The sequence below is a fragment of the Hymenobacter sp. FMD4 genome, from assembly GCF_058932745.1.
On sequence record NZ_JBZYWH010000005.1, the window covers coordinates 1 to 115,343 of the forward strand.

Here is a 115,343-nt window from a genome sequence, read left to right on the forward strand (position 1 = left end):
AAACTCTCCATTTCATTATCTCACCGTTTAGTTGCTACTGATACTGGATGTAGAGCGGCTTCGGGTTGAGCTGGCCTAGTACTTCCGAAGGCGTCATCATGTGATGGGGCGCCGGACGGGGGTCGTACTCGTAGAAGAGCTTAAAGCCAGTGTACTGCACGGGCTGCTTCTCGATGTAGGCTTTGTAAGAGTCCTTTTTAAGAGTTGGGTTGCCCCAGCCGTCCATGTGCATCACCACCTGCACGCGCGGGTCCGGCTTGATGTTCTGGTAGTTGGTAATCATGCCCTGCGTGAAGCGGTGCACGATGAGCACTTTCGGCGGAATCTTGTTTTCCGATACGATGCGGGCCAAAAAGTTGATGGCAAAGTTCACGTCCTTGGCATCGTAGGTGCCAATCTTGCGGTTGGGCTTAACCTTCTTGGTCTTAAGCGCAAACTCGGGGTCGATGCCGAGGTGAATGTCTGGCTCTTTCAGGTACGGAGCGAGCTTGGGTAGTTCGCTTTCCAGGTCACTCCAGCCCACCTGCACGTCCAGGAACAGGATGCACTTGTTTTCCCGTGCCCAGCGGATAACCTCCTCGATGGTAGCCTTCGAGTTCATCAGGCGGTACATGCCATCCTTGCCGGGAGCACCCTGGGCCGTGATGGTTACGTTGTGCAGGGCTGGTTGCACCGGAATGCTGGGGTCAGCATCCTGCCACTCCTTTTGCACACGACGGAACTTGGCGAGCATCTGCTCCTTTGGCTCGCGCCCCAGAATGCCCATGCCTTTCGAGCGAATGTTGCCATAGAAAGCAATGATGCGCTTGCCGGGCAGAATAGCGCCTGGCAGTTGCCCGCTGGCCCGCACAATGGAGTCGGCCTTGAGGGAATCGCGCCGCATGGCTTCCATCTTCAGCTTGACGGTGTCCACCACGGCAGGCTTGGTGGCTTCGGCGCTGGGCGTACCAGCGGAGTTCTCCGCGTCGGTGCGAGTACCGCAGCCAGGCAGTAAGGTGGTGGTGAGCAACAGGCCCAAAGCGGGTATCAGGGCCGATTTTAAGTAGGAAGCGTAAGCGAAATGCGTCACTATTAGGGCGTTGATGAGCTGAAAACGACCACAAAGGTAGAGCCTTTTTCAGGAAAGGAACCCGTCGGACTGCTGCTATCTGATAAGCTCGGCGGTTAAATCGGTATTAAAAAGTCGGCCCACTACCGTTAGGCAGTGGGCCGACTAGATAAAAACGGAGAGCAGCTTGCATTAAAGCGCAAAAGATATGGGCAGGGTCATGCTGGTGGCCACTGCTTGTCCGCTCTTTTGAGCCGGTTGCCAGTTACGCATACCGGGCAAGTGCTCAACGGCATGCAGCGCTGCTGCCTCCATTGCGCGGGCCACCCTTTCCTGACCGGGTTTGGCTGCAATTCCTTTCACAATGCGCAGATTTTCAGTAAAGCCATCGGCCCGCACTACGAATTGCACCATCACCTGGCCCTCCTGACGGGCCTCCACCGCCTCCGCAGGGTAGCGCAGACTGGCGCCAATGTCCTGCATCAATTTCGATATACCACCTGGGTATTCAGGCATTTGGTCCACTTCCTCAATCACTGCCGAAGCTTGAGGAGGTGGTGGCGGTGGTGGGGCCAAGGGAGCTTCCGGCGCTGGCGGCGGTGGAGGGGGCAGCGAGCCAAGCGCATCGAGCTTTTCGCAAGCCACAAGGGCAAGCACGGCGCCCAAAGCGGGCACTACCGCCCATTTGCGCCACGCGCTGGTAAGCGACTGTCGTTGGAGCATAGCAATACGGTTAAGGGTTTGGGATGTGGTGAAAGCGTGGGCCAGCGCGGGAGCTGGAGCCCAGCATTGCGTGGCTTGCCGGGCGAGTAAGCCGGTGTAGGCTGCAGGTGTGGGTGCATTGCGCAGCGCGGCTGCATCGGCCAGGTACTCGTGGGTGAGCTCCAGAACGCGCGGGTAAAAATGGATAATGGGGTTAAACCACAAGGCTGCGCGGCACAGCTCCAGCCACAGCCGGTCGGCGGTGTGGCCCTGCTGCACGTGGGCCAGTTCATGCGCCAGCACTTGTGTTGCTTCCTCAGAAGTGAGGGGCCTGGTTTCATCCCAATAGATGGTATGCCCAAAAGAGCTGACGGGCACGCGGCCGCCCGTCAGGCGCAGGGTATAGCCGTCTCGTTTTTCAGCGGGCAGCTGGCGCGTCAGGCGCCACAGCGGCCACAGCCGCAGGCCAGCGGCAATCAGCGTGGCCAAGGCGCCCGCGCCGTAAATCAGCAGACCCCAGTTAGTAGCTCCGGCTGCTTGGGCAGTGACGCTGATGCGCAGGGCGGGCAGCACTAGGCTAGGCATCCCAACCTGGCGGACAGCCGCGGCCACCGGCCACCACTGGGCCCAGGGCAACAGCGGGACCACCGCAGCCAGTAGAGGCGTCAGCAACAGGTAGGCGCGGTTGTAGCCGAAGCACGACTCGCGCCGCAGCAGTGTGTGGTACAGCACCCAGCACGCGCCAAGGCAGAGCGTGCTTTGCCACATCCAGTTAAACAGGCTTGGTATCATCGTTGGTAGGGCCAGACGTGGGTTCTTGAGCGTGGCGAAGCAACTCATCGAGCTGCTGGGCGGTCAGATTTTCTTCTTTCGCGAAAAAGGAGACAAGCCGGCTGAAGGAGTTGCCGAAGTAACCCCCCAGCAACTTGCGCAACGAAAAGCGCCGGTATTCATCCTGCGCCACCAAGGTGTGGTAACGGTGCGTGCGCCCGAAAGCTTCGTGGCCGACGTAGCCCTTCTGCTCCAGAATGCGGATGATGGTCGAGACTGTGTTATAAGCGGGGTGGGGACTGGGCATTTCGGCCAGCACTTCCTTGACAAAAGAGGGTCCGCGGCGCCAGAGCACCTGCATAACTTGCTCCTCGGCGCGGGTGAGTTCAGGTAAGGTTTCCATAATGTGCTTTGCTGGGTATGAACGTATAACTAAGTATTTAGTTATGCAACTATTGATTTAGTTTTGTTTCGCTCATGCTACGTTTGTAAAGCTGATCAAGGCTATGTGCTTATGTAAGCAAGTAGAGGGTTTGACTTTTTTCGGAGCCCAAGAAATCTTTTGTGGCTGGGCTTGTTGTGAGTGAACTGATTCCACTGTTTAGTCTTCCCGTGATACTTCGCAAGCTTTCCCATCGATTCACACGCCTTTGGCTGCTAAGCTCCTTCCTGTTTGTGGTGCCCGGTATGGGCTGCCAAAAGGAGGCGACTTCCGCACCTGCTACCACCGATACCACGCCGCCAGCTACCACCGGTAAGCTCATCAGCAACACGCTGATCGGCGAGTACGATCAGCGTACTTTGGCCGGACGGGTGCCGTTGGTTGGCGCGCTGGCTCGTCTTCCTATCAAGGTATACAAGCTGACCTACACCACGCTCAATACCGATGGGCGCGAAATCACGGCTTCCGGTGCTTTGCTGGTGCCCGTGACGACGCAGGCGCTACCGCTGCTGAGCTACCAGCACGGCACCATTTCGCCCGACGATGAAGCCCGTGCCCCTTCTTACTATAGCTCCAGCAGCGAGGTGTATTCGGCCGTATCGGTATTGGCTTCCACGGGCTACATCGTGGCCGCGCCAGACTACATTGGGTACGGGGCCTCCAAGGAACTGCCGCACCCGTACGAGCACGCCGCTTCGCTGGCTTCTACCTCGCTGGATATGCTTCGGGCCGCGCGCCAGTTCTGCCAGCAGCAGCGGGTACAGCTAAACCAGAAGAACTTCCTGCTTGGCTATTCGGAAGGCGGCTTTGCGACAATGGCCCTGCACAAGCTCATCGAGGAAAAGCACGCCGCTGAATTTACGGTGACGGCCAGCGCACCAGGGGCTGGAGCTTATCACAAAACGGCCTTCGCCAATTATATCCTGAACTCTACTCAGCCGCTCAACTTCCTGGGCAGCTACGTGTGGGTGCTGGATACGTATAACCGCGTGTATTCTATCAACCGTCCGGCCACTTACTACTTCAACCAGCCCTGGGCTGGGCAGCTGCAAACCAACCCGTTCGGCTCGGTGCCCAATCAGGCCAGCCAGCTGTTTACGCAGTCGTTCCGTACGGGCGTGCTCAACAATACCGATCAGGCTATAGCGGCTTCATTCCGCGACAATGACGTATTCGATTGGAAGCCCACAGCCCCGGTAGCCCTATTCCACGGTACCGCCGACGACTACGTGCCCTACTTCAACTCCGAAGATGCGTACCGGGCCATGCGCGCCAAGGGCGCTACGCAAGTGCAGCTGCGCCCCATTCAGGGCGGTAACCATTTTACCTCGGCCGCTCAATACACATTGGAGGCCTTTTCATTCATCTCCGGCTATAACTAACCCGGTGCTGTAGCCAAGCATTTCCCCAAATTGAAACCGCCCGACTTGACTAGAGTCGGGCGGTTTTGTTATGCCTGTTTAGGTAAGGCTGGAAGCGTTGGGCGTAAGGCCTGCCGCAGCAAGTAGCCGCTTAGGGCTGCCAGCCCGCCCGCCAGCCCAGCTACCACCGCCGATACCAGGATGACAAGCCACCCATTACCGCCCAATGGCAATAAAGAGGCTACTCGGCTGGCCAAACGGCCATCGTTCTGTAGGTACAGGTACAAGGCCGGCAGCAGCCAGCCCAGCGCAGCGCCCGCAAAGCCGGCCACAAACGCCTGTCCGCACCGGCGAGCTAGCCAGGCAGCTAGCCCAAAGGCTACCACGGTAAGGCTCCACCACGGCAGAAGCAGCTGCACTACGGCCGCTAACACCAAGATCAAAAGAAAGAGCGTGAGCGTACTGCGCATAAGGTGAGAAGGTTAGCGAAGCAGGATAAAAGCGGGTCGAGGCATTGGAAGCGGTGGCAAAAAGCCACTGGTGATAGGGCAAGTTACTTCCCACCCGGCTAAGAAGGCAGTTGAAAGGTAACGGGCATGGTATAGTTAACAGTTACTTCCTGCCCATTTTGTTTGCCCTGCGTCCGGTTGAGCATGGGGTTGACCTCGCTTAAGTACCTTCATTATTGTCTTTTTTCGCGTTGATAATGCAGCAGCATTACCGGCCAATGACTGCAGTAAAGCAGTAGTTCGAGCCCTTAAATGACCTTTAGGCAGGTGTTGCGCCGTTGTTAATTACTGGTTCTGCAGAGTCCAGGCAGCCTTGACCCGTGGGTGCGCTTGTTGGGCCGAGGTCAGGTAAATCAGCTCATTGAGGTTGCCCACGCGCCAGGTTTCAATCAGATCATCGTAGTGAGCCGAGCCGGGGTTGCCGCTTTGGCCGCCGGGGAACACCCCGTAGGCTTTGGGCTGCGGGCCCAGCGCCACCACCATACGCCAGGAAGGCCCGTTGCGCTCCGTAGTAGCATTCACGATGGCCGCGCCGCCGCCGCAGTCCACATCCATGCGGCCGAAGCCAGGCAGGCGGGCCAAGTGCAGGATGTCGGTGCTCTTGGTGTTGGCCCAGGCCCACTTCGGCCCCAACGGCCCAAACTTGCGAGTGAGCGAATCGGTGGTGAAGCGCAGCGACTCCAGGGCCAACTGCGGCAGCGTTTCGCGCTCGGGCGTGCGGCGGTCGTCAATCCAGCGGCTAGTATCCTGGCGCAGAATCAGGTTGACGGTTCGGTCGCGGGCCGGGTAGCGCATTTCCAGGCCCGTCGATGGGCCAAAATCGTCGTCCCAGATACGCATTACCAACTGCGAGTACCACAGCGTGAAGATGCTCGGGCTGATGACCTGCGCGTCGTGCACGTAATTCCAACGGCTGAGCTCGTCGTACGTCCGGCGCTCGGCAGGGCTGAGCTGTTGGGGCTGCACCAGAGCCAACAGCCTCGGTAGCATCAGTTGGGCGTGCAGGTTCAAGTTGTCGTTTTGGAGCACGCGTAAGGAATCGGGAGTAGCCTGACTCATGCGCCCGAGCCGCTCGTTGATACGGTGGCCGCGTTCGTAGCTGGCAAACTCCCAGCCGATGTAGTACGGGTAATCGGGCCCAGCCGGAAACTGGTTGGCCGACGATACGAAGCCGCGCTTGGGGTTTTTCACGTGCGGGTTCTGGGCCTGCGGAATCCAGCCTTGCCAGTCGTGGGTGGGGTTGGAGCCGTCGAGCACAAACTTGCCCTGGTTTTTCCACTTCAACGGAAACTTGCCGTTGGGCCAGATGGCTACGTCGTTTTCTTTCGAAGCAAAAATGAAGTTTTGAGCCGGCGCGGCGTAAGTGCCCAGTGCGGCGGAGTAGTCCTGGTAGTTACGGGCGCGGTTCAGGCTGTAGAAAGTCAGCACCTCGTTGCCGCCTTCGTGGGCTGTCCAGCGCAGGGCATGCCGGATGGGCGTCTGTTCGTTGAAAACCTTCTCGGCGCGGTCGTAGGTAACGGGGCCGTGGTGCGTGTATAGCACAGTGTCGAGGCGGTCGGGCAGGCCGCGCACTTTGATGCGCTCCACCACCCGCTGCACGGGTTTCCATTGGTTGTCGTGCCAGTACTCGCGCTTGGTGTTGTCCTTGAATTTCAGCTGATACCAGTCCAGTACATCGGCGCCCACGTTGGTCACGCCCCAGGCCACGTCTTGGTTGAAGCCGATGATGACGGTGGGCGCGCCGGGAATTGTTACACCGTACACATTTACGCCCGGCGCCGACAGCTGCACCTGGTACCAGATGCTAGGCAGATTCAGCTGCAGGTGCGGGTCATTGGCCAGGATGGGCAAGCCCGAGGCCGAGCGGCTACCGCTCACGGCGAAGTTGTTGGAGCCGAGGTCAGCGTCGGGTTCCCGCTCCGGCACCTTATCCGAGGCGGCGGCGGCAAATACTTCAGGCACCGGTGGCGTCTTCACGGGGTGGTAATCCAGCGGCGTGCCCACGGGCACGATGGGGTCTTCGCGGGTCGGGTAATCGGGGAACAGGTCGCGCACTACGGCCGGGCCGTAGTGGTGCAGAACGTTGGAGAGGCGCAAATCGTCGGAGCGGCCGCTCAGGTCCCAGGCCATCAGCTTCAACAGCAGCGCGCACTTCAGCGGCTGCCAGGGCTCGGGCGCGTAGTTCAGTAACTTGTATTCCAGCGGGTACTCGCGCGGCGAAAGGGAGTTGATGTACGCATTAACGCCGGCCGAATACGATTCCAACACCGTGCGCGTGGTGGGATTGGCCATCATCACGGCCAACGACTGCTCGGCCCCGTACGGTAGACCCATGCGGCGCTGAAACCGATCGTACTCCAGGGCCCGCTCACCCACGATTTCGGAAATGCGCCCGGCCGCTACGTGCGTCTGAAACTCCATCTGCCACAGCCGGTCACGGGCCGTGAGGTAACCCTGAGCGAAGTACAGGTCTCGGTCGTTTTGGGCAAAGACGTGCGGCACGCGGTGGTCGTCGAAGCGCACCGTGACGGGCTGCTGCAGGCCGGGCAGCTTAAGCGTTTGTTCGGCGGCGAAGGCATCGGCCGCTTCGCCGTTGCGCCAGAAGCCTTCGTAAGGGCTCAGGAACTTGCCGAAAGCAGGCACTTCGCCGTGGTTGGTATTGAGGGCCCACACAAGGCCACCGGTGGTCAAAAGAGCCAAGCCGGCCCGGATGTAACGCAGCATAGGAGGAGAAGCTGGCAATAGCAGCCCTCAACATCCGACAAAAAAACGCGCCGCGCAAACCCGGGAAAGTTTCTCGTGGAGGTTCGCAAGGAAAACCTTTGCGCCAAGCTGCGCGAGAATAAAGGAGCAAAGGCTCAGCGGCCCCGAACGCTGAGCATCCGGGGCCGCTGAGTGAGGCTTGCTGAGGTAAAGTGGTTACAGGTTCTCGGCCTGGCGCACCAGCGCGCTGATGCCACGGCCTTGGAGGCGACGCCACACCTCATCGGCTTGGGCGCGGGGCAGACGCTGACCCACAATGACGCGGTTGAGCGTGCGGCCGTTGACGTTGTCCTGGCGCACGGCTACAGGCAGTTGTGCATCGAACGTTTTGATCTGGGCGGCCAAGGCCTCGGCGTTGCGCAATTCGCCGAAAGTGCCGGCTTGCACCACGTAGGTTTCGGCGGGCTCAGGCTTGGTTTCGGTTACGACCACATCGGTCGGCTCCTCTGCCGGAATGTCTACGGTGCCAGCCACGGGCCCTAGCGGGGTTTCCTCGGGCATTACTTCGGCAACTACGCCCACCGAGCCATGCCGAACGATGTCCAGCGGACGGGCAGCTACTTCGGACAGATCCAGAATGCGCTGGTGGCGGTAGGGGCCACGGTCGGTTACTTCTACTACCACCGACTTACCGTTGTCGGGGTTGGTTACGCGCAGCTTCGTGCCGAAGGGCAGGGTCTTGTGCGCGCAAGTGAATTTGTTGCGGTCGAAGCGCGCTCCACTGCTGGTGCGCTTGCCTTGATGTTCGCGGCCATACCAGGAAGCGCGGCCGCGCAGTACTGCAGATTTAGAGGCCGAGGCAGTGGGCGTGTCGTCGGCAAGGGTGGGGAATGAACCAGCTAGCAGCAACACGGCTACCAGCCACATCATCAGCAAGCCCGAGAGGTTCTGTCGTTGGTTAAACTTCATTAATCTCTGCTTTGGTGAACAGCCAAAACTATTGGCCTCGGTGGAATACAATCCAAATGCGCACTGGGCGTAACCTAAGCAGAATGTTTGATAATTGTGCTATGGGAAGAAAATTTGCATTAAAGGCAATATCCGATAACGTGCAAAATCGATGATTGTGTTTGATTTAGGGTGGTTTTGTATTCTATCTGGATTGATAAGCTAGCCTACAAAAAATTAGATTATCCGCCGCCAAAAAAAATACAGCCGAGCTTACGTAGTTAAATCCAAAAGCTGGTTGCAAAAGTCAGTAAAAATGCTTAAGGCGCTAGCCGGTGAGCGACGCCGGAATGCGTAGGTTTGCGCATGGACTTTGGCCGCCTTCCCGATGTGCGCGGAGTAGACTTTACCCTGCCTGCGGATCATCCCGATACCACCGCGCTGCTCAGCCGCGTCGCTCCAGCTACCGAGCCAGCCCCTATTTGGGTGGGCTGCCCCACCTGGACCAACCGGTCGTGGCTGGGTACCTGGTATCCGCTGGGCCTGCGCGAAGCCGACCAGCTAATGTGGTACGGCCGTCAGTTCAATAGCTTGGAAGTGAACGTAACGCACTATCGCATTCCTGATGCCGAAATGGTGCGGCGTTGGCGGGCGGCCGTGCCAGCGCATTTCCGCTTCTGCCCCAAAGTGCCCCAGAGCATCAGCCACGACCGGGAGCTTTACCGCGCCGACGACCTAACTAATGCCTTTTGTCGCGCCCTCGAAAGCATGGGTGAGCAGCTGGGTTCGGCCTTTTTGCAGTTGCCGCCCACTTTTGCACCGCAGCAACTGGCGCGGCTGGAGCGCTACCTGCTGGACTGGCCGCGGCACCTGCCGCTGGCCGTGGAGCTGCGCCACCCCGCCTGGTACCACGACCAAATCCTGATGGCTGAAACTGCCGCCCTGCTCGAAGCCCTGAACAAAACCTGGGTGCTGAGCGACGTGGCCGGCCGGCGCGATGTACTTCACCAACGCCTGACCACGCCTGTTGCTTTTGTGCGCTTCAACGGCCACGCCTTACACCGCTCCGATTACTTGCGCGCCGATGCCTGGGCCGAACGCATTGCGGCCTGGTTGGGTCAAGGCCTGCAGCAGGTCTACTTTTTCATCCACCAGCGCGAGGTAAACGATGCGCCGGTGTGGGCACAATACTTCCTGCAGCGCCTCGGCAAGCTCACTGGCCGCGAGCTGCTTGCACCCAAGTTGGTGGTGCAGCCGGTGCAGGGTAAGCTGTTTTAAAGCCGGGTACCTTTCAAGTCGTGTCCAATGACTGCCCGTGTAGTCATGCTTCGACAAGCCAAGCATGGCATCCTTTTCTTAGGCTTATATGGGCTGAGTACTTAAAAAGCCAATCCGGTGCGCAACCGTAGCTGCGGCTCTAAGTACCAGTTGTTGCCGAGGTGAGAACCGGCATCCGGATCAGCCCAAGCGCGGTGCTGCAGTTGCAAGCCTAGGCCTGCGTCAAGAAACAAATGCTTGCCGAAGCGGCGCTGCCAGCCCCACAGCAGATCTGCGCCGGGCTGGTGGAAGTACCTCAGCCGATAGCCCGCACCAGCTTCGGAGTAAAAGCCTTCAAAGGTGCTGCGGTACTGCAACTGCAGATAGCCGCCGTTTAGTGGACGGAGCGGCTGGCCTTTGCGGGCTCGGCGTGCTTGATTATAGTAATAGCGAGGGCCCAAGGCCAAGGCGAAACTGGCCAGTTTGGTGCCCTTAGGGCCTACTAAGTAACCCAGCCCGACATTGGCATTGGCATCGAGAGTCAGGGACCAATGTTTACCCGACTGCCGCTCGGCGCCGGCGTAAAGCGGCACAGTAAAGCCCCACTGGCTGTCCCATGTGTGGGCTAGGTTTAGCCCTGTTTTGAGCATTGAATGGGGCGCAGTAAGTGCCGCTCGGCTGCTGTCGGATTGGGCCAGGCAGGGAGCGGTGGTGAGCAGCAGAGTTCCGGCGGCCAGCGGCAGCAGCCTACGGCATGACGCTGGACAAGCTAATTTGTGCATATATACAGGGATAGAGGAATCGGTGTCGACACCAAAACTGACCACAAGAGTCAAACCTAAAGCCGGAAGTTGCCGCACTCACCCGATTATGTGAGGCTTAATGGTGAAGGGCTCAAAGGAGCTGGGTAGGAGCGCTGCCGTAGATCTGGCCGAGGCGGGAAGCCTGAATGAACTGCCCTGCCAAAACCAGGTTATGCTTGGCAGAGGCGGGTTTGTTCGGTTGGTTTGTTGCGGCCTACGACCATCCTGCCGCGAAAACCGTATGTTGTTCGCCTGCTTTTACCCTTTTGCTATGCCATTGCTATCAACCTTGCGCCGTGCCGGCGTAGCTATCTTTCTGCTGGGGTTCGGGGTGTCGTCAGTGGCACTAGCGCAAACTGCAGCACCAGCGGCTTCTACGGCGTGTTTGTTACTGCCTCTCGACCCCACCGAGCGTGCCCGGCAAGCGGCGCTGGTGGTGGAGGCTGAGGTGGTGGCCCAGCGCAGTTTCTGGGACGCGCAGCACCGGCACATCTACACCGCTAATACTTTGCGCGTGTACAAGCTGCTTAAAGGCCGATGGGAGCCTGGCACCACGCTCACGGTGCTGACGGAGGGCGGCACCGTGAACGACGACCGGGAGACGCTCACCAATACCCTTTCCCTAGCTAAGGGCGAGCAAGGCCTGCTTTTTTTACAGCCCGCCACCTTCAGCGGCGTCAGCGAGCCGAACAGCTGGATGCCCTACGCCAGTCTGCAAGGCTTTATTCGGTATGATGTGAAGGCGGCCACCGCCGCCGAGCCGTTTCGCCGCTATGCGTTTATAGATGAACAGTTCTACCGCGAGCAGGTAGCCCTCACGGGCCAACCAGTGCGCCTGCTCCAAGCCAATCCTGAACTCAACGCGGCGCTACAGCGCCGGCTGAGCCCGCCCACCGCGTCCCGCACCACCGCCCCGCTGATTACCAGCCTTTCGCCGCAGACGGTAACGGCCGGCACTGGCACGGTACTTACCATTCAGGGTAGCGGCTTCGGCACTGCCCGGGGGACAGTGGATTTCCGCAATGCCGACGATGGTGGCGCCACCTTTACCAGTGCCCTGGCCTCGGATATCGTGTCGTGGGCCGATAACCGGATTCAGGTGCGGGTGCCTTCCTACAGTGCCGACCGCCGCCCGGCTGGCACGGGCAACGTGCGCGTAACCACCGCCGATCAGCAAAGCACCAGCAGCATCGCCACCATTACGGTAGTGTATGCTATATCCAATGTGCAGGAAAGCAACACGCAGGTCATTTATCCCACGGAGCTATTCAACCAGAATGGTACCGGGGGCTACACGTTCCGGCCCGACGCCACCTTTGCGCAGAATACAGCGGCCATGCAGGCCTTTGGGCGGGCACTGGCTAGCTGGCGCTGCCAAACTACCGTCAACTGGGAGATGGGCAGTACGCGCTCGGCCCGGGGTATTGCCAACGACGACATCAACGCGCTGGAGTTTGATCAGGGCAGTGAGCTGCCGGCTCAGGTGCTGGGCCGCACCACCAGCTATTACCAAGGCTGCCGCGATGCTAACGGGCAGACGCGCTTCTGGGTAAAGGAAATCGATATGCAGTACGACGATGCGGTGGCCTGGCAGTTCGGGCCCACGGTGCCCACAGCGCTGCAAGTTGATTTTGAAACGGTGGCGGTACATGAACTGGGCCACGGCCATCAGCTTTCCCACATCATTGCGCCGCTGGTACCAGCCACGCCCACTGCGCCAGCCCGGCCTGCTGCCGTGATGCACTACGCGGTGTCACGGGGGCAGTTTAACCGACAGCTGGATTTTGCCCGCGACATTCAAGGCGGCTTCACAGTACTTCAGCGTAGTGTGGAGCCCGATGGCTGTGGGCCGGCCCCCATGTTGCCCGCCCCGCTAACCAGCCAGCTCACTCCGCAAACCAACAGCGGCCGGGTTCAGCTAACCTGGACTACCCGCGACGAATGCAACCTGCAGGCATTCGTACTGGAGCGCAGCACCGATAACCTGACCTGGACGCGCGTCGGTCAGATAGCGCCCACTGCGGGCGGCTCCTACACTTACAACGATGCCCAAGTGCCGGGCGGCTTAGTCTACTACCGGTTGCAGGTACAGCTCACCAACGGCCTGAGCCTACCAACAACTCCGATAACCGTGCGCACGGAGCCCGGGCCCATCTTTGCTGTGTATCCCAATCCGGCCCAGGGCCCCAGGGTAAGGCTGGAATACAATGCCCCTGCCGCTGGGGAAGTGGTAGTGCGGCTGTACGATGCACTGGGACGCTACTACGGCGGGCAACGGCTGACGGTACCCCAACCCGGAATCAACACCATTAATTACCTGCTGCCTACGCTGCGACCCGGCTGGTACGTACTCCGGTGGGAGGGAAGCGGAGAAAAAGGTTCTGTGCCGTTTATCCGCGTAGAATAGGCCCCGAAAGGCGCTAACTGGGCCTGCGGAAGAAGCCCAACAAGACCGGCGGTGGCCAACAATCCTTGAAATGGCCCGTACTTTGCCCGGACCCGAAGCGTTTACTGCTTCGGTCACGTCATTATTTGCCAGCATGCATCTGCGTATTCTTCGTCCTGCCCTCCCTTTACTTCTTGGAATCATTGCCGCCGTGCCAGCAGCGGCGCAGAAGTACCGCACCGCCGCCGGGGCGCGCATCGGTAGCGGCAACTACGGCCTGACGGTACAGCAGCGCATTTTTGAGAAAACCACGCTGGAAGGCCTGGCGCTGTTTCGCTCAAACGAGGTGACGGGTACTGTGCTGGCAGAGCAGCATTTTCCCTTGCTCGGCCGCAGCCTGAATTATTACGTGGGCCTGGGCGCCCACCTCGGCAACCACAAGGAGCGCGGCACCGTCGGCGGCTTCGATGGCATTGTGGGGGTGGAGTGGAAGCTGCCGATTGCCCCGTTGCTGGTATCGTTTGATCTAAAGCCCAGCTACGAAATCAATAACGACGACTGGTTCCGCTTTCCTACCGCGGTATCGGTGCGCTACGTGCTGGTAAAGGAAAAAGAGAAGCCTTTCCTGGGCGGCATTTTCAGCGGCAGCGACGAGAAGAACAGGTCGAAATCCAAAACGAAGACCAAGTCGAAGAACGAGCAGCCAGCACGTAAGCCGGGCTTGTTCGAAGGAATCTTTGGCAACTAAGCTCAGATCATTCTTAACACCAGCGCTGGCTGCTGTCCCTTGGACAACAGCCGGCGCTGATCTTTTGTGAGTTGCCTAAAGCTGAATCAAGCTGATGACCAGTACAAACAGGAGGGTGAAGAGCAAGGCCAGCGCGTAAGTAAATGACAACAGCAGGGCCTTGGCTACCGTCTTGCCCCAGCCTTGCTGGTACACGTGGCGCAGCGCCAATACCAAGTATACGGGTGGAATTATCGTCAGAACTGGGCCGAGCCAGTCGCTGCGCAAAAGGTTTTCCCATAGCATTACTATGAGCCTGAACGCAAACACAAAGCAGTGCAGGTGCAGGGAGAAGATAAGGTGCTGAATGTAAAAGCGCTGCTGTCGTACGTACAAGCCTTTGAGCAACAGTGCAAACAAAGGCATAAGCACAAACATGGCAAGGGATAGGTTCTTGAAGGTGCGCTGTACCAGCTGATCAACGGTGGCCTCGCGCAGCCGCGCCCATTGGCGTAGTGCCGTACGGTTCCAGAATGTGGGCTCCACACCCTTGCTGCGAATCATGGAATCGGTGCGCGCTTCCGTAGGGTGCGTGGCGTAGCGTTGTAGCTCGGCGGGACCGAAAGCTATTTGGCCGATTTGGAGTGAGTCGCCCTCGTTGAAGCCTAGCTTCACGGCTCCCATGTCTAGTTGTAGCGCTTCGGGGCGGCGTTGGGCAATGACGGCTTTGGTGCTGTCCAAAGCCATATCGGCAGTCCGCCCGGCCGCTTTGGCCGTGTCCGCTAGGCGTCGCTCGTCGTGGCCAGTAAGCAAAGAGATTGTTAGAAAGAATATAAAGCTGGTGAATACGTACAGCCGGATAGGCGGCACGTAAGCCACGCGGTGACCTTGATTGAAGCGGCGGGTAAGCCGGCCAGGTAAAAACAGCAGCAGACCCAGCGTCCGGAAGAATTTACTGTCAAAGTGGAACAGTCCTTCAAGGGTTTCCTCCAGCAGATGACCAAACGAGATGTTTAAGTCGTGGTTTTGCTGGCCACAGCTCGGACAATAGTTGTTGGGGGCGTTGGCGGCTTTAAAATCATAGCCACAGTTAGCACAAGTGGGGAGGCGATGAATGGAGTGCGCCATAGAAGCGGATAAAGTAGCAGACCGCCCTGCAAGTAAACACTTCTGGTCAGGGTTTATACATCAAATACCAAGGTGTGCCAGCAGCCGGAAGCTCAAGCGTAGTAGGCCCCGGAAAGGGGGCGTTAAAAGGCGGCTTACTGACGAGGGCCTTATAGAAGCTGGGTCAGGCTAAACCACCCAGCCAGCCTTGCGGTAAAGTGCTGAATTCACATTTATGTACAAAAATACATAGTACGCCCGGCTCTATATAAGTGGATTTTATCGGTAAAATCAAGCATTACAGAAATAATTTTATAAATAATTTATAACCCAATCTTCGTTTAGTATATTCCGTATAGTGGCTGCCAACCACTGTTTTCTCCACCTTTTTAAGCTGTTTGGTATGAAGCATTTTTTCACGCTTTTCATCAAGAGCTGTCTGTTTGCGCTAGGCCTTCTGACCACGCATTTAGCTTCTTCTCAACCTACTGGCTGCACTCGTCCTGACCCGGGCGGAAACCCCGCCACCAACGGCATGTATGCCGAGTACTACGCGGGTTATTTTGCCGACGACCAGTCCTTTTTCACCTCGAATGCGCCCGGCCTGATACGAATTGATCAGGAAATCAATTTTCCGCAGACCAACAGCTGGGGCAACATCCTGCCGCCGGCCGTCAACTCCCTGGCCGACCCGCAGCTATTCAGCGTCCGGTACCGAGGGACCCTTTCTGTGCCCGTCAGTGGCAACTACACCTTCTTCCTCACCTGCGACGACGCCGGCTACCTCTGGTTGGATGACGCCGCCCACGACCTGCCGGCCCAAACGTCCCGGGCTACCATCGACAACGGCGGTGGGCACAGCTCCGTGGAGCAGCGCGCCACGGTGTACCTGACGGCTGGCCTGCACAGCGTACTCATTCACTACGGCGAGGACGTATACGCCAACGACCTCACCTGGGAATGGGAAAGCGCCGATGCCGGCATTGCGCGTCAAATCGTGCCGAGCTCGGCCCTATGTACGGCCGTGCAAAACCAGCGGCAAGTGCCGCAAGGCATTGCCTACTCGCCCAACAGCGTTATGGCTGCGGCTGGCGCGGTGATAAACTCGGTGGCTCCGGTGGTAAACGACGGTGGTCAGCCCGTTACGCAATACGCAGTGGCCAACGCGGCTGCCTTGCCGCCCGGCATCACCATCAATAGCAGCACGGGCGTACTCTCGGCTAGTGCTACAGTGCCTAGCGGGACGTACGTGGTCAACGTGTCTGTTACCAATGCCAGCGGGACCAGCACGTTTGGCAACGTCTTTACCTTCAACGTAGCCCCGCCACCGCCCTCAGGCTGCGCCGGCACCGACCCCAGTGGCGCCCCGGCGTTCCGTGGCCTGTACGGGGAGTACTACGCGGGCTTCTTCGGCAACAACCAGGAATTCTTCGTGAACAACACCCCGGCGCTTCAGCGCATCGACCCGGTGGTGAACTTCGCCAATACGCCTAGCTGGGGTACCATTATTCCGCCTGCTTCAGGTACTCCCGGCGACCCAGATGACTTTAGCGTCCGCCTGCGGGGTGGCATTTACGTGCCTGTCACGGGTCAGTACACCTTCTACCTGAGCAGCGACGACGCTTCTTACCTCTGGCTTGGCAACGCCGCGCTCGACGCGCCCGCCCTTACCAACCGCGCCACGGTAAACAACGGTGGCGTGCACAGCCTGCGTACCGATTCCGCTACCGTGTTCCTGACGGCCGGGCTGCACAATATCCTGATTCACTACGGTGAAGTAGCCGGCGGCAACGAGCTGATCCTGGAATGGGCTAGCGCCGATGCCGGCATTGCCCGCCAGATTGTGCCGAGCTCGGCGCTCTGCACGGTGGTGCAACCCATGCGCAACCCGCCCACGGCGCTGGCTTATTCGCCGGGCTCGGTTTCGCAGGTGAGCGGCCGGGTAGCCGTGTCGCCTGCGCCTACGGTTAGCAGCCCGCTGCCGGTGGCTGGTTTTGCGCTGCTGAATGCGGCCGCACTGCCAGCCGGCATTAGCATCAATACCTCCACCGGTGTGCTGACAGCTGCCGCTGGCGTACCCGAAGGCCGCTACCTAGTAAACGTGGCCGTGTACAACGCCGAGGGCGCACTGGAACGTCCCCTGGCCTTCACCTTCGTGCTTACGCCCACGCCGCCGCCCGGCTGCACCGGTTCTGACCCCGGTTCCCAGCCTGTTGCCGCTGGCTTCTACTCGGAGTTCTACTCAGGGTATTTCGACGATGAAACCGACCGCCACGGCTTCTTTACCCGCAATCAGCCAGGAATCATCCGCATCGACCCCGAGCTTAATTTCATCGATGCCGAAAGCTGGGGCGATATTGGAGATGTAATCAGCGGTACCGCCGAGGAGCCTACTATCTTCAGTGCCCGCATGCGCGGCAGCATCTACGTCCCGGCTTCCGGCACGTATACGTTCTACCTGACCAGCGACGACGCCTCGTACCTATGGATCGATAACGCGGCACTGGCTACGCCGCCTACCACCGAAACGGCACTGATTGATAACGGTACCGGCCACCCGCCGCGCACCATTACCGGCACTGCCACGCTGACCCAGGGCCTGCACAACGTGCTGATTCACTACGGCCAGTTTACCGGCGGTAGCTACCTCTCGCTGGAGTGGTCGAGCCAGGATGCCAACATCACGCGCCAGCTGGTGCCCACGCCGCTGCTGTGCTCGGGAGTGCAGAACGCCCGCACGCCACTGCCCATCACACTCACAAGCTTCCGGGCCAGGCCCGTGGGCAATAATGTGGAGCTGACCTGGGAAACGGCGCAGGAAATAAACAACCGTTACTTCGAGCTGGAACGCTCCACCGACGGCCGCACTTACACCCCGGTAGCGCGGGTAGCCGGCGCCGGCAACAGCAGCGTGCGGCGCAACTACCGTCACTTCGATAATCAGCCCTTGCCTGGCCTGAGCTACTACCGCCTGCGTCAGGTAGATAACGATGGAGCTACCACGATAAGCGAGCCGGTAGCTGTGCAGCGCGGCCAAGCCAATGCCGCAGCTCCCGTAGCCACGGTGTACCCGAACCCCAACAACGGCACGTTCAACGTGAAGCTGGCCCAGCCAGCCGGCCGCAGCACCCGGGTGCAACTGCTCGATCTGAGCGGCCGCACCGTGCTTAGCGAAACTCTGGTCGAGGGCACGCGGGAGCAGCAGCTTCAGGGGCGCAACCTACCGGCTGGGGTGTACCAGCTGCGGGTAAGCTCGCCTGAGAGTACCACTACTACCAAAGTGGTGGTGCAGTAATTGGGCTAAATGCCAAGAGAAAGGCCCCCATCCGGTAGGATGGGGGCCTTTTTTATAAGCTGGCGGCAGAGGTTCTAAGTCCTCGGCCGGAAGTAAGCTTTCGGAAGCAGAGCGTCCTGCTGAGTTTAACTAGCTCTCTACCTCCGCAGGGCTATCCGCTTTTGGATGGCTGCTTAGCTCTTGGAAACGCGGCCGCTGCCCGAGATGCGCTGCGTAATGCGCGGTGAGCCAGCGTAGTACACATTGCCAGAGCCGCTGATGTGAGCGTCCAACGTTTGGGCTACGCTAAGCCGGCAAGTGCCCGAGCCGCTGATGCTTACTTTGCCGTCGTTGGCTTTCAGCTCGGCAGCATCTACCCGCCCCGAGCCGCTAATGTGGGCCACTACCACGGGGGCGCTGCCACTCAGCTTCATGCTGCCCGAGCCCGATATGCTAATCTGGAGCTTTTCGGCAGTTATGGGCGCCCTTAGTTGGCCAGAGCCACTCACCGACAAATCCAGGGCATCGGCCCGAAGCGCCTGATCAGCACGGAGGGAGCCGGAGCCGCTCACACCTAAGGCCTCAATTGTGGGCATGGTCACGTACACTTTTACCGGCCCTTTGAAGCCGCGCCAGTTCAGCCAGTTGCCTTCCGGCGTGCCGATGCGCAGGCGCCCGTCCTTTACCGTTGTTTCCAGGTCCTTTAGGTCGTCAGGGCGGCCCACTACTTCTACTTTTTGCGTGGAGCCTTGTAACAGAATAACCTCTGCCGAAGTGGCTACCGATAGGCGCGTAAAAGCCCCTACTTGTCGCAGCTGTCGGGCAGTATCATCGGCCAAGATGCCCGGCGCTGCGGGTACCGTCTCGGCGAAGCGGAAAGCCGGCAGGGTGGCCAGCAGTGCCAGCGGCAGGATTATGCGGGGTAGGAAAGGTGTTTTCATAGTCTGAGGCAGTGTAGTTTGAACTCAATACATCAACAGATGCTACTGCCTCCGCAACAGTTGCCTGCCCTGGCCGATCCTTGCTGCTAAGGGTTTAGCACGGCAGCTTGCTCGCGGTGTAGGTAGTCTTGGCCCCAGCCGATGAGCGCCTGAAACAGAGGCTGCACGCGGCGGCCGTGCTCGGTAAGGTGGTACTCCACTTTGGGCGGCACCTGCTGGTACACCGTGCGTGCCACGATGGCATCGAGTTCCAACTCGCGCAGCTCCTGAATGAGCATTTTCTCGGTGATTTCCGGCATCAGCCGCTTCAGCTCGCCGTAGCGCCGCGGCCCCTCCAGTAGATAGGAGAGGATCAGCAATTTCCACTTGCCACCCAGCACATTGAGGGTAGTGCGCACCGGGCAAAATGCGTAGGGTGGAGGAGTATCACCGCGCGCTTTTTGCACTGACCAGTCTATTTCAGCTTGCTGCTGCTTGGTGAGCTTGCTCATGGTGAAATTTTTAGTTACTGATAATCAGCAATACTGTGTTAAAAGTAGGTAGCCTACTTTTTTGTTGGTACTTGCTTAAAGCGAAGGTAAGGGGCTTCCTTTGAATCACGGTAGCCGCCGGAAGTAATACCGCGGTACCCACTTCAGCAGTAATATTTTAACAGTCTCTGATATGGCTCAACACATCGTAGTAACCGGCGCGACCGGTAACATTGGTTCGCGAATTGTGCAGCACCTGCTAGAGCGCGGGCACCGCGTAACGGCCGTAGCGCGCTCGGCTCAAAAGCTACAGCCCTTGGAAGCCGCCGGTGCCGAAATACGCCCCGGCGACCTGGCCGACACGGCCTTCCTGACCGAAGCACTGCGCGGCGCCGACGCTGCCTTTCTGATGCTGCCGCCCAACGTGACAGCACCCGATAACTTGGCTTTCCAGGACCAACTGGGTGAAGCCGTAGCGGCCGCCGTGCAGGCTTCGGGCCTGCGGCATGTGGTCAACCTCAGCAGCATCGGTGCCGATCTGGAAAGCGGGACGGGCCCCATCGTGGGCGTACACCGGCAGGAAAAGCGCCTCAATGCCATCGAAGGCCTGAATGTAGTGCATCTGCGCCCGGCCTACTTCATGGAAAACCTGCTCAGCAGCATTGGGCTGATTCAGGGCATGGGCTTCAATGGCTCTGCTACGCGCCCCGACGTGGCCTTTCCCATGATTGCCACGCAGGACATTGCGGCCCGCGCTGCCGAAGCTCTGGCTGCTGGCGTGCCCGCTGGCCGCACCGTACTGACCCTGCTCGGGCCGCGCAATTACTCAATGCAAGAGGCGACTGCCGTTCTGGGCCAAGCCATCGGACGGCCCGAGTTGCCTTACGTGCAGTTTCCCTACGACCAAGCTAAGCAAGGCATGATGGGGGCTGGTTTGTCGGAGTCGATGGCCGATCTGTACGTGGAGATGACCCAGTGCATCAACGAGGAAAAAGCTATGGTGCACGAGCCGCGCACCGCCGAGGGCACTACGCCTACTACCCTGGAGCAGTTTGCCGAGCAGGTCTTTGCACCGGCCTTTCAAGGCGCTGCTCAGGCTGTAGCTTAAGTTCACGAACAAAATGTTCTGGGAAAGGCCCGCTGGCACTACGCTGGCGGGCCTTTTTTGCGTAGGCTTGCGCAAAAGCCATTGTTACTGCCGCGTTGTGTCGATCAAGCTGCTCTTGCTTCTGAATTTTGCTCTAGCACTGTACCTCACCGGCGTCATCTGGACGGTGCAGCTGGTGCACTACCCGGGCTTTGCGGTGGCCAAAGCTGACTTTACCGCCTACCACCGGGCCCACCTTGCGCGCATGGGCTGGGTAGTAATGGCCCCTATGGTGCTGGAGCTATTGGTAGCCGCTTGGCTGGCTTGGCAAGGGCGTACGCTTGGCTGGCCGGTATGGCTGGGGCTGGCCCTGGTGCTACTGATCTGGGCTGTTACGTTCTTCGTCTCGGTACCATTTCACAACCGGCTGGCTCAGGGCTACGATTACGTGGCTATTGATGGGCTGGTACGTACCAATTGGCTGCGCACGGCGGCTTGGACGGTTCGCAGCGGCCTGTTGCTTTATCAGCTGGGGCGGGTATTGCTGTGAGAAAGAACAATCTTTGCCCGTGCACGAATAAGCTTAGGGCGTAAGTTGTTCGTGCTGTCTTGTCTCTGATAATTATTCCATGCTGCCACCCGTTGATGCCTTTTTGCCCGAACTGCAGTTCCAAACCGCCCGCAGCAGCGGGCCGGGCGGGCAGAATGTGAACAAGGTGGAAACCAAAGTGGAGCTGCGCTTCGACCTGCCAAACTCCGCCTTGCTAACCGACGAGCAGAAGCAGCGGCTACGGGAGAAACTCAACTCCAAGCTGACCGCCGATGGCCTGCTAATCGTGACGGCGCAGGAGTCGCGAAGCCAGCAGCGCAACAAGGAACTGGCCGTGCAAAAGTTCTACGAGCTGCTGCAAAAGGGTTTGCATCAGCCTAAAGCTCGCAAAGCCTCTAAGCCTAGTAAAGCCGCTGTGCGCAAGCGCCTAGAAGGCAAGCGGCGGCAATCAGAAAAGAAAGCCAACCGCCGCGGCGACTATTAGCGGGTCCTAGTTCAGATCAAGGCCAAACAGCACGCCCACCCAGGGCCGATGCTGGTAGATCCAATGGCGCCCATCAGGGCCAAGCAGGTGGTCGGCGCCCACGGCCAGGCCCAGGTTGAAGATGTGCGCATCGTAAATAGCGGCTGCACCTACGTGCAGCACAAAGCCTTCATAATCCAGGCGGGCCTGCTGCCGGGTGACATCGGGGGTAATCAGCGACGAACCCAAGCCCGTAAACACGCCGTAGCCCAGGCCGGTAGTGCGAATAATCGGCTGTCGTTTGCCGAGCTGGCGGTGGCTGGTAAGGTGATACACATCAATGCGCCGACCGAGGTACAGCGCGGCATTGAAGGTGGTGTTTAGCTGCAGGGGCACCCCTGCGCGGGGCAGCCGAGCCTTAAAGGGAATCGTGAATACATCGATATCAAAGCGCTGGGAAGCTAGTACCACGTGCCGACCCGGCCGCAGGATGTAGCTGGGTGGTATGGGCGCTGCGCCTGTAGCCTGAGGGCTAAGGCTGTCGGTCTGCAGGTGCAGGGTGTCACCCGCTTGGCGGGCGTACAACCGGCGGCCAGTGGGCAGTGCTTGTTTGAGCTGCTCCTCGTTGGTTTCCACGGCGCGGTAGCGGCCTTCCGGCAGCTGCTCTAAGCGCCCTACGGCCGCGCAGCCGCTGAGCAGCAGGCCCAGACCCAGTAGCTTGATATAGGATAGCCCCGGCTGCATACGCTACGCTACAGCAGCGTGCCTTTAAGAATGGCCGATGCCAGCGAAAAGTAAATGATCAGACCCGTCACATCCACCAGCGTGGCCACAAACGGCGCCGAGGAAGTAGCCGGGTCTAAGCCCAGGCGCTTGAGCAGTAGCGGCAGCATGGAGCCGGCCAGCGTACCCCACAGCACAATGCCCATTAACGAAAGGGCCACGGTGGCGCCTACCAGTTGCCAGTACGGACCGTATTCCTTGAAAATAGTGGCCCACAGCGCGATGCGCAGAAAGCCTACTAAGCCCAGAATTGCCCCCAGAATCAATCCCGATAGCACTTCCCGGCGCATGATCAGCCACCAGTCGGTAAGGGAAATTTCGCCCAGCGACAGGGCGCGGATAACCAGCGTCACGGCCTGCGAACCAGAGTTGCCGCCCGAGCTGATAATCAGCGGCACAAAAGAGGCCAGCACCACGGCCCGCTGAATCTCATCCTCGAAGTGACCCATAGCCGAGGCCGTGAGCATTTCGCCGATGAGCAGCAGCACCAGCCAGCCGGCACGCTTTTTTACCATCTGACCCACGGAGGTAGCCAAATAGGGCTCGTCCAAAGCTTCGGAGCCGCCCAGCTTCTGAATATCTTCGGTGTCTTCTTCTTCCCGAATGGCCAGGATATCATCGATGGTTACGATGCCGAACAGCACGCCTTCCTCGTTGACAACGGGCAGGGCCGTGCGGTCGTTTTTGCGAAACACATCAATGACCTCCTCCTGATCCTGCATGTCCCGCAGGCGCACAAAGCGGCGGTCCATCAATTCGCTCACGTGCTGCGTAGGCTGCGCAAAAAGAAATTCCCGGATGCGGATGTCGTCGATGAGTACGCCGCGCTCGTCCACCACGTACACCACGCTCACCGTCTCGGAGCCGCGGCCGTGCTCCCGAATGTACTCGAACACGTGTTGCACCGTCCAGTCTTCGCGCACGGCGATGAAGTCAGGTGTCATCAGGCGGCCCACCGAGTACTCGGGGTAGCCCAACAGCTGCAGCGTTACGCGGCGCTCCTTTTCCGACAGCGTCTGGATCAGCTCCCGCACCAAGTCGTCGGGCAGAAACTCCAGCAGGGCCGTGCGGTCGTCGGGCGACATCTCGTTCAGGATGTCGGCAATCTTTTCCTGCGAGAGGCTTTCCAAGAAGTGGCGTTGCACCTCCAGGTCCAGGTACTCGAATACCTCAGTAGCATGCTTCAGCGGCAGCAGCCGAAACAGAATCAGCTGTTCCCGTTCTTCCTGCGTCTCGATGAGCTCCACAATTTCTGGCGTATCAAGACTTCGCAGTAACTTCTTCAACCGAAGAAATTCCCGCTGCTCAAGCAGGTCCGTGATTTGATCGAGGGCCAGTTGCTGTTGAGTAGTCATGATGGCGGCAAAATGGGTGCTTCGCTAGGCAAAACGGGGTTGGTGAAAAGGCGCGCAAAAGTAACCGGAAATAGCGGCGAATCCGAGCTTGGGTTATCAGTTTTTAGCCGCTGGCGGAAGCCGTTGCAGCACGTCCCGTAGCTCTTGGCGCAGCTCCTGAATTTCCGTCTGTAGCTCCGCAATCTGCCGGGCACCCGATACCTCGCCCTCGGCGTCCTCGGCGTCGCGCCCGACGAAAAAACTGGCTAGTGTGGCCGTGAAGTAGCCGAACACCGCAAAGCCGTATAAGGCCAGCAAAAAGCACAGCGCCCGGCCCTCCAGGCTGCGTGGCCAATACTCACTGCCGATGCTGATGAGCAGCATGGCCGTCCACCACAGGGCCTCAGGGTAAGATTGCAGCCCGTCCTGCTCGTCGCGTTCGAAAGCGTACATGCCCGCCGCGCCCACCAGCAGTACCAGCACCGTGAGCAGCAGCACGTAGCCCACGCCGCGACGACCCATGCTGGCCGATAGGGCGCGCATGCCCCGGTTGATGGACCCTACTACCTTCACCAAGCGCAGACTACGCGTGGCCCGCGCCACCCGCAGCACTCGTGCAAAGCGTAGCACCCGCAAAGCCGGGAGCAGCAGCGAAATCATGGTTATGACATTGCCGCGGAGAAAGGTCAATTTATCCGGGGCCAGTACGAACTTCAGGAGGAAGTCGAGAATGAAGATGACCCAGATAATTGTGCTCAGCAGCTCTAACTCCGGCGAAAGGCCGCGTAGCAGTTCTATACCCAGCAGCACCAGCCAGATGGCTCCCAGCAGCAGCATGGGGGTTTCGAGCCAGTCTTCCAGCCGATGCAGCAGTTCCTGCCGCTCATTTTGCAGGACTTTAGCGTCGTCATTAAGCGAAGGATTGGTCATGGTTATGGAGCAGCTTAAGGATAGGGATAGTACGAGCAAGCCGGTAAAGGGGGTAAGGACGTAACGGGCTCGTCACCCGCCCGGGAGCATTCAAACATGGCGTGAAACGTAGCTTTTTCAGCGGCTGCACGTAGGGAATAGCCGCTTGTGCATTATCACTGCCCTACCTATGCCCACTCCTACCATTCCCCGCGGCACACTCATCGCCCTCGGCGGCGGCGACGACGACCCGCTGCTGGCCCTGGTCAGTGAGCTGTTGCCCAACCCGGACACCCCCGTAGAAGTGATTACGTCGGCGGTGCCGCGGCAGATGATCCGGACCGGGCGCGCCTATGTGGAAGCCCTGCGTGAAATGGGCTGCAACAACGTGGGCCACCTGCGCGTGGATTCCCGCTACCCCGGCAATCTGCCCGCTACGCTGCGGCGGCTGGAGAAGGCTGGCGCGGTGTTCTTCACCGGCGGCGACCAAGAGAATATTACCGACCACTGGCTCAACACTCCGGCCCTGCAATTACTCTGCGAGCGGTACCACAAAGACCCTGACTTCATTGTATCGGGTACCAGCGCCGGGGCAGCCGTGATGCCGACTTACATGATTGTATCGGGCTACGGCTACCGCTCCCTGACCAAAGGGGGTATAGAATTGCAAAAAGGCCTCGGGCTGATTTCCTACGTATACATTGATCAGCATTTTGTGGAACGGGGACGCTTTAACCGCCTGTCGCACGCGGTGCTCAAGCATACCACCACACTGGGGCTAGGACTAGCCGAGCAAACGGGCATCATCATCCGCCACGGCCGCGAAATGGAAGTCTTTGGGGACGGCGTGGTAACGGTAATTGATGGCTGCGATGTCCGCAACGACAACCTGGGACGGGTAGGGCGTGGGGATGCCGTGGGGGGGCAAAACCTGCGCGTACACCTGTTGGTAGCCGGGCAACAAATGGACTTGCGTACCCGGCGGATACTCGTGACGGAGCCTTCGCAAGTCGGTGAAGAATAATTACTAACGGATATCAACGTTAGTAGTGTGCAAGGTAAAGGGCATGTCAGTGGCTGAAACCTTCTAATATTGAGCCGCAAACGAGAATTTGAAATACTCGGCATGCCGCATTGTTAGTTTCGTTTTCCCTCCTACATTAGCTCACACAACCTTTTTACCATTTCCCACTCTTTTCACCTCGGGTATGAACCTAAAACATTTACTCCTCGCCGGAGGCGCCTTACTTGGCAGCACGGCCGCGCAAGCGGGCGGTTTCCAGGTAACGCTGGCAGGGCAGAAGAACAACGGCATGGGCGGCGTCGGTACGGGCTTAGCCCTCGACCAAGCCGCTATGTTCTACAACCCCGGTGCGCTGGCCATGGTGCGCGAGCGGGGAGTGCAGATAGGGGTAAACGGAACGCTGGCCCGGCAAGCTTTCCGGGCTCAGTACGGGGGAGAAGAGCGCACCCTGCGCAACTCCGTTACCACTCCCTTTAACCTGTATGCGGGCTTTGGCCCGGAGGAAGGCAAGTGGAAGGCTGGCATCGGGGTTTACACACCCTTTGGCAGCAAGCTGCAGTACGCTGAGGGCTGGGAAGGCCGCTACTCGCTTACCGACATCGATCTGACCTCCATCTTTGTGCAGCCCACCGTCAGCTACGCCCTAACGGATAAGCTGAGTGTGGGAGCTGGTTTTGTGGTGCTGGCATACGGCGCAGTAAACCTGCAGCGCGATGTACCTATCGGGGGGCCACAAAGCGAAGCTGGTCACATCGAGCTCGACGGCAAAGCCGAAACCAAGTACGGTTACAACGCCGGTATCTACTTTAAGCCTTCCGACAAGCTGAGCTTAGGCGTATCGTACCGCTCCAAGCTGGTGGCGCAGGTAAAAGGCGGTGACATCACGCTCACCGACATTCCGGGCTCCATTAAAGAAACGCGTTTTAATGCTACCCGCTTCAATGTAGAGCTGCCACTGCCCGCTACAGCCTCCGTCGGCATCGGCATTATGCCTACCGAGAAACTCACCATCGGTCTGGATGCTAATCTGGCCTTCTGGAGCGAGTACCGCCAGCTGCGTTTTGACTTTTCCGACAACGCCGGGGCTCCGGCATCCATTGGCGGCGTCACCTTCAGCGAATCGAAGCGCTCCTACACCAACTCGCTGACGTTCCGCCTCGGCGGGCAGTACCAAGTGACGGACGCCCTGACCGTCCGGGCCGGCGGTATCTACGACCAGACGCCCGTGCCCGATTACTACGTGACGCCCGAAACGCCCGACAACGACCGTCTGGGTGCAACCGCTGGCCTGACTTACAAAATCGGCAACTTCGGCGTGGACGTATCCACGCAGTTTGTGAGCGTGATGAAGCGCACCCAAACTCAGGAGCAGCTGCAAAGCGCCGGTACCACCGACCGCGTAGCTGGTACCTACAAGACCAGCATCGTGATTCCGGGAATTGGCTTCTCGTACGCGTTTTAACCTCCTGACTTCCTGTTGATCGATGAATACGTTTTCTAAATACACCTCGGCGCTGGCCCTGCTGGGCTTGGCGCTGACCGGCTGCCAGCCTGAGTTGGACGCTCCCCGCGCCGACCGCGGTTCTGCCGACTTTACCCGCTACATCGCCGTCGGCAACTCGCTGACGGCAGGCTTTATGGATGGCGGGCTGTACCGCGAAGGCCAGTTAAGCTCGTATCCCAACCTGCTGGCTCAGCAGTTTCGGCAGGTGGGCGGCGGCGAGTTCTCGCAGCCGCTGTTTACCGAAGCCCAGGCCAACGGCTCGGGCTACCTGCGCTTGACTGGCTTTACGCCGCAGGGCAACCCCATCACCACCAACGTGACGACCAACCTCGCCGTGCGGGGCGCGTCGCCAACCAATGGGCCCCTCTACACCCGTTTTGATGCGCCCGTCAACAACTTGGGAGTGCCTGGTATCCGCTTGGGAGACATCCATACGGCTGGCTACGCTAGTCAGCTAGGCAATCCGTATCTGGAACGCATCACGCCAGCCGCCAACCAATTGCAAACCTATTTTCAGCGAGTGAGAGCGGAAGCGCAGACTGCCACTTTCTTCTCGTATTGGTTGGGCAACAACGACGTGCTGGGCTACGCCACCTCAGGAGGGGCTAACCCTGCCGCGCCCATTACCCGCACCGATACCTTCACGCTTCGGACCAACCGAATGATCAACGCGCTGACGGCTACCGGAGCAAAAGGCATCGTGGCAACGATTCCTAATGTGACCAACGTGCCGTTCTTCACGACCATACGCGTTGCGGATATTAAAGCACGCTTTCGGGCAACCAACCCCGCCCTAAGCCTGTATGTCCAAGCTACTGGCCCCAACAACACCGTAGTGGTACGGGAAGCTACCGATGCTGACCTGCTGACGCTGACTTCTTCAGCCGTGATTGGCACCACCACTACCGGCAACCCCTTCCCTGTGGGAGCGGGCGTGTCAGCGGCCCAATCCAATCCGTTGGGTACTCAGTTTGTACTCGATCCGGAAGAGCAAACCATCGTGCGTAATGCTACCACGGCTTACAACAGCGCCATTACGGCCAAAGCCAACGAGAAAGGATTGGCCATCTTCGATGCCAATACTTTCTTTGCGGGTGTAGCGGGCGGTGGTTTCGCTACCAACGCCGTCAGCAACAATGCCGCTTTCATCTCCGGCAACCTGTTTTCGCTCGATGGCGTGCACCCCACACCCCGCGGTTATGCCGTGGTGGCCAACGAGATGATCCGGGCCATCAATGCTAAGTATGGTTCCAGCCTGCCGTTCGTGAATGCCAATAGCTACCGCGGGGTACTGTTCCCGTAACTGCTATTTAAGCCACGGTAAAACCGCTCTTCCCTGCTGAGGGAAGAGCGGTTTTTTTTGCTCACCGGGCTGCGGCTCCCCCACAAATCAGGTGGCTGGCTTACATGTGTATGTGATGTGCGGCGTAAGATTTCTGTTATGCAGCGGGGCTAACAGCCAGTCAATGACACAATTGTGTCTTCGTTAAATGCAGGAAAAGACGGTGGCCGGGAGTAGAATTGCATCATAATTCACGACCACACAAACCAACCGCTATGAAAACCCTGCGCTTCCCCCTGTACCTGGCCGTAGCCGCCGCTGCTGTACTCACCGCCTGCGACAAGGACAAAGACAAAGCCAAGCCCAAAACCAAGACGGAGCTGATAACGGACAAGGATTGGATCCTGTCGGCCCGCACCATCAACCCCGCCGCACGCAACAACGCCGGCCAGCTGGTTACCGATCTGATGCCGTACATGAACGACTGCGACAAGGACGACCTGCTGCAGTTTGCCAAGCCCAACGCCTACACCTTGGATGAGGGCGCTACCAAGTGCGGCAATGGCCCGCAGCGCTACACCGGCACGTGGTCTTTTGGTAGCGGCGAAAGCACGCTCACCACGCAGATTGGGAACCAGGCCGCCAATACCTACAATATTGTAGAACTGGAAGAAAACACCCTGAAGCTGACGGAGACCGAGCAGAGCGGTGGCGTGACGTACACCACTACTTACACCTTCAGCAAGCGCTAAACCGTCATTGATTGCAGTCAAAGCAACGGCCGCTGTCCTATTGGACAGCGGCCGTTGTGCATTTTAAGCTAGCACAGTCTTGAACTCCTTAGCCAGATGCTCGGCAATCACGTGGGCGTGGTAGCGGCCATTCTCAATAAACCAGCGGCTGGTATTGAGGCCGCCGCACACTGTGCCGGCCAGGTACACCCCACGACGGTTGGTTTCGAAGGTTTGTTCGTTGTAGCTGGGAGTACAGGCGGCATCGGCTTGGGTGCCTACGCCTAGGGCCTGGAGCAATGAGTAATCGGGGCGGTAGCCGGTAAGGGCGTACACGTAATCGGCTGCAACGGTGCGTAGGCCGTCTGGGGTAAGCAGGTCGGCTTCGCCGGGCCGGATGGCTTGCACCGAGGTATGGAAAAAGGCCTCAATGCGGCCTTCCTTAATGCGGTTAAGTAGATCGGGTCGGAGCCAGTATTTTACTGATTCCGATACCTCGGCGCCGCGCACGGCCAGCGTGGCACGGGCCCCGGCGCGGGTAAGGGCCAGAGCTGCTTTGGCAGCAGAGTTCTTGGCCCCGATAATCAGCACGCGCTGGCCCACGTGGGCGTAGGGCTCCTTGTAGTAGTAGCTGACGTGAGGCAGCTCGGCCCCAGGGATGCTTAAGCGGTTCGGCACATCAAAAAAGCCAGTGGCGATGATAACCCGTCGGGTGCTGATGCTGCCACGCTCCGTGTGCAGCGTGAAGGCATCAGCCTCGCCTTCCAGATTCACAACCCGTTCGTAAAGGCGCAACGGAAGTTTTTCAGTTTCGGCCACCCGGCGGTAATAGTCAAGGGCTTCTTCGCGGATGGGCTTGTAGTGACCCGTAACGAAGGGGTATCCCCCAATTTCCAAGAGCTCCGGGGTTGAAAAAAACTCCATGTTGGTAGGGTAGCCCACGATGGAATTGACCAGCGTGCCTTTGTCAATCACGCATACACGCAGGCCCTGGCGCTGCACCTCAATGGCGCAGGCCAACCCTACCGGACCGGCGCCCACTACCACCGCATCAAACTGGCTTTCAACAACAGAAACGTTCATAACAAGTCAGATACAGTGCGGCACAGGAAGATGTTCGCTGCCATCATATTTTTCGAGGCTTTCCGGCGCTGGACTACGTTTTTCAAGAGCTGATAATGCTTTAGGGGCCAAGCAATTCAAGTATACTTGCGGGCATTTGCTTCCTCCTCTCCACCTCATATGAAGAAAGCTAGACTCCTTTACTACTCTACCCTGCTGGCTGCCGGCTGCACCTTCACTGCCTGCGAAAAAGATACCGAAGGACTGAACAAGACCGATCTACTCGTCAACAAAGACTGGAAGATGACGGCCGGTTCGGTGACGCCAGGTATTCCGAGCAGCAGTGGCACCATCCGCGACGTATATGCCAACTACGAACCCTGCCGCCAAGACAACCTGTGGCGTTTCGAAACGCCGAGCGTGTTCAAGGAGCTAAGCGGCCCTACTCGTTGTTCGGGCGAGCCTGCCCTCAAAACCGGCAATTGGCGCTTCAGCGAGGATCAGAAACAGCTGTATCTGCTCAAGCAAGGCAATTCCGTCACTGACGATTACGAAGTGCTGGACCTGACCAGCAACACCTTGCGCGTGAAGACTTCCGAGTCGATCAACGGTACCATGTACACTTTCACGTACACGTACTCCAAGCAATAAAGCAGCAAAAGCCAACAAAGAGAGGCTCTTTGTTGGCTTTTGCTGCCTGATGGACTGTCGCGCTGCAGCCGTTAATGCGCTTCCAGCCAGTTCAGGCCAGTGCCTACTTCCACTTCCAAGGGCACTTGCATAGGCAGGGCATTGGACATCAGACGCTTGATGTGCGGCTGAATAAACTCGACTTCCTCTTTGGGCGCGTCAAACACCAATTCGTCGTGTACCTGCAAGATCATGCGGGTAGTCAGCTTCTCCTGCTGCAGCCAGTCGTGGATATGAATCATGGCTACCTTGATGATGTCGGCCGCGGTGCCCTGGATGGGAGCGTTAATAGCGTTGCGCTCGGTGTAACCGCGCAGCGTAGCGTTGCGAGAGTTAATGTCGCGTAGGTAGCGGCGACGGCCCAGCAGCGTTTCGGCGTATTCCAGGTCGCGGGCTTTCTGAATGCTGGCGTCCATGTACTCCTTCACGGCCGGGAATTCGGCGAAATAGGCCTCGATGAGGTCTTGGGCTTCCTTGCGCGGAATGCTCAGACGTTGAGCCAGCCCGAAGGCCGAGATGCCGTAGATGATGCCGAAGTTGGCCGTTTTGGCTTTGCGGCGCATGTCACCGTCCACTTGATCCAGCGGCACTTTAAAGATTTTGCTGGCCGTGCTCTGGTGAATATCGATGCCCTGGCGGAACGACTCGATCATCGTAGGGTCCTGCGAGAAGGAGGCCATGATGCGCAGCTCGATCTGCGAGTAGTCAGCTGCTACGAGGATATGGTCCTTATCGCGCGGTACAAAGGCACGGCGGATTTCGCGGCCTTTCTCCGTGCGAATCGGAATGTTCTGCAGGTTGGGGTTGGTACTGCTGAGGCGGCCCGTAGCCGTTACCGCTTGATTGAAGCTCGTATGGATGCGGCCGTCTAGTTCGCACACCAGTTGCGGCAACGCGTCGACATAAGTGCTCTTGAGCTTGGTGAGCTGACGGTGTTCCAGAATCAGCGCCGCGATGGGGTGCTCGGCGGCCAGCACACTCAGAATTTCCTCGCCGGTGGCGTACTGTCCGGTTTTGGTCTTTTTGGGCTTGCCGCCGATCTGCAGTTTATCAAACAGCACCTCGCCCAGCTGTTTGGGCGAACCGATGTTGAACGGCTCCCCGGCAATCTGAAAAATCTGCTCCTCGGTCTCGTGAATGTAGCCTTGCAGCGTGCCGGAATATTCGCCCAGCGCCGAGGCGTCGATGCGCACGCCTTCGTACTCGATGTCGGCCAGCACACGCACGAGCGGGTTTTCCACATCGTTGAGCAGATCGATGAGTCCTTGCTCGCGGATGCGCGGCTCAAACACATGTTTGAGCTGCAGGGTTACGTCGGCGTCTTCACAGGCGTAATCCTTCACCTCAGCCGGCGGAATGTCGGCCATGGTTTTCTGGTTCTTGCCCTTCGGGCCGATCAGCTCCAGAATGCTAATGGGGGAGTAGTGCAGGTAGGTTTCGGCCAGCACGTCCATGCCGTGGCGCATGTCGGGCTCCAGCAGGTAGTGGGCCAGCATGGTGTCGAAAAGCGGGCCACGCACCGTCACACCGTAGTGCTTCAGAATGGTCAGGTCGTACTTGATGTTCTGACCGATCTTGGTAATGTTTTCGGCTTCTAAGAAGGGCCGGAACTCGTCCACAATGGCCTGCGCGGCTTCTTGGTCGTCGGGGCTGGAGGGTACGGGCACGTAGTAAGCCTCGCCCACGCGCCAGCAGAAGGAAAGGCCTACCAAGCGGGCCGTCATGGTGTCGAGGCCGGTAGTTTCGGTATCGAAACTGACTTCCTTTTGCTTGAGCAGAAACTGCAGGAGGCTCTTACGGGCCCCGGGGGTGTCTACCAGGTGATAATCGTGCGCTACATCGCCAAGGGAACGGCGGGCACCGGTGTACACTGGCTCGTCGAGGTCAATTTCGTCGCTGTCGGCACCTTCGGCGGCGCGCTTGAGCGCGCCCTCGTCGGGCGCGTCAAACAGGCTGAGGCCGGTAGGACCTTTGGGACGCCGGGCGCCGCGGGTGGCGGTGGTAGCACCGCCGCCCGCGCCGGCATTGCTCAGGATGCGGGCCGCCAGCTGGCGGAACTCCAGCTCGTCGAACAAAGAGGTGAGGGCCTGCTCATCAGGCCGCTCCAGAATTAGCTTTTCGGGCTCAAACTCGATGGGCACCGAAGTGTGAATGGTGGCCAGCTCCTTCGACATTAAGCCTTGCTGGGCGTAGGTTTCTACGTTTTCACGCTGCTTGCCCTTGAGCTTGTCGGTGTTGGCAATCAGGTTCTCGACCGAGCCAAACTGTTGAATCAGCGCTTTGGCCGTTTTCTCCCCGATGCCGGGGATGCCGGGAATGTTATCCACGGCGTCGCCTTGCAAGCCCAGGATATCGATAACCTGCTCCACGCGCTCCACCCCAAACTTCTCCTTGACACGCTCGATGTCCAGAATTTCGGCCGCGTTGCCCATGAAAGCCGGACGGTACTGCTTGATGTGCTCCGATACCAGCTGACAATAGTCCTTGTCGGGCGTCATCATAAACACCTCGAACCCGTCCTTTTCCGCCTGCTTGGCCAGCGTGCCGATAACATCGTCGGCCTCGTAGCCATCCATAACCAGGATAGGAATACGGAAGGCCTGAATGATTTGCTTGATATAAGGAATAGCCACGCCGATATCCTCAGGCATGGCTTGGCGGTGGGCCTTGTAATCGGCGAAGGAATCGTGACGGAAGGTCTTCTTGGCCGCGTCGAACGCGACGCCGATGTGGGTAGGCTTTTCCTTTTGCAGTACTTCCACCAGCGTGTTGGTAAAACCCAGGATGGCCCCGGTGTTCAGGCCCTTGGAATTGATGCGCGGGTTCTTGCTGAAGGCGAAGTGCGAGCGGTAAATCAGCGCGAAGGCGTCGAGCAGGAAGAGTTTCTTGGGAGTGGCTTCGGACATAGCGACGAAGGTAGGAAACGAGCGTGAGGAGCAAGCTGAGCTGATGGGAGTGCGCCGTTATCTGGGTAGCTTGCAAGAGTTTTTAACTACAAGTAATCAATGAACCTACTGTTACGTTTTAGCTGCCTTTGCGTGTTCCTAATGGCAGTCTTTAGTAAGGGGCATGCGCAGACGCCAGACCCCACATTCGCCCAACCAGTTCTGTACCAAGTAGCCGAAATAAGGGCGGCAGTGCAGCAGCCTGATGGGAAGTACGTGGTAAGTGGGGCGTTTGTCCGAATCAATGGCACCCCGTGCGGCGCCATTGCCCGGCTCAACGCCGATGGCAGCCTTGACCAGACCTACGCCAGCTTGGTGCTGCGTACCCCGGCTACTCGTCTGATGCGGTTGCCTAGCGGCAAAGTGTTGGCTTTTAGTAGCAACGTTTTCACGGTAAGTGGGCAAACCTATGCCAATTTGATTCGGCTGAACGAGGATGGCACGCTTGATGGGAGCTTTAGTGTAGGTAGCGGGGCCGTTGGAGGGTTAGCGCAGACTGTAGCCGTGCAGCCCAATGGTCAGATTTTAGTCGGCGGCGGATTTACTTCCTTTAATGGCACGCCCGCACCGGGGCTGGTGCTCCTCAATGCCGACGGAAGTATCGCACCAGGTTTTGTAGCCTCACTGGGGAGTGGCTTTAGCGGCGACGTGCTGGCACTAGCAATAGAGCCCGGCGGAAATATCATCGTTGGTGGGCGATTCACCAACTTCAATAGCACCGGCCGGCGGTACTTGCTGCGCTTACAACCCAATGGGAGCTTGGATGCGAGTTATAATCCTTCTACTAGTTCGTCCAGTAGCACAGGGGTAGTAAGCCTTGCATTGGATCCGCGCACCAGCCAAGCCGTCATTGCCGGTGGGCCAGCTATGGGTGAGCTCAGCCGCTTGAATTTGGATGGCAGCCTAGACCCGACTTTTCAGGCGGCCTCTACATCCTACTGCATCAGCTTTAATCAGTTTAACAGCACCCGATTGGTAATAGATGCTTCGGGGCGCGTGCTAAATGTGCGCACTTGTACCGGAAGTGGGGCAGCTGCCGAATACCTTGTGCGTTACCTGCCCAATGGAAACATCGATACCCAGTTTTCTACCCAAGGAGCACTAGACGGCCCGCCTAACGTAGTTCTGCTACATGCTAACGGGGAGATACTTCTCGGGGGGCCTTTTACTCGCTTTGGAACCCTAACCAACACCAGCTTGGTTCGGCTGAGCAATACAGCTCAGCCTAATGCCGCTTTCCGGCCGCAGATCAGCGGCTTAGGTTATGTTCAGCGTGTGGTGTATCAGCCTGATGGCAAATTATTAGTGGGGGGCTCGTTTAACGAAATCAACGGCCAACCGGCACAGAACCTGGTGCGTCTAAACTCTGACGGCACCCCTGACGGCACATTTGGTTACCCTGCGGTGAACGGTTTTATCGCGAATCTAGCCGTACAACCCGATGGCAAAATATTGATTGCCGGCGGTTTCACAACCGTCAATGGTACTGGTTCACCTTCAGTTGCCCGCCTATTGCCAAGTGGAATTTCGGATCCGACATTTAATAGCCCGCTGACAGCTGAGGCTCGTTCAATGCGGGCACTGGCCATTCAACCAAACGGCAATATTATGATCGGTAGCAACGCTAGCTTCCTCCTTGGCGGACGTACCTCCCAACTGCACCGGCTATTACCGAATGGGCAGCCCGATGCTACTTATGGTGCAGGTCTGAGCAGCAGCTTCAATGGATCGGTAACCACTGTAGCAGTAATGCCCAACGGAAGCCACTACGTTGGTGGCTTTTTCACGCGCTTCAACAATGTGCCTACGGAAAGCCTGGTACTACTAACGCCCGACGGCCTGCAGGATCCGGCTTTCACCGCACCAGTGGCGAGTACTACGCCGCGGTCTGTCGAGAAGGTGCTTCCCTTGCCGAACGGGCAACTTCTAGTGGGTGGATCGTTTGCCTCTTATGGAAGTCTCACGCGTACTAATCTGGTGCGCCTGAATAACACCGGAACGGAAGACGCGACTTGGAACGCTACCATGAGTGGTAGCGGTGTAGCAACGCTGCATGAACAACCGAATGGTAAAATCTTGGTAGGAGGGCGAGGCAATCAGACTGTAAGTGGCATAAACCAAGGTTCGTTGTTCCGGCTCAACGCCGATGGAACTCTCGATAACAGCTTTGTAGGCGGGCCAGGGTTAATCAGCGGGGTAGTATACGACGTTGCAAGTCAGCCCGATGGCAAGCTCATAGTTGGTGGCAGTTTTAATGCAGCCGGTGGCCAGCCCAGCTATGGTTTGGTGCGACTGACGGCGCCCGGTGTACTAGCTTCTCGCTCGGCTAACTCTGCGGCTTCGTTAGAGATATGGCCAAATCCAGTTCGTGACCAATTGCATGTATCGCTACTGAATGTTGCTCGGCCGACGAAAATACAGCTGTTAGATAACCTGGGTAGAGTCATTGATTCGCGGTCCTTATCCGACTCTCACAAGAGCTGTGTAGTGCCAGTTCGCCACCTACCTGCTGGCGTATACCTACTGCGCGTCGACTACGCCGACGGCCCCGTGACGCGCCGCGTGGTGGTGCAGTAACAATCAGCCGCAGAACGGCGTTTGCACAGCGGCCCGGGCACTGCGCCCGGGCCGCTGTTTTGTCATAAGTCCAGACCATGCGCTACGTTTCCCTCGACCTCGAAACCACCGGCGGCGACGCGCTGCGACACCAAGTCATTGAGCTAGGTGCCGTAGTAGAGGATACCAAGCGCCTGCTGCCGCTGGAAGAGCTTCCACGGTTTCGGCGGGCGGTGCGGCACGCCGAGTACGTGGGTACGGCCGGCGCGCTGGCTCTGAATGCCGGCTTGCTGCAGGAGCTGGCCGACCATCCGTACGGGCCGGAAGTATGCACTGAGGAGGAGCTGGTGCCCCAGCTGCAGGAATTTTTGCTGGCGCAGGGTTTCAGGGCCGATGAGTGGGGCCACGTCACCATCACCATGGCCGGTAAAAACATCGGCTCATTTGACTTGGGGTTTCTGCGCAGGTTGCCTGGCTGGGGAACCTTGGTACGCGCCGAGCCGGCGCTGCTGGATCCGGCCGCCTTCTACCTGAACTGGAAAAAAGACTCGCGCCTGCCCACCATGGCCATCTGCAAAGCCCGGGCAAGGTTTGATGATCATACGGTGGCCCACCAAGCCATTGCCGACGCACTGGACGTCATCCGTCTGCTGCGCCCCTTTTATGAATTGCCGGTGTATAAGCAGGTGCAACCAGCGGAGTAAGCAAAATGAAATAGCTCGTTGGGAGGGATGGAGGTTGTCGGAGAATCATGCCGTATTTTGTCAGGACTTTTTTCGACAATTAGTATGGCAATACGTCTATTCTGTTCTTTGATTCTAGGCATAAGCACCCTGCTTATCCCCTCTGCCTACGGGCAAACGCTCGACCCCAGCTTCCAACCAGCGGAGCTTTACCGGCCAGCCGACGTAGCGGCCGTGGTGCAGCAGCCCGACGGCAAGCGCTTGGTACTAGGAGAGTTTCTGCGGACCGATGCGGGCTCCAACACGCCGCTGGTGCGCTACAACGCCGACCACACCTTGGACCAAGCCTTTGCCAGCAACGTGGCTACGCTGCGCGGCAGCATCACCAACGTACGCGTGCTGGCTACGGGCAAAATCCTACTGATCGGTGACGGCTCGCTGACACTGAACAGCCTGACGCGCGAAGATGTGATGCGGCTCAATGCCGATGGAACCGCCGACGCGAGCTTCAACGCCGGCTTGGCCAGTGGAACTGGCTCGGCGAGAGTTTCGGCCGTGCAACCCGACGGCAAAATCTTATTGGGCGGAGCGTTCAGTAGCTACAACGGCGTCACCGTAAGTAATATCGTGCGCCTAATGCCCGATGGAGCCGTAGATGCAGGTTTTAACGCTCCTTCTTTGGCAAGTGGCTCCGTACAGGAAATCACGCTGCAGCCCGACGGTAAAATCCTGATAGGAGGCTTCTTTATTACGCCGACTGTCTGCATCGCCCGCCTGCTGCCCAGCGGAGCACTTGACAATACCTTCGCCTCACCGGTTCAGTACTACAGCTCTTCCAGTGGTAATGAAGTGACGTCGGTGACCATGATCGGAGTGCAACCGGATGGCAAAATATTAATTGGCACAGGCTTCTACTACCTACAACTCAACACTGGTTCAAACACACCCTTTGCGCGGCTGTTACCTAATGGAACCCGGGATGCAAGCTTTAATATAGCTGTGACATTTAATAGCTCTCCGCTCATAAACAACAGCAAGGACGCTAACGAGTTTGTAATACAGCCCGACGGCAAGATAATCGTCGGCGCAACGGCTGGGTTTGGCAGAAGAGCAAATGGACCGCTGGTGCGTTTCAACACGGACGGCAGTCGGGATGCTTCTTTCACAATACCTGCTCTCGGTTCAAGTGATATTATTTCGCTGCAAGGGCAGGCCAACGGGCAGCTATTGGTAGCAGGGGCGAACTTTATGCAGCCTGGGCGGCGCAATAACGTTTTGTTGCTGAACACCGACGGAAGCACTGCTACTGCCTTTAATCCCTTGCTGTTGGCTGGGGGAGAGGTATACTGCTTCGCTCAGCAAGCTGATGGTAAAATAGTAGCTGGTGGCTGGTTTGACGAGGTTAACGGAACCCCCGCCGGCAACTTGGCGCGCTTCAATTCCGACGGCTCCCTCGATGCCGCTTTCACGGCGCAGGCAAGCACTGAAGTTCGGGTGTACAACGTGGCGTTACAGCCCGACGGAAGGGTGCTGCTAAGCGGGTGGGATCCTACCGGCGGAGGAAACGCGGAAATGGTGCGCTTGATGTCCACCGGAGCCGCCGACAATTCGTTTCAAACGGCACCATTTACCGACGCTTATTCTTTCGTCCTGCAACCCGATGGGCGCATTATAATTGCCGGAACGCGGGTTGAGCGCCTGCTTTCCAATGGGCAGCCCGACAATACATTTGCTATCGGGGCTTTGAGCGGTTATGCTTACGACGTGCAATTACAGCCCGATGGCAAAATTTTGGTTGGGGGTTCTTGGAATGAATTCAATTCCACTCCCGTTCGCAACCTGGTACGCTTAGAAAGCAACGGCCAACTTGATGCGGGCTTCACTCCCCCTGTTCAAAGTGTATCCGGGCTGTTTGTTTATGAGCTTCGATTGCAACCCGACGGAAAAATCGTCGCCGGATCTTTCGTAGATCCCAGCTTGCCGGCTACGCTGCCTTTCCATTTGTTTCGCCTGATGCCTGACGGTGCAACCGACAACGGCTTCACCGCCGCGCTTCCTTTCACTGGCCCCTCTGGAGGAATAGCAGGAGTGGCCTTGCAGCCCAACGGCCGGCTTCTGGTTTCTACTTACAAGAATCCGGGTTTTGCCAGACTAATGCCCGATGGCCAGAATGATTCATCGTTCGGCTCACTCGCCTTCGACGGGGCCGTAGTGGAGATGAAGGTGTTGCCGGATGGTAAAATCATGGCGGCAGGCTCTTTCACCCGCGTTGCCGGCCAGCCGGTCGTAGGCCTGGCGCGGCTGGCGGTTCCCAACTTACTCCATACTGCTACGAGTCAGCTGGATAGCCGCACGGAAGTCTGGCCCAATCCGGCCCACGACGTGCTGCGCGTGCAGCTAGACGAACGCGCCCGGGCACATAGCGTAGAGCTGCTCGACGCCACGGGCAAAGTGGTGCTCCACCAAGCCGTGTCGCAAGCCAGCGTAACCATCCCGGTTCAGCGGGTAAAGGCCGGGCTGTACCTGCTGCGCGTCAACTATGCGCACGGGCCCGTCACGCAGCGGTTAATAATTCGCTAGCCACCGTCTTTTTCATCAACAGCAACGGCTGCCCTGTATCAGAGCAGCCGTTGCTGTTATGTAGCCGCGGGGTTGGGTTACCAGTTGCCGGAAGCGCCGCCGCCGCCCGAGGAGCCGCCGCCGAAGCCACCAAAACCACCTCCGCCGCCAAAGCCGCCTCCGCCACCGAAGCCGCCGCCGAAACCACCCCCGCCTCCGATGATAACAGGCGGGAAGAAGCCGCCACCGAAGCCGCGGTTGCGTCGGCCACCGCGGCCGCCTCCACCGCCCCGGCTGCGCATGATCCAGAAGAGCACCAGAACGCCGATAACCACCCAAAACAGCCATCCGTCGCCTCCGCCATCGTCGGAGTAGTCGGCGGCGGCGCGGGGCTCGGAGCTGTACTCGCCGGCGGCCAGCGCGATAAGCCGGTCGATGGCCCCATCAATGCCGTCGTAGTAGCGCTCGGCTTTAAAAGCGGGTACCATCACGTTGGTGATGATGCGCTTGGCCAGCGCGTCGGGTACGGCGCCTTCCAGGCCATAACCCGTCCGGATGGTGACTTTGCGCTCATCCCGAGCCACTAGGATCAGCAGGCCGTTGTTTTTCTGCTTCTGCCCGATGCCCCAGAGCTCAAAGAGCTGCTGGCCGTAGTCGGCTATTTCGTAATTGCCAATGCTGGGCACCGTCACCACCGCAAACTGCGAGGAAGTGGTGTCGTTGTAATTGATGAGCTTCTGCTCCAATGCCTGTTCTTCGGCAGGCGTCAGCAGGTCGGCCAGGTCATTGACTAGTCGTGGGGGAGAGGGGCGCGGAGGAATGCTCTGGGCCGCTACATTGATTGCCAGCAGGCTTAGGGCCAGCAGCAGTACGTAAGCGCGTCTGAAGAGAAAAGAGAAATCGGCTGTCATGGGCGCGGCGGCTGCTTTTTTCCGTAGGAAATCGAGTCGTCGAGCTCGTTTTTATCGGTGGTGGCGTCGTAAGGAAAGTAACGGCGGAGCTGTTCGCCGGCTAACTGAATGCCCTGCTCTAGGCCCTGCACGTATTGCTGGCGCCGAAAATGACCTAGCACCATCTCCTTGGTTCGCTCCCAGAAATCATCGGGCACTGCCGCGTTGATGCCTACATCGCCGATGACGGCAAATTGGCGCGAGGCCCAAGCCACATAGAAGAGCACCCCGTTGCGTTGGGCCGTGCGGTGCATGCCTAGTTCGCCGAACACCTGCTCGGCTCGGAACATGGGGTCGGACATTGGGCATTCTTCCTCCAGGTGCACCCGGATTTCGCCCGATGTAGCCAGCTCCGCCTGCCGAATGGCTTCTACCAGAAGTTCTTCTTGCTTGGGCGTCAGAGGATTGTACATATCGGTAGAAGTCAGTTGGCGGTGGGCCGGTAGCCGTGCAGGGCTAGGCCCTGGCCTTGGCTATCGGCCCACCGCCAACTAGTAATTACTCAAAATTGACCGTTGGGGCTTTTTGGGCGCTGGCGTCGGCTTCGAAGTAAGGCTTCTGCTGGAAGCCAAACATGCCGGCAAAGAGGTTATTAGGGAACGAGCGGACGTAAGTGTTGTACTGGTTAGTAGTCTCGTTAAAGCGCTGGCGCTCCACGTTGATGCGGTTCTCCGTGCCTTCGATCTGAGCCTGCAGTTCCTGGAAGTTAGCGTTGGCTTTCAGATCGGGGTAGTTTTCGGCTACGGCCAACAAGCGACCCAGGCCGGCGCTCAACTGGCCTTGCGCTTCCTGAAACTGGCGCAGGTTTTCGGGCGTGAGCTGATCGGCGCGCAATTGCACGCTGGTGGCCTTGGCCCGGGCCTCTACCACTTGCGTCAGGGTTTGCTGCTCAAATTTGGCGGCGCCTTTCACCGTGTTTACCAGGTTCGGAATCAGGTCGGCGCGGCGCTGGTAAGAGTTCTGCACGTTGGCCCACTGAGACTGCACTTTCTGGTCCAGTTCAACCATGGTGTTGTAACCGCACGACGACTGCGACAGCAGAATTACCAAACCGGCGAAATAAAGGAGGAAGCGTTTCATGGAGGTGTAGAGGGGGAAGAGAGATGTTGTCAAATTCACGATTGCCCAGCTCAAGCTATTCCTGTCCGGCCGAGCTGGCGTTGCAAAGTACGTATTCATAGCAGCGCGGTTATATATGCCCGCTCCGGCCTTGAATCCTTATTTTGCGTCGCTCAACCTTTAACCCCCGCCATGAAAGCCATTATTCCCGTTGCTGGTATCGGTTCGCGCCTGCGGCCGCACACGCACACGCAGCCCAAGTCGCTGGTGCCGGTGGCAGGTACGCCCATCCTCGGGCACATCATCGACCGGTTGTTGGCCGTTGGAATCCAGGATTTTGTGTTTGTGGTCGGTTATCTCGGCGAGAAAATCGAGCGGTATGTGCGCCGCTGCTACCCACAGCTGCAAACCGAGTTTGTGGTGCAGGAACCGCGCGAAGGCATCGGGCACGCGCTGTGGCTGGCTCGGGAGTATTTTCGGCACGAGCAGGAGCCCATTCTGATCCAGCTCGGCGACACAATTGTCGACGTCGACCTACACAAGATTATCGAGGGCCCGGGCACGGTGCTGGCCGTGAAGGAGGTGAAGACGCCTTCCTCGTTTGGGGTAGTCGAGGTAGGACAGGATGGCTTCGTGACCAAGGCCATCGAGAAGCCGCGCATTCCGAAGTCTAACTACGCGCTGGTAGGCTTGTACCGCATCGAGAACCCGGCGTGGCTGGCTTCGGCCCTGGAGCGCATCATTGAGGAAGACCGCCGCACGTACAACGAATTCTACCTGACCGATGCGCTGATGGTCATGATCGAGCAAGGCGCCAAAATGAGCACTTGGACGGTGGATAGCTGGTTTGACTGCGGCCGCAAGAACACACTGCTGGAAGCTAATGCCCGTTTACTTAACCGGCAGGAGTTTTTGGAGGCGACCCAGGATGTCAACTTTCCCAACACCATCATCATCCCGCCCGTCAGCATTGCCCGTGACTGCGCCATCAGCAACAGCATCATCGGCCCCAACGTGGCCATCGGCGAACGAACCATTATTCAGGACACCATCCTGCGCAACAGCATCATCGGGGCGTATAGCGAGCTGCGCTCAGCAGTAATGCACGATTGTATTGTGGGGGCCGATGCGTCGTTTCGGGGGTTAAATCACAGCCTGAACATCGGCGACAATACCGAAATTGATTACACCGCTACCGGCGGCTAGCGGCGGAGTTATCGGCTGTGGGTACTGGACTGCATGTCTTCTTCCCATTCCTGCTGCAGGCGCGCCGCCTGCTCGTCGGAATTGGTCAGCCATTCCAACGCGGTCTGTGAGTCGTTGAAAAATTGCACTGCTCGTTGCGTGGGCGCTTGGGTTAAGGGCATCAAGCCTTCGATGACCATTAGGTTGTAGGCGTCGTCGGCCACGATGGCCAGGCGCCGCACGGTGGTATTGAGCAGCGCGGGCATCCAGGTGTTTTCCAGCCACACTTGGTCTTCCACGGTCAAAGGGGCCGCCGTCAGCTCAATTAGCCATGAGCTGACGCGGTTTTCGGAGGCCATATCCAACAACGACTCGTGCACACTCTGGAATAAGCTTAATCCGGCAAAACGCTCGACGCCGTTCCACCGGTGCCGCAAAAGGCCCAGGGTCCAGTCGTGTTGAATGCATACAAAATCACTAACGGTGTACATCATAACCGATGTTGCGGCTGCTGAAGTGGCTTGTACGCAAGCAGCCGACCTAGAGTATTGGTTAATGAAAAGGGTTTGTGTAACTATTTCGTGAACCTGGGCTGGGTGCAGCCCGGTTCAGGCGTGCATTAACTACGAAGAAGGGGTTCTGCTGCGTTAGCAGGCAGAATTCCCTCTACCTACCACATGCCTTGTCACAACCTCTAAGGCCCGACAGTAGTACGTTGCATTGCACCTCCGCCCGGAGGTGCGTATGTTCGGACCAATGCAACTCCCTTTCTCCGTCCGTCACTGCCTGCCCGCTGCCACCTTGTGGTTGCTGACGGCGTGTTATTCGCGCTCCGACATGCAGTCGGAGGCCAACAGTTCGGCTCCGGCTGCCTCCGAGCAGCCCACTACTACGCCACCGGCCGCAGCGCCCAAACCGACGGCGCCAGCAGCGGCTACGCCGCCCGTTGGTACTGCCAAGTTTTCGAGGGTTAACGTGTTTCTGGAGGTTTCAGGTTCCATGCAGGGCTTTATGCCCGCCGCCGGGGCCGATGCCCGTACCACCGAATTTCAGCAGCAGGTATCGGAGTGGCTTTCGGCCCTGGAGCGCGACCCACGCGTGCCGCAGCGCCGCTACTACCGCATTGCCGATCGGCCTTTGGCTGACTCGTACAGCGGCTTGAGCAATACCGTGCGGCGCGGCATCAGTCAGCCGGCCAAGAGCACCAGTATTCCGGCCATCCTGGATACGGTGGCCAACCGCTACCTCGCCGACGGCAGCATCAGCGTCATCATTTCCGATTTTATCTACTCGCCCGCCAACCCCGGCGACGTGCCTTACATCAACACCGATATTGCCGATGCGCTGGCCAAGAGCCGGCCCGATCTGGCCGTGTCGGTCTACGCTCTTACTTCGGACTTCCGCGGTACTTACTACCCGGCCGTGAAAGGCAAGGTGCCCAACTGCTGCCCCGAGCCCATTCCGTATTATATGTGGGTGCTGGGCCCGGCCAACTTGGTCGGCCAGTTTGATGCCACGCTGATGAAGGGCCTGAAGGGCGAGCAAGCCCACTTTGGACTAGCGGCGGCTGAAGTGCCCAGTTCGGTGCTCAGCCGCTACAAGCGGCAGGGCACCTGGTTTGTGGCCGATGCGGGCCGGCAGGCAGGCGCTTCGGGCCGCGCCGTGGCTATTGAAGAGGCATCGGCGCAGGAGCCTGCGGAGTTTGTGGTAGGCCTGGACCTAACTCAACTGCCCGAGCTTTTCCAGAGCCAACAGTACTTACAGAAGAACCTGGCCCTGCGCGGCAACACCACGGCAGCCAAAGTGGTAAAAGTCGAGCTGGCCAACGAGGCGACCCGCCGCAGCGGTGCTGCCGAGGCCGCCTACACGCATTTTGTGACGGTGCGCGTTACGGCCAAGCCCAGCAACAAGCAGGACCTGACGCTGGCCCTGCCGGCTGCCCGACCAACTTGGGTAGAAAAATGGACCACCACCAACGACAGCCGGCCTGGTTCTCAAACCTTTGCCCTAAACCGCCAGCTCGACGGCCTGCAGCGCCTGCTCGCCGGGCGCAACACTGGCACGAATGCTGCCGATGTGCTGCGCGTTCCGCTTTCCATTCAACCCGATTAATAGACCTGATTATGGAGACATGGGAAATATGACTTTCGCTCAGTATTTCTACCCTGTCTCATAGCTCGCGTCGCACGTTCTTACTCCTCCTTCCCCATGAAAGGCTTCTTTCGCGCCCTCTACGAAGTTATCGGCTTGCCCCAGCCGTCTTCTGAAACACCAGTTTACCGCGAGGTAATCTTCCCCAACATCGGCTTGCTCAACATTGGGGTGACCCTGGCCCTACTCGTGCTGTTCTACTTGGTAATCAACCGCTGGATGCGCGTGGCTACATTCAGCCGCCCGGCCCATTGGTCGATTTTACTGCTGGTGAATGCGCTTATTGCGTTCATCATCGTTATAGCGCAGGTCAACGGGCAAAACGTGGTGTCGCACTCGTATATGTACTGGCTGGCCTTGCTCAATGCCATCTACGCGGCGCTGTTCTTCTTCCTGTTCTCCCTCATCTTCCGCAAGCTGTCCGTCAACGCCAGCACGACGCCGTTTTAAGAAAACAAACTAGTTCCCCTCCTCAGATGAGGAGGGGTTAGGGGTGGTTGATAGACTAGAGCTAGAAAGCTAGTTGTAGCAAATCTTTCAACGATTGTCAACCACCCCGCCCTTCGGGCACCCCTCCTCAGCTGAGGAGGGGAATTCGTCCAGATAACCGCTCTTCCCTTTCCCCACGAATGGCCAAACTCTTTCTTTTCGGCATCGGCGGCACCGGCTCCCGGGTGGTCCGCTCGCTCACGATGCTGCTGGCGGCAGGCGTAGAACTGCCCAACTGCCAGCAGGTGGTGCCCATCATCATCGACCCGGACGCGCAGAACGCGGACATGAACCGCACCGTGCAGCTGCTCCAGACCTACCAGCAGATTCACCGGCGCCTCGGGCCGCGCGAGGAAGGGTTCTTCAAGACCGATATCAGCACGCTTTCGTCCATCAGCCAAGACGTGAACGGCTCGGTGAAGGACACCTTCGTGTTCGACTTCGGCGGCATCAACCGCTCTTTCCGTGACTACCTGGGCTACAACGCCCTGCCGGTGGAGTCAAAGGCGCTGGTGGAAGCCCTCTTTACCCAGGATAACCTGGAAAGCCCGCTTACCATCGGCTTCCGCGGCTCGCCCAACGTGGGCTCGGTGGTCTTGAACCGCATCGTGGAGTCGCCGGAGATGCGCTTCTTCGCCGACAACTTCCAGCAAGACGACCGGGTGTTTTTCATCTCGTCGATTTTCGGCGGTACCGGTGCCTCGGGCTTCCCGCTGCTGCTCAAGAACCTGAAAGACCCCAACACGCGCCTCTCGAACGCCCGCTACCTGCGCGACGCCCTCACCGGGGCCGTGACGGTGATGCCCTACTTCGCCCTCCAGAGCGAGGACCAGCAGGTTATCGACTCCAATAACTTCCTGACCAAGACCAAAGCGGCGCTCGGCTACTACGAAAACCATCTGCAGGGCCTCGATGCCCTCTACTACCTCGCCGACACGCCCGATACGCCCTACGACAACCAGCCGGGCGGCACCGGGCAGCGCAATAAGGCCCACATTATCGAACTGCTGGCCGCCTTGAGCATTGTGGATTTTATGAACTACTCGGCCGGCGACATCCGTAGCAACAACGGCCCTCTGTTCCACGAATTCGGCTTGGAGACGGACTCGCCGGAGGTACAGTTCCAGCACCTGCCCACCGAAACCAAGGAGCAAGTAGCCCAGCACCTCACGCAGCTGCTGTACTTCTCGCGCTACCACAAGCAGCACATGGGCTCCGACGAAGCGCCCTACGCCAAAAACCTCAACCTGCAGTACGCGCAGAAAAACGAGCCCATCTTCCGCCAGCTCGATCAGTTCCTGCACAATCCCGACTTCGGGGTCGACGGCTGGCTGACCGAGCTAAGCCAGAACCGCCGCGCCTTCCGTCCCTTCAACCTGAATACCGACGATTTCAACCTGATGATCAACGGTAAGCCGGTAGAAACGGGCTTCTTCAGCAAAGGCATCAGCCGGAATTACCTGCTGGATGCGCTGAATACCCGCGAGAAGAAGGTGCAGGACGCCGACAACTTCCGCAAGCTCATCACGCTGATGTATGACGTGACGGACGAGGCGTTTCGGGATAAGGTGAAGGTGGTGTGACCCCAGAACGGCTAATCAAGAATGTCATGCTGAGCGAAGTCGAAGCATCTCTACCGATTCGTTGAAGGGCTCCAAACATCGTTCATGCCTCGCAAGAAATCAATTCTTCAGCAGCTTAAAGCTTCACTAAAGGAAGCCCAAGCAGAAAACGAAGTAGCTCTTCAGGAAGAGTTACAAACCATTCTTTTTGCGCTGTCGCAGCCTTGGCCGAAGACTTTTCGAGTTCTAACGAAGTTGCTGGATGAGGCGACTAGCCATGTAACCAAACATCACATCGCCAGGATTTTCGGCGAGGCCAAGGACCCAAGAGTTCTAAAGCCGCTGATGCGAGCTGCTAAAGAGCCTAAGAACGAAGATTACAACGCTCGATATTTCTGGGCTTGTGCTCAGTACGATTGCACAGCTTACCTAAGCTTCTTCGTGCAATTTCTTGCTCAATGCCAAGATCCGGGAGAAGCAATGGTAGCCTGCGTAACCGTCATTGAAGAAATGAAAGGACCTTTCGAAGCAGACACCTTCAACAGAAACATCGTCAGGTTACTGCGGCGCAATCGGAGTGCTTTGCCATCCGAGTTACGGGGTCAAGACGAGCGGTTTACCATTCAAGCGGCCTATGCTTTGCTGGATAAATACTTCGATCAAGTCGATGCTCACTGGAAAGCAGAGCATCCGTTTCATGAAAAAGCAGCTCAGTTGATCTATGGCCGCTGACTCCAACGAAGCGGTAGAGATGCTTCGACAAGCTCAGCAGGACGTTCTCTGACCATGACGCCCTCCGATAATCATTCAACGATTGTCAACCACTCCGCCCTTCGGGCACCCCTCCTCAACTGAGGAGGGGAGTTCGTTCTTCTAAACAGACTTTCTCCTTCGCATGCCCAAAGTCCTCCGCCTGCACAACAGCGGCTCACAGCAAATCCAGGGCTGGCAACAGACCGGTCCGCTCACGAGCACCGAAATCAACACCATCACCGACCCCACGGGCGGCCGTACGCGCAATCTGGCGGTGTCCATCCCGACGCCCTTCGCGCGGATGCACCTCTTCGAAACGGCCTTCGACTTTGTGGCGCGGGAGGGCAACCGCAACCCCAATTCGGTGTACCACGAGTTGGTCTCGCACTACTGGGACTTGCTGGAGCTGCTCTATAACTATCACCTCTACTCGCAGGCCGGCCGCCGCATCACGCTGCGCCGTTGGAACGCCGAGGCCGAGCTGGGCCGCATGCAGGCCGACCCCAACACCCGTCTGTTGGGCGACACCCTGCGCTTGTTCTGGCAGGACGAGCGGTTCCGCGAGACGCCCGATCTGTACCTGATTTTCTACGAGTCGCCGGGCCTAGCGGGTGGACCGCGCCTGCTGGGCGGCACCTCGCCGCTGACGCTGCTCTTCACCGCGCCCGCCGTGCCGGTGCTCGATGTGGAGCGCCCCCGCGCCGGTGGCCGCTACTTCGACCAGCAATACGTGAGCCTGGAGCAGCGCGACCCCGCGTTCCAGGACTTCGTGTATGAGCTGTTCCTGACCTTCCCGCGTCTGCAGGACCGCACCTTCGCTCACCGCGTATTCGGCACTCTCGACCGCAACCGCATCAGCCAGATGCAGCTGCAGGGCGACCGGAACGCTCAGACCTTCGCTGCGCGCTACCCCAGCCTCACCGACGTGCAGGGCAACCCGGCCTACGTGCGCAACATCCCGCTGCCCGGCCGCGGCGACCAGACGGCCGTCACCAGCTCCGACCTGTTCATTCAGCCGACGCGCGAGCTGTTGCAGGGCCAGGTGCGGCCACTGGTACTGCGCCCCAACTTGGCCATGGGCGGCGTAAACTACCTGAACGGCCAGCCTTGGGACGACCGCACCTTCGTGCCCTACATCGACGAGCAGCCCATGAGCAGCCGCGTGCTGCCCGGCAAAGGCTTCAAATACCCCTACCTGACGGTGGGCGACTTGCTGGCCGACTCCTTGGTGGAGCTGCCCTACGAACTGAACTCGGAGCGCTACCACACCGGCCGCGTCACATTCCAGTACGGGGCTGACTCTCAGGGCCGGGCACGCTTCCCGTACCTGCTGCCCCTGCAACCCGCCTTCTTCGAGTACTTCACCGAGCACGATCTGGCCGAACTGCTGCACTTCACCATCGACCTGAACCACGTGCGCGTAAGCCTGCGGGTGCCGGTGCAGCAAGGGCGTTTCATTACGCTGGAGCGCAGCTACTACCAGAATCCGCAGAACCCCAAGGACGAGCAGGGCCGCGAAATCCCGGAGAAAGGCCGCATCGTGCGGGCCAACGTGGGCTTGGGCGTGTTCCCGTTCTACAAATTCCGCCAGCAACCCGAGTACAATGACCTGTACAAGGTGATGCTCGTGGATGCTGACAACGGCCCGGCGCAGCTGCAGAAGCAGTACGCGGTGGAGTTCTTTGTGGGCGGGGAACGGATTACCGACCAAGGTGCTGCCCGCCGTGCCACCCGCTACGAGCGGACGCGCAAGAGCATCAACACTGCCGGCAGTACTTATTACGAAGTCACGGGCACGCACTTTGATGTGGCCGAGCTAGTGTGCCCAGCCGGCCCCGGCCTGGCGCCGGCCCGCGGCCTGATGGTGCCACGCTGGAAAGAGCTGGACCGCGGTACGCGCCGCTTCACCTTCGCCGTCGACTTCGGTACCACCAACACCCACATTGCCTACTCCGACGGGCCGAGCAGCCACCCGCGCCCGCTCACCATCGGCGAAATCGATCAGCAGGTAACCTGGCTGCACGCCCCGCTGCCCGACCAAGGCCTATCTGGCGCGCAGCGTTACCGCCAGGGCGCACAGCAGCTGCAGGGCGACATTGCCACCCTGCAAAACCGCGAGTTTGTGCCTTCCTTCATCGGAGAAGGCGGCGCGGGCTATGCCTTCCCGGTGCGTACGGCGGTGTGCGAAACGAGCACCTTCCCGAACGAGCCGGCCCGCGTGCTCGGCAACATCAACATCGGCTTCAGCATCAATACCGAAACGTCGGCGGAGCTGCCCCAAAACCGCTTCGTGACCAACCTGAAGTGGTCGGCGGAGCTGGACCCGGGCGGGGTGACGCGCATTGAGGCCTTCTTCCGTGAGGTAATGCTGCTGCTCAAGCACAAAGCGGCCCTGAACGGCGGCATCATGGAAGACACGCGCGTGGTGTGGTTTGCGCCACTGAGCTTTGATGCTTTCCTGCGCAATCAGTTCAAGGACAAGTGGGACCAGGCGTTCCAGCAGGTGTTCCGCACCCGCCGCGACACGCTCACGCTTACCGAATCGGTGGCGCCGTACTACTACCTCACGGCTACGAACCAAGTGGTGCCGAGCCGCGACGAGAACGTAGTGAACATCGACATTGGCGGTGGCACCACCGACCTCTTGGTGTTTGCCAACTCGCGTCCCGCTTTCAGTTCCTCGTTCCGCTTCGCTGGCAACGACCTGTGGGGCGACGGTTACGCCCGCGTACAAGGCGCGCCCAAGCAGAACGGCTTGCTGCGCCTCGGCGTGAGCCACGTAGAAAGCCTGCCCGACTCAGAGCAGAACACCGAGTACAAAGGCTACCTGCGCGCCGCGCTCAACAACAACGACTTCGGCTCGGCCGACGTGACCTCCTTGCTCTTCCTCTACGACGACGCCCTGCGCTTCTCGCAGAGCCTGGCGCTGGGCAAGGGCCGGCAGCTACGGGTACTCTTTTACCTGCACTACACCAGCATCATTTACCACGTAGGTCAGCTCAGCCAGCACTTAGGCTTGAAGCTGCCGCGCTACCTGTGCTTCTCGGGCAAGGGCAGCCTGTACCTGCGCCTGCTGGCCGGTGGTAGTAGCATGGGTGCCATCGAGCGTATCTCCAAGGCGGTACTGAAGGCCGTGACGGGGCAGGAGCCGCCGCAGAACTTCCGCGTAATTCTGGCCGATAATCCCAAGGAAGCCACTACTAATGGCGGCGTGCTATTTGAGGAAAGTCAGTCGGCGCCGGATGTGAACAGCATCCAGAACATTCGCCTCGTGGGCGCTCAGGATGGCCCCGAAATCGGCAATCTGCGCCTGAAAGCCCGCGGCGTGGATGCTGATATGCGCCAGGCAGTGCTCGACAACATGCGCAACTTCCTGGAGTTGGTGCTAACCAACGAAGACGTGGCCCCGCTTATGCGCGAAGTTGGCGTCGATATCGACCGTGGCCGGGTGCTGGAGTTTATGCTGCGCGAAGTAGAAGACAGCCTGAACCTGGGCCTGCACCAGATGGAACGCAACCTGGGCTCAGAGGAAACGTTGCCCGAAACGCTGTTCTTCCTGCCGCTGAAGCAGTCTTTGTACAACCTCAGCCGGGAGTTGCTGCAAGGCTAAGCCAGAACGTCAAGCTCCCCTCCTCATCTGAGGAGGGGAAGCTTTGGCTTTAGCCAAAGCCGGGGTAGTTGATGGGCGTCCGTGCCGCCAGAACGAAGTGAAGCTTATGAAAGAAGATCTGCTAACTAAGTACATCTACGCCAATCAGCTTGCTTCCGGCATGAACAATACAAAGTGGCGGGAACTGGCAGATGCAATGACGTCTAATCCTGAGTTCGAGCCACAAGTTCGCGTCAGGTACTTATTAGATGAAAAAACCTACGACTTCTCACATCTTGATTGGGAAAGCGTGAGGAGTAGTGAGAACAGATATATCGAATGGATGGACCTCGACCCAATCAAACGCGAACGTGTCGGCTGGTTGGTTGCAGACGTCCAAACCAATTTCACCTCTTGGCTCAGAGCGTCCCTCGAAAAGCACTCTATACCTTTTTCAGAAGAAGACGGCATCTTCAGAATCTACGGCTACTTGAGGCCTAACAGCAAATAGCATTTCGCTGACTGCTTAACCTTTGACCTACAGAAAACTGATGCATAATATTTTCCGTGCGGCTTTTTTGGCTACCAGTCTGTTTGCAGCTGCTCTCACGGCCCACGCCCAAACCCAACTGGGCCAGCCCACGCTGGACGAAAAGAAAACCCAGATCTGGTGCGCCACGGCCCGCTTTGTGTACAACGACAACGGCCGCTCGAACCTGAACAACACGCTGCGTTGCGGCGGCTCGCTGCAAGACTTCGAGACCAGCATCCGGGCTGATAGCCAACGCGTGTACTCGCGCCTGTATCAGCCGCTGGAAGTGAAAGGCAACGTGTACAAAGGCCTCGGCAACGACCAGGCCCGGCTACAAAAGCTCTCCACTGAAATCGTGCGTGCGCTCAGTTCCTCGCCGGTTCGCCGCAAAGACGCGGCCCGTATGGCGCAGGTGGAACGGCTCAAAGCTTCGTTTGATGCTTACCTGAATCAGGGAACTCCCATTCCGAACGACATTGGGCGCTTGGAGCCAGCTACCGCAGTTGAGAGCTTCGATAGCACCACCATGGCCGGCGGCGAGTCTATGCTGAACGCCGACGCCGAAGACGAGCAACTCATGGCTACCCCTTCCCAAGCCGCGGCCTCCGAAAGCCCGATGACTCGGCTGTTTGGGCCAATTGCTTTGATTTTGTCGCTGCTGAGTTTGGTGCTCTGGTTTCTGGAGCGGCGGGTGCTGCGCAACCACATCAGCGAGCTGCGCAGCTCCAATCGCCGCCACCGTTCGGAGCTGGACTCAATGAAAACTACCTCGGCCGGTGGGGGAGCTTCGGCAGTGGAAACGCAGAGCGAACTAACGTTTTCGCAGCGCCGCAAGATTGAGGAGCTAGTAGATCAGCTGGTGCGCCAACGCTTAGCTGATGAGCGGCCCCACGGCCGGCCCACGGCTGCGCCCGAGCCCGCCATGCCCACCTTGGCACCAGAACCAAAGCGACAAAACGTTGCCGCTGCTCCGCAGCACGCTCCGGCCCCAGTTTTTAGTCCAGCCGCGGCGCCAGTGGTAGCTGCGCCACAGGTAGTAGCTCCGGCCCCGCAGCCAGTAGCCGCCGAGCCTGCCGCTCCGCAGTATCATCCGCCGGTGGCCCCACCGCCTGCTCCGGTAGCTTCGCCCACTATATCAGACCGCGACGATTTTAATAACCTGACAGCTGTACAGCTGCCGCCGCCCGCACCGATGGCTCCGGTAGCGCCCGTACCGCATGTGCCGGAGCCGGTGCCGGTAGGTCATTTCTATGTGAAGGTGCCCGTGAATGGCGGCTTCTCCGATTACGACCTGCACAGCACGGCCCAGCACGACAGCATCTACGAAATCACGCCCGACCCACAGCGGCCCGATGCGGCCACATTCCGCGTCAATCCCAATCAGGCGGTGCACGCCTACGCCATCCAGAGCGCCCAGTACTCCCTGCGCGAAGCCTGCCGCTACCAGCCACCGGCGGGCCCGGTGTCACGCATCATCACCGATGAGCCGGGCACCTTGCGCAAAGTCGGCTCGGCTTGGCAGATTGAGAATAAGGCAGCTATTCGGTTTGAGTAGCGTATTTTGGTTCTGTCATCCTGAGCAGAGCGAGGGACCTTATCACGTTCGGGTAGTTGCTATCTAACGTAGGCCGTTTAAGCGGCTCAAGGTCCTTCGTTTTGCTCAGGATGACAGTTTTGTTTTTTGACGCTTTACTCCATGCTCGAAATTATACTTGAACTGGTCGTCATTGCCGTCATCGTGGCGCTGCAGGCACGGGCCTTTATCCGAACACGCACGCAGGCCCGGCGGCTGGCAGCGCTGTACCCGCCCAAGTCGGCGCTGCGCATAGAGCACCGGCTGGTGACGCCCGACGGCCGCGACATGGCCGAATACGCCGCCGATGCGCCGGCCGATGCTTACCCCATAGACATCATCAAGGCCGATGAATCGTCGGATGATTTTCGCGAAATCATTCAGGACACCAACGAGTACCTGCGCCACAACAAAGGCGCCGCAGCTGATTTTGGCATCCTGAAAGACATTGCCATTCGGCAGGCCCAAGGGCCCGAGTCCAGCGCGCAGGCCAACGTAGCTACTCCGTTGTATCTCGGTCTGCTCGGTACCTTCCTAGGCGTAATTCTAGGCCTAGTGAGCTTGGCTCGGCAGGGCATCACCGATGACGACGCCCTCACGCCCTTTCTCACGGGCGTGCTCATTGCCATGGTGGGTTCCTTCATGGGCCTGATGCTGACTTTGTTTGGCAACAGCGTACTGCGCCATGCCCGCGCCGAACGTGACCAGCGCCAAAACCAGTACTTCACCTTTCTGCAAGCCCGACTGCTGCCCATTCTGCACAACGACATGGCCAACAGCCTTTCGACGCTGAAGGGGGTTCTCGATGCTTTCAACCAGGATTTTGTGGGTAAGGTGACGCTGTTCGAGCCCATCCTGAACACCATCACCGAAAACATCCGGGTGCAGCGCGACTTCCTGGTGAAGCTCGAAGAAATCGGCTTCGACCGCATGGCGCAGGCCAACTTGGCCGTGTTTGAGAAGGTGCGCGAGTCGGCGGAGCTGTTTGGGCAGTTTACGGGTTACCAAGAGCGCCTGAACCAGATGCTGGACAAGGGTACCGAGAGCGGCCTTATGGTCGCCAGCATTCTGGACCGCCTTACTGGCTTCGAGCGCGGCATCAACAACCTAGGCCAGTACATCGGCCAGCACGACAACCTGATTCAGCGCCAGCTCGACTTCTTCCAGCGTCACCAAACGGAGATGGGCAACCTGGCGGCCCGCACCGAGCAGTACTTCGACGAAGCTTCCCTGCACCTCACGGAGTTGATGCGACGCCGCCTGGAGCACCACGAGCGCGACGCCCAGCAGGCTTACGAGAAGTGGGGCGAGTACTTCCGCAAAATCAACGAAGACAACGCCTTCGAGCGGATTCTACGGCAGCTCGATCCACTGAAGGACGTCAAAGCCAATCAGGAAGCTTTGACGCGTGATGTATCGGCTACGCAGCGCGAACTGCTGCGCAAAGTGGAGCTCGACGCGCAGGTAGACGCCAAACTGCTGGCGGAGCTGACGGTGATGAACGATATTCTGCGCCGGGCTACGGCAAAAAACCGCTTGCAGCGCGGTATGGATAAGCTGTTTGGTGGGGTGAAGGAGTAACTAAAGCACATCCTCAAACTTCTCTTCCACATTGGCTAGCACTTCACAATCATAGTGGCCGCCATATTGTGCTAACCAAGGCTTAAGCACACTGTAGTCAACCTTTCGTTGATCTGCAAACTCTTGTGTCAGGCGTAAGGTGTCGTCGCACTCGACTTCACTTAGCTGTTCATCCAAGTAATTGAACAGTGCTGCTAAATCTGAGAGAGGTAAAGGAACATTAGCTAGTTTCTCAGCTCGTGCTTTTTGCTTTAGGGTTGCCAGTAGCTCTTTGCGACGTTTGAATTCTTCTTTGGAGGCCATGATAACGAAACTGTAGGTTGATAAAGCTAAAAGAAACTTGACATATTGACCCGCCTCACATCAACCCAAAGGCAATAGCCAAAAAGCTCGGTCCGTTCAGCACCGCGTGAATGATGACGCCAATCCACGTATTCTGTTGCCGCTGCACCACGTAAGGCACTACCACCAGAATAGGAAGCAGAATCAGCAGTAGTTGCCAGCCGAAAGCGAGGTGGAACAGTGCCCAGCCCGCGCTGTTCAGTAGCCAGGCCCACCGCCCCAGCGTTTGTTTTTGTCGCGGCAGCAGCACCCCACGCCAGATAAATTCTTCGCCCATGATGTTGAAAACCCAATACGGTAGCCACAATGCCAGCACCCAATACCGATCGGGCGTGAGCGGCTGCATGGCCATGAAGGGTGGCTGATGGTCTACGTGCCCGAGCCCCAGCTGCAACAAACCCATAATGCCCGTGCTCAACGCTCCGATAACCACAATGGCTCCGAACGTCCAGCGCCAATCTTGGGAACTTAGTCGCCGAAACCGTAGCCGGGCTGACCAAAGCCGAGGCTGTTGTAGGGCCCCTTCACGGTGTAGCAACCAAAAGCCCAACCCTACCAATGGGGTAAATACCCCAAGCCCGGCTACCAAAAACCAGCAGGCTACGATTTCCAGACCAGTAGCTTGGTGCAAGGCTGGGATGAGGACTCGGGTGCCAAGTAGCATCAGACCCGCGCCTAAGCCGAAAATACCTAGGCCGAAACCTGCCCCGACGGTAGGAGTAGGAGAGGGACGGGCGGCAGTAGGCAGGGGTTGAGCGGTAGACATTGACAAGAACTTAACGCCGTCAATAGTACCAATCAGAACGGAAAACGTAAATCACATATTCATGCCCAGCGCCGACCCGCAACGTTCCGATTTCTTCTGGCCCAGCTACGTGGACTTGATGACCAGCTTGTTCATTGTCATGCTGGTTTTGTTTGTGTACAGCTTCAAGCTGTTTCGCGACCGGGAGCAGGAGCAGCGTCAACTGCTAGGCGAGTTGAAGGTGAAGGCACAAGAACTGGAGCAGATTCAGCGTATCCGGGAGTCGCTCAGGCGATTGGAGGGCAACTACTTCCGCTACGATCCTAGCAATGAACGGTACGAGCTGCGCGTGGACGTGCAGTTCAAAGCCGGCCGCGATGAAATCCAGGACCAATACAAACCCGCCCTTATGCGCGCCGGCCGCCTGTTGCAGCAGCGCCTGCGCGCCATCCGGACGGAACTGCCCGTACGGTACCTGGTTATCGTGGAGGGCATGGCAGCGCGCTACCCCCAGGGCGACCCGCGCAACCAGCAGGAGGAACAGACAACTTACCAGCTCAGCTACCGCCGGGCCCTGAACCTGCTGAACTTCTGGAAACAAAACGGCCTGAACTTCGGCCAGGACCGCTCCGTGGAGCTAATCATCGGGGGCAGCGGTTTCTTTGGCACCGGCCGTTACACAGGCCGCCGCGAAGGCGACAACAAGCGCTTTCTGATTCAGGTTATTCCCAAGATTGGGAAGATGGACGCGGCGACAGTAAAAGCGCAATAGTCAAACTATGTAGCGTGGTCTTCGTAGCCCGCATTCGCAATGGTACCCTTGGCCTGAAGCCTTGTTACGCTCGCATGGCGCGATGAATGTGGGGCGGGCTAGCCTAGCTCGCGCTGCATCGCGCTTTCCTTGTTGCTGGCTATTTTGCACAAGTTCCCCTGATACTTCCCAACTCCTATGAAATCAACCTCACCCATCCTTGGCGCTACGTTGGTCTTGCTGGCGGCTTGCGGGCCGGCTAAGCAAATGAACCAGCCGACCGCCACGGCACCCATTACCGAAAAGCCTGTGATTGAATCTGAAAAGCCAGCCAAAACGGTAGCTCTCGACTACCCCAAAACCCAGAAAGTCGACCACAAAGACGATTACCACGGCACCTCGGTAGCCGACCCGTACCGCTGGCTCGAAAACCCTGACTCGCCCGAAACCAAGGCTTGGGTAGAGGCCCAGAACAAGGTGACTTTCGGTTTCCTAAACCAGATTCCGTACCGCGACCGAATCCGCGAACGGCTCACCCAGATCTGGAACTACGAGCGGTACGGCGTGCCCCAGGAAGAGGGCGACTACCTCTACTACCAGAAAAACAACGGCTTGCAAAACCAAGCGGTGCTGTACGTGCAGCGCAAAGGTCAGCAGGGCGAAGGCGAGGTATTGCTGGATCCAAATACCTTCTCGAAGGACGGTACTACCGCGCTCAGCGGCACGTACTTTTCCAACGACCACAAGTACATGGCCTATACCACCTCAGGCGGCGGCTCCGACTGGCAGACCATCCACGTGCTCGACCTCAAGACGCGCAAGCCGCTCAAGGATGAGCTGAATTGGGTGAAGGTATCGGGCGTGGCCTGGGCCAAAGACGGCTTTTACTACAGCGGTTACGACCAGCCGAAAGCCGGTGAAAACAAGCTCTCCGGCAAAAACGAGTACCACAAGGTGTATTACCACAAGCTCGGCACGCCGCAGTCGGCTGATAAGCTGGTGTATGAAAACAAGCAGATGGCCCTAGGCTTCCGCGTGGCCTCGGTGACGGAAGACGAGCGGTTTCTCAGCCTGTACCTGACCGATGGCAAGTCCGACGGCAACAAGCTGGCCGTACGCGACCTGGCCGATGCTAAGCAAGCCGGCAAGTGGGCCATGCTCGGCTCCAACTATGAGTCCGACATGAGCGTGGTGGGCAATGTGGGCGGCCGCCTGCTGGTGTACACCAACTACAAAGCCCCGCGCTACCGCGTAGTGGCCGTCGACCCGAAACAGCCGGCTGAAGCCAACTGGAAGAACGTACTGCCCGAAACGGAGAACAAATTGGAGGGCCTCGACCACGTGGGCGGCAAGTTGGTAGCTACCTACCTGAAGGATGCCTCGTCGCTGATCAAAGTGTACGACGAAGACGGCAAGTTCCTGCACGATGTGCAACTACCAGCCCTCGGCACGGCCTCGGGTTTCGGCGGTCGTAAGGATTCCAAGGCTGTGTACTACGCCTTCACGTCCTTCACCTACCCGACTACTATTTATAAGTACGACTTGGCCACGAACCAGAGCACCGTGTTCCGCGCGCCCAAGGTAGATGTGAACCCCGATGACTATGTGACCACCCAGGTGTTCTACGCCTCCAAGGATGGTACCAAAGTGCCCATGTTTATCACCCATAAAAAGGGGCTGAAGCTGAACGGGCAGAACCCAGCTTATCTCTACGCTTACGGCGGCTTCAACGTGAGCCTTACGCCCTCGTTCTCCGTAGCACGTATGCTGTGGCTCGAAAACGGTGGCATTTTGGCTATTCCGAACCTGCGTGGCGGCGGTGAATACGGTGAGGACTGGCACAAAGCTGGTATGACGCCCAACAAACAGAACGTGTTCGACGATTTCATTGCGGCGGCTGAATACCTCAAGATTCAGGGCTACACCAGCACCGAGAAGCTGGCCATTGCGGGCGGCTCCAACGGCGGCCTGCTCGTGGGCGCTACCATGACGCAGAAGCCTGACCTCTGCCGTGTGACCTTCCCGGCTGTGGGCGTGATGGACATGCTGCGCTATCAGAAGTTCACCATTGGCTGGAACTGGGTACCCGAGTACGGCTCCTCCGATAATTACGAGCAGTTTCAGAACCTCTACAAGTTTTCGCCGCTGCACAACCTGAAAGCTGGGGCCAGCTACCCCGCTACTATGATTACCACCGCCGACCACGACGACCGGGTGGTGCCCGCGCACTCATTTAAGTTCGCGGCCACCTTGCAGGAGAAGAACGCCGGTCCCTGGCCCCAGCTTATTCGCATCGATGTAAATGCCGGCCACGGCGCGGGCAAAAGCACCAAGCTGCTCATCGACGAGTGGGCCGATGTGTGGTCGTTTGCTTACGCCAACATGGGCGTGAACCCGTATCCGAATCTGAAATAACCTTGCCAATGGCCGGTTCCTTTGGACCTTGACACCGGAGGATCGGCCTCTTGGCCTTCTGCCACAGCAGACGCTGGCGGCGCCGAAGATGTTTGATTTGGATTGACCCTCAATCAGAAATCAGCGTAAGCAGCGAAATCGGTTTCAATCTGCGACGTATCTTCGCCCCGCCAATAGGGTACGCCTTGACTTTTTCCACTCTTCATATGAAAAAACTGCTGATGCTCGGCCTCGTTGCCGGCGCTATGCTGTCGGTTTCGGCCTGCAGCAATCCTGACCTAGAGGTACGTGAGTCCGGAGCTGCGGCTGAATTGCCCGCTCTTCCCCCCGCAGCCGTTGGTGCTGATTCGGCCGCTGTAGCTGCCGAACAAGCTCGCCAGGAAATCAGCGCTGTAAACGCCACCGATGCAATCAAGAAGATGCAGCCCGTAATGTAGGCGGCAGCTTCTTTCAGAAGCTTATCCTGAACGCCCGCTTTCCAAACCGGAAGGCGGGCGTTTCTTTTGTATTCTAATCCAGCCTGCTATGCTAGCCCTCACCAACCTCCGCATCCGTCGCGGCACCGAAGCCGATCTGCCCCGCGTCCATGAGCTCATTGTGGAGCTGGCTGTCTACGAACGGGCCCCCGACGAAGTCACCAATACCCTGGATGACATGCGCCGCGATGGGTTCGGCCCCAATCCTATTTTCGGCTTTTTCGTGGCCGAGGCTCAGGAGCAGGGCATCTTAGGTATCGCGCTGTACTATACGGCTTATTCCACTTGGAAAGGGCGCATGCTTTACTTGGAAGACTTGGTGGTGACAGAGGCCGCGCGTAACACCGGTATCGGGCGTAAGCTTTTTGATGCGGTGGTGGCTGAAGCGCGGCGCACCGGTGCCCATCGCCTGCGCTGGCAGGTGCTGGAGTGGAACGAGCCAGCCATTGGTTTCTACAAGAAAATCGGGGCTAGCCTCGACCCGGAGTGGCACAACGGCACTCTGACGGCCGCCGAACTGAGCGCCTACCGCTGCGACCCGGCCGTGGAAGCGGCCGTGGCGGCAGGCTGATCGGAATTCGTCGTTCGCCAGCGCAGCTTGGAGTCGTCATTAGGAACGGCGAAGCGGCACAGCCAGGGATGAACGGCAATGCTCAGCACCATAAAACCAGTCAGGACCCACGTCGCGTTGGGTTGATCCGCTACTGCCTCCGTCCGGATAACGTTGTTGGTGACTTGATACACGACGTTCATGCCCCAGTGCACGCCCACGGTGTACCACAAGGAACGTGTAAACACGAGCGGTAAAGCCAGGCTTACGCCCACCACCAGCAAAAACACCCAGGTGGTCGGGCCGTTGGCCAACCGATAAATGTGATTGAGCAAGTACAGAACTGAGGTCAGTCCCACGAACTGTGCCCCGGTAAGCCGTTGCCTAAAGTGCCGCTGTATGTAGCCCCGCGTAAGCACGTCTTCAGCCATAGAAGGAGCTAGAGTGCCAAGCACAAACAGCAAGGTGCCGCTGAGCAGCGCTGGCAGTGCTGGTACGGCCGCCACGCGCGTAATGCCGAGCGCTACACAAGTCCCGAAAGCCAAGCTTGGGAGCACCACACCCGGCACCAAGCCCAACAGCAGATTTCGGCCAAAGCCAGGATGCCAGCGCAGCCCGTAGGCTCCTAAGCCGGAATAGCTTTGCCACTTGGCCACCCAATGAGCGGCTACTAGCATCAGCAGCATCAGGCCCAGGAAGAGGTAGTCGTTGCGGAGCCAGTATTGCGAGCCTTCGGGCAGTTGGTAAAGCCCAAACAGCACCACAAAGCCAACCACTATTTTAGGTAAGGAACGCATAGCAGATTTAATAGCCATCAAATATAGAGGCTGATATATGCTTGTCGCTGCTTACGCCTGAGCGTATGCCACCTGCGGTGGCTTAACTGCAGGCGCAAAGACCTGCCGAAACGAATACAGCCACGCCAACGAGGCCACTAGATAAATTCCTCCTGCGACGAGAGCGACATTCAGCCAGGGCTGGCTTTGCAAGGCCATCAGCAGCAAGCCCAACGACGCTACCACGCGCAGCGGTTCCAGCCAGTAGCCCCAGCGCTTCGCCTCAAATAGGGCGCCACAAGCCAATGCAGCCCATGTGCACCAGCCTGCTACCAGCCAGCGCAGGGCAGGGTCCATTTGTTTGTGCGTGAACAGAAACACCGCTGCAATACCCAGAAGTACCACGTATTGCGCAAACACGTAGCGGTTGACGGTGGCCGGAGCATTGGTGCAGTATTTCTGATACGCATCGGCGGCTACTTCCGGAATCTGGTAAGGGCCGCCTAGCTCGGCGGGCCGCCAGCCGGGACGCCCAAACATCACGCGGAGCTTATTCCACCAGCCGGGCGTCTGGCGGAGTTGCTCGGCCATTTGGAAGTAGTGCCCAAAGTTGACCCACACTGGATTCCAGGAGCGCACGGGCGTAGTAATGCCGTACACCGGCGTTTCCTCTTCCTTTTGAAACGTGCCAAACACTCGGTCCCAGATGATGAAGGTGCCAGCGTAATTCTTATCGATGTACTTGGGGTTGCGGCCGTGGTGCACGCGGTGGTGCGAAGGCGTATTCAGCACCCACTCCAAGGGGCCGAGCTTGCCGATGAACTCCGTATGAATCCAAAACTGATAGATGGTCACCAGCGCCGAAACGTACACGAAGAACTCCGTTTCGAAGCCAATAACGGCCAGCGGCAGGTAGAACAGAAAAGTGAACAGGCCCTGCAGTGAGCTTTGGCGTAAAGCGACTGATAGGTTGTAGTCCTCGCTTTGGTGGTGCACCACGTGGCCACCCCAGAAGAAGTTAATCTCGTGCGAGTAGCGGTGTGCGAAGTAATAGCACAAGTCGGCCAGCACGAAGAGTAGTACACCGGTGGCCCAGGTACGCGGAATATCGAACAGCCGGGCGTGCGTGTACAGCAGTTCGTAGCCTCCAATGACCGCCACCTTCAGGAAAACGCCCGAAATCTGCGAGGTCATGCCGCAGCTGATGTTTGTAATGGCATCGTGGAAACGGTACTTCTCCCGGTGCTGCAGCCGTTCTACCAAGAGCTCAATGCCGATGAGCGTGAAGTAAATCGGGATGGACAGCACGATGGGATTCAGGTTCATGGCACAGGCAGGAACAAGTGGAATCAGTGACGGAAAATACATAAAAAACGAACGTCGCTCCGGGCGCTGCCAAAGAATCTTCCGCGGGCCAAGCTGCTGGTAATTACCAGTCTGGCTTGAGCCCAGCGTAGTTCTCAGCGGCGCACGAAGCGACGTTTGATAATAGGATGGGGGACGCTATTCGATTACCTCCAGCACGGTGCGAAACGACACGTACTGGCCAGGAAAGCGAGTTTCCAGATCGGCACGCAAGCCGGGAGCGGCCACTCGCTGGTATTCTTCCAGCTGCTCCATGCTAATGCAGTAGTACTGCGTAGCATAAGTGAAGCCGTCCTCTTCTTCATTGAGTAGGCGGCAGATCTGACTCCGCAGAAAAAATCCGGTAGCCATTACGTCCGGAATGTGCACGTCGCGCATGTACGTCAGCCACTTTTCGGCTACTTCCGGATCGACGCTGCTGGTTACGTTGTAAAGAATCATAAACTTGGTGGTTAAATGGCTGGCCGGGTGTTAAACGGGTAACCGTTCAGCCATTTGATCAGACCCGCATGTGGTCTGGAATGAATTGCTTGATCTGAGCGCGAATATCGGCCGGAGCCAGCCGTTCGCGGACCGCCGCTTGCGCTAAGACTGGCATTTCCGCGTCAGAGGCGAAGCGCAGAGACAGAATCTGGCCCATACTCAATTGCTGCTCCAAAGGCCCAAAGCTTTGCTGCGTCAGTTCAAAGTAGCGTTGCCGTACTTCCAACCGGGCTACGCGGTCCTGCAGCTGCAGGGCGTAGTGCTGCCGAAGCATGATGAGGGTTCCCAGTAGCAGCACAGCCAGCACCGCTACGCTAAACCAAAGCCTAGACTCGTCGGTGTCGTCGCCGGCTACGGCGGCGTAGCGCCGGCCGGTGTAGAATGCCATGACAAGCGCTGCCGGCACCAGCAAAAAGTGATGGGGCCAATAGTAACGACGGGTGAAGCGAGCTTCAGGCATGCAGGAAAGGCGTGAAGATGAAGGAGGAGAGCTTAGTCCTGGGGTTTGCCGCGACGCTGGGCTTTTTCTTCGTCGCGTTCGGCGCGCTCCCGTTCGCGGGCTAAGTTTTCCTGTGCTTGCTCCCGTTCCTTGTTGGCTTTGCTGGGCTTGTAAGGCGGCGTGCTGACTTGGGGCACCATCGCAGCTTGCTCACCGGTAGGGGCGTTGGGTTGCGGAGCGTTGGCCGGAGCTGTAGTCGGGCCCGTCTGAGCAGAAGGCGGCGGCACCTGCGCCCAAGCAGGAGCAGCTAGCAGCAGGCCGGCACCAAATAGCGTTCCGAGTAGAAAATTTTTCATGGTCGGGAAGGAGAGAGTATAGCCTGAGTACGCTTTCGGGGCCTTGGCAGTTCCGCCGCTGCTGGCTACGAAACTTCTACGTAGTCCAAATCTTTGCCGTAGCTCTCCGGTAGCGTGCTTACAGCCCAAAAAGCAATTAGTAATGAAACCGCGCCCACCACGGCGCCGCTCAAAATGAGGTTGGGGGCCTGATCGGGGCCTGCCAGCGCAGCAGCCAGCCCGTTGAAAATGGGAACCAACGCTACCACCGAGCCGCGGGCAAAGTTGGGGGCAGTGGTAGCCACGGTAGCCCGCAAGTTGGTGCCAAACTGCTCGGCGGCCACCGTCACAAACAGCGCCCAAAAGCCCACCGATAAACCGAGCACAAAACAGCAGGTGTAGAACATGGTAGGAGTGGCGCCCCGCAGGCCAAACAAGTACACGCCTACTAGTACACCGCAAAAGGCTAGGAAAATTTGCAGCGCCCGGTTTCGGCTGCGCAACAGCTGGCTGAGCGTGCCGCTGGCAAAATCACCGAACACCAAGCCGAAGTAGCACCAGAACACGGCCAGGCCGGCCGTCACTTCGCCCTGAATGCCTAAGGCCCGCCCAAACTCCGGGGCCAGCGTAATCAGGATGCCCACTACAAACCACAGCGGCACCCCAATGAGCAAGCACTTTACATACTTGAGCAGGCGCGGCCCGTTGGTGAACAAGCTGAAAAAGTCACCACGGCTCACGTCCTGCTGCTTGGCCTGTTCAAACATGCCCGATTCAAACACGCTCACACGCAGCACCAGCAGCGCCAAGCCCAAGCCGCCGCCCACGAAATAGGCATTGCGCCAGCCCAACGCCTCGCCCACCCAGTAAGCCAGCATTGCACCCGATACGCCCACCGTGGCTACTATCATGGTGCCGTAGCCACGCTTTTCTTTGGGCAGCGTCTCGGCTACCAGCGTGATGCCCGCGCCCAGTTCCCCAGCCAGACCGATGCCAGCAATCAGGCGCAGCCAGGCATATTGGTCCACCGTCTGCACGAAGCCGTTAGCAATGTTGGCCAGCGAATACAGCAAGATAGAGCCAAACAGTACCGAAAGCCGGCCGCGCTTGTCTCCCAGAACACCCCACAGAATGCCGCCCAGGAGCATGCCGCCCATTTGCATAGATATCAGGTGCGTGCCTTCTGTGGTTAGGGCTGCACCACTGATACCAAGGTCGGTTAGGCTATCCACCCGCACGATGCTGAACAGGATGAGGTCGTAGATATCGACGAAGTAACCCAGCGCCGCCACGACAACAGCCGCATTCAGCAGGGAAGTAGTTTTGGAAGGAGGGGTGGGAGGAGTAGTAATCTGAGCCATGCGTAAGCGAAGTATAGCTGCAGATTACGAAGATTTGCCTCAGAAGCAATGCTTATAGATGGTCAAGGGGGATTCAAAGGAAACGTGGCTTATCTGCACTGCTATTTAAGAATGCACCGCGTCGCAGCTGGCGTGCGTGCAGGCGCCCGGCTCTATCTGCACCGTGATGTGACCGATATTGAACTCGTCCTGCAACTGGTGTTGCAGGTGGTGCAAGAATTGGCTGTCGGTGCCGCTGGGCCGTACGAGGTGGGCCGTCAGGGCTGTATCGCGGGTGCTCAGGGGCCAGATGTGCAGGTCATGCACATCGGTTACGCCGGGCTGCGCCAGTAGGAACTGCCGCACGGCCGTTGGGTCTATACTATGTGGCACGGCCTGCAGGCTGAGTTGCACCGTTTCGCGCATCAGCCCCCATGAGCCGATGGCAATGACGCCCAGAATGACAAAGCTAATGGCCGGATCAAGCCAGAGCCAGCCAGTGAAGTACACTAGGGCGCCGCCCACCACCACGCCCGCCGACACCAGCGCGTCGGTGAGCATGTGCAGGTAGGCACCGCGAATGTTCACGTCGCCGCCGTGCCCGCGGCTGAAAAGCCAGGCCGTAAAGCCATTTATTACGATGCCTAGCCCCGCCAGCAGCATCACCACTTGGCCGTTTACCGGCTCGGGGTGGCGCAGGTGGTCGATGGTATCCCACAGAATGAATCCCAGCGCCACGTACAGCAGCGCCGCGTTCAGCAGCGCGGCCTGAATGGTCGCGCTTTTGAGCCCGTACGTGTAGCGCGCCGAAGTTGGCTTGTTGCCCAGGCGTATGGCACCCCAAGCCAGCGCGAGACTCAGCACGTCGGAAAGGTTGTGACCCGCATCGGCCAGCAAAGCCGACGAATTGGCCCACCAGCCGCCGGCTGCCTCGGCCGCGACAAAGGCGATATTCAGCCCAATGCCCCAGCCAAACGCCTTCCCAAAATTGGCAGGAGCGTGGTGATATCCATGGCTATGATCGTGATGATGGTGCGCCATAAGTAAAGTACGATACGAAGGGCCGTAGTGGTAGCCGCCCGATTCTTACTGATAGGCGTACAGGGCAGCCAAATCGGTCAATTGCCAAAGGCACAGGTTCGAATGAGAAGAAAACAAATTGGCCCCCCACTATGGTTGCGGGCCTAGGCAGAAGACTATAGAATTAGCGGCAGAGTTTATAGACAGGTAGTGCCCGGAGCGAGTGAGGGCAGACTTAGCCTGAAAAAGAAAACACCGGCCAATGGCCGGTGCCTTCCCCAATTTCTCCAAACCAAACCAATGGAGAGGGGGGTAGTGAACTGCCGCAGCAGCACACAATGCTTTATTGAATGACCACCGGGAACGTCACGTCAGCGTCGGTGGAGCCGGGCTCGGCTTGGCCGGTTTTGGTACCGGGCTGGTGGCGCAGCGTCACGCGGAGCGAGCCGGTGGCGGCGCTGGTCGTCTGCACAGTGGTCGAAAGGCCTACCTCGAGGTTATTCCGGTCGCGGTCGGTGCGCGTTACGGTCATCAGGTTGGCTGGTGCCGGCACGTACACCACCAGGTGGTCGTAGTTTTCGGCGCGTACCTCGGCCGTAATGTCCTCGGCCGGGCTCTTCGATTCGTCGAGGAAAGAGAGGGTGCCGGTGTAACTCATGTTGGGGTTCAGGCGCAGCGTTCCGATAGTGGGTGCGTTGCCGCCGTCACCGTCCAGGTCCTTCCATTCCACGGTTACGGCCTGGCCTCCTGCCGTTGGGGTCAGGGTGTAGCGTACCGTCGTAATCAACTCGTTTTCCTCCTCAGGTTCCGGGTCATCTTTGCCGCACGATGTGATGGTGAACAGGGGTACGGCCAGCAGCAGGGCGGCGAGGAACGGACGGAAGGTTACTTTTTTCATGGGGAAGTGATGGTGAGAAAGTGGAATGTTAATTGGAAGCGCGGTTTGAGCTGAATCCCAGCGGCACCCGCAGGCGTAGGGTCACGTTGCGGCCCATGTCGTCGGCGAAGTAGCGGAAGCGGTTCAGGTACTCGCGGTAGCGTTCATTGAACAGGTTGGTGCCGGTCAGGCTTACATCCACGGGCACGCGGCCCAGCCGGATGGTGGCGCCCACTTCGGCTCCAAGCAAGCCGTAGCCAGCGGGGGCTGGTTGAGGGTCGTAGCTTTCGTTAGGTACGCGCGTTTGGCGGCGCACTGCAGTGCCGCTCAGCGCGGCGAAGTAGCGGGTAGTGCGGGCTCCAGCCCGGCCTGCCCAGTCGCGCCGCAGTGCCGCTTCAAAGCGGTCGGCGGGCACGTAAATCATGTAGGTGTCGAGCGTCAGGTTGCGGGCGCGCACCATAGCTGCCTTGCCGCTGAGCAGCCAGCCCGGTGCCAGCGAGTAGCTCAGCGCTGCATCGAGGCCGCGGAATACCGCGTCGGTCTGCTGAAAGCGCCAGGGTAAGAAAGTGCCCTGAATGGTGGTAATCGGCTCGCCGATTACTTGGTAGATATACCCATCAATGTGGTTCTGATACAGGGTTAGCTCGCCGTTGAGGCGCGGGTTGTCGTGCAGCGTGGCCGTGGCACTGAGGTTGCGCGCCGTTTCGGGCCGGAGAGGTGCCGCGCCGCTGAGTCGTGCCACATCATAGCCTTCCTCGTAAACGCCGCCGTGCACGCCTTGCGAATACCGTTCATTGGCCGCCGGTGCCCGCTGCACCAGGGCTGCATCGGCGCGTAGCGTCAGGTGCGAATTGGCTTCGTATACCGCCCCGGCTGAGGCTGCGGGAGTCCAGAACTGAAACCGGTTGCGTTCTACTCCAAAGAAAGAAGTCGAGTCGGTGGCAAAGCCACGGGTCAGCCGCTTGGTGCTGAGGTCGCGCCGGTCGAGCCGTACCCCAGCTTCCAGCAGCAGCCGGTCGTGCTGCCATTGCTCAATCAGGAAGGCACCGCCGGTTAGGTTGGTGTAGAAGGGAATGAACTGGCGGGTGCCACCAGCGTAACGGTTGTATTGGTAAGTGCCGCTCAACCCCACGCTGCCACTGAAATTGCCAAAGTGCGGGTGCTCCCACACCGCTTCACCGGTAGTGGTGTAATTCTGGTAGCTGAGCTGAGGCAGGTTGCGGCGTCCCGCGTCGCTGGTAGTCCGGATGATGTCGTACTCGTCGCGGAAGTCTCGCTGGTTGGCCACCGTAGCCGTTAGTCGGCTGCCGCGGCCTGTCTTTACAAAGCCCGTAAGCTTGGCCAGGTCATGTTGTAACTGCTGGTAAGGGCGGTTGATGGCGTAGCTAAAGCTATTATTACCAGTAGGGCGGCCGCGCCGAATAGCTGCTTCGAGGTCGGCCCGGTTGCCCACAATAGCGGAGCTCAACAGGCCGATGCGCGAGTTGAACTGGCTATAGAAGGCTTCAAAGCCATATTGCTCTTTTTGCCAGCCTAGGGCTGCCGAGAAATTACGTTCCTGGTAGCCGGTATTGTCGAGCCAGTATTCGGGAGCCCGGGTGTTGCCCGCTTGCTTAATCGTGCCTTGCAGGCGCCAGCTCAGCGCGGGCTGCTGGCGCAAGTTGCCATCCACGGTGGCCGAGGCTGCTCCCATGCCATTGTTGGACATGCCCACCAGGTTCAGCTCGGCACCCACGCCAGCCGAGTCGCGCAACGGCTTGGGCTGCACCAGCACGACGCCGCCCACGGCATCGGAGCCGTAGCGCACGCCTGCCGCGCCTTTCACCACGGATAGCTCTGAGGCAATGAACGGGTCGATTTCGGGACCGTGTTCTTGGCCCCACTGCTGGCCTTCCTGCCGAACGCCGTTGTTCATAATGGCCACCCGGTTGGAGTGCAGCCCATGAATCATCGGCTTAAAAATGCTGGAGCCAGTCTGGATAACCGATACCCCGGCAATCTTTCGCAAAGCTTCACCCAAGGCTTGGCCACGCGTTGAGGCCAGCTCTTGACCGCTAAGCGAACTATGGACTTGCGAATGGGGCTGTTCAAGGTGCTGCCCATGCACCACTGCGCCGCGCAGCAGCACGGCATCGGGGTGCAGCTGAAAATTACGGACTACTGCGCCACTGGCCCGCACCTCAATTTCCTCGGTACGGTAACCCACAAAGCGGACCTGCATCCGGTAGGTGCCGGCGCAAACGTGGAATTCAAAATGGCCTTCGGAATCGGTTTGAGTGGCTTCTTGGCTTGGCAGCAACACTACCGTAGCGCCCGCCAATCCCTCGCCCGATTCATGGTCCGTGACGCGTCCGGCTAATGGCAATGAGCAAGTGCTTTGGGCAGCGGCTAAGCCCGCTACGCCCCAGCACAGCCCTGCCCACAGCAGGACCGCCGCTAAGCGGATAAGCATGAAATTGAGGAAATAGTCTGATGAAAAGGGGCTTGTTGATTTGCAGGGCCGTTATCAGCCCAAGACGCAACAACAAACCAAGCCCGGGCCGAAGGTCAGCTGCCGGGCATACGTAATCAGACTAAAGCGGGTGGGCCCCTTAGATGGGTAGCGGAAGGCGCTGCTGCTTTCCAGACCGATTGGCCATGCACCCGCTGTAGCGGCGCATAGGCCTGTATTACCGATTCCAGTTTTAGCTCTGCCGATGGCTGAAATGGTACATCGTACAAATGGTCGACGGGGCAGTGCTGATGCTTGGCCGACAGCAAAGCCTTGTGCGTGTCCTTCCCAGTATACGACGTGTCCTGTTCGGCGTGTTCCGTGTGTGCGTGCCGGTGCAGCGCCAATACAGCCGACTCCGGCAGCAGCACCCGCACAAAGCAGAGCAGCAGCAAAATGGCTATATGAGAACGGAGTGCACGCATTATGGGGGCGACAGCGCAGAAACGGTTGTTGCTAAAAGTAGGGATTAGACAGATATGGTACTAAGAATGTTGCATTAACTGAAATAAATAGCTGATAAACTTGAGTAAATGAGGCTTATTAAGCACAACAGTCGTGCAGTAAATGCGTAGAATAATTACATTCACTGGTCCTGTTTCTGCCTCACATTCCCACGTTTATGAAGCATCTACTTCTACGCACCCTACAAGTGTTAGCCCGGCGTATTCGCCCCCAAGGCAAGCCCCTACCCACCATTCCCGTCGACGCTCTTTTTGTATAGAGCACACTGTCACGGGCATCATTCAGCGAGTAACGCTGATCATTGAGCGAGATTCATCGAGTATCAGGCAAGAAGCGTCAGCAAGGAAGTGGGCCAGCCATTTCTTTGCTGACGCTAACTGTTTGAACCTGTGCCGATGACTGTTCTATCTACTGATTCTCTGGTTGTCTTTCATGATCCGGAGCTTCGCTTGCTCTACCACCGTTGGCAGGGCGCGCACAACATGCATCTATTCCGCCCGGCGGTAGAGCATGTGCAACACATGCTACAGCGTCTTGCCATCGAGTACTGGGTGGTGGACTTGAGCGGCCTGCCCAACGTGGGCCTCGACGACCAGATATGGATTAATAGCGAGGTGCTACCCCAAGTGGAGAAATTGCCGTGCTTGCGCCAGCTAGCTTTAGTACTCGGCACCAACACCTATAATCAGCTTGCCGCAGAAAGCCTCCTGCATTTGGGTCGTCATCTGCTGAGCTTCGACGTGCAGTTTTTTACGGACGCTACTGTTGCGTTCGAATGGTTGATTAATCCTACCAGCGAGCCTGCCGTAGTGTATACCCCCAGAGCTGTAAGCCGAACGGTAAGCTATTCGCATTAATGAGCTTGCGTTTTGGCGTATTTACACGCCTCCGCTAAGGCTGCTGGCTGCCAAGCTGGCAGCCTTTGGGCATAATGCGTGAGGTGGAACAAGGTTTGAAGTCGGAACTCGTCGAGCGGCTTGCGTGGCCGCCCTTCTGATTATCAACTTACTTCACTTCATTGCCAACCGCTATGCAGGAAACCGGTAGCATCTCGATTCACACCGAGAATATCTTCCCCATCATCAAAAAATTCCTGTACTCCGACCACGAGATTTTTCTTCGTGAGTTGGTGTCCAATGCCGTCGATGCAACCCAGAAGCTGAAAAGCCTCGCGCAGCTGGGGGAGTACCAGGGCGAAGCCGGCGAGTTGAAGGTGACGGTGAGCGTGGACAAGGAAAAGCGCACCATCACCGTTTCCGACCGTGGCATCGGCATGACGGCCGAGGAAATCAAGAAGTACATCAACCAGATTGCCTTCTCCGGTGCCACCGAGTTTGTCGAGAAGTACAAAGACAAAGATGCTTCGGCCAAGGACCAGATTATCGGTCAGTTCGGTTTAGGCTTCTATTCGGCCTTCATGGTAGCGAAGGAGGTAGAGATTTTCTCCAAAAGCTTCAAGCCCGACACCGAAGCTGCCCGTTGGGTGTGCGATGGCAGCACGGAGTTCAGTCTGGAGACCGCCGACAAGGCTGAGCGCGGTACCGATGTAGTGCTGCACGTAGCCGAAGATTCCGATGAGTTCCTGGAGCCGCAGCGCCTGCGTGGCATCCTGACGAAGTACTGCAAGTTTCTGCCCATCGACATCGAATTTGAGGGTCAGGTCATCAACCAGACGCAGCCACTCTGGACTAAGCAGCCCAACGACCTTAAGGACGAGGACTATATCAAGTTCTACGAGGAGCTGTACCCGTTCACTGAGAAGCCGCTGTTCTGGATTCATCTGAACGTAGATTATCCTTTCAACCTGACGGGCATCCTCTATTTCCCGAAAGTGAAAGACGAGCTGCAACTGCAGCGCAACAAGATTCAGCTTTACTCGCGTCAGGTATTCATCACCGACGAGGTGAAGGACGTGGTGCCTGAGTTCTTGATGCTGCTCCACGGCGTGCTCGATTCACCCGATATTCCGCTGAACGTGTCGCGCTCCTTCCTTCAGGCCGACGCAAACGTGCGAAAAATCAATCAGTACGTAACGAAGAAAGTAGCCGACAAACTGGCCGAAATCTTCCGCAAGGAGCGTAGCTCGTTCGAGGAGAAGTGGTCCGACATCGGCCTTTTCATTAAGTACGGCATGCTGTCGGATGACAAGTTCTATGACCGCGCGAAGGATTTTGCCTTGCTGCAAAGCGAAGGTGGTAAGTTTTACACCCTAAACGAGTACAAGGAGTTTGTGCAGGCCAATCAGCAGGACAAAAATGGCCAAACCGTGCTGCTCTACACTACCGACGCTGAGGCCCAGCACGCTTACGTAGTAGCAGCCCAAGAGCGCGGCTATGATGTACTGAAGCTGGATGGCCCGCTCGATTCGCATTTCATCGGCCTACTGGAGCAGAAGCTGGAGAAAACCACCTTCAAGCGCGTCGACGCTGAAACTGTCAGCAAGCTCATCGAGAAAGAAGAGACTACTGAAAGTGTCCTCACCGACGACGAGAAGACCAAGCTACAGGAGCTTTTTGCTAAAGCCATCAACAACGAGCACATGCACGTGCAGGTGGAGGCCCTGGCCCCGCAGGATGCCCCTGTCATTATCACCCTGCCGGAGTTCATGCGCCGCATGAAGGACATGCAGCGTGTGGGCGGTGGCGGCGGCATGGCCATGTTTGGTACTTTGCCCGACAGCTACACGGTTAGCGTCAATGCCAACAACGCCGTGGCCCAGCGTGTGCTCAAAGCTGATGAAGAAGCCGCCACCAAACTGGCCAAGCAAGCTTTCGACTTAGCGCTGCTTGCTCAGGGCATGCTGAAGGGCGAAGCTCTGACGCAGTTTGTAAAGCGTAGCGCCGAGCTGCTAGCCACTGAATAAAAGCCTCTTAACTGATTTCAGAAGGGCCTTTCTCAGCCTGAGCGCTTCGCCACCTCGGTAAGCGTTCAGCTGGGCAAGGCCCTTCCTGCATTCGGCTCGCTGGGGAGGCACTAAACTACCGCTCGCCGTCGGGCACTATCAAACCCTATCTTTACGTTCCGCTTCCCGATAACCTGTCTTCTTCGTTGATGCGTTCGTTTCGCCTGTCGCCCACGCTGTTGCTGCTGCCACTAGTGCTGCTTGGAGCCTGTACCAAAAAAACGGTTTCCTTTAATAGCAAGCCCGATGCATCGGCAGTTGCCTTGTTGCCGCTCGATTCGCTCTCGGCATCCCGACGCGATACGCTTGCTATGGCCCGCGACACGGTGAATGCCCCTTCGTTGAGCACTGCCAAGAAGCTGACCAAAGAAGAACAGCGCAAAGCCGAGGAAAAGCAGAAAGCCGATCAGCGTAAGGCCATGGCCAAGCGTAAGAAAAGCATCTTCCTTGGCGAACGAATCAAGAAGGGTTACACCAAATCGGGGCCGAAAGGGCGAAATCAGGTAATCGAAATCTTCTATTACATGAAGGTTCCAAAGCAGCCGAATCCCTATGCCCCCACCAAATGGTACTTTAACCCAGCTAAAAAGCGCATCGAAAAAACGGCTTCCGCCGCCGAAGCCGACCTTGCCAAGTACAAGGTGTTGCACGGTCCTTATAAGAAGATGCAGGGTGGTAAGGTGGTCGAAACCGGATTCTACTTTGTCGGAACCAGGCACCTGCGCTGGGAGCGGTTCAACCGGGAAAACATCCTGCTCAGCAAGGTGCACTATGAGCAGGGTTTCCCGCGCGACGCCAACATCAGCTACTATGACGGCGCCCGCACCATGGTAAAGGAGATAGTGCCTTATACCGATGGCAAACTGGAAGGCGACTACGCCAGCTTCAAAGCAAACGGCCAACTGGACTGGGCTGGGCAGTTTGAAAACGGCCGCAAAGTAGGCACTTGGACCAAATACTGGGGCTTTCGCAACCGCCGCCACTACGAGTATGAGTACGGCGAATCGGGCTACGAGCCCGAAGCGGAGCCCGTGTTAATAAAGGAGTACAACCGCAACGGCGTGCTGATCTACGAGAAAGACAAACTCGACAAGCGCGCCGAAGACGCCAAGAACCCTCTCACACCGCGTCGCAATTAGTCAATATTGACGTCCTCTTTAAAAGGCGTCTTCGAATGCTTCCACCCGAAAGCCTTGTGAGCTAGGCGTTAGGGCCAGAATATCGAAGCGAATGTCGCCTGGCCAGTTACAGCTGATGAGGTAGTGCTCGGCTGCCAGCCGAATGCGTTGCTGCTGGGCTGCCGTCACAAATTCTTCGGGGTAGCCGTACCGCAAGTCGGTACGTACTTTTACTTCTACGAACACTAAGCGCTGGTCGCCCTGTTGCACAATTAAGTCGATTTCGGACCGCTTAAAACGATAATTGCGTGCCCGAATGGTAGCACCACAAGCTAGATAATAGTCGACGGCGGCTTGTTCGCCAGCAGCACCGAGGGTAGGGGAGGCCATAACGTTAGCTAACGTTGATAAAGTCGGCAGAAGCTACAGCATTTGCTGCGTTTATGCTGTACCATACAAGTTGGGGACTGTTGTAGCTCACTTCTTATTTAAGCGCACCATCAATTGCTCAAGCTGTTGAAGGTGAGGTTAAACCCTGATTTTCGTAAATTGCTTAACTGTCAACTCCCGACCGAGTACCGGTGATTGGTGGTTTAGCTATTTCCTTTGTGGTATGGAATCCGAACTTTACTCAGCCTGCGTGCAGCCCGTAATGCCTGCGACGGCCCCCAGCGCCGATCTGCCGTTGCCCGCCAACAGCAGCCGGCGCATTGAGCTACAGCGCCTGGGCCAGGTTGAGTATGTACCCACATGGGATTACCAGGAAAAGCTACTTGCTGAAACCCTGGCCATCAAAACCCTCAATCGCCAAAACGAGGGAACGGGCATTGCGCCAGCATTTACCCCCAATCATTTGCTGCTCTGCGAGCATCCGCCCGTGTACACGCTCGGCAAAAGCGGCAAGCCCGAACATCTGCTACTAGACGATGCTGGGCTGCTTGCACGCAATGCGTCCTTCCACCGAATCAACCGGGGTGGTGACATCACTTACCACGGCCCTGGTCAACTAGTCGGCTACCCGATTCTGGACCTAGAAAATTTTAAGCCAGACATTCACTTCTACCTCCGCACGCTGGAAGAAGCCATCATACGGGTACTGGCCGAATACAACCTGAATGCCGGTCGCATTGCAGGCCTTACCGGCGTTTGGCTCGATTTTGAAGACAACGCACCCAATCCGCGCAAAATCTGTGCAATGGGCGTGAAATGCAGCCGCTGGGTAACTATGCACGGCTTCGCACTTAATGTCAATACCGACCTGACTTACTTTGGGCACATCGTTCCTTGCGGTATCACTGACAAAGCTGTTACCTCACTACAGCAGGAGCTCGGTCGCGAAATTTCGCTTCCGGAAGTGGAAGACCATGTGGTCCGACACCTGTCCGAACTCCTCAATGCCGAAATCATCGAACAAGGCGCATGAAAGAGAATATCAACTTTGATCCAGTAGAGGGAGTATCAGTAGCCGTCGTGCCCGATGACGCCGCTGCTGTGGAGCTGGGTAAGCCGGGCTGGTTAGTGTACTTGCTTAACCATAACGACTTCGCGCTCCAAAACGTCATTGTGAGTTCTAACGGTTACGGAACCGACAACGAAGGACACAACGTACGTACCTCGACGTTGCGCCACCACTTTCCGGAAGTCGAAGCCTTTTCCGCAGTGCCTCTGGAGCCTATTGACCCTGCTTTGTTTCATCTAAACAATCAGTACTGGGTCAGCTATTACCGCGGTAGCCAGATTTTCGACAAGAAATTCATTTTCGTGCCCGACTCCATTGTTGCCGACAACCTTATTCCCATTGCTCTGCTAGGGCGTGAAGGAGTGCTTCACACCTGAAGCAATCTGGCTTCCATGGTTGTTGCGTAACTTTGTGCGTCTCACCACTTACTTATGAATGCAAACGGCGTGACGCTTGGGTTGGCCTTCCTTTGGGCTTTTTTAGTAGCGCTGTTCGCGGTACCATCGGTTATCTATATAGCTCACCTTAAGAACATGCTCGATCTGCCCAACAAGCGGACCGTGCACGCTATCCTTACGCCCCGGTTGGGCGGGGTAGCCATATTCGCAGGCTTTATGTCGGCCCTCACCATTTTCGCTGACCTCGGCAACGGTGTACAGCAACTCTTAGCGGGTTGCATTGTTCTTTTCTTCGTTGGCCTCAAAGACGATTTGGTGTCCATATCGCCTGCTAAGAAGTTGGTGGGTCAGTTGCTGGCTACCGGGATTGTTATGTTCATGGCTGATATCCGCATCACCAGCTTCCAGGGCATTTTCGGAATTCACGAGTTACCCATCGGCATTAGCTACGCTTTCACATTTTTGGCTATTGCTGGCATAACCAACGCCATAAATCTGATTGATGGGCTGGATGGTTTGGCTGGCTCTATTGTCATCATCATCGTCAGCACGTTCGGTTACTACTTTTATCGTTTTGGTGGTGCTTCCTTTGGTAATTACGTTTTCATCTCGGTTTGCGTGATTGGGGGAATGCTGGGCTTCTTGCGCTATAACTTCCACAAGGCCACCATATTTATGGGTGATACTGGCTCCTTGCTCTGTGGCTTTATCGTATCGGTACTGACGATTCAATTCATTGAAATGGGTGTACATGCGCATCAGCCCTTCGGCTCAGCCAACCCGTCAGTAGCTTTCGGTATCCTATTCGTGCCACTGTTTGATACGCTACGCGTTTTCACAGTGCGGGTGCTGAATGGAACCTCTCCCTTCACCCCCGATAAAAACCATATTCACCACCGAATTATGGCTATGGGCTTTCAGCAGATCAGCACCGTGCTTCTGTTAGCACTGCTGAATCTCGTAGTAATTCTGTTCGTTATTAATTTCTCCGACCTCGGTAACACGCTCCTGATTGCCGGGTTGCTTGTGTTTTCCTTGTTACTGAGTGTATTTTTAGGCACTTACCGTAGCCGCAGTGCGCAACAACGAGTGGCTTCTTAATCAACGGTGGACGCTTGCATGGCTGGCAATGTTGTTTGCGGCCATGCTATGCATCCTTGGTAGCACTGCCCAGGCGGCTGAATACCGGCCTTTGCCTCCTGACCCACGGACGGGTCTAAACAAAGATTGGCTTATTCACGATAGCGAAGGCAATAAGTTAGTGCTGTTTTTACCAGGTTACCACACGCCAGCTCGTGCTTATTACCAATGGGTAGATATTCAGCCTAAGCAGCCGTTTCTTATTTCCTTTGCCGCCAGGCAAAACCTTACCCTGTTTATTGACAATCAATTAGCTTTCAAAGCCGATGCATCGGCAAATTATACGGTTGACCTCGCTGAGCTATTGCCTGCTCCCAAGCTCCCGGGCCATCACCTCTTATGTGTATGGCATCCCGAGGTTACTCCAAACTATTCGTCTTTCAGCAATGTTGTTCGTTCGATAACTAAAGTAGCCGCTGCTAAGGAAGCCAGATGGTGGAGCCCCAAACAACGAATGGGCGGCCACCAAGGAGAAAACGTATTTCTCTGCTTTCTGCTATTCATTGGCTTGTTATACGGCGGTATCCGAACCGTGTACCGACCTGGCTTTGCTCGTATTTACGAGTTGTGGAGTAATGCTCCTGGCGAGCAAAACTTCCTAACCCGTCCTACTATCACGTGGCTGAACCTTCTGTTGGTGCTGGTATTTGCTTTATCATTCGGTTTGCTAATCGTAGCTATCCATACTAACGTTCAAAGCATTATAATTCTACGGCAACTTTTTGCAGTAACCGAAACGGGATTAGTTTCTCGGGTAGTGCTTTACGCTTCCCTCATCGCTGCCTTTGTGCTGTTCAAAGCGGTTTACCTAGCCTTGATGGGGTATATATTCGATTTATCTGCTTTAGTATTGGTTCAGTACCGCGAATTTGTTAGGAGCTTGCTCTTTATGGGATTGTTTCTACCTATAGTGATGTTACTATATCTGGTGCTAAACCAAACTTGGCCAGAAGGAGTGTTATGGGTATCCAATGGGGTGGTCTCCCTAATGCTGCTAGCTACGGTATTTCGCGTCGCACGCACACTTCACCGCCGAATGCCACTCTGGAATCTACATTTGTTTTCGTACCTTTGCGCCACCGAAATCATACCCTTGACTGTGTTGCTCAAGTTGTTGGTCGTTACTTATTAAGTAAACGACAGCTTATTTCCTTGCCCACAGCTCCCTTTCGTATCGCTTAGCTTTACTTTCTTTCCTCACATGGCTGAGAGCACCGACAAGCCGGGTACCGGTCGACACGCCAAGCGCATCCGCAGCATCTTGGTTACCCAACCCAAGCCGGCTAATGATGTGTCGCCCTACTTTGCTATTGCCGATAAATATGGCATCAAAGTAGACTTCCGGGAGTTTATTCAGGTCGACCCTGTCTCTTATAAGGATTTCCGAAAAGAGAAGGTTAATATACAGGAGCACACGGCAATTATCTTCACTAGCCGCAATGCCGTTGACCACTTCTTCCGTATATGTCAGGAAGCTAAGCTGGAAATGCCCGCTGAGATGAAGTACTTCTGCATCTCCGAGCAAACAGCTAATTACCTGCAGAAATATATCGTCCTGCGTAAGCGTAAGCTTTTTGTAGGTCAGCGTACTGCTGTTGACTTGTTCGAGGTCATCAAGAAGCATAAGAACGAGAAGTTTCTCTATCCATGCTCCGATATCCGCAAAGATGATATTCCAGAATTCATGCGTGCCAACGGCTTCAAGTTCACCGAAGCTGTCATCTACCGCACCGTGGCCAGCGACCTGTCTGATCTGTCTGATGTGAAGTATGATTGCATAGCTTTCTTCAGTCCCTCAGGTATTAGTTCGTTGTTTATCAACTTCCCTGATTTCGTTCAGGACGGAACTAGAATTGCCGCTTTTGGTCCTACAACTGCCAAAGCTGTCATTGATGCTGGCTTGGAACTAGACATCGAAGCACCGCAGCCCAATGCACCTTCTATGACCGGTGCAATCGAAGCTTATATCCGTTATCATCACGGTAGCGAAATAGCAAAAGAGCAGACACGCAACAATAAACAAAAAGCCTAAGCACAAGCTAAGTAGTTGATAGTAAGCGGCCAGCATAGTATTTATGCTGGCCGCTTGTTTTTTTGGGGAGATTTGTTGCGGGTGTAATTTTCTATACATTTGAAAAACTTACGCTGACCCACCCATCAACCGTAACCACCCACCTCTTAGTTGCTTCCTATGAAGGGACCTTTACTTGCCACTCTTTTGCTCTCAGCAGTGGCTGGGACAGCAGTTGCTCAGCAGCAACCGCAATTCAGCCACTATGCCTTCAATGGCATGTTTTTAAACCCCGCCTACGCCGGCATCAAAGGGCAAGGTGAGTTTATCGCCATAGGTCGTTACCAGTATTATAACTACAAGGCAACCTTAGATCGGGGGGGTGAGCCTAAGACGTATATGCTCTCTGGTTCATTGCCTATAGCCGCTATAGGTGGTGGGGTTGGTTTCAACCTCTATCGAGACGAAATTGCCCAGTCTGATATAACCTCTGCATCTCTCTCTTACTCCAAGCACTTCAAAATAGGTGACGAAGGGCGTTTGGGTATTGGTGTTCAAGGAATTTACAATAACTGGAGCCGCGGCGAGTACCGCCCAGCTGAAGAAGGGGATGCCAGTGTCCCTGCAAACGGTTCCGACAATAAGTTTGATGCTGGTGCAGGCGTATGGTATGAATCACCACGCTGGTACGCAGGTTTTAGCGTCAATAACCTGTTGCGCTCGGAGTACAAGTTTCAAAGTGTAACCGGAACTGAAACCGCAAAGGCTACGGCTGAGAACCACGCTTATCTGAGCGTTGGTTATAATTTTGAACTTACCGATGCTATTGTGCTGACTCCTAATGCGGTCGGTAAAATGGTGTGGCCTGGCAAGTTCGGTGACAGCAAAAAGTTTTCGCTGGATAACAATTCCTTTGAAGCAGGCCTGCGTGCTACGCTTAACGACCGTTTCTGGGGTGGAGTTGGTTACCGGTACGACGAATCATTAACTGGTTTGATCGGCGGATCCGTGCTGAAAGATAATGCGCTGCGAATAGGTTATTCATTCGACTGGATTGCATTTAATCAAGATGCCCGTGCATTTAGTTCGCACGAAATTATGATTTCTTATCGCCTTCCTAAACCCGGGTTGGCCGTTCGCCCCGCTATCCGTACACCGCGTTACAGCTTCTAACTGTTGGCCTTCGGGGTAAAATCCGGCGCTGTAGCGGCTTTATGCCCAGATTTTTTGCCTGCGTGTAATAACTTGAGTCCCTCAGTCGTTTTGCTGGCCGCATAACCGGTTCGTAAACAAACTGATGGCCTTTAGCTAAATGCTTGCTTGCGAAAAGGTTTGTCGCTAAATTTGCCAAGCGCAAAATTGTAATCTTTGGGTATCGCCGCCTGAACAGTCACTTTCACCCTCACATGAACAAGTTTCTTGGTTTGCCCCTCATCGCCTCAGTGGCCTTGATGTTGGGGGCTTGCAGCTTCGGCAAAGGCCCTCAGGGTGACCTGGTGGGCGCTGAGGACCGCCCCGAATTTAACCCTCAAGAGGTGCCTTTTGGTATGGTACCTTGCCCTGGCGGTACCTTCCACATGGGTCAGACCGACGAGGACATTGCTGCCTCAATGGTTAACATGAACAAGCAGGTAACCATTGCCGGCTTTTACATGGACGAGACGGAAATTACTAACAACGAATACCGTCAGTTCATGAATGCGGTCCTTCAGGACTCCATCGACGTGCTGGGCCAGGAGTACATTATGACCGAACTCTACCCGGATACTACGGTTTGGGTACGAGACTTCACCTATCATATGGGTGACCCGCTCATGGAGTACTACTACAGCCACCCTGCTTTTGACGATTATCCTGTTGTTGGGGTAGACTGGTTTGCTGCCAAGTATTTCTGCAACTGGCGTACAAAGCACAAGAATGCCGCTGCTGCCGAAGCAGGCGTAGCAGGAGTGCCTGGTTTCCGTCTTCCTTCAGAAGCTGAGTGGGAATACGCTGCGCGCGGTGGTCGTGAATTAGCGACCTTCCCCTGGGGTGGCCCATACTTGCGCAACTCAAAAGGTTGCATGTTGGCGAACTTTAAACCCGGTCGTGGTGATTATGCCTCTGACGGTTTCGCATATACCTCGCCAGTAGGTGCTTACTTCCCCAACGACTTCGGCCTATACGACATGGCTGGCAACGTATCCGAATGGTGCGATGATGCCTACATGGAGTCCTCTATGCCCGTAGTATGGGATATGAACCCAACCAACCCGGACGATAACGAACCCCGCAAAGTTGTTCGTGGTGGCTCTTGGAAAGATATTGCTTACTTCCTCGAAACGGGTACCCGCAACTTCGAATACCAAGACTCAGCTCGTTCTTACATCGGTTTCCGCTGTGCCCTAATTCAGATTGGCATGGGCACCAACAACCGTCTGTAATCCCTTGTTTTTCCCTCTAGTTTTTCAAACTCACACCCACTTTTTCAACTTCTTACTTTACAATGGCACAAAAAGGGAATTTTCTGTATGACTCGGTCATGCCGAAAGTGTATGGCATCGGTGCAGCGGTCGTAATTATCGGGGCGCTGTTCAAGATCCAACACTGGCCGGGTGCCGATAGCATGCTGATCGTGGGTCTGGGAACTGAGGCGGTGATCTTCTTCCTGAGTGCTTTCCAACCTACTGCTAAGGATCCGGATTGGTCGCTGGTTTACCCCCAGCTAGCTGAAGGGTTTGATCCTTCTACTGGCAATTCTTTCAGCGCTGAAAACTCGGGCACCGGCTTGACCCGCAAGCTCGACGACATGCTGAAGGATGCTAACGTGACTCCCGACGCTATCAAGTCGCTGGGCGAAGGCCTGAACCGCTTGAGCACTACTACCTCGCAGCTTTCTACGCTCGGCGACGCTACCAACGCTACCGACGAGTACACCCAGAAAGTACGTGGCGCTGCTCAATCTTTGGAGCGCATTAACTCGGCTTATCAGCAAACCGCTGAGGCTATGACTGCCATGGCTGATGCTACGTCGGATGCCCGCGAGTACCACCTGCAAGTACAGAACGTAACCAAGAACTTGGGCGCTCTGAACGCGGTGTACGAAATGGAACTGCAGGATGCTAACACCCACCTGAAGTCCATGAACAAGTTCTATGGCACGCTTAGCCAAGCTATGGAAAACCTTGTTACCGCTGGTAAAGACACCGAGCAGTTCAAGGATGAAGTTGCTAAGCTGACGGTTAACCTGAACTCGCTGAACCGCGTGTACGGCAACATGTTGAACGCTATGCGCTCCACCAACTAATTGTTGGGGTAGCATACACTAGTTCTCAATCCACCCACGACTTCTTTATAGGAATCAATAACAATGGCGGGAGGTAAAGAAACACCGCGGCAAAAGATGATTGGCATGATGTACTTGGTACTGACTGCCCTTCTTGCGCTGCAAGTAAACTCCGCGATTCTTCTCAAATTCAAGTTTTTGGATGACAGCCTTACCAGCATCAACACCAAGGTCTCCAAAGACCATGATGGCCAGGTAAAAGGCATTCAAGCTGCGGTTGAGAAGAACCGTAACCAAGCAAAAGACTTGGCTGTGCTGAAGCGCAGCGAAGAGGTCCGGTCGCAGACACAGCAAATGATTTCTTATCTGCGTGGTGTGCGTGACCAACTCGTAACGGCCACTGAAAACACCAAGGGCAAAAACGAGTACAAGAACATGAGCGCCGAAGATAAGGTAGCCATTGCCATGCTTGGTGGCAAGCGTGATGGGCTAGCTTATAAGATGAAGGATGAGTTGAACAAATACTCGACCTACATCAACGGAGTAATGCAAACCCTGAGCAATCCTTCTAAAGTTGAGCCTCTCGCTCTCGATGCTAAAGAGGATGCTGGTGTAACCGACCCTGAGCAGAAGAACAAAAACTTCGCTGAGCTGAATTTCGAGAATACTCCTCTCGTAGCTGCCTTGGCAGTTTTGTCGCAGAAGGAAGCCGAAGTACTGAAGTACGAATCGGATGCTCTAGCTAAGCTGGCTGCGGAAGTAGGTGGACAAACCATCGTTTTCGACAAGATAGGTGCTTTTGCTAGCGCTGAGTCCAATACGGTAGCTGCTGGTACGAAATACAAGGCAGAATTGTTTCTGACGGCTTCTGCTTCAGGCATGCGTCCGAGTATGACGCTGAACGGTTCTCCGTTGCAGGTTGACCCGAGCACTGGTAAGGGCAAGATTGAGTTCACGGCTACTCCTGGCGCATTCGATGCTTCGGGTAACGCCAAGAAAACTTGGACTGGTACCATCCGCATCAACAATAACGGCCGCGACACCACGTTTAAGGTGACAGTACCTTACGTTGTAAGCAAGCCAGTTATGCAGATCCAGTCGGCTTCGGTTCAGGCACTGTACTTTAAGTGCGGCAACAAGCTGAGCGTACAAGTACCTGCATTGGGGCCTCAGTACAAGCCGGGCTTCTCTGCTTCGGGTGCTCAAGTAATCCAAGGCGACAAGCTGGGTGAAGTAACCCTGGTGCCGAACTCACGTGAGGTAACCTTAAACGTAAGCAGCGGCGGTAACGCTATTGGCTCGCAAACCTTCCAGGTTCGTCCTATTCCCAAGCCGGAAATCAAATGCGTAGTAGGTGGCCGCGAAGCCAATGAAAAGCAGGGTACTCCTATCACGGCTGTGCGTAACCTGAGCTTGAAGGCAGTGCCAGATGCTGGCTTTGCTACCTTCTTGCCTGAGGATGCTCGTTACCGTGTAACACGCTACGAGGTAACGCTGGTACGCGGTAAGCGTCCTGCTATTCCGACGCGCACCGTTAACGGCCCTGACGTAGATCTGAGCGACGTAGTAAACTCGGCTCGTGAAGGCGACCGTCTGTACATCGAAGTGAAGGAAGTACGCCGTATGAACTTCCGTGGTGAGCAGGAAGAGGTGAATATGAGCAAGCAGTTTAACGTGCCGCTGATCTAATACTAAGTTGTTGAACCAACTGCCTGAACTTTTGCCTTTCCCTCACATGAACAAGTTCCTCTCCTTAGCTGCAATTGCGGCTGGCCTGACGGTTTCGGTATCTGCCAGCGCACAGGAGCAAGCTACTACAGCCAGCAGCAACGGCTCGTATCGGCCCATTCCTAACTCCGATATCATGTTCCGCAAGACCGTATGGCGAGCTATTGACCTACGTGAAAAGCAGAACAAGCCGATGTTTGCGGAGGGCAAAGAAATTAGCCGGGTAATTCTAGAAGCCGTTAAGCGTGGTGAGTTGCAAGCTTACCGTAACGACTCTCTGACCTCGACGTTCACTCCGGCAGAAGTTGCCGCCAATGGCTCTTACGCTGCTGCCTCTAATGAACTGAGTGCAGAAGAGAAAGCTGCTGGTTTTACCCAAGAAGATACCGGCGGTGGTTGGGATGACGCTTGGGGTGGTGGTGCAAAGAAACCTGCTAAGGGTGCCGCTGCCACTACGAAGACGCAGCCCAAGCGTGACAAGAACGGCAAGATCATGAAGGACAAAAACGGTAAGACCATCATGGAGAAGGTCCCCGTTGCTGCCGCTGCTCCCCCGAAGCCTGTTGCGCCGCCGAGCTACGAGTACCGCCCCAAGGACATCTACCAGATGGAATTGAAGGAGGACATGATCTTCGACAAGAAGCGGTCCAGAATGTACCACGACATCAAGACCATCACGCTGCTGGTGCCTGCTACGTTGAGCTCCAACACGTCTGGTATTGAAAAGCCAATTGGTACCTTCAAGTATGCTGACCTGGTACGCGTGTTCCGCGCCAACCCGGACAAGGCTATTTGGTTCAACCCGCAAAACGACGCGCAGCACAAGAACTTGGCTGATGCCTTTGAACTCTGGCTGTTCAACTCTTACATCGTTAAGGTGTCGAACCCGAGCGACTCGCGTCTTGATGAAATCTACGGTGGCCAGCAGCAGGGTATCTTGGCTGCTTCGCAAGCCGCTGCTGATCTGATCGAGTACGAGTACAGCTTGTGGAGCTTCTAAGCTTCTGCTGACTTTAATAACAAAAGCCCCGGCCATATGGCTGGGGCTTTTTGCTTGTAAAAAAGTAAGCCAACTCCATTATAGTCGGTACGCTGCTAGCTCGTCGCTTGCGTTAGCTGCCTGCTTCAGCATCCTGTTGATCAAAGTAAGTCAGCAAAACTTTGGCCTTGGACTTGCCAATTTCGGCAATGAGCTCCTGTTCACTCAGCTCTTTGATCTTTTTCACAGACTTGAACTTGCTAAGCAGTTTGTCGGCGGTGACTGGACCTAAGCCTTTAACATCCGTGAGTTCTGTTTTGAGGGTCGCAGCGTCGCGGCGGGAACGGTGAAAGGTGATGCCAAAGCGGTGTGCTTCATCGCGCATGCGCTGAATCAGGCGCAGGGTTTCGCTTTTCTTGTCGATGTACAGCGGTAAGGGGTCATTGGGAACGTAGATTTCCTCCAAGCGCTTGGCTATGCCAATAATCGGTATCTGGCCCCAGAGGCCGAGGTCTTTTAGGGCCTTTACGCCCATGCCAAGCTGCCCTTTGCCCCCGTCAACCACGATCAGCTGCGGTAAGCTGGCACCTTCATCTAGCAAGCGGCGGTAACGCCGGGTAACGATTTCGTACATGGAGTCGAAATCATTGGGCCCTACCACCGTCTTGATATGGAAATGCCGATAGTCTTTCTTGCTAGGCTTGGCGTTTCGGAAACAGACCATGGCAGCCACCGGATTGTCCCCTTGGAAGTTGGAGTTGTCAAAGCATTCGATGTGTCTGGGCAAGTCCTTTAAACGTAAGTCTTTTTTTGCCTGCTCCAGAATACGAACCTCGTTCACATCTTTCGACTTCTCATTCATTGACTCCTTTTCCTTACGCAGGTAAAGCACGTTTTTGATTGAGAGGTTTAGCAGCTTGCGCTTATCGCCGATTTCCGGCACGGCTACTTTCACGCCAGGCAAGGGGAGGGGGGGCAACTCTACGTTGACCAAGATTTCACGTGAGTCGCTTTCAAAGTCTTGCCGAAGCTGCATAATCATGGGCGCCAAGATTTCGGCATCAGTCTCATCGAGCTTCTTCTGTACTTCCAACGATTGGGTAAGAATGATGGAGCCGCTCATCACTTTCAGGTAGCTGATGAAAGCTGACTTCTCATTGGACGCAATTCCAAACACATCAATATCCGACAGCGAAGGATTGACGATAGTGGATTTGACTTGAAAGTCATCAAGCTTGTCAAGCTTAAGCTTGTACTGATGAGCTAGCTCGTATTGTTGGTCAACTGCGGCCTGCATCATACGCTCCTTGAAGTAGCCCTTGGCCACTGTTAAGTTACCGGAGAGAATGTTGCGAATCTGCTGGATGTGCTGATTATAGATGTCCTCGTCAATCAGATCTTGGCAAGGGCCTTTGCAATTGCCGATGTGGTACTCCAAGCAGACCTTATACTTCCCAGCAGCCACGTTTTCAGGCGACAGGTTGTACGTACACGTCCGAAGCGGGTAGAGGGCACGAATGAGTTCTAGGATGACGTTCATGCCCGTCACGCTGGCATAAGGGCCATAGTAGCGCGACCCATCATTAATCTTGTTACGCGTGGGCAGTACGCGCGGAAACCGCTCATTGGTGATGCACAGATAAGGGTAAGTCTTACCATCCTTCAGCAGGATGTTGTACTTAGGCTGATGCTGCTTGATGAGGTTGTTTTCGAGCAGGAACGCGTCAGATTCTGAATCCACGATAGTGAATTCAATTCGTTCGATGTTCTTGACGAGCTGGCGCGTCTTCTGATTATGGTCCTGTTTGGTAAAGTAGCTGCTGACGCGTTTGCGCAGGTCGACAGCCTTGCCCACGTAGATGATGCGTCCTTCCGCATCGAAGTACTTATAGATGCCAGGGCGGTGCGGTAAATGGCGGATTTGCTCTTGCAAATGGGCTTTGGCAGCCATAGAACAGTATTGGCGTGAGGAGGCAACGAATTAAACTACTAAAACAACGCTGGGGTTGGCAGAATTCACCACTGGGGTAACTAGTAGGCATTAATATACCGGAGCTGGCTCTAACGGCAACGGCCCCACTCCAATGAAGTGAGGCCGTTGCCATGGAAGCCAATAAGCCTGTTAAATATCCTGATCCTTCAGGTCCTGTAGGTCTACCCGGTTAAGCTTTTGCTCATAGGGAATAGTATCTCGCTGACCACCGCCGTAGTAGCGCGAGCAGTCAATTTCGATGCTGAGAGGCTTCTGTGGTTTCGGAAATTCGCCCGTGCTGATACCAATTTCTTTGTTGTTGGCATACACCTGCTTCATAAACAGGCCGTAAATCGGCAGCGCCAATCTGGACCCTTGGCCATAGGAACCCGTGCGGAAGTGAATGCTGCGGTCCTCGCCGCCTACCCACATACCACATACCAAGTCCGGCGTCATACCCATAAACCAAGCGTCGGAGTAGTTTGACGTAGTGCCGGTTTTGGCCGCAATCTGATAGGGGAACTTGAAGCCGCCGCGCAGGATAATGGAGGTGCCTCCTTTTTCCTCTACTGCGCCGCGCATCATGTGCGTCATCAGGTAAGCCGTTTCCTCATTTAGCGCCTCCTTGATCTGAGGCACGAACTCGCGCAGCACATTGCCATTTTTGTCTTCGATACGGGTCACCATCATTGGGGAGGTCCAAACACCCCTATTGACAAAGGTGCTGTAAGCTCCACTAAGCTCATAAATGCTGACATCGGAGGAGCCAAAACCCACGGCGGGTACGGCTTCAATGGGCGAGGTGATGCCAAGGCGCTTGGCGTAGGCAACGACCGTTTCCGGGCCGAGTTGCTGGACCAGCCACGCAGTAATAGAGTTCATGGACCGGGCCAATGCCTGTCGTAGCGTAAAGGTCCGACCTGAGAAGCTGCCCTCAAAGTTGCGCGGGGTGTACGCCGGGCGGCCTGCTACGGCCGGGAAGGTCGTGGCTATGTCGGGCCGCTGGTAGCACGGTGAATAGCCTTGGTCGATGGCCGCGACGTACACAAAAGGCTTAAACGTGGAGCCGGGCTGGCGCTTGCCCTGCTTTACGTGGTCGTATTTGATGTATTTAAAATTAATGCCGCCCACCCAAGCTTTCACCTGGCCATTGAGCGGGTTCATGGCCATGAAGCCTGCGTGCAGGAAGCGCTTGTAATATGCAAGCGAATCCATGGGCGACATCAGCACCTCTTTTTCCCCACCGTTCCACGTGAAGACCTTCATCTTGTACTTCTTGTTGAGGTGGTACTTGATGGAGTCTTTGTTGCCGTCGTAGCGCGTATACAGCGAGCGGTACCGCTCGGTGCGCTGGATTGAGGAGGTAAGAAAATTCGGAATGAGCTTGCCGTTTTCGTCGCGCCAGGGCTGCTGCCCCTTCCAGTGGGCATCAAACCACTTCTGCTGCAGCTTCATGTGGTCGGCCACGGCCGACTCGGCATACTTCTGCATGCGGGAGTCGATGGTCGTGTAAATCTTCAGGCCATCGGCGTATAGGTCCTGCTCAGTTTCTTTGGCCCAACTGCGCAGCATTTTGCTGACCTCCACACGGAAGTACGGCGCGATGCCTTCGTTCTGGTTTTCGACTTTATAATCCAGCTTGATAGGGCGCGCTACGGCTGCTGCGTAAGCAGGCTCCTCGACATAGCCATATTTGCGCATCTGGCTCAACACCCAGTCGCGCCGCCGCTTGGCCCGCTCGGGGTTCCGAACGGGGTTGAACCAAGAAGGGCCGTTTACCAGCCCGACCAGCAATGCCGACTCCTCCAGGTTAAGGTTCTGCGGCTTTTTATTGAAGAAGGTCTTGGCGGCAGTATGAATGCCAAAGGCATTGGACCCGTACTCAGCCGTATTCAAATACATGCGCAGGATTTCGCGCTTGGTATAGTTCCGCTCGAGGCGCACGGCCAAAATCCATTCCTTGGTTTTGGTGATGAGCATACGTACGCCAGGCACGTCGTTGAGGCGGCCATCGTTTAGGTCTTCCCGGGTCCGGAATAGCAGCTTGGCAAGCTGCTGCGTCAAAGTACTGGAGCCCCGGCGGACGTTGCCGCGCACGGCATAGTACGGAATAGCGGCCATCCCCTTCAGGTCGATGCCGGAGTGGTCTTCGAAGCGGATGTCTTCGGTCGCGATGAGCGCGTCGATGAGGTTCTGGGGCAGGGCTTCGTAGTCGACCGGGGTGCGGTTTTCACGGAAGTACTTACCCATCAGCACGCCATCGGCCGAGTAGATTTCTGAGGCTACTTCACTCTTAGGATTCTCGAGCGTTTTTAGGTTCGGCATGCTGCCGAACAGATTCAGAAAGTTGACACTGACGGCCAGAATGAACAAAACGGCACTCAGCACACCAAGGCCAAAAAGCACCCACAAGGTGCGTGCAATGGCGCCGAAACGTTCGGGCCGGTTGGGTTTGGGACGAGAAGCAGGCTTGGACCGCGAAACGGTAGGGGACATGTTCCGGTGGTTACGGACGATAAACGGGTTGCGCAAAGCGCAAATATTCTTCCAGATTGCCGCGTGTCAGTAGTACGGGCAGGTTATCAATACCGATCAGGAAGGATTGGTAACCCGCATTACGCAGCTTCATCAGCGGACCTTGAGGGCCGCGCAATTTAAGCGCGTAGTTCTGCGCCACTTTGGCATTAGATAAAGACTGCACAATCAACACTTGCTGATCAGCGCCCAGAGGTTGAGCCTGAATTTGAAGGTTGCTGGTTTTGAAAAAGCGGTTGTTGTAGGCCGCTAGTTGATTTTGCAGGTCGGTGAAGGCTGCAGCATCCTTGGGATAAGCAATTACAACGGCGTGAGCGGCATTGAGGTCGGCGCTGTATGGAGAAGGTTCAACTGGAGTAGCAGGAGCCGGAACGGCCTCAACCGGCGGCGTGGTACCCGTGGGAGCAGTCGGCAGCGGTTGTGCAGCAGGCTGAGTTGTGGCCGGCTTATCGGGTGGCGCAGTGGTGCCGCCAGCTGGTTTGGTAGCTGCCGGTGCCGGTGGCGCAGTGGCTTTGGTATTGTCAGCTTTGGTGGCTGGCGTACCAGTGGGTGCAGGGGGAGGAGTAGCAGCGACTGGCTTAGAAGTCGAAGGCGTAACTACTGGAGAGTCGTTTTCGCCGTAAAGAATGCGGATGCGGTTATCTACCTCACCCGGCCGGTAGAAGGAAACTACTGGCTTGTCAGTTGAAGCCAAAGCGCCGGTAAGCTGGCCTGATTCGTAGCGGCCATAAGTAGCCAACAGTTCTTGCGCCCGGGGTAATAGAGAGCTTTCCGGATACTTCTTAATAAAAGCTTCCACTACGGGCTTATGCGTAGCGGGCGGCTGTGTCCGGAGCGTCAGCAGCAACTGCAAATACTCGGCGCGGTCGTTTAAGTCGGTTTCGGGATATTGCTTGCGGGCCTGCACCAGAGCCGCCGTGGCCTTTTTAAACTCCTGCTTCTTATACAGCGCAAAGGCGGAGTCTAAACGCACGGCCATGTTCTCATTTGCCACGGACGTACGCCGCAGATACTCGGGGTCGGCCACCAAGCGAGCGTAGGACGAATTCGGAAACTCCTGGCGCAGACGTTGGGCGTACACTTCGGCCTTGGGGTCGTTGAGCTCTTTGTAAATCAGGTAAAGACTGTAGTAGGTCTCTACTACATGCGGATTGCGGGGAAAACGCTGCAGGAGGTCCTCATAGGTTTGAACGGCCTTAGGTTGCTCCTTTAACTGCTGATTATAGATACCACCCAACGCGAACAGGGCCTCCTGTACTTTGGCTTCTGCCTGCTGCTGCTGTTCCGCCGTGAAAGGAATGCTCTGGCGGTATTGGGCCGCTAGCGCAGCTCGCTCATCGGCAGGAGTAGCTTGTTTGGCAGATGCTTCCCCGGCCGGGTTGATGGCAGAATTGCCGGCGCCGGCCACAGTGACGGGGGCACCGGCAGCCGGGGTTACAGGAGCACCAGTAGTAGCCAAGCTGCTGACGCGCCAGTTGTCGGTGAGTGGACGATTGCCCCAGCGGCGCTCGAAGTCGCCGCGGGCCGTACTCAGCGCTGTCGGGTTATCAAAGTACCACTGACGACCCGTCGAGCCGCTGGCGAAGGCCAATGGGTCTACGTCGGGGTTGCCCGTGCGGCTCAAGTCTTGGCCGGTAGCCGTCTGGTTGGCCCCGCGCGCGGCCAGGGCAGTCTGGCGGTCGGCTTCCCGCTTGCGGCGCAGCATCTCGGCGTCGGCAAAGGCTAGCAGGCGACTACGCAAAGTGGCAGTATCAAGACGGGCCAGGGTCAGCAGACTGTCTTGGGTTTCTATAATTGTCAGCTGCGCTGCAAAGTCGCGCAGGATGTCGCGCCGCTCTACGGTGGCGGCGTACTCCGGCACTTCGCGGGGCAGCGTTTGCGTGGTACTGTCGTAGTAAGCCGCGGCCAGTCGGTACTTCTGGCGGTTTTCATAATAGATGCGACCCGCTAGCAAGTAAGCGTAGCCTTTCTGCGCCTGATTGGTGGTACTGGCACGTATCGACTGATTTAGCAGCGCCAAGGCATCGTCGAAGCGCTCCTGCCGGTAGTTCAGCCGCGCCATCTCGTAATAAATCTTGTCGCGGTACTCCTTATTCTTCGAGTCCTTCAGCAGCTTGGCGAAGTATTTATTAAGGCGCACCCGGTCGTTCTGGTTCAGGTCCGACACTTGCCCCAGCATCAGCTTCGAGAAGAAGTCCAGTTCGTAAGGCGGGTTGCGCTTCAGAATCTTGTTGAGCTCCGCGTAGGCTTCCTTGTCCTGACCGGTGTTCTGGTAGAGCTGCGCCAGCACGTAACGGCTACGGGAGCGTTCGTCCTTCTTCGGGATATAAGGAATAGCCTTCTGCAGGTTTTCAATGGCCAGCTTATCGTTGCCTTGATGAATGTGGTACTGAGCGCGGGTCAGGAACAGCTCGCGGGCATTGGCTGGCGTGCCTTCCTCTTTATCTAGAATATCGGATACGGCCGCCGCATTGTCCCACTCCTTGGTAGTCATGTACGTGCGCATCAGCCAAATAAGCGCTTCGTGCCGGGCGTTGGCGTCCTTGCTGGTGGTGTTGACGTATTTAAACGTCTTGGCAGCGTCCTCAAACTCACGCTTGTAGTAGCGCGACTTGCCAATCAAGATATAAGCATCGTCGGTCCAATCACTGGTGCTGCGGCGCTGAATTGGCAAGGACGCTTTTTTCACTACCTCGTCCATATCCGCCGTCAGCTGCGCCGCCTTTACGGAGTCCACTGCCGGTAGTAAGGACAGCGTGCGGTTATAATCGTTGACGCGCTCTTTGCTGAGCTTGGTTTCGGTTTCCCGCATTTTCTCGCGGGCCAGGAAGTAGCCGTTGTCGCGGGCAGTGATATTCTGATAAGTGCGGGCTACTATATTATGGCGTTCGGCTGCGCAACCGCTCAGCAAAATGGCTGGGACAGCTACACAGACGCTCCAAGCGGATAGTAAGGCAAGACGCGCGGGATTCAGCACGGGCAACGAGCGGGTGGATGAGAAGATGCGTTGGGGGCAAAACGCTGTTTGGCAGCCGTTTCGTTCGGCGGAGTTCTTGCTCCTACAACGCCACAAATCAGCTAAAAGTACGTGAATTTCGCCGGGTAGGGCCCGATACCAGCACATCCAGACTCATTTAGTGCAGGCCGACAACGATTATCGACTTCGCACCGTACCTTTGCAACCTTCATCGAAATTTAATGTCGGAGCCTCGGAAACCACAAGACAAGTCCTCCAGCGCCTTGGGCCGTTACTCCGGTGTAGGCGTACAGATGCTGGTTACGATTTGCTTGAGCACTTGGCTCGGTATCTGGCTCGATAAAAAACTAGGGTGGAGTCCTTGGGCTACGGTTGTTTTCTCCTTGTTGGGAGTGTTCGTAGCCATGTACCAAATCATCCGCGCCGTTTCCAACGATAAATAGCCGGTGGCCGAAATGCGACTTCCGCTTTTGCTTCATTGCCGCGCTGCTTACCGCGCTTATTACCACGCATGAAACAGTTTCTCCGCAATCTGCTGCTGTTCTCGAGCCTGCTTGGCGTTTGCTTATATGGCATGCACTTGCAGTTTGGCGAAGCAGCGGTACATCCGAGTGCAGAGTGGATACTGTTGTTCTTCGTGCTGCTTACGGCCTTCACTTTCTGGCTGACGTGGCGGGCTTATCGACGTAATGCGGATTCGCTGATGACGGCTTGGTTTGCCACCACGGGGTTACGTTTGGTACTCATTTTAGCCATTCTGGTAACCTACTTGGTGCGCGGCGGGGCTAAAGCAGGACATAGTACTTGGACTTTTTTGGGCCTTTTCTTCGTCTTGTATTTTCTCTACACTGGGTTTGAAGTCTGGAACGTCGTGACTAACTTGCGCCCGTTTTCAAAACAGGGCTCCCAGGAGGTATAGTTTTGATGGCATCTTCACTTAAGTTCTTGTTAATGAAGCGGTTCTTGTTCTTTTTCTTCTGGGTCCTGACGTTGCCTGTATTCGCCCAAGAGCAGCACGGCGATGTGCCTTCCACCTCTGCGACGGTGACTGAGGCTACCGAAGAAGGTGAGTTCAAGCCCGGTGAGATGATTTTGCACCACGTAGCCGATGCTCATGAATGGCATTTCGCCACGATTGGTCATACGCACGTCACGCTGCCCCTGCCCGTTATTGCCTTTCAGCCAAACAAAGGCTTGTCGGTATTCTCATCTAGCAAGCTGGCGCACGGCGAAACCTACAATGGTCTCAAGTTGGAGCACGAGCACCTCGTAGCCGAAGACGGCAGCAAGGTGTACGATTTCTCCATCACCAAGAACGTGGCATCCTTGCTGCTGAGCGCGGTGCTACTGATTGTAGTTTTCTTCTCGGTAGCAGCTGGTTACAAGAAAAACCACGGCCGGGCTCCCAGCGGTATTCAGTCGTTCTTTGAGCCCATCATTGCCTTCATCCGCGACGATGTAGCCAAGACTAATATCGGCCCGAAGTACGAGCGTTACCTGCCGTACCTGCTCACCGTGTTCTTCTTTATCTGGTTCAATAACCTACTGGGCCTCACGCCCGGCGCGGCCAACTTGACCGGTAACATCAGCATCACGTTCCTTTTGGCGCTGTTTACGCTGCTCATCACCGTGTTTAGCGGCAACAAGAATTATTGGGGGCATATCTTCGCTACCCCCGGCGTACCGAAGTGGCTGCTGCCCATCATGATTCCGGTTGAACTCATTGGCATCATCACCAAGCCATTTTCGCTGATGGTGCGTTTGTTTGCCAACATCACGGCCGGTCACATCATCGTGTTGAGCTTCATTTCGCTCATCTTCATTTTCAAGAGTGTTGCGGTTGCGCCGCTGGGCGTGGGCTTTGCCTTATTCATCAACATTCTGGAAATGCTAGTGGCCCTTCTGCAGGCTTATCTCTTCACGCTGCTCTCGGCCATGTACATCGGTGGGGCCGTGGAGGAGCACCACCACGATGCGGACCATCAAATCGGCGGCGAAGACATGAGCGCGCCGGCTCCGCAACACTAAGCTGACTTTCCCCTTTTTGTTTTCTTGACTTTTTTCTCACTCTCCTAACTCTCTTTGTTATGCTGCTCACTCTGTTGCTGCAGGTCGTAAATGCTGTTGGTCTGGCCGTAATGGGTGCCGGCCTGGGTGCTGGTCTGGCTATCCTCGGTGCTGGTCTTGGCATTGGTCGCATCGGCGGCAGCGCCATGGAAGCTATCGGCCGTCAGCCGGAAGCTGCGGGTCGTATCCAAACGGCAATGATCATCGCGGCCGCTCTGATCGAAGGCGCTACCCTGTTCGCCGTCGTAGTCTGCCTGCTGATTGCCCTGAACCTGTAGTAGCAGCGCCCATAGTTCGGCCGCCTGTAGCCCTTGCTTCGGCAGGGCAACGGGCGGCCGTATTTGGTGCCCTGAAACTACAGTGCGGCAGTCGGTTCGCTGGGTTAAAGCCTAGCTACCGCCGGCCGTACCTTTTTCTCACGCATTGCCCTTCTAGCCATGAATCTGATTACCCCGGATCTGGGTCTGCTGTTCTGGCAGTTTGTTGTTTTTCTGCTGCTGCTGTTCCTGCTGGCAAAGTTTGCGTGGCGGCCTATTCTGACTAGTCTGCGCGAGCGGGAAGAGTCCATCGAAAGTGCTCTGCGTCAGGCTGACCAGGCTAAGCTGGAAATGCAGGCCCTCAAAGCCGGCAATGAAAAGCTGCTGGCCGAAGCTCGGCAGGAGCGCGACCGTATCCTAAAGGAAGCCGGCATGATGAGCGAGCAGCTTATCGAGCAGGCCAAGCAGAAGGCTACGGACGAAGGTGCCCGCATGATCATGCAGGCCCGCGAAGCCATCCAGAACGAAAAGAACTCCGCGCTGGCCGAAGTGAAAAACACGGCGGCTCAGCTTTCCATCGACATCGCCGAGCGCATTCTGCGCCGCGAGCTGACGGACGCCACCGCCCAAAAGCAGCTGGTGACCGACTACCTGCAAGAGGTAAAACTGAATTAAGCTTATTGGCAATTAGCTGTTGGCTGTTGGCATCGAGCTGACGGAAGCCAGCAGCTAACTGCCAAAGGCTAATAGCTTCAACGACAATGTCTGAACTACGAGTCGCCGCCCGCTACGCCAAGTCCTTGCTGGATTTGGCCCAGGAGCAGGGTACGCTGGATACAGTGAAGCAGGACATGGACCTGTTCGCCAATACCTTGGAGGGCAGCCGCGACCTGCGCCTGTTGCTGCGCAACCCCATCGTGCAGCACGACAAGAAGCTGGCCATCCTGCAGCGGCTGTTTGGCGGCAAGGTGTCGGACCTGACTATGCGGTTCTTCACCATCGTTACCCAAAAAAACCGCGAAAGCGCGCTGGAATTTATTGGCTCCGAGTTTCAGAGCCAGTACAACAAGCTCAGCGGTATTCAAATGGCTTCGGTGACAACGGCTACGCCGCTCTCGCCTGAACTCCGCGCCCATGTGGAGCGTTTGGTTATCGATCAGACCGGCGGCCGGGTGCTGCTACAGGAACAAGTAGACCCTTCGCTTATCGGCGGGTTTGTCCTGCGCATCGGCGACCGGCAGATCGACGATTCGGTACGCACGCGCCTGAACCGCCTGCGTTCCACCTTCAAAGAGAACCCCTACCAAGCCCAACTATAAGTCAGCATCATGGCAGAAGTACGTCCGGATGAAGTATCCGCCATTCTGCGGGAGCAGTTGTCCAATTTCAAGACCGAAGCCGAACTCGAAGAAGTCGGTACGGTGCTGCAGGTTGGCGACGGGGTAGCCCGCATTTACGGCCTCTCGAAGGCTCAGTCAGGCGAACTGGTTGAGTTCGAGAATGGCCTGCAGGCACTGGTTCTGAACCTTGAGGAAGACAACGTAGGTGCCGTAATGCTCGGCGACTACTCCGAAATCCGCGAGGGTGCTACCGTGCGCCGCACCAAAAAAATTGCATCGATTAAAGTAGGCGAAGGCATCGTGGGCCGCGTGGTAAACACGCTGGGTCAACCCATTGATGGTCGTGGCCCCATTGCTGGCGAGCTGTACGACATGCCGCTGGAGCGTAAGGCTCCGGGCGTAATCTACCGCCAGCCCGTAAACGAACCCCTGCAGACGGGTATCAAGGCTATCGACGCCATGATTCCGATTGGCCGTGGCCAGCGTGAGCTCATCATCGGCGACCGTCAGACGGGTAAGTCGACGGTAGCGCTTGACGCTATCCTGAACCAGCGCGAGTTCTTCGAGCGTGGGGAGCCAGTATTCTGTATCTATGTTGCCATCGGCCAGAAGGCCTCGACGGTAGCCCAGATCGTAAACTCGCTGCAGCGTGGCGGTGCTATGGACTACACGGTGGTGGTTTCGGCTTCGGCCGCTGACCCCGCTCCGATGCAGTTCTTCGCCCCGTTTACGGGTGCCGCTATCGGCGAATTCTTCCGCGACACGGGCCGTCCGGCTCTGGTTGTGTACGATGACTTGTCTAAGCAAGCGGTGGCTTACCGCGAGGTGTCGCTGCTGCTGCGTCGTCCTCCCGGACGCGAAGCTTACCCCGGCGACGTATTCTACCTGCACAGCCGCTTGCTCGAGCGCGCCGCTAAGGTGAATGCCTCGGACGACATCGCCCGCAACATGAATGACCTGCCCGACAGCCTCCGTGGCATGGTTAAAGGTGGTGGTTCGTTGACGGCGCTGCCCATCATCGAGACGCAGGCAGGTGACGTATCGGCTTACATCCCGACGAACGTAATTTCGATTACCGACGGTCAGATCTTCCTCGAAACCAATCTCTTTAACTCGGGTATCCGTCCGGCTATCAACGTAGGCATTTCGGTATCGCGCGTAGGTGGTTCGGCTCAGATCAAGTCGATGAAAAAGGTGGCTGGTACGCTGAAGCTGGACCAGGCGCAGTTCCGTGAACTGGAGGCTTTCGCCAAGTTCGGTTCGGACCTTGACGCTTCGACCAAGCTGACCATCGAGCGTGGCCGTCGTAACCTCGAAATTCTGAAGCAGCCGCAGTTCTCGCCGGTGAAGGTAGAAGACCAGGTAGCCATTATTTACGCCGCTACCAATGGCCTGCTGGACCGCATCCCGGTGAACCGCGTACGCGAGTTCGAAAAGGAGTTTACGCAGGTAATGAATACCCGCCACGCCGACGTGCTGGCTGGCCTGAAAGCTGGTAAGCTCGACGATACCATTACGGGCACCATCCGTCAGGTAATCAACGACCTTTCGGCTTCGTACGCTGCGAAATAGATTGTTAAATGGTTGAATGGCTAAATGGTTGGTCGTTCTGGCAACGCGAGAACAATCAACCATTTAGCCATTTGACTATTCAACCATTCAACTTATGGCAAGCTTAAAAGAAGTCCGCGGCCGCATCCAGTCGGTTAGCTCGACGCAGCAAATCACCAAAGCCATGAAAATGGTGGCGGCCGCGAAGTTGCGCCGTGCGCAGGATAACATCATGCGTATGCGTCCTTACGCCCAGCGCCTGAACGGCATCCTCGCTAACCTCTCGCAAGGCGGCGGCGACGACAACGTAACCGGTGACTACGGCACGGTGCGTGAGGTGCGCCGCGTGCTCATCATCGCCATTACCTCGGACCGCGGCCTGGCCGGTGCTTTCAACAGCAACGTGTTCAAGGCGACCAACGCCCTGATGCAGGAGCGTTACGCCGATCTGGCTGCGGCTGGTAACGTGCGCGTCATGGCCATCGGCCGCAAGGCTCACGACTACTTCGGGCGTCGGGGCCTGCTGGTGGGCAACCACACCAACGTCTTCACGAACCTGTCGTTTGACACGGTGCGCGTGGCTGCGGAGGAAGCTATGGCAGCCTTCCGCGCCGGCGAGTACGACCAGGTGGTGATGGTGTACAACGAGTTCAAGAACGTGGCTACGCAGATCATCCGGACGCAACAATTGCTGCCCATTCTGCCCCCCGAAACGCCTGCCAACGCTCCCGTTACCGCCAACACAGACTACATCTTCGAGCCGAGCAAGGAGGAAATCGTGCTGAACCTGATTCCGACTTCGCTCAAAGTTCAGCTGTATAAGGCGGTGCTGGAAAGCAACGCTTCCGAGCACGGTGCCCGGATGACAGCAATGGACAAAGCGACGGAAAACGCCGGTGAGCTGCTGAAGGCGCTCAAGTTGAGCTACAACCGGGGCCGTCAAGCTGCCATTACGAACGAGATTCTCGAAATCGTGGGTGGCGCCGAGGCGCTGGCTGCCAGCCGCTAGAACCGCGTACGCTCTACAAGCAATTGGCCCGCTTCCGATATGGAAGCGGGCCAATTGCTTTTGATGATAAGCGGAAGAAGTGAGTTTCCGGCGGCGCAACGAAACGCAGATGGGTCTTATAGCTTGGCGTATTCGCGTTGGCTGAAGGCTTTGCTGGGCGTGGGGACTTTAGGGTGTTGTTCCAACAGTTCTAAGACCTGCTCGGGGGTGATGTCGCGGAAGTCCTTGATGACTTGCATGGGTGCCTGAAACTGCTCGGGCTTCAGAATGCTGCTGACGGCAATAACGCGCATCTTGGCCTTGTAGGCCGACTGCTCACCCAAGAGGGCATCTTCAAACACCACGCAACGCTCGGGCGACACGCCGAGCTTCTGGGCCGTAACGGCGAAGGTGTCGGCGTGGGGTTTGCCCCGATCCACGTCGGCTTTGCCGACGACCACATCGAAGTAGCGGCGCAGGCCAAGGTGGTCGATGATGTAGCTGATGGTTTCGGGTGGGGAACCAGTGCCCAAGCCGATTTTGAAGCCGGCTTCGCGGGCAGCCTGCAGAAACTGGGAGAGGCCAGGTGTTTCCTGGCGCTTGTCCCAGTACAGCACGCGGTAAAGGAATTCGCGGCGGTCGGCATACTGCTTTAGCTCCTTTTCCGGTACCGGGTTTCGGTATACCGTTTTGAGAATGTTAGTGGCCGGCATACCGTTGAGGCGCTTCAGCAAATTGAGGGCATTGGTTTCGAGGTCCAACTCGCGGAAAAGCAGTTGGAAGGCTTTGGCCTGGTAGCGGGTGTTGTCGATAAGCACGCCGTCCATATCGAAGATGAGGGCGTGGTCGGAGGCAGACAGAGACATAGGAGCGGAAGTAATGCTGCAAGGGTAACCAAATGACGGCTTGACTCGTGTACGCAGGGCAGCCGCGCAAGGCTGCTAAAGCCGAGCTTTGCCTAATTGGCTGTTACCTTTGCGCCCGCAAACTTGGCCGGGGCTATTGATGAGCTGCCGGCCTGCGTTTTTTTTATGCAAAAGACTTTTTTGAGTGGAGTGCTGGCTGCGGCCGCGCTGCTGGGGTATGCCACCCCAGGCTTGGCGCAGAAAGCCAAACCATTGCCCCGGCCCAAGCTGATCGTGGGCATTGTGGTGGATCAGATGCGCTACGACTACTTGTACCGCTACTGGGACAAGTACGGCAACGATGGCTTTAAGCGCCTGCTAAACGACGGCTTCAGCTACGAAAACTGTCACTACAACTACGTACCTACCTACACCGGGCCGGGCCACGCCAGCATCTATACGGGCACTACGCCTTCGGTACACGGCATCGTAGGCAATAACTGGTACGTGCGCGAAAACGGCCGCAGCACCTACGTGACCGAAGACAAGAGCGTACAGCCGGTGGGCGGCTCGGCCGCGGCCGGGCAGCAGTCGCCGCGCTACATGCTCACGTCCACCATCACCGATGAGCTGCGCCTAGCTACGAATTTTCAGAGCAAGGTAATTGGGGTATGCATCAAAGATCGGGGCTCGATTTTGCCGGCCGGCCACGCCGCCAATGCTGCGTACTGGTTTGATAATACCAACGGCTCTTTTATCAGCAGCACCTTTTACGGTCAGCCGCAACTCCCCGAGTGGGTGCAGCAGTTCAACAGCCGCAAGCTGGCCGAGCAGTACCTCTCCAAACCCTGGGAGACGCTCTTGCCCATCACCCAATACACGGAAAGTACGGCTGATGATGTGCCGTGGGAAAATACCTTCCGCGGGGAAGAGCGACCAGTGTTTCCGCACAACCTGCCCCAGTTAAGCGGGCTGGCTCCGGCGCAAGTGCGGGCTACCATGCAGGCGGCGGGGGAGAAGGTACCTACTACCAATCTGGACTTGATTCGTACCACGCCCTTTGGCAATACGCTCACGCTGGACTTTGCTCTGGAAGCCCTACGCGCCGAGCAGATGGGCCAGCGCGGCCAAACCGATTTCCTGGCCCTGAGCTTCAGCTCCACTGATTATGTGGGCCACCATTTCGGCGTCAATGCTATTGAAACGCAGGATACCTACCTGCGCCTCGACCGCGACATTGCCCGCCTGCTGAAATTCTTGGATAAGCAGGTAGGCAAAGGGCAGAGCTTGGTGTTTCTGTCGGCCGACCACGGCGCGGCGCACTCGCCGGAGTTTTTGCGCAGTCAGCGCATCCCGGCTGGCTCGGTAGGGCCGCGGCTGATGCGCGATTCGCTGGAGCGCCAGCTAGTGCGCCGGCTGGGGGCTGGCCCCTGGGTGCTGGCCTACGACAACCAGCAGATCTACCTGAACCGGCCACTGATAGCGCAGAAGAAGATGAACCTGGAGCAGGTGCAGCAAGAAACGGCCCAGCTGGCTCTGCAGCTCGCCGGCGTCACGCGGGCTATTACCGCCACTGATTTGCAGAAATCTCACTGGGAAAGCGGCATGCTGATGTACCTCGAAAACGGCTACTTCCCCAAGCGTAGCGGCGACGTGCTGGTGGTACTTGAGCCCGGCTGGCTCGAGTCGTACGCTTACCCCATCAACAAAGGCACCACCCACGGCTCGGCCGGGGCTTACGATACGCACGTGCCCTTGGTGTTCTGGGGCTGGCGCGTACCGCACGGCGAGTCGTCAACACCGGCGCGTATTACCGATATTGCACCCACGTTGGCGCGCTTCCTGCACATTCAGGAGCCCGACGGCTGCACCGGCCAACCGTTGCAGGAAGTACTGCCGAAAAAGAAATAACCGGCACCAATCCACTCAGACCCTCAATTTCCACTCAAAGCCCGGGCTGCGGCACTGTTAGCCAGCCCACTCCCTTCACGCAATGGCTCATTTTAATCCCTGGCACGACGTAAACTATGGCTCTAAGGCTCCTGAAGTCGTAACCGCCATCATCGAAATTCCAAAAGGCTCCAAAGGCAAATACGAACTGGACAAGGACAGCGGCTTGCTGAAGCTGGACCGCGTGCTGTTCTCGGCGGTGCATTACCCGGCTGCTTACGGCTTTATCCCGCAGACGTATTGCGACGATAAGGACCCGCTGGACGTGTTGGTACTTTGCTCCGTGGATGTGGTGCCAATGTGCCTGATCGAAGCCAAAGTCATCGGCGTGATGCAAATGATTGACAACAACGAGGAGGACGACAAGATCATCGCCGTGGCTGCCAACGACGTGTCGATGAAGCACATCAACGACATTTCGGAGCTGCCCCCGCACACGCTGCTCGAAATGCGTCGCTTTTTCGAAGACTACAAGGCGCTGGAAAACAAGCAGGTAGTAGTTGAGAAGTTCATGGGCCGCGAGGAGGCTTACCGCATCGTTCAGAACAGCATCGACCTGTACGACGAAACCTTCCGCCACAAGAATCAGCAGTCGCAGCTCTCCATGCTGTAGGCCGATTAACCGATGACCAACAGCCCGCCGGACTGTGTCCGGCGGGCTGTTGGTTTTGGGGGCAGTCCACTTAAAGCAAGGTAGGGCTGGCTATTTGTGCGCCTGAGCCCGAACAGCCGGCTCCCGGCAGCAGCCGTGGCGTATTTTGCGGACCGATTTGCCCCCAACGCTTACATGATCAATCCCACCGTATCGTCGGCCGCTGAGCCCGCGCCCCATTCTTGGTGGCGGCGGTTGCTCGATGCGGTCCTGTACGGCAATGGATTGGTAGCAGCGGCGGCGGCGGCGCTTACTGCGGCTTCGGCGTGGTACTGGCAGCGGCCTCTGCCGTGGACAGTGCCAGCACTGGTATTCGCGGCCACGCTGTTTGTGTACAACCTCAACGGCGCGCGCCGGCACAGCCTGCGGCTGCCGCCCAGCGTGCCTGCCCGGCGGCGCTGGATCGTGCAGCACCGGCGCTTGTTGCTGGGAGTGGTGGTAGCCTCCCTGCTGGCGCTGCCAGTGCTGTACTGGCTGAGCGGTCTGAGCTGGAAGCTGACGTGGTTTCTCGGTCACCTCGCCTTGTTGTCCCTGGCTTACTCCTGGCCGGTTCTGCCCGGGCGCCAGGGCGGCCGCCGCCGCGGCCTGCGCGACCTGCCGGGCTTGAAAACCATCCTCATCGGCTACGTATGGTCGGCCGTGACGGTGTGGCTGCCGGCCATGGCCGTGGGTATGTCGGTGCTGGAAGGCCCGGTCTGGTTGCTGCTAGGCCGGCGTTTCTGCTTTATTCTGGCCGTGGCCCTAATTTTTGACTTGCGTGACTTTAGCAAAGATCGACGCGCGGGTACGCCCACGTTGCCCGTGGTACTGGGTTTCCGCTGGGGCCGCATCCTAGCCCTGGCGTGCGTGCTGCTCGCCGCTGTGCCGGTACTGCCGGGGCTGAGCCTGACCGGGCAACTGGTGATGCTCGTTCCGCCCGTGCTGACCGCCGCCGTGGTCTGGTTTGCCGATGAAAACCGTCCCGACTACTACTATGCTTTGCTGGCCGATGGCTTACTGCTGGTGCAGGCTGGGGCTTTGGTAGCAGCGGCGGAGCTATAAAGCATTCAGTGATGCACGTTGGCCCCGATCAGAAGTCAGTTGCGGATGTCAATTCCTGAAGGGCCAACCCGATGTAGTGGGGCAGGTCACCGGCAATGAGGCCCGCCTGACCGGTGTGCTGCGCGGCGAGGTCGGCGGCGCGGCCGTGAGCGTAGATGCCGAGTAAGGCAGCGTCGAGCGGGGAGAGGCGCTGATCGGCGCGCAGGGCTGTGAGCAGGCCGGTGAGCACGTCGCCGCTGCCACCGGTGGCCATGCCGGGGTTGCCGGTGGTGTTGAAGTACATTTGCCCATCGGGGGCAGCGAGACAGGAGTAAGCGCCTTTCAGCAGCACGTAGCACCGGTATTGTCGGGCAAACTGGCGGAGCAGATCCACGCGGTGATAATCGTCGCGGGCGGGTTCGGTCAGACGCTCAAACTCCTTGGGGTGCGGCGTGAGCAGCGCATTGGGCGGCAGCAGATCAAGCAGGCTGCGGTTGGCCCCAAGTAAGTTCAGCGCATCGGCATCCAGCACCAACGGCACTTTGGCGGTACAGAGCAGCTCTTCCAGCACGGCACGGGTGTCATCGTGCTGGCCCAAGCCCGGCCCGATGCCGATGGCGGCGTAGGGCTTCAGGTCGGGCAGGTCAGTGAGGTAGTGCTTGCAGTCGTCGGGCAGGCACATGGCTTCCGGCACAGTGCTTTGCACGATGGAGTAGCCCACGCCGGGCACGCCCAGCGTGAGCAGGCCCACGCCGCCGCGCAGGCAGGCCTGCGCGGCCAGTACCGCTGCCCCGATTTTGCCGTGGCTGCCGGCCAGCAGTAGCGCGTGGCCAAAGGTGCCCTTGTGAGCAAAGTGTGGGCGAGCTGGCAAGCGGTTGCGCAAGAACGCCGCGTCGACGAGGTGTTTATCAGTCGCCGCATCGGCTATGAACTGCGGGCTGAGGCCGATCGGAACCGTGTGCCAGCGGCCCACGTGCTCGGCGTGCTGAGGCAGTAAGAAAGCCAGCTTCGGCAGCTCAAAGCTTACCGTGTGCCGCGCCCGCACCACGGGAGCCTCCGCGGGCAATGGCGCGTCGGCTAGTAGCCCGGATGGCAAATCGATGCTCACGACCCGGGCCGGGCTGGCGTTTAGGTGCGCTACCACAGCCGCCGCGAAGCCGTCGAGCGGGCGGCTTAGGCCCGTACCAAACAAAGCATCGATAACCAAAGTATCGGTGGTGAGAGGCGGTAGCGCCTCGGAGCTGAGTTCGTGGACGGATACGGTAGCGGGCAGGCGCTGTAGGTTTAGCTCGCAGTCGGGGGAGCGTCGCTCGGCCGGCAACAGCCACACCTGCACGGCGTAGCCACGCTGGTGCAGCAGGCGCGCTGCTACCAGGCCGTCGCCGCCGTTGTTGCCGGGGCCACAGTACACCAGGACCGGGCCGGCTGCTTCGGCCGGGAGCCGCTTGGTAAGCCAGTTGGTAAACTCCGTGGCCGCACGCTCCATCAGCGCGTCGGAAGTCATGCCTTTTTCCTGGATAGTGGCGGCATCGGCGTCGCGGATCTGGGCGGCGGAAAGGAGCTTCATAGGCGCGGGTTAAAAGGGCTTTCCGAACTACGCAGTTTCTGCGGACGATTTCCAGCTGAACCGCTTCCCGACCACGCAAATCCAGTACGTTTGTCCGTATGCAACGAAGCGTTTACGTGCCGGGGGCAGTGGTGGTGGGACTGGCCGCCTGCCAGGCAGACCCACCAGCCAACGAAAAAACTTCCGCACCAGTCCAAGCCAATGCTTCAGTGGCGGCGGCCTGGGCAGGCCAGGTCGACTCCTTGACCGCTGCCCAGTTGCCTGCACTGCCGCCAGTGCCCGGCCGTCTGCTGGAAGCCCGCCGCTGGACCGATGCCGCGGGCGAAAACCTGCTGGTGGTGTACCGCACTCGGCCGACGGCCGAGCGCAAAACCAAGTACACCGATGAAGAAAGCCGCGTGGAGCTGTTTGCCCGGCAGTACGTGAAAGCCGCCGACGGCCGCTACCAGGAACTGTGGCGCCTGCAGGACGCAGTGCGCAATTGTCCCTTTGACATGTGGCTGGGCCCCTTGCCCGGCTCTACCCGCATTACCGATCTGGACAAGGACGGCACCACCGAAACCACGCTCATCTACAAGCTCACCTGCCGGAGCGACGTGAGTCCATCTAACATGAAGCTCATCATGCGCGAGGGCCGGACCAAATACGCCTTGCGCGGGCAGATGGTAGTGCCCGATTCGTTGCCGGCCGCCCAGCGCCGGCCGGCCAATTCCTGCTGCCTCGATACCCTTATTCAAGCCGAACTGAACGCACCGGAAGGCTACCTGCTCTATGCCGGCCGATACCAAAACGAAAACGATTTTCGCGGCGCGCCCCAAGCCTTTCTGGCCTTTGCCCGCGCCCAGTGGCGGCGCTGGATAGCACACGATGAATTCGAGCAGTTCTAGGCCACGCCATTCGGCTGAACCAGCCGCACCCCTAAACCGTTGGTATCAGTCTGCAATTTCTTCCGAACCAAACCACACCCCATATGACTACCTGGGCCGACGTTATCCGCCTTGCCAATAACGGCACCCCCGCGCCCGACCGCCGCGTGGACAAACCCGAAGCCGAGTGGCGCGAGCAGCTCACGCCTGAGCAATTCCGCGTTACGCGCCAGCACGGTACCGAGCGCGCCTTCACCGGCGAGTACTGCGAAGCCCACGACCCTGGGCTGTATGCCTGCGTGTGCTGCGGCACACCTTGCTACGACTCGGGCACCAAGTTCGAATCTGGCACGGGCTGGCCGAGCTTTACCGAGCCGGTAAAGGACAACGTGGTGAAGTATAAGAAAGACACGAGCTATGGTATGGTGCGCGTGGAGGTGCTTTGCAATGTGTGCGATGCCCACCAGGGACATGTATTTCCGGATGGGCCGGCTCCCACGGGCTTGCGCTTCTGCATCAACTCGGCCGCTGTGAAATTAGTGACGCAGGCCAATAAAGTGCAGGCGTAAAAGAGTTGACCGAGCAGCGGCTCCCTGATTTGCGATAAATCAGGGAGCCGCTTGGTTTATCATGAGCCTGCCGCGCGGTAAGGGTCCAGCTTGGCGTTTTCCATAAACCGTTGCGGACTGGCCAGCGCTGTAAAGCCGAATTGCTCGTAGAGCGAATGGGCATCTCGCGTGCCCAGCATCCACCGACGCAGGCCCTGCAGGTCGGGGTGCGCCATGATGTGTGCCATCAGCAGCTTGCTGATGCCCTGGCCGCGGTATTCTTCCAGCACAAACACGTCGCAGAGGTAGGCGAACGTGGCGCGGTCGGATACAATACGGGCAAAACCCACTTGCTGCCCCGCAGCCGTGTAAACCCCAAAAGGCAAAGAGTTCTGAATAGAACGCTCTACCAATTCGCGACTAATGCCGGGCGCCCAGTAAGAACGGTTGCTCAGGAAATCGTGGATCAGGGAGAGGTCGAGGTGTGTGGCGTCGGTGCTGACGGTAAATCCGCCGGAAGCATTGGACATGATTTAGGTTTGTTTATTTCAAATTCAAAGATTAACTAGGAGCTTTCAAAGAGTGCATTAAAAAAGCATACTTTTGATTGCTTACAGTCTTGAGTACGAATTCCACTAGTTCATGAAAATAGCTTTCCTCGCATTGATAACTTTGCTGACCGGCGCCGCCTCAGACGGTTATGCACAGTCGGCCCGCTCTTTACCCACTCACGCCCACGGCGTAATATCTGCTTTAGCTCAATCTACGGCCGAGCGCCCGACGAGCACCTTCCAACTGACGCGGACGGTGGAGCAAGTTTACCGCAATAATGCTTGGCAAGACAGTATCCGGGTTACCAATTCCCAATTCATAACGGCAGACCTCCCCACTCGCATTCTGCGGGAAATATCCGCCAATGGCACCACCTGGACTGCCACGCGGCGTAACCACCGCCGCTACAACGGGGCCAGGGCCTTGCTCACCGATACCACATATTCTTTCAGCAGCGCGGGCATAGCCACCCCGCGACTGACAGCCGCCTATTCATACACGACAGCAGGTAAACTAGCCCAAACGCTTTTGCGCTGGCAGCAAGGCTCCACGTGGATGAACTACGGCCGCGATACGTACACTTACGACACACAGAATAACCTGACCCGAGTGCTGCTGGAGGGGTACGACAGCGGTGGCTATTTCAATGTGGCCCAAATTCTGTACACCAATGATGCGCAGGGCCGTCCCATCGTCATCGAAGATCAGCAGGAAGACGGTGCCGGCGGCTGGTTGCTCGCCCAGAAGGATACGTACTCGTACAATACCGCCGGACAAGTAGCTTCCTTCACCACGCAGCGGGTGCCGCCCAATGGCACCAGCTACCAAAATTTCCGCCGCGAAACATACACTTACGATGCGCAAGTCCCCACTCGGGTAACGCGCTCGGTCGTAGAAAGCTGGGTGAACGGGGCCTGGACCGAAATCGGACAGAACCTATTCGCCTACGACGGCAATGGCAACCCGACGTCCACCGTGACGCAGCAATTGGTGTCGCCCGGCAATTACCGCAACTACTACCGCTTCACCTATTCTTACCAGCTGGTGCTGGCTGCGGCTTCGGCGCGGGCCTTGGGAACCGAGCTGCGCGTGTTTCCCAACCCTGCGGCGGGCGCCGCCACGGCTCTGTACCGCCTGCCAGCCGCTGCTACGGTAAGCGTGGAAGTGTTTGATGGCTTAGGGCGACGCGTAGCTGCGCCACTGGCGCAGCAGCCGCAGAACGCCGGCGAGCAACGCGTGATGCTCCCAGCTGACCTAAGCACTGGCCTGTACACCGTACGCGTGAGCACCGCCGACGGGCTGAGCCAGCAAAGCAAACTGGTGATACAATAACGATGCTACTCTTAGCGACGCAAGCCGCCGGTTCCGTATAGGAACCGGCGGCTTTGTTGTTGAATAAGGCTGATGGTTCGCCGACTGTATTGGCACTCGCCGGGCGCGGCGTACGTTTGTAGTCCTACTGACTGACCAGCCGGTAGTCCCGACCTAATCTGCATTCCCCATGTCCTTACTTTTCACCGATTTTGCTTCCTGGCAGGCGCACTGCGACCGTACCGGCGAAGCCCTATGGCAGCCCGTCCTGACTTACGAAGTGGAGCAAAAAGGCCGCTCCGAAGAACAAATCTGGGATGGCCTGCAGCGCGCTTACGACGTGATGCGCGACGCCGTGCAGACCGGGCTGCGCGAAGACATGACCTCCCGCTCCGGCATGATTAACAACGGCGCGAAGAAAGTAGCCGCTTCGCCCGTCACGGTATTGTCGCCGGAGTTTAAGATGCTGGTCACCCGCGCCCTCGGGGCCAAAGAAGTTAACTCCTGCATGGGCCGGGTGGTGGCGGCACCTACGGCCGGCGCCTCTGGCATCTTGCCGGGTATCCTCACCACGCTGCAGGAACTCCACAAGCTGGACGACCGCCGCATCCTGGAAGGCCTGCTGATAGCCGCAGGCATTGCCTTGATCATCGAGCAGAATGCTTCCCTGGCCGGTGCCGTAGGCGGCTGCCAGGCCGAAACCGGCTCGGCCGCGGCCATGGGCGCCGGGGCCGTGGTGTATTGCCTCGGCGGCGATGTGCAAACGACCTTTGCGGCCGTGGCCATCACCATTCAGTGCATGCTGGGCCTCGTGTGCGACCCGGTGGCGGGCCTGGTGGAAGTGCCCTGCGTGGTGCGTAACGCCTCGGCCTCAGCCATTGCCTTTTCCTCCGCCCAGATTGCCATTGCCGGCGTCGACCCAGTAATTCCCGTCGATCAGTGCGTGCAGGCCTTGGGCGAGGTGGGCGAAAGCATGGAAACGCGCTACAAAGAAACGGCCCTCGGCGGCCTGGCTAATACTACGCGCGCGCGGCAGATTGAGCAGAAGGTACTAGTGCAGGATATCCACATCTTGCCCGACCAGCCCGAGGCCTAAGGCCAATGGCAGCAGGCCTGCCCCAATCTACCTGCGCTCAACTCGGGACGACTGAAGAAAAGTAAAAGCCCCGCCGGCACTGCCGGCGGGGCTTTTCACAAGGGGTATGTGGCTGCTTACTGCTTTACTACGCGTACGGTGCTGGTCTGACCCGCGGAGGTCAGGCGCAGCACGTAAGTACCGCTTGGTAGCTGTTCCACACGCTGCAGCGGCAGTTGCTGCACGCCCGATACCAAGCTGGCCGACTGGCGCAGCACCACGCGGCCCATTGCATCAAACAGCTGCAGCTCGGAGGCACCCGCTGCCGGGCTCACCACTTCCACTGACAGCGTGCCGAGGAAGGGGTTGGGCCAGGCCGTCGCGCTCAGCTTGACAATACCTTCAAACGTCAACGTGCGCGGGCCAAACAAAGCGTCCGTGCCGTTTTGGTCGAGCTGGCGCAGGCGGTAGTAGCGCACACCTTGCTTGCTGGCCTCACGGTCGACAAAGCGGTAATGGCGGGCCGTAGTCGAGTTCGGCGCCTCGCTGGCCACAAAGCCCAGCGTGCGATACGTGCGGCCATCCAAGGACACCTGCACTTCAAAGCCACGGTTGTCCTTTTCCTGCGCCGTGCTCCAAGTGAGCAGGGCATCGGCGCCCTGGCGCTTGGCTTCAAAGGAAGTCAGGCTGACGGGGAGCGGAGCGGCCTCGTCCGAGCCGGTAAACTCGCCGAAGGCGGTCAGGCCAGTTTGCACCAGCGTATTGGCTGTGGCATCTAGCGCGGCACTGGGGTAGAACTCATACAGGCCGGTGGCCGGGTCGCGGCGCGAAAGGCGCAGGCTCGGCTCAGCGTCGATGGTACCCAGCAGCGCATCGTCGTAGTACAGCGTCAGGTCGTAGGTGAAGTCGCTGCCATCGTTGCTCCCCGTTACCGCGAGGTAGCTGTTCATATAGCGGGCCGAAGCCAGCGGGTTCAGCGGATTGGTGCCGGGGTAATACTTCACCGCCCAGGTGCTGGGCAGCGTACCCGTGGTGCCATACGTGATGCTGGCCACGCGGCGGCCGCCGAAGAAGAAATCCTGCGTCGCGCCGGGGGCGTACGGCCCTGTGGCCACCAAATTGGCTGGTGTAGCCGTCGGAGTAAGTTGGTAAGCACCCAGATCCGGGGCGCCGGCTGCCACCGTCGTCGGGCGGACGTTGTCGTTCAGGTCCTGGCTTACCACCATTATCTGCACCCCGGTACCGTTGAGGTGGAAGCTGTTGGAATGGGCTGGGTTGGGCATCAGGTTGGTTGCCGATGTAAAGGCCGGGTCGCCAGTCATCGAGCTCTTGTCCTGACCGGTTGCCGTTTGCCAGGCTATCAACGAAGCGCTGCTGGCGCCGTTCAAGCGGCCCACAAACTGAGCCGACAAGGCGGCCGTTCGGGCTGCATCGCCCGAGCGCACATCGTACAGATTGTAATCAATGCTCACGAAAGGGGAGGTAGCCCCCGTTACGTACACGGCATAGTTGGTGCCCCCGCCGTTGGTGGAGAGGTCGGAAGTCGTCTGTACGTTGCTGAACACGTTGTTGCGCACGTTCACATTGGCCGCCGCCGAGTCGACGTACAGGGCCGCCGATACTTTCCCGGCGTAGGAGTTGTCGGGTCGGTCGCCGCTGAGCTGCACCGAGTTGTTATACACCTCGTAGCCATTGCCGCTGAATAGGCCAATGCCCATCAGCTGGTAGCTGGGGCTTCCGGCGCTGGTCGAGCCGTCGCCGTCGGCCAGCAAGTTGCTCACCGCGTTGTTGCGAATCACGATGCCAGTGGCGTTGAGGCCCGGAGCCACCGAGATGCCCCGCACGCCGTAGCCGCCCGTACCCGTATACTGCACGCTGCGCACCGTATTGCGGCTGATGAGCGCGCCAGTAGTACCGCGAAGCAACAAAATGCCCGACACGGTGGTGCCGCTGCCGGTACGCACGTTCTGCACCGTGTTGTGTGTCACTTGTACGCCCGGAGCCTGTTTTACCACGATACCGGCCACCGTTACGTTGGTAGCAGCTGAGCTCGTAGCTACGCCCACCACGTTGTCGGCAATAATGAGGTTGTCGTAGGGCGCGCTGCCGGCCGCTTCCGCATCAATACCGTAGGCCACCCGCTCAATGCGGTTGTTAAGCAGGGTGTTAGCATCGTTATTCAGCCCGACGGTGGCGGTGGTAGTACCCAACAAGGCAATACCCACTTGGTTGTTGCTGGTGCTGTTGCTGCCGCCAGTCAAAACCAGGTTTTTTACCGTGTTGTGAGTCGCGCCGTTTGTCGCATCCACGCTGGCCAGCCAGATTACGGTGGCGTTGGTAGCAACGGAGGTATTCGTCACGCTCAGGTCGCGGGTGGTGCCACCAGCAGTATTGGAACCGTCCAGCGTTACATGGTCGGCACCATTGAGCTTGAAGATGGCCGTAGCCGCGCTGCCCGTGATGGAGGGCGTGACGCCCACTGCGGGTTTGAAGGTGATGGAATTTGTAGCGCTGGCACCGACCACGGCGTTAACGACCAGTGGGAAGGTTTCGTCGGGGCCGTAAGCAGCGTCGGTGAGCGAGAATATGACGGCACCTGCCACGCCAGCAGCGTTCAGGGTGTTAACGGCGCTGGTGAGTGTACCGAACTGCTGTCCGCTGCCCACCGTGTAGGTCCCGATCAGGACCGGGGCAACCAGGCGAGTCGAGGCGTCGTTGCTCGTTAGCTCATCAGCATTGCCGTTGGGCAGGCTGGTAGTCGCTACGATGGTGTAAGACAGGCCACCCACTGAGAAATCAAAGGTGCCCAGCGGCAGGTTGGCCGAAGTAGCGCCGGGTGCCAGGTTTAATCCCGTGAAGGTTTGAGAAGCCTGCGCGGCTCCGTTTACCGTCCACGCCATTGTTACGGCGTCAAGCGTCGCTAGCCCGAAGTTTTTCACTTGCACCGAAACAGGCTGCACTGCCGGGCTGAACGGCGCTACTGGGTCGACAATGGCCACTACCCCGGCATCGTTCATTGTTTGGCTGATGATGCTGATGTTGTCGAGGTCCACGTAGTAGTCGCCGGCGCCGCGGGTCACAGCAAATCGCACCTGCACTTTCTGCCCGGCGCTGAGGCCCGGCAGCGGAATGCTGGCATAAGTGTAGAAGCTGGTGCTAGCCGTGCCCGTGCCGTTGTAGTTGGTGTTATCGATGGTGTACACCGGCGTGAAAGGGCCGCCGCACACGGAGGTCTGCACTTCCACTTTGTCGTTGGCTCCGAAGGACGTGCCGGCACCGCCGCTGTAGTTCACGAAGCGGGCGTCAAAAGTAAGTAGGTTCGTAGCTGAGGCCGTTGGGCCCAACACCGGCGTTGTGGCCGAGGCCGTCGGGTTACTCCCATACACATTCACGCGCAGGCCGTAGCTGCCCGCAGCGCCACCGTTGTTGGCCGAGGTGCTGGGGCTAAAGCCCGAAGCTGTAAAATTGGCCGGCAGGCTGCTGCTGTTGAAAGGCTGCACGTACGGTAAGGCTGCTTGTGGGGCCGTAGTGGTGCGGTTCTGGGGGGCTAGGGCATCGTTGCTGGCGTTGCCGTCGCCGCTAAGCTGCGTGGTCGCGGCAAACGTATAGGTGCCCACCGCCGACATGTTGAGCTGGCCTACGGTAAAGTTTTGCGTGCCGCCCGGCGCAATAGTGCCCGTGAAAGTATTGTTCAGCGTTTGCGTCAGAGCGCCGCTCACCTCCACGCTGACCGGCACGTTGTTCAGAGCCGCCGTGCCATAGTTACGGATGGTCACCGTCACATCCTGGGTCGCGGAGCCACAGTTTCCTGCCGGGGCTACCAGGGCCACGATGCCTGCGTCATTGCTGGCGGGCGTTACGATGTTGACGTTGTCAACATCGAGGTAGTAATCCAGGGGCGTGGTGGGTGAAGTAGAGGCCACTAGGCGTACGAGTACCGCTTGGCCGCTGCTCACGCCCGTCAGGGGGGCGCTATAAGTAAAGAAGTTGGTGCTGGCCGTGCCCGTGCCGTTGTAGTTGGTGTGGTTGATGGTGTACACCGGCGTAAAAGAGAGGCCACAGTCCAGGGATACCTGCACTTCTACTTTGTCGTCGCTAGTCAATGCAGTGCCCGCACTGCCCGACCAGTTCGTGAAGCGGGCGTCAAAGGAGAGCACCGGCGTACGGGTGCCAGCCGGACCCAGCAGAGGAGTAGTGACCGTGCCCGAGGAAGTACTGACTCCAGCGTAGAGGTTCACGCGCAGGCCGTTGCCGGTGCCGTTGCCAGCGCTGGAACTCACGCTGAAGCGCGAGGCAGTCCAGCCGGTCGGTAGGGTGGTGCCAGCGTTAAAGTTCTGCACGAAGGGCAGCGTCGCTGGGGCCACAACTGTGCGGGTTACCGCTGGCGTCAGCGCGTCGTTGCTGGCGTTGGCGTCGCTGCTGAGTTGTGTGGTCGCATTGAAGGTGTAAGTGCCCACCGCCGACATGTCGATCTGGCCTACGGTAAAGTTTTGCGTGCCGCCCGGCGCAATAGTGCCCGTGAAAGTATTGTTCAGCGTTTGCGTCAGAGCGCCGCTTACCGTCACCTGCACCGGCACGCTGCCGATATCGCCGCTGCCGTAGTTGCGGATGGTCACCGATACGTCTTGGGCTGTGGAGTAACAACCCGTCGAAGCCGGCGCGACCAGCGCCGTAATGCCTACGTCGTTAGCCGGAATTTCTTCCACCAGCAGGTTGTCCATGCCAATGTCGGTAGCGCCAAAATCCGAAGTGGCCCGGAAACGGATAATGCTGGTGGCGGTGGCAACGGGTAACGCAAGGGATTGGCGCGTCCAGGTGCTGGCGGTGGAAAGCGAGAGCAGCGGCGTAGCGGCGAAGGTTTGCCCGCCGTCGGTGGAGAGCAGCACGTCCAGCTTGTCACTGCCGCTGGTGTTGATGTAGTCGAAGAGCAGGCGCTTGTTGGCCGCCGAACCCAAATTCACATAAAGATCCAGCGTGCCCACCCCGTTGGCCGGCGTGTTGTAAGAGTGAAAACGGGCCGAGCGGGCCGAAGTCGCTCCGCCAGCGTTGCTGCCGACGGGAGAATAAGCTCCCGAAGTGCTTGTCCAACTGGCTGCCGTCCCGTCGTTGTCGGCCCGCCAGGAGCTATTACCGCTGATAGGCGTATTCAGCCAGAAGGCATCGGGCGTGTCGCGGGTGCTGCAGTTATCTGTCCAGGCCGCTTCGAAGCCCTGGGTGTAGGGCAGCGTGGCGTAGGCGGCAGGAGGGGAGCAAGCTGTTAGAATGGTGATGGTGGCCGGCTGCGAAGTTTGGCTGCCACCGCAATTACTCACCACCGTCACGGTGTAGCTGGTATTGGGGGCAAGGCCTGTGAGCGTGAAAGCCGGACCCGTAACCGTCGACGACGTAGTGGTCGGCATAGTCGTTACAGTGTAGTCGCTGGCGCCGGTGGCCCCCGTAAAGGTCAGGCTAGCCGAGGTCGTCGTCAGGCTGGTGACAGTGAGGCCAGTAACTGCCGGGCACGATACAAAGCTTACGCTGACGTTGTCGAGACCTATATCAGTAGAGCCGAAATCTCCCGTCGCCCGGAAGCGGATAACGCTGGTGGCGGTGGGGTTTGGCAAAGCCACTTGCTGACGCGTCCAGGTGCTGGCGGTGGAAAGCGAGAGCAGCGGCGTAGCGGCGAAGGTTTGCCCGCCGTCGGTGGAGAGCAGCACGTCCAGCTTGTCACTGCCGCTGGTGTTGATGTAGTCGAAGGTGAGCGTGGCTGTGCCCGTACCGCCGCTCAGGTTGGCGTACAAGTCAAGGGTGCCGACGGAGGAAGTAGACCAACTGTGAAAGCGGGCCGAGTGGGCCGATGCCGTGCCGCCCGCGTTGCTGCCCAGGGGCGAATAGGCGCCAGAAGTATTAGTCCAGACGCTGCCGCCGTCGTCGCTGCGCCGCCAGGCGTTATTGCCCGTGAGGGGGCTGACCCGCCAGCTATTGTTGGGCACATCCCGAGTGCCGCAAGTACTGGCCCAAGCATTTTCAAAGCCCTCCGACAGCGGCAGAGTGGCATACGTTGGGGTCAGTATCGTGACAGTAGCGACGCCTGAAGTTGCGGTATTGCCGCTGCAAGTCACCAAAGCACGGTAATACCGCGTTGCAGACAAGGCGGGCGTAGTATAGGTCGTCGTGGTGCCTCCGGTGCCGGTGGTTACGTTGGCGAAATTTTGGTTATCAGCTGATTCCTGCCATTGATAAGTGAGCCCGCTAACGCCCGAACTTGCTCCTGAAAGGGTAATGGACGTCGATGCTCCTGGGCATATGCTGCCGGTGGTTGCTACGGCGTTGCCCGCATTGGGAGTGCCAACGCAAGGCATTGGTGGTGCAAAGGTGTAACGAGT

General features: G+C 57.7%; 96 protein-coding genes (1 of these 96 running past the window's edge). 57 read left to right on the plus strand and 39 right to left on the minus strand.

Going from position 1 to position 115,343, the window contains the following annotated elements:
• Nucleotides 1-34 precede the first annotated feature (34 nt).
• From AC5FXY_RS06780 to AC5FXY_RS06790, 3 genes are all read right to left on the minus strand, one after another.
• Nucleotides 35-1,069, minus strand: a complete 1,035-nt coding sequence (locus AC5FXY_RS06780; RefSeq protein WP_493555892.1) for a hypothetical protein — start codon at nt 1,067-1,069, stop codon at nt 35-37.
• A 171-nt stretch (nt 1,070-1,240) separates the two neighbouring features.
• The gene (locus AC5FXY_RS06785; RefSeq protein ID WP_493555893.1) at nt 1,241-2,542 is read right to left on the minus strand and encodes a TonB family protein; all 1,302 of its coding nucleotides are present in this window, start codon (nt 2,540-2,542) and stop codon (nt 1,241-1,243) included.
• Nucleotides 2,523-2,924 carry a BlaI/MecI/CopY family transcriptional regulator gene (locus tag AC5FXY_RS06790; RefSeq protein ID WP_493555894.1) on the minus strand — a complete coding sequence of 134 codons (402 nt, stop codon included), beginning with the start codon at nt 2,922-2,924 and terminating at the stop codon, nt 2,523-2,525. The genes AC5FXY_RS06785 and AC5FXY_RS06790 overlap by 20 nt, the downstream gene beginning before the upstream one ends.
• A gap of 209 nt (nt 2,925-3,133) precedes the next feature.
• Here AC5FXY_RS06790 and AC5FXY_RS06795 point away from each other — a divergent pair, with 209 nt between their 5' ends.
• A complete protein-coding gene (locus AC5FXY_RS06795) occupies nt 3,134-4,345 on the plus strand; it encodes an alpha/beta hydrolase family protein (RefSeq protein WP_493555895.1) in 1,212 nt (403 codons plus the stop codon).
• 68 nt (nt 4,346-4,413) lie between these two features.
• Here the strand turns inward: AC5FXY_RS06795 and AC5FXY_RS06800 are convergent, their stop codons facing one another.
• The 3 genes from AC5FXY_RS06800 to AC5FXY_RS06810 form a co-directional block, all read right to left on the minus strand.
• Nucleotides 4,414-4,794 (minus strand): hypothetical protein, encoded by a 381-nt coding sequence (locus AC5FXY_RS06800; RefSeq protein WP_493555896.1) that lies wholly within the window; start codon nt 4,792-4,794, stop codon nt 4,414-4,416.
• Nucleotides 4,795-5,118: 324 nt separating this feature from the next.
• A complete protein-coding gene (locus AC5FXY_RS06805) occupies nt 5,119-7,557 on the minus strand; it encodes a penicillin acylase family protein (RefSeq protein WP_493555897.1) in 2,439 nt (812 codons plus the stop codon).
• A gap of 195 nt (nt 7,558-7,752) precedes the next feature.
• Nucleotides 7,753-8,505 carry a septal ring lytic transglycosylase RlpA family protein gene (locus tag AC5FXY_RS06810; RefSeq protein ID WP_493555898.1) on the minus strand — a complete coding sequence of 251 codons (753 nt, stop codon included), beginning with the start codon at nt 8,503-8,505 and terminating at the stop codon, nt 7,753-7,755.
• Between the two features lie 345 nt (nt 8,506-8,850).
• Here AC5FXY_RS06810 and AC5FXY_RS06815 point away from each other — a divergent pair, with 345 nt between their 5' ends.
• Complete coding sequence (locus AC5FXY_RS06815) at nt 8,851-9,762, plus strand: DUF72 domain-containing protein (protein WP_493555899.1); 912 nt, start codon at nt 8,851-8,853, stop codon at nt 9,760-9,762.
• A 101-nt stretch (nt 9,763-9,863) separates the two neighbouring features.
• On the opposite strand, the gene AC5FXY_RS06820 is transcribed toward AC5FXY_RS06815, so the two are convergent.
• Nucleotides 9,864-10,391: a hypothetical protein gene (locus AC5FXY_RS06820; RefSeq protein ID WP_493555900.1), complete on the minus strand. Its 528-nt coding sequence runs from the start codon at nt 10,389-10,391 to the stop codon at nt 9,864-9,866.
• 424 nt (nt 10,392-10,815) lie between these two features.
• Here AC5FXY_RS06820 and AC5FXY_RS06825 point away from each other — a divergent pair, with 424 nt between their 5' ends.
• Nucleotides 10,816-12,951, plus strand: coding sequence for an IPT/TIG domain-containing protein (locus AC5FXY_RS06825; protein ID WP_493555901.1), 2,136 nt, complete (start codon nt 10,816-10,818; stop codon nt 12,949-12,951).
• A gap of 133 nt (nt 12,952-13,084) precedes the next feature.
• Nucleotides 13,085-13,678 carry a hypothetical protein gene (locus AC5FXY_RS06830; RefSeq protein ID WP_493555902.1) on the plus strand — a complete coding sequence of 198 codons (594 nt, stop codon included), beginning with the start codon at nt 13,085-13,087 and terminating at the stop codon, nt 13,676-13,678.
• A gap of 75 nt (nt 13,679-13,753) precedes the next feature.
• Here AC5FXY_RS06830 and AC5FXY_RS06835 read toward each other — a convergent pair whose 3' ends face one another.
• Nucleotides 13,754-14,785, minus strand: coding sequence for a DUF3667 domain-containing protein (locus AC5FXY_RS06835; protein ID WP_493555903.1), 1,032 nt, complete (start codon nt 14,783-14,785; stop codon nt 13,754-13,756).
• A gap of 382 nt (nt 14,786-15,167) precedes the next feature.
• On the opposite strand from AC5FXY_RS06835, the gene AC5FXY_RS06840 reads away from it, so the two are divergent.
• Nucleotides 15,168-18,059, plus strand: a complete 2,892-nt coding sequence (locus tag AC5FXY_RS06840) for a PA14 domain-containing protein (RefSeq protein WP_493555904.1) — start codon at nt 15,168-15,170, stop codon at nt 18,057-18,059.
• Between the two features lie 173 nt (nt 18,060-18,232).
• On the opposite strand, the gene AC5FXY_RS06845 is transcribed toward AC5FXY_RS06840, so the two are convergent.
• Both AC5FXY_RS06845 and AC5FXY_RS06850 read right to left on the minus strand, forming a co-directional pair.
• A complete protein-coding gene (locus tag AC5FXY_RS06845; RefSeq protein WP_493555905.1) occupies nt 18,233-18,979 on the minus strand; it encodes a head GIN domain-containing protein in 747 nt (248 codons plus the stop codon).
• Between the two features lie 86 nt (nt 18,980-19,065).
• Nucleotides 19,066-19,470 carry a winged helix-turn-helix transcriptional regulator gene (locus tag AC5FXY_RS06850; protein ID WP_493555906.1) on the minus strand — a complete coding sequence of 135 codons (405 nt, stop codon included), beginning with the start codon at nt 19,468-19,470 and terminating at the stop codon, nt 19,066-19,068.
• Between the two features lie 172 nt (nt 19,471-19,642).
• On the opposite strand from AC5FXY_RS06850, the gene AC5FXY_RS06855 reads away from it, so the two are divergent.
• The 3 genes from AC5FXY_RS06855 (at nt 19,643) to arfB (ending at nt 21,570) form a co-directional block, all read left to right on the plus strand.
• Nucleotides 19,643-20,557: an SDR family NAD(P)-dependent oxidoreductase gene (locus AC5FXY_RS06855; protein WP_493555907.1), complete on the plus strand. Its 915-nt coding sequence runs from the start codon at nt 19,643-19,645 to the stop codon at nt 20,555-20,557.
• 115 nt (nt 20,558-20,672) lie between these two features.
• On the plus strand, nt 20,673-21,086 hold the full coding sequence (locus tag AC5FXY_RS06860) for a hypothetical protein (protein ID WP_493555908.1): 414 nt from the start codon (nt 20,673-20,675) through the stop codon (nt 21,084-21,086).
• 79 nt (nt 21,087-21,165) lie between these two features.
• Complete coding sequence (gene arfB, locus AC5FXY_RS06865; RefSeq protein ID WP_493555909.1) at nt 21,166-21,570, plus strand: alternative ribosome rescue aminoacyl-tRNA hydrolase ArfB; 405 nt, start codon at nt 21,166-21,168, stop codon at nt 21,568-21,570.
• 6 nt (nt 21,571-21,576) lie between these two features.
• Here the strand turns inward: arfB and AC5FXY_RS06870 are convergent, their stop codons facing one another.
• From AC5FXY_RS06870 to AC5FXY_RS06880, 3 genes are all read right to left on the minus strand, one after another.
• Nucleotides 21,577-22,293, minus strand: a complete 717-nt coding sequence (locus AC5FXY_RS06870; protein ID WP_493555910.1) for a hypothetical protein — start codon at nt 22,291-22,293, stop codon at nt 21,577-21,579.
• An 8-nt stretch (nt 22,294-22,301) separates the two neighbouring features.
• The gene (gene mgtE / locus AC5FXY_RS06875) at nt 22,302-23,687 is read right to left on the minus strand and encodes a magnesium transporter (RefSeq protein WP_493555911.1); all 1,386 of its coding nucleotides are present in this window, start codon (nt 23,685-23,687) and stop codon (nt 22,302-22,304) included.
• A gap of 96 nt (nt 23,688-23,783) precedes the next feature.
• Nucleotides 23,784-24,596 carry an ion transporter gene (locus tag AC5FXY_RS06880; protein ID WP_493555912.1) on the minus strand — a complete coding sequence of 271 codons (813 nt, stop codon included), beginning with the start codon at nt 24,594-24,596 and terminating at the stop codon, nt 23,784-23,786.
• Nucleotides 24,597-24,765: 169 nt separating this feature from the next.
• On the opposite strand from AC5FXY_RS06880, the gene AC5FXY_RS06885 reads away from it, so the two are divergent.
• From AC5FXY_RS06885 to AC5FXY_RS06900, 4 genes are all read left to right on the plus strand, one after another.
• Nucleotides 24,766-25,599 carry a cyanophycinase gene (locus AC5FXY_RS06885; protein ID WP_493555913.1) on the plus strand — a complete coding sequence of 278 codons (834 nt, stop codon included), beginning with the start codon at nt 24,766-24,768 and terminating at the stop codon, nt 25,597-25,599.
• 184 nt (nt 25,600-25,783) lie between these two features.
• Nucleotides 25,784-27,061: an OmpP1/FadL family transporter gene (locus tag AC5FXY_RS06890; RefSeq protein WP_493555914.1), complete on the plus strand. Its 1,278-nt coding sequence runs from the start codon at nt 25,784-25,786 to the stop codon at nt 27,059-27,061.
• A gap of 22 nt (nt 27,062-27,083) precedes the next feature.
• On the plus strand, nt 27,084-28,406 hold the full coding sequence (locus AC5FXY_RS06895) for an SGNH/GDSL hydrolase family protein (protein WP_493555915.1): 1,323 nt from the start codon (nt 27,084-27,086) through the stop codon (nt 28,404-28,406).
• Nucleotides 28,407-28,660: 254 nt separating this feature from the next.
• Nucleotides 28,661-29,137 (plus strand): lipocalin family protein, encoded by a 477-nt coding sequence (locus AC5FXY_RS06900; RefSeq protein WP_493555916.1) that lies wholly within the window; start codon nt 28,661-28,663, stop codon nt 29,135-29,137.
• A 63-nt stretch (nt 29,138-29,200) separates the two neighbouring features.
• Here the strand turns inward: AC5FXY_RS06900 and AC5FXY_RS06905 are convergent, their stop codons facing one another.
• Nucleotides 29,201-30,199, minus strand: coding sequence for a YpdA family putative bacillithiol disulfide reductase (locus AC5FXY_RS06905; protein ID WP_493555917.1), 999 nt, complete (start codon nt 30,197-30,199; stop codon nt 29,201-29,203).
• Between the two features lie 159 nt (nt 30,200-30,358).
• On the opposite strand from AC5FXY_RS06905, the gene AC5FXY_RS06910 reads away from it, so the two are divergent.
• Complete coding sequence (locus AC5FXY_RS06910) at nt 30,359-30,829, plus strand: hypothetical protein (RefSeq protein ID WP_493555918.1); 471 nt, start codon at nt 30,359-30,361, stop codon at nt 30,827-30,829.
• Nucleotides 30,830-30,900: 71 nt separating this feature from the next.
• On the opposite strand, the gene polA is transcribed toward AC5FXY_RS06910, so the two are convergent.
• Nucleotides 30,901-33,774 (minus strand): DNA polymerase I, encoded by a 2,874-nt coding sequence (polA, locus tag AC5FXY_RS06915; RefSeq protein ID WP_493555919.1) that lies wholly within the window; start codon nt 33,772-33,774, stop codon nt 30,901-30,903.
• 141 nt (nt 33,775-33,915) lie between these two features.
• Between polA and AC5FXY_RS06920 the strand changes: the two genes are divergently transcribed.
• The 3 genes from AC5FXY_RS06920 (at nt 33,916) to AC5FXY_RS06930 (ending at nt 39,632) form a co-directional block, all read left to right on the plus strand.
• A complete protein-coding gene (locus AC5FXY_RS06920) occupies nt 33,916-36,390 on the plus strand; it encodes a T9SS type A sorting domain-containing protein (RefSeq protein ID WP_493555920.1) in 2,475 nt (824 codons plus the stop codon).
• Nucleotides 36,391-36,467: 77 nt separating this feature from the next.
• Complete coding sequence (locus AC5FXY_RS06925) at nt 36,468-37,073, plus strand: 3'-5' exonuclease family protein (protein ID WP_493555921.1); 606 nt, start codon at nt 36,468-36,470, stop codon at nt 37,071-37,073.
• 108 nt (nt 37,074-37,181) lie between these two features.
• A complete protein-coding gene (locus AC5FXY_RS06930; RefSeq protein ID WP_493555922.1) occupies nt 37,182-39,632 on the plus strand; it encodes a T9SS type A sorting domain-containing protein in 2,451 nt (816 codons plus the stop codon).
• Nucleotides 39,633-39,709: 77 nt separating this feature from the next.
• Here the strand turns inward: AC5FXY_RS06930 and AC5FXY_RS06935 are convergent, their stop codons facing one another.
• The 3 genes from AC5FXY_RS06935 to AC5FXY_RS06945 form a co-directional block, all read right to left on the minus strand.
• Nucleotides 39,710-40,522: a TPM domain-containing protein gene (locus AC5FXY_RS06935; protein ID WP_493555923.1), complete on the minus strand. Its 813-nt coding sequence runs from the start codon at nt 40,520-40,522 to the stop codon at nt 39,710-39,712.
• On the minus strand, nt 40,519-40,974 hold the full coding sequence (locus AC5FXY_RS06940) for a TPM domain-containing protein (RefSeq protein ID WP_493555924.1): 456 nt from the start codon (nt 40,972-40,974) through the stop codon (nt 40,519-40,521). Before AC5FXY_RS06940 ends, AC5FXY_RS06935 begins: the two co-directional genes overlap by 4 nt.
• 85 nt (nt 40,975-41,059) lie before the next feature.
• Nucleotides 41,060-41,641, minus strand: coding sequence for a LemA family protein (locus tag AC5FXY_RS06945; protein WP_493555925.1), 582 nt, complete (start codon nt 41,639-41,641; stop codon nt 41,060-41,062).
• A gap of 171 nt (nt 41,642-41,812) precedes the next feature.
• Between AC5FXY_RS06945 and AC5FXY_RS06950 the strand changes: the two genes are divergently transcribed.
• A complete protein-coding gene (locus AC5FXY_RS06950; RefSeq protein ID WP_493555926.1) occupies nt 41,813-42,826 on the plus strand; it encodes a sugar phosphate nucleotidyltransferase in 1,014 nt (337 codons plus the stop codon).
• 8 nt (nt 42,827-42,834) lie between these two features.
• On the opposite strand, the gene AC5FXY_RS06955 is transcribed toward AC5FXY_RS06950, so the two are convergent.
• Entirely contained in the window at nt 42,835-43,299 is a 465-nt protein-coding gene (locus tag AC5FXY_RS06955) for a hypothetical protein (RefSeq protein WP_493555927.1), read from the minus strand.
• 262 nt (nt 43,300-43,561) lie between these two features.
• Here AC5FXY_RS06955 and AC5FXY_RS06960 point away from each other — a divergent pair, with 262 nt between their 5' ends.
• From AC5FXY_RS06960 to AC5FXY_RS06995, 8 genes are all read left to right on the plus strand, one after another.
• Entirely contained in the window at nt 43,562-44,917 is a 1,356-nt protein-coding gene (locus AC5FXY_RS06960) for a hypothetical protein (protein ID WP_493555928.1), read from the plus strand.
• Between the two features lie 96 nt (nt 44,918-45,013).
• A complete protein-coding gene (locus AC5FXY_RS06965) occupies nt 45,014-45,406 on the plus strand; it encodes a hypothetical protein (protein WP_493555929.1) in 393 nt (130 codons plus the stop codon).
• Between the two features lie 179 nt (nt 45,407-45,585).
• Nucleotides 45,586-47,028, plus strand: a complete 1,443-nt coding sequence (locus tag AC5FXY_RS06970) for a hypothetical protein (protein WP_493555930.1) — start codon at nt 45,586-45,588, stop codon at nt 47,026-47,028.
• Nucleotides 47,029-47,112: 84 nt separating this feature from the next.
• Nucleotides 47,113-47,739 carry a hypothetical protein gene (locus tag AC5FXY_RS06975; RefSeq protein WP_493555931.1) on the plus strand — a complete coding sequence of 209 codons (627 nt, stop codon included), beginning with the start codon at nt 47,113-47,115 and terminating at the stop codon, nt 47,737-47,739.
• A gap of 163 nt (nt 47,740-47,902) precedes the next feature.
• Nucleotides 47,903-51,370 (plus strand): hypothetical protein, encoded by a 3,468-nt coding sequence (locus AC5FXY_RS06980; RefSeq protein WP_493555932.1) that lies wholly within the window; start codon nt 47,903-47,905, stop codon nt 51,368-51,370.
• A 106-nt stretch (nt 51,371-51,476) separates the two neighbouring features.
• Nucleotides 51,477-51,860 carry a DUF6678 family protein gene (locus tag AC5FXY_RS06985; protein ID WP_493555933.1) on the plus strand — a complete coding sequence of 128 codons (384 nt, stop codon included), beginning with the start codon at nt 51,477-51,479 and terminating at the stop codon, nt 51,858-51,860.
• Nucleotides 51,861-51,900: 40 nt separating this feature from the next.
• Complete coding sequence (locus AC5FXY_RS06990; RefSeq protein WP_493555934.1) at nt 51,901-53,436, plus strand: hypothetical protein; 1,536 nt, start codon at nt 51,901-51,903, stop codon at nt 53,434-53,436.
• A gap of 141 nt (nt 53,437-53,577) precedes the next feature.
• Nucleotides 53,578-55,035 carry a hypothetical protein gene (locus AC5FXY_RS06995; RefSeq protein WP_493555935.1) on the plus strand — a complete coding sequence of 486 codons (1,458 nt, stop codon included), beginning with the start codon at nt 53,578-53,580 and terminating at the stop codon, nt 55,033-55,035.
• On the opposite strand, the gene AC5FXY_RS07000 is transcribed toward AC5FXY_RS06995, so the two are convergent.
• Both AC5FXY_RS07000 and AC5FXY_RS07005 read right to left on the minus strand, forming a co-directional pair.
• Complete coding sequence (locus AC5FXY_RS07000; RefSeq protein ID WP_493555936.1) at nt 55,036-55,338, minus strand: DUF2695 domain-containing protein; 303 nt, start codon at nt 55,336-55,338, stop codon at nt 55,036-55,038.
• A gap of 55 nt (nt 55,339-55,393) precedes the next feature.
• Nucleotides 55,394-56,143 carry a CPBP family intramembrane glutamic endopeptidase gene (locus tag AC5FXY_RS07005; protein WP_493555937.1) on the minus strand — a complete coding sequence of 250 codons (750 nt, stop codon included), beginning with the start codon at nt 56,141-56,143 and terminating at the stop codon, nt 55,394-55,396.
• A gap of 61 nt (nt 56,144-56,204) precedes the next feature.
• Between AC5FXY_RS07005 and AC5FXY_RS07010 the strand changes: the two genes are divergently transcribed.
• From AC5FXY_RS07010 to AC5FXY_RS07025, 4 genes are all read left to right on the plus strand, one after another.
• Nucleotides 56,205-56,894 (plus strand): hypothetical protein, encoded by a 690-nt coding sequence (locus AC5FXY_RS07010; RefSeq protein WP_493555938.1) that lies wholly within the window; start codon nt 56,205-56,207, stop codon nt 56,892-56,894.
• Nucleotides 56,895-57,071: 177 nt separating this feature from the next.
• Nucleotides 57,072-59,288, plus strand: coding sequence for a prolyl oligopeptidase family serine peptidase (locus AC5FXY_RS07015; RefSeq protein ID WP_493555939.1), 2,217 nt, complete (start codon nt 57,072-57,074; stop codon nt 59,286-59,288).
• A 206-nt stretch (nt 59,289-59,494) separates the two neighbouring features.
• Nucleotides 59,495-59,725 carry a hypothetical protein gene (locus AC5FXY_RS07020; protein ID WP_493555940.1) on the plus strand — a complete coding sequence of 77 codons (231 nt, stop codon included), beginning with the start codon at nt 59,495-59,497 and terminating at the stop codon, nt 59,723-59,725.
• Nucleotides 59,726-59,813: 88 nt separating this feature from the next.
• The gene (locus AC5FXY_RS07025; protein WP_493555941.1) at nt 59,814-60,335 is read left to right on the plus strand and encodes a GNAT family N-acetyltransferase; all 522 of its coding nucleotides are present in this window, start codon (nt 59,814-59,816) and stop codon (nt 60,333-60,335) included.
• Here the strand turns inward: AC5FXY_RS07025 and AC5FXY_RS07030 are convergent.
• The 10 genes from AC5FXY_RS07030 to AC5FXY_RS07075 form a co-directional block, all read right to left on the minus strand.
• Complete coding sequence (locus AC5FXY_RS07030; RefSeq protein WP_493555942.1) at nt 60,290-61,111, minus strand: CPBP family intramembrane glutamic endopeptidase; 822 nt, start codon at nt 61,109-61,111, stop codon at nt 60,290-60,292. The genes AC5FXY_RS07025 and AC5FXY_RS07030 overlap by 46 nt on opposite strands.
• A gap of 51 nt (nt 61,112-61,162) precedes the next feature.
• Nucleotides 61,163-62,416, minus strand: a complete 1,254-nt coding sequence (locus tag AC5FXY_RS07035; protein WP_493555943.1) for a sterol desaturase family protein — start codon at nt 62,414-62,416, stop codon at nt 61,163-61,165.
• A 177-nt stretch (nt 62,417-62,593) separates the two neighbouring features.
• The gene (locus AC5FXY_RS07040; protein WP_493555944.1) at nt 62,594-62,896 is read right to left on the minus strand and encodes a DUF4286 family protein; all 303 of its coding nucleotides are present in this window, start codon (nt 62,894-62,896) and stop codon (nt 62,594-62,596) included.
• Between the two features lie 58 nt (nt 62,897-62,954).
• Nucleotides 62,955-63,398, minus strand: coding sequence for a DUF6526 family protein (locus AC5FXY_RS07045; RefSeq protein ID WP_493555945.1), 444 nt, complete (start codon nt 63,396-63,398; stop codon nt 62,955-62,957).
• A 32-nt stretch (nt 63,399-63,430) separates the two neighbouring features.
• Nucleotides 63,431-63,733 carry a hypothetical protein gene (locus tag AC5FXY_RS07050; RefSeq protein WP_493555946.1) on the minus strand — a complete coding sequence of 101 codons (303 nt, stop codon included), beginning with the start codon at nt 63,731-63,733 and terminating at the stop codon, nt 63,431-63,433.
• Nucleotides 63,734-63,798: 65 nt separating this feature from the next.
• Entirely contained in the window at nt 63,799-65,073 is a 1,275-nt protein-coding gene (locus AC5FXY_RS07055; RefSeq protein ID WP_493555947.1) for an MFS transporter, read from the minus strand.
• Between the two features lie 105 nt (nt 65,074-65,178).
• Nucleotides 65,179-66,093 (minus strand): cation diffusion facilitator family transporter, encoded by a 915-nt coding sequence (locus tag AC5FXY_RS07060; RefSeq protein WP_493555948.1) that lies wholly within the window; start codon nt 66,091-66,093, stop codon nt 65,179-65,181.
• Nucleotides 66,094-66,415: 322 nt separating this feature from the next.
• Nucleotides 66,416-66,970, minus strand: a complete 555-nt coding sequence (locus AC5FXY_RS07065) for a hypothetical protein (protein ID WP_493555949.1) — start codon at nt 66,968-66,970, stop codon at nt 66,416-66,418.
• Nucleotides 66,971-66,998: 28 nt separating this feature from the next.
• Nucleotides 66,999-69,401 (minus strand): TonB-dependent receptor, encoded by a 2,403-nt coding sequence (locus AC5FXY_RS07070; RefSeq protein WP_493555950.1) that lies wholly within the window; start codon nt 69,399-69,401, stop codon nt 66,999-67,001.
• 116 nt (nt 69,402-69,517) lie between these two features.
• Nucleotides 69,518-69,865, minus strand: a complete 348-nt coding sequence (locus AC5FXY_RS07075; protein ID WP_493555951.1) for a hypothetical protein — start codon at nt 69,863-69,865, stop codon at nt 69,518-69,520.
• A gap of 435 nt (nt 69,866-70,300) precedes the next feature.
• On the opposite strand from AC5FXY_RS07075, the gene AC5FXY_RS07080 reads away from it, so the two are divergent.
• From AC5FXY_RS07080 to AC5FXY_RS07090, 3 genes are all read left to right on the plus strand, one after another.
• Nucleotides 70,301-70,762, plus strand: a complete 462-nt coding sequence (locus AC5FXY_RS07080) for a hypothetical protein (RefSeq protein ID WP_493555952.1) — start codon at nt 70,301-70,303, stop codon at nt 70,760-70,762.
• 173 nt (nt 70,763-70,935) lie between these two features.
• Entirely contained in the window at nt 70,936-72,768 is a 1,833-nt protein-coding gene (gene htpG, locus AC5FXY_RS07085) for a molecular chaperone HtpG (protein ID WP_493555953.1), read from the plus strand.
• Between the two features lie 188 nt (nt 72,769-72,956).
• Complete coding sequence (locus AC5FXY_RS07090) at nt 72,957-73,946, plus strand: toxin-antitoxin system YwqK family antitoxin (RefSeq protein WP_493555954.1); 990 nt, start codon at nt 72,957-72,959, stop codon at nt 73,944-73,946.
• Nucleotides 73,947-73,964: 18 nt separating this feature from the next.
• Here the strand turns inward: AC5FXY_RS07090 and AC5FXY_RS07095 are convergent, their stop codons facing one another.
• Nucleotides 73,965-74,315, minus strand: coding sequence for a YraN family protein (locus tag AC5FXY_RS07095; protein ID WP_493555955.1), 351 nt, complete (start codon nt 74,313-74,315; stop codon nt 73,965-73,967).
• Between the two features lie 262 nt (nt 74,316-74,577).
• Between AC5FXY_RS07095 and lipB the strand changes: the two genes are divergently transcribed.
• The 10 genes from lipB to porN all read left to right on the plus strand — a co-directional run bounded on the left by lipB (nt 74,578) and on the right by porN (nt 84,926).
• Complete coding sequence (lipB, locus tag AC5FXY_RS07100) at nt 74,578-75,348, plus strand: lipoyl(octanoyl) transferase LipB (protein WP_493556105.1); 771 nt, start codon at nt 74,578-74,580, stop codon at nt 75,346-75,348.
• On the plus strand, nt 75,345-75,761 hold the full coding sequence (locus tag AC5FXY_RS07105; RefSeq protein ID WP_493555956.1) for a hypothetical protein: 417 nt from the start codon (nt 75,345-75,347) through the stop codon (nt 75,759-75,761). Before lipB ends, AC5FXY_RS07105 begins: the two co-directional genes overlap by 4 nt.
• A 237-nt stretch (nt 75,762-75,998) precedes the next feature.
• Nucleotides 75,999-76,883: an MraY family glycosyltransferase gene (locus AC5FXY_RS07110; RefSeq protein WP_493555957.1), complete on the plus strand. Its 885-nt coding sequence runs from the start codon at nt 75,999-76,001 to the stop codon at nt 76,881-76,883.
• Nucleotides 76,858-78,054 (plus strand): DUF4271 domain-containing protein, encoded by a 1,197-nt coding sequence (locus tag AC5FXY_RS07115; RefSeq protein WP_493555958.1) that lies wholly within the window; start codon nt 76,858-76,860, stop codon nt 78,052-78,054. Before AC5FXY_RS07110 ends, AC5FXY_RS07115 begins: the two co-directional genes overlap by 26 nt.
• Nucleotides 78,055-78,123: 69 nt before the next feature.
• Nucleotides 78,124-78,954: a uroporphyrinogen-III synthase gene (locus AC5FXY_RS07120; RefSeq protein ID WP_493555959.1), complete on the plus strand. Its 831-nt coding sequence runs from the start codon at nt 78,124-78,126 to the stop codon at nt 78,952-78,954.
• A gap of 159 nt (nt 78,955-79,113) precedes the next feature.
• Nucleotides 79,114-80,106, plus strand: a complete 993-nt coding sequence (locus AC5FXY_RS07125; RefSeq protein ID WP_493555960.1) for a PorP/SprF family type IX secretion system membrane protein — start codon at nt 79,114-79,116, stop codon at nt 80,104-80,106.
• Between the two features lie 233 nt (nt 80,107-80,339).
• Nucleotides 80,340-81,356 (plus strand): T9SS ring complex lipoprotein PorK/GldK, encoded by a 1,017-nt coding sequence (gene porK, locus AC5FXY_RS07130; RefSeq protein WP_493555961.1) that lies wholly within the window; start codon nt 80,340-80,342, stop codon nt 81,354-81,356.
• Nucleotides 81,357-81,454: 98 nt separating this feature from the next.
• Nucleotides 81,455-82,219 (plus strand): type IX secretion system motor protein PorL/GldL, encoded by a 765-nt coding sequence (gene porL, locus AC5FXY_RS07135; RefSeq protein WP_493555962.1) that lies wholly within the window; start codon nt 81,455-81,457, stop codon nt 82,217-82,219.
• A 63-nt stretch (nt 82,220-82,282) separates the two neighbouring features.
• Nucleotides 82,283-83,887 (plus strand): type IX secretion system motor protein PorM/GldM, encoded by a 1,605-nt coding sequence (gene porM / locus AC5FXY_RS07140; protein WP_493555963.1) that lies wholly within the window; start codon nt 82,283-82,285, stop codon nt 83,885-83,887.
• 46 nt (nt 83,888-83,933) lie between these two features.
• A complete protein-coding gene (porN, locus tag AC5FXY_RS07145) occupies nt 83,934-84,926 on the plus strand; it encodes a type IX secretion system ring subunit PorN/GldN (protein ID WP_493555964.1) in 993 nt (330 codons plus the stop codon).
• Between the two features lie 112 nt (nt 84,927-85,038).
• On the opposite strand, the gene uvrC is transcribed toward porN, so the two are convergent.
• From uvrC to porW, 3 genes are all read right to left on the minus strand, one after another.
• Complete coding sequence (uvrC, locus tag AC5FXY_RS07150) at nt 85,039-86,856, minus strand: excinuclease ABC subunit UvrC (protein WP_493555965.1); 1,818 nt, start codon at nt 86,854-86,856, stop codon at nt 85,039-85,041.
• 171 nt (nt 86,857-87,027) lie between these two features.
• Nucleotides 87,028-89,373 (minus strand): penicillin-binding protein 1A, encoded by a 2,346-nt coding sequence (locus AC5FXY_RS07155; protein WP_493555966.1) that lies wholly within the window; start codon nt 89,371-89,373, stop codon nt 87,028-87,030.
• Nucleotides 89,374-89,383: 10 nt separating this feature from the next.
• Entirely contained in the window at nt 89,384-92,389 is a 3,006-nt protein-coding gene (porW, locus tag AC5FXY_RS07160) for a type IX secretion system periplasmic lipoprotein PorW/SprE (RefSeq protein ID WP_493555967.1), read from the minus strand.
• Between the two features lie 221 nt (nt 92,390-92,610).
• On the opposite strand from porW, the gene AC5FXY_RS07165 reads away from it, so the two are divergent.
• From AC5FXY_RS07165 to atpG, 8 genes are all read left to right on the plus strand, one after another.
• Nucleotides 92,611-92,832: an AtpZ/AtpI family protein gene (locus AC5FXY_RS07165; RefSeq protein WP_493555968.1), complete on the plus strand. Its 222-nt coding sequence runs from the start codon at nt 92,611-92,613 to the stop codon at nt 92,830-92,832.
• A gap of 68 nt (nt 92,833-92,900) precedes the next feature.
• Entirely contained in the window at nt 92,901-93,308 is a 408-nt protein-coding gene (locus AC5FXY_RS07170) for a hypothetical protein (RefSeq protein ID WP_493555969.1), read from the plus strand.
• Nucleotides 93,309-93,340: 32 nt separating this feature from the next.
• A complete protein-coding gene (gene atpB, locus AC5FXY_RS07175; RefSeq protein WP_493555970.1) occupies nt 93,341-94,417 on the plus strand; it encodes a F0F1 ATP synthase subunit A in 1,077 nt (358 codons plus the stop codon).
• A 59-nt stretch (nt 94,418-94,476) separates the two neighbouring features.
• Nucleotides 94,477-94,734 (plus strand): ATP synthase F0 subunit C, encoded by a 258-nt coding sequence (gene atpE, locus AC5FXY_RS07180; protein ID WP_493555971.1) that lies wholly within the window; start codon nt 94,477-94,479, stop codon nt 94,732-94,734.
• Nucleotides 94,735-94,893: 159 nt separating this feature from the next.
• Nucleotides 94,894-95,388 (plus strand): F0F1 ATP synthase subunit B, encoded by a 495-nt coding sequence (locus tag AC5FXY_RS07185; RefSeq protein WP_493555972.1) that lies wholly within the window; start codon nt 94,894-94,896, stop codon nt 95,386-95,388.
• An 86-nt stretch (nt 95,389-95,474) separates the two neighbouring features.
• Entirely contained in the window at nt 95,475-96,032 is a 558-nt protein-coding gene (atpH, locus tag AC5FXY_RS07190) for an ATP synthase F1 subunit delta (RefSeq protein ID WP_493555973.1), read from the plus strand.
• A 9-nt stretch (nt 96,033-96,041) separates the two neighbouring features.
• Nucleotides 96,042-97,625, plus strand: a complete 1,584-nt coding sequence (gene atpA, locus AC5FXY_RS07195) for a F0F1 ATP synthase subunit alpha (RefSeq protein WP_493555974.1) — start codon at nt 96,042-96,044, stop codon at nt 97,623-97,625.
• 94 nt (nt 97,626-97,719) lie between these two features.
• The gene (atpG, locus tag AC5FXY_RS07200; RefSeq protein WP_493555975.1) at nt 97,720-98,613 is read left to right on the plus strand and encodes an ATP synthase F1 subunit gamma; all 894 of its coding nucleotides are present in this window, start codon (nt 97,720-97,722) and stop codon (nt 98,611-98,613) included.
• A gap of 116 nt (nt 98,614-98,729) precedes the next feature.
• Here the strand turns inward: atpG and AC5FXY_RS07205 are convergent, their stop codons facing one another.
• Nucleotides 98,730-99,458, minus strand: coding sequence for an HAD family hydrolase (locus tag AC5FXY_RS07205; protein WP_493555976.1), 729 nt, complete (start codon nt 99,456-99,458; stop codon nt 98,730-98,732).
• Nucleotides 99,459-99,623: 165 nt separating this feature from the next.
• On the opposite strand from AC5FXY_RS07205, the gene pafA reads away from it, so the two are divergent.
• The 3 genes from pafA (at nt 99,624) to AC5FXY_RS07220 (ending at nt 103,080) form a co-directional block, all read left to right on the plus strand.
• Nucleotides 99,624-101,348, plus strand: a complete 1,725-nt coding sequence (gene pafA, locus AC5FXY_RS07210) for an alkaline phosphatase PafA (RefSeq protein WP_493555977.1) — start codon at nt 99,624-99,626, stop codon at nt 101,346-101,348.
• An 82-nt stretch (nt 101,349-101,430) separates the two neighbouring features.
• Nucleotides 101,431-102,000, plus strand: coding sequence for an inorganic diphosphatase (locus AC5FXY_RS07215; protein WP_493555978.1), 570 nt, complete (start codon nt 101,431-101,433; stop codon nt 101,998-102,000).
• Nucleotides 102,001-102,135: 135 nt separating this feature from the next.
• The gene (locus AC5FXY_RS07220; RefSeq protein ID WP_493555979.1) at nt 102,136-103,080 is read left to right on the plus strand and encodes a UbiA family prenyltransferase; all 945 of its coding nucleotides are present in this window, start codon (nt 102,136-102,138) and stop codon (nt 103,078-103,080) included.
• 28 nt (nt 103,081-103,108) lie between these two features.
• Here the strand turns inward: AC5FXY_RS07220 and AC5FXY_RS07225 are convergent, their stop codons facing one another.
• Nucleotides 103,109-104,626 carry an NAD(P)H-hydrate dehydratase gene (locus AC5FXY_RS07225; protein WP_493555980.1) on the minus strand — a complete coding sequence of 506 codons (1,518 nt, stop codon included), beginning with the start codon at nt 104,624-104,626 and terminating at the stop codon, nt 103,109-103,111.
• A 98-nt stretch (nt 104,627-104,724) separates the two neighbouring features.
• Here AC5FXY_RS07225 and AC5FXY_RS07230 point away from each other — a divergent pair, with 98 nt between their 5' ends.
• Complete coding sequence (locus AC5FXY_RS07230) at nt 104,725-105,513, plus strand: M949_RS01915 family surface polysaccharide biosynthesis protein (protein ID WP_493555981.1); 789 nt, start codon at nt 104,725-104,727, stop codon at nt 105,511-105,513.
• A gap of 83 nt (nt 105,514-105,596) precedes the next feature.
• Nucleotides 105,597-106,061: a peptide-methionine (R)-S-oxide reductase MsrB gene (gene msrB / locus AC5FXY_RS07235; RefSeq protein WP_493555982.1), complete on the plus strand. Its 465-nt coding sequence runs from the start codon at nt 105,597-105,599 to the stop codon at nt 106,059-106,061.
• Nucleotides 106,062-106,120: 59 nt separating this feature from the next.
• Here the strand turns inward: msrB and AC5FXY_RS07240 are convergent, their stop codons facing one another.
• Nucleotides 106,121-106,570 carry a GNAT family N-acetyltransferase gene (locus AC5FXY_RS07240; protein ID WP_493555983.1) on the minus strand — a complete coding sequence of 150 codons (450 nt, stop codon included), beginning with the start codon at nt 106,568-106,570 and terminating at the stop codon, nt 106,121-106,123.
• A gap of 112 nt (nt 106,571-106,682) precedes the next feature.
• On the opposite strand from AC5FXY_RS07240, the gene AC5FXY_RS07245 reads away from it, so the two are divergent.
• Complete coding sequence (locus AC5FXY_RS07245) at nt 106,683-107,924, plus strand: T9SS type A sorting domain-containing protein (RefSeq protein ID WP_493555984.1); 1,242 nt, start codon at nt 106,683-106,685, stop codon at nt 107,922-107,924.
• A gap of 169 nt (nt 107,925-108,093) precedes the next feature.
• The gene (gene sdaAA / locus AC5FXY_RS07250; RefSeq protein WP_493555985.1) at nt 108,094-108,999 is read left to right on the plus strand and encodes an L-serine ammonia-lyase, iron-sulfur-dependent, subunit alpha; all 906 of its coding nucleotides are present in this window, start codon (nt 108,094-108,096) and stop codon (nt 108,997-108,999) included.
• A 116-nt stretch (nt 109,000-109,115) separates the two neighbouring features.
• On the opposite strand, the gene AC5FXY_RS07255 is transcribed toward sdaAA, so the two are convergent.
• A protein-coding gene (locus AC5FXY_RS07255) for a DUF8696 domain-containing protein (RefSeq protein WP_493555986.1) crosses the window boundary here: on the minus strand, nt 109,116-115,343 show its 3' portion. 729 nt of this gene lie beyond the right edge of the window; 6,228 of the gene's 6,957 nt are visible here — the last part of the coding sequence; its start codon lies beyond the right edge, outside the window; the stop codon is at nt 109,116-109,118.

Coding starts and splice junctions, on each gene's coding strand:
- AC5FXY_RS06785 (WP_493555893.1), bottom strand. CDS start 2,542: ATGATACCAAGCCTGTTTAACTGGATGTGGCAAAGCACGCTCTGCCTT.
- AC5FXY_RS06790 (WP_493555894.1), bottom strand. CDS start 2,924: ATGGAAACCTTACCTGAACTCACCCGCGCCGAGGAGCAAGTTATGCAG.
- AC5FXY_RS06800 (WP_493555896.1), bottom strand. CDS start 4,794: ATGCGCAGTACGCTCACGCTCTTTCTTTTGATCTTGGTGTTAGCGGCC.
- AC5FXY_RS06805 (WP_493555897.1), bottom strand. CDS start 7,557: ATGCTGCGTTACATCCGGGCCGGCTTGGCTCTTTTGACCACCGGTGGC.
- AC5FXY_RS06810 (WP_493555898.1), bottom strand. CDS start 8,505: ATGAAGTTTAACCAACGACAGAACCTCTCGGGCTTGCTGATGATGTGG.
- AC5FXY_RS06815 (WP_493555899.1), top strand. CDS start 8,851: ATGGACTTTGGCCGCCTTCCCGATGTGCGCGGAGTAGACTTTACCCTG.
- AC5FXY_RS06820 (WP_493555900.1), bottom strand. CDS start 10,391: ATGCTCAAAACAGGGCTAAACCTAGCCCACACATGGGACAGCCAGTGG.
- AC5FXY_RS06825 (WP_493555901.1), top strand. CDS start 10,816: ATGCCATTGCTATCAACCTTGCGCCGTGCCGGCGTAGCTATCTTTCTG.
- AC5FXY_RS06830 (WP_493555902.1), top strand. CDS start 13,085: ATGCATCTGCGTATTCTTCGTCCTGCCCTCCCTTTACTTCTTGGAATC.
- AC5FXY_RS06835 (WP_493555903.1), bottom strand. CDS start 14,785: ATGGCGCACTCCATTCATCGCCTCCCCACTTGTGCTAACTGTGGCTAT.
- AC5FXY_RS06840 (WP_493555904.1), top strand. CDS start 15,168: ATGAAGCATTTTTTCACGCTTTTCATCAAGAGCTGTCTGTTTGCGCTA.
- AC5FXY_RS06845 (WP_493555905.1), bottom strand. CDS start 18,979: ATGAAAACACCTTTCCTACCCCGCATAATCCTGCCGCTGGCACTGCTG.
- AC5FXY_RS06850 (WP_493555906.1), bottom strand. CDS start 19,470: ATGAGCAAGCTCACCAAGCAGCAGCAAGCTGAAATAGACTGGTCAGTG.
- AC5FXY_RS06855 (WP_493555907.1), top strand. CDS start 19,643: ATGGCTCAACACATCGTAGTAACCGGCGCGACCGGTAACATTGGTTCG.
- arfB (WP_493555909.1), top strand. CDS start 21,166: ATGCTGCCACCCGTTGATGCCTTTTTGCCCGAACTGCAGTTCCAAACC.
- AC5FXY_RS06870 (WP_493555910.1), bottom strand. CDS start 22,293: ATGCAGCCGGGGCTATCCTATATCAAGCTACTGGGTCTGGGCCTGCTG.
- mgtE (WP_493555911.1), bottom strand. CDS start 23,687: ATGACTACTCAACAGCAACTGGCCCTCGATCAAATCACGGACCTGCTT.
- AC5FXY_RS06880 (WP_493555912.1), bottom strand. CDS start 24,596: ATGACCAATCCTTCGCTTAATGACGACGCTAAAGTCCTGCAAAATGAG.
- AC5FXY_RS06885 (WP_493555913.1), top strand. CDS start 24,766: ATGCCCACTCCTACCATTCCCCGCGGCACACTCATCGCCCTCGGCGGC.
- AC5FXY_RS06890 (WP_493555914.1), top strand. CDS start 25,784: ATGAACCTAAAACATTTACTCCTCGCCGGAGGCGCCTTACTTGGCAGC.
- AC5FXY_RS06895 (WP_493555915.1), top strand. CDS start 27,084: ATGAATACGTTTTCTAAATACACCTCGGCGCTGGCCCTGCTGGGCTTG.
- AC5FXY_RS06900 (WP_493555916.1), top strand. CDS start 28,661: ATGAAAACCCTGCGCTTCCCCCTGTACCTGGCCGTAGCCGCCGCTGCT.
- AC5FXY_RS06905 (WP_493555917.1), bottom strand. CDS start 30,199: ATGAACGTTTCTGTTGTTGAAAGCCAGTTTGATGCGGTGGTAGTGGGC.
- AC5FXY_RS06910 (WP_493555918.1), top strand. CDS start 30,359: ATGAAGAAAGCTAGACTCCTTTACTACTCTACCCTGCTGGCTGCCGGC.
- polA (WP_493555919.1), bottom strand. CDS start 33,774: ATGTCCGAAGCCACTCCCAAGAAACTCTTCCTGCTCGACGCCTTCGCG.
- AC5FXY_RS06920 (WP_493555920.1), top strand. CDS start 33,916: ATGGCAGTCTTTAGTAAGGGGCATGCGCAGACGCCAGACCCCACATTC.
- AC5FXY_RS06925 (WP_493555921.1), top strand. CDS start 36,468: ATGCGCTACGTTTCCCTCGACCTCGAAACCACCGGCGGCGACGCGCTG.
- AC5FXY_RS06935 (WP_493555923.1), bottom strand. CDS start 40,522: ATGACAGCCGATTTCTCTTTTCTCTTCAGACGCGCTTACGTACTGCTG.
- AC5FXY_RS06940 (WP_493555924.1), bottom strand. CDS start 40,974: ATGTACAATCCTCTGACGCCCAAGCAAGAAGAACTTCTGGTAGAAGCC.
- AC5FXY_RS06945 (WP_493555925.1), bottom strand. CDS start 41,641: ATGAAACGCTTCCTCCTTTATTTCGCCGGTTTGGTAATTCTGCTGTCG.
- AC5FXY_RS06950 (WP_493555926.1), top strand. CDS start 41,813: ATGAAAGCCATTATTCCCGTTGCTGGTATCGGTTCGCGCCTGCGGCCG.
- AC5FXY_RS06955 (WP_493555927.1), bottom strand. CDS start 43,299: ATGATGTACACCGTTAGTGATTTTGTATGCATTCAACACGACTGGACC.
- AC5FXY_RS06960 (WP_493555928.1), top strand. CDS start 43,562: ATGCAACTCCCTTTCTCCGTCCGTCACTGCCTGCCCGCTGCCACCTTG.
- AC5FXY_RS06965 (WP_493555929.1), top strand. CDS start 45,014: ATGAAAGGCTTCTTTCGCGCCCTCTACGAAGTTATCGGCTTGCCCCAG.
- AC5FXY_RS06970 (WP_493555930.1), top strand. CDS start 45,586: ATGGCCAAACTCTTTCTTTTCGGCATCGGCGGCACCGGCTCCCGGGTG.
- AC5FXY_RS06975 (WP_493555931.1), top strand. CDS start 47,113: ATGCCTCGCAAGAAATCAATTCTTCAGCAGCTTAAAGCTTCACTAAAG.
- AC5FXY_RS06980 (WP_493555932.1), top strand. CDS start 47,903: ATGCCCAAAGTCCTCCGCCTGCACAACAGCGGCTCACAGCAAATCCAG.
- AC5FXY_RS06985 (WP_493555933.1), top strand. CDS start 51,477: ATGAAAGAAGATCTGCTAACTAAGTACATCTACGCCAATCAGCTTGCT.
- AC5FXY_RS06990 (WP_493555934.1), top strand. CDS start 51,901: ATGCATAATATTTTCCGTGCGGCTTTTTTGGCTACCAGTCTGTTTGCA.
- AC5FXY_RS06995 (WP_493555935.1), top strand. CDS start 53,578: ATGCTCGAAATTATACTTGAACTGGTCGTCATTGCCGTCATCGTGGCG.
- AC5FXY_RS07000 (WP_493555936.1), bottom strand. CDS start 55,338: ATGGCCTCCAAAGAAGAATTCAAACGTCGCAAAGAGCTACTGGCAACC.
- AC5FXY_RS07005 (WP_493555937.1), bottom strand. CDS start 56,143: ATGTCTACCGCTCAACCCCTGCCTACTGCCGCCCGTCCCTCTCCTACT.
- AC5FXY_RS07010 (WP_493555938.1), top strand. CDS start 56,205: ATGCCCAGCGCCGACCCGCAACGTTCCGATTTCTTCTGGCCCAGCTAC.
- AC5FXY_RS07015 (WP_493555939.1), top strand. CDS start 57,072: ATGAAATCAACCTCACCCATCCTTGGCGCTACGTTGGTCTTGCTGGCG.
- AC5FXY_RS07020 (WP_493555940.1), top strand. CDS start 59,495: ATGAAAAAACTGCTGATGCTCGGCCTCGTTGCCGGCGCTATGCTGTCG.
- AC5FXY_RS07025 (WP_493555941.1), top strand. CDS start 59,814: ATGCTAGCCCTCACCAACCTCCGCATCCGTCGCGGCACCGAAGCCGAT.
- AC5FXY_RS07030 (WP_493555942.1), bottom strand. CDS start 61,111: ATGCGTTCCTTACCTAAAATAGTGGTTGGCTTTGTGGTGCTGTTTGGG.
- AC5FXY_RS07035 (WP_493555943.1), bottom strand. CDS start 62,416: ATGAACCTGAATCCCATCGTGCTGTCCATCCCGATTTACTTCACGCTC.
- AC5FXY_RS07040 (WP_493555944.1), bottom strand. CDS start 62,896: ATGATTCTTTACAACGTAACCAGCAGCGTCGATCCGGAAGTAGCCGAA.
- AC5FXY_RS07045 (WP_493555945.1), bottom strand. CDS start 63,398: ATGCCTGAAGCTCGCTTCACCCGTCGTTACTATTGGCCCCATCACTTT.
- AC5FXY_RS07050 (WP_493555946.1), bottom strand. CDS start 63,733: ATGAAAAATTTTCTACTCGGAACGCTATTTGGTGCCGGCCTGCTGCTA.
- AC5FXY_RS07055 (WP_493555947.1), bottom strand. CDS start 65,073: ATGGCTCAGATTACTACTCCTCCCACCCCTCCTTCCAAAACTACTTCC.
- AC5FXY_RS07060 (WP_493555948.1), bottom strand. CDS start 66,093: ATGGCGCACCATCATCACGATCATAGCCATGGATATCACCACGCTCCT.
- AC5FXY_RS07065 (WP_493555949.1), bottom strand. CDS start 66,970: ATGAAAAAAGTAACCTTCCGTCCGTTCCTCGCCGCCCTGCTGCTGGCC.
- AC5FXY_RS07070 (WP_493555950.1), bottom strand. CDS start 69,401: ATGCTTATCCGCTTAGCGGCGGTCCTGCTGTGGGCAGGGCTGTGCTGG.
- AC5FXY_RS07075 (WP_493555951.1), bottom strand. CDS start 69,865: ATGCGTGCACTCCGTTCTCATATAGCCATTTTGCTGCTGCTCTGCTTT.
- AC5FXY_RS07080 (WP_493555952.1), top strand. CDS start 70,301: ATGACTGTTCTATCTACTGATTCTCTGGTTGTCTTTCATGATCCGGAG.
- htpG (WP_493555953.1), top strand. CDS start 70,936: ATGCAGGAAACCGGTAGCATCTCGATTCACACCGAGAATATCTTCCCC.
- AC5FXY_RS07090 (WP_493555954.1), top strand. CDS start 72,957: ATGCGTTCGTTTCGCCTGTCGCCCACGCTGTTGCTGCTGCCACTAGTG.
- AC5FXY_RS07095 (WP_493555955.1), bottom strand. CDS start 74,315: ATGGCCTCCCCTACCCTCGGTGCTGCTGGCGAACAAGCCGCCGTCGAC.
- lipB (WP_493556105.1), top strand. CDS start 74,578: ATGCCTGCGACGGCCCCCAGCGCCGATCTGCCGTTGCCCGCCAACAGC.
- AC5FXY_RS07105 (WP_493555956.1), top strand. CDS start 75,345: ATGAAAGAGAATATCAACTTTGATCCAGTAGAGGGAGTATCAGTAGCC.
- AC5FXY_RS07110 (WP_493555957.1), top strand. CDS start 75,999: ATGTCGGCCCTCACCATTTTCGCTGACCTCGGCAACGGTGTACAGCAA.
- AC5FXY_RS07120 (WP_493555959.1), top strand. CDS start 78,124: ATGGCTGAGAGCACCGACAAGCCGGGTACCGGTCGACACGCCAAGCGC.
- AC5FXY_RS07125 (WP_493555960.1), top strand. CDS start 79,114: ATGAAGGGACCTTTACTTGCCACTCTTTTGCTCTCAGCAGTGGCTGGG.
- porK (WP_493555961.1), top strand. CDS start 80,340: ATGAACAAGTTTCTTGGTTTGCCCCTCATCGCCTCAGTGGCCTTGATG.
- porL (WP_493555962.1), top strand. CDS start 81,455: ATGCCGAAAGTGTATGGCATCGGTGCAGCGGTCGTAATTATCGGGGCG.
- porM (WP_493555963.1), top strand. CDS start 82,283: ATGGCGGGAGGTAAAGAAACACCGCGGCAAAAGATGATTGGCATGATG.
- porN (WP_493555964.1), top strand. CDS start 83,934: ATGAACAAGTTCCTCTCCTTAGCTGCAATTGCGGCTGGCCTGACGGTT.
- uvrC (WP_493555965.1), bottom strand. CDS start 86,856: ATGGCTGCCAAAGCCCATTTGCAAGAGCAAATCCGCCATTTACCGCAC.
- AC5FXY_RS07155 (WP_493555966.1), bottom strand. CDS start 89,373: ATGTCCCCTACCGTTTCGCGGTCCAAGCCTGCTTCTCGTCCCAAACCC.
- AC5FXY_RS07165 (WP_493555968.1), top strand. CDS start 92,611: ATGTCGGAGCCTCGGAAACCACAAGACAAGTCCTCCAGCGCCTTGGGC.
- AC5FXY_RS07170 (WP_493555969.1), top strand. CDS start 92,901: ATGAAACAGTTTCTCCGCAATCTGCTGCTGTTCTCGAGCCTGCTTGGC.
- atpB (WP_493555970.1), top strand. CDS start 93,341: ATGAAGCGGTTCTTGTTCTTTTTCTTCTGGGTCCTGACGTTGCCTGTA.
- atpE (WP_493555971.1), top strand. CDS start 94,477: ATGCTGCTCACTCTGTTGCTGCAGGTCGTAAATGCTGTTGGTCTGGCC.
- AC5FXY_RS07185 (WP_493555972.1), top strand. CDS start 94,894: ATGAATCTGATTACCCCGGATCTGGGTCTGCTGTTCTGGCAGTTTGTT.
- atpH (WP_493555973.1), top strand. CDS start 95,475: ATGTCTGAACTACGAGTCGCCGCCCGCTACGCCAAGTCCTTGCTGGAT.
- atpA (WP_493555974.1), top strand. CDS start 96,042: ATGGCAGAAGTACGTCCGGATGAAGTATCCGCCATTCTGCGGGAGCAG.
- atpG (WP_493555975.1), top strand. CDS start 97,720: ATGGCAAGCTTAAAAGAAGTCCGCGGCCGCATCCAGTCGGTTAGCTCG.
- AC5FXY_RS07205 (WP_493555976.1), bottom strand. CDS start 99,458: ATGTCTCTGTCTGCCTCCGACCACGCCCTCATCTTCGATATGGACGGC.
- pafA (WP_493555977.1), top strand. CDS start 99,624: ATGCAAAAGACTTTTTTGAGTGGAGTGCTGGCTGCGGCCGCGCTGCTG.
- AC5FXY_RS07215 (WP_493555978.1), top strand. CDS start 101,431: ATGGCTCATTTTAATCCCTGGCACGACGTAAACTATGGCTCTAAGGCT.
- AC5FXY_RS07225 (WP_493555980.1), bottom strand. CDS start 104,626: ATGAAGCTCCTTTCCGCCGCCCAGATCCGCGACGCCGATGCCGCCACT.
- AC5FXY_RS07230 (WP_493555981.1), top strand. CDS start 104,725: ATGCAACGAAGCGTTTACGTGCCGGGGGCAGTGGTGGTGGGACTGGCC.
- msrB (WP_493555982.1), top strand. CDS start 105,597: ATGACTACCTGGGCCGACGTTATCCGCCTTGCCAATAACGGCACCCCC.
- AC5FXY_RS07240 (WP_493555983.1), bottom strand. CDS start 106,570: ATGTCCAATGCTTCCGGCGGATTTACCGTCAGCACCGACGCCACACAC.
- AC5FXY_RS07245 (WP_493555984.1), top strand. CDS start 106,683: ATGAAAATAGCTTTCCTCGCATTGATAACTTTGCTGACCGGCGCCGCC.
- sdaAA (WP_493555985.1), top strand. CDS start 108,094: ATGTCCTTACTTTTCACCGATTTTGCTTCCTGGCAGGCGCACTGCGAC.